General features: G+C 70.5%; 107 protein-coding genes and 1 pseudogene (1 of these 108 cut by a window edge). 57 read left to right on the top strand and 51 right to left on the bottom strand.

The genetic code is table 11. From position 1 onward, the window contains the following. Nucleotides 1-7: 7 nt before the first annotated feature. From FHS38_RS10385 to FHS38_RS10375, 3 genes are all read right to left on the bottom strand, one after another. Nucleotides 8-682, bottom strand: coding sequence for a class I SAM-dependent DNA methyltransferase (locus FHS38_RS10385; protein ID WP_184733089.1), 675 nt, complete (start codon nt 680-682; stop codon nt 8-10). A gap of 128 nt (nt 683-810) precedes the next feature. Then, nucleotides 811-1,497, bottom strand: coding sequence for a cytidylyl-2-hydroxypropylphosphonate hydrolase (gene fomD, locus FHS38_RS10380; protein WP_184733087.1), 687 nt, complete (start codon nt 1,495-1,497; stop codon nt 811-813). A gap of 235 nt (nt 1,498-1,732) precedes the next feature. Then, nucleotides 1,733-3,130: a class II fumarate hydratase gene (locus FHS38_RS10375; protein WP_184733086.1), complete on the bottom strand. Its 1,398-nt coding sequence runs from the start codon at nt 3,128-3,130 to the stop codon at nt 1,733-1,735. Nucleotides 3,131-3,238: 108 nt separating this feature from the next. Between FHS38_RS10375 and FHS38_RS10370 the strand changes: the two genes are divergently transcribed. Beyond that, nucleotides 3,239-4,756 (top strand): ricin-type beta-trefoil lectin domain protein, encoded by a 1,518-nt coding sequence (locus FHS38_RS10370; RefSeq protein WP_184733084.1) that lies wholly within the window; start codon nt 3,239-3,241, stop codon nt 4,754-4,756. Between the two features lie 139 nt (nt 4,757-4,895). On the opposite strand, the gene FHS38_RS10365 is transcribed toward FHS38_RS10370, so the two are convergent. Further along, nucleotides 4,896-6,572 carry a fumarate hydratase gene (locus tag FHS38_RS10365; RefSeq protein WP_184733082.1) on the bottom strand — a complete coding sequence of 559 codons (1,677 nt, stop codon included), beginning with the start codon at nt 6,570-6,572 and terminating at the stop codon, nt 4,896-4,898. Between the two features lie 177 nt (nt 6,573-6,749). Here FHS38_RS10365 and FHS38_RS10360 point away from each other — a divergent pair, with 177 nt between their 5' ends. Together FHS38_RS10360 and FHS38_RS10355 are read left to right on the top strand one after the other, a co-directional pair. Further along, complete coding sequence (locus FHS38_RS10360) at nt 6,750-7,397, top strand: DUF1707 SHOCT-like domain-containing protein (protein WP_184733080.1); 648 nt, start codon at nt 6,750-6,752, stop codon at nt 7,395-7,397. 302 nt (nt 7,398-7,699) lie between these two features. Further along, complete coding sequence (locus FHS38_RS10355) at nt 7,700-8,056, top strand: WhiB family transcriptional regulator (protein ID WP_130879671.1); 357 nt, start codon at nt 7,700-7,702, stop codon at nt 8,054-8,056. 76 nt (nt 8,057-8,132) lie between these two features. Here FHS38_RS10355 and glpX read toward each other — a convergent pair whose 3' ends face one another. Then, on the bottom strand, nt 8,133-9,164 hold the full coding sequence (gene glpX, locus FHS38_RS10350) for a class II fructose-bisphosphatase (protein ID WP_184733078.1): 1,032 nt from the start codon (nt 9,162-9,164) through the stop codon (nt 8,133-8,135). Nucleotides 9,165-9,442: 278 nt separating this feature from the next. Here glpX and FHS38_RS10345 point away from each other — a divergent pair, with 278 nt between their 5' ends. Then, nucleotides 9,443-10,012, top strand: coding sequence for a DUF4245 domain-containing protein (locus FHS38_RS10345; protein WP_184733076.1), 570 nt, complete (start codon nt 9,443-9,445; stop codon nt 10,010-10,012). A gap of 72 nt (nt 10,013-10,084) precedes the next feature. Here the strand turns inward: FHS38_RS10345 and FHS38_RS10340 are convergent, their stop codons facing one another. The 4 genes from FHS38_RS10340 to FHS38_RS10325 form a co-directional block, all read right to left on the bottom strand. Next, entirely contained in the window at nt 10,085-10,675 is a 591-nt protein-coding gene (locus FHS38_RS10340) for a malonic semialdehyde reductase (protein ID WP_184733074.1), read from the bottom strand. Nucleotides 10,676-10,760: 85 nt separating this feature from the next. Continuing rightward, entirely contained in the window at nt 10,761-11,024 is a 264-nt protein-coding gene (locus tag FHS38_RS10335; protein ID WP_184733072.1) for an exodeoxyribonuclease VII small subunit, read from the bottom strand. A 10-nt stretch (nt 11,025-11,034) separates the two neighbouring features. Then, nucleotides 11,035-12,270 carry an exodeoxyribonuclease VII large subunit gene (gene xseA / locus FHS38_RS10330; RefSeq protein WP_184733070.1) on the bottom strand — a complete coding sequence of 412 codons (1,236 nt, stop codon included), beginning with the start codon at nt 12,268-12,270 and terminating at the stop codon, nt 11,035-11,037. Between the two features lie 202 nt (nt 12,271-12,472). Continuing rightward, nucleotides 12,473-13,816, bottom strand: coding sequence for an APC family permease (locus FHS38_RS10325; RefSeq protein WP_184733069.1), 1,344 nt, complete (start codon nt 13,814-13,816; stop codon nt 12,473-12,475). Nucleotides 13,817-13,912: 96 nt separating this feature from the next. On the opposite strand from FHS38_RS10325, the gene FHS38_RS10320 reads away from it, so the two are divergent. Beyond that, the gene (locus FHS38_RS10320; protein WP_184733397.1) at nt 13,913-14,926 is read left to right on the top strand and encodes a 4-hydroxy-3-methylbut-2-enyl diphosphate reductase; all 1,014 of its coding nucleotides are present in this window, start codon (nt 13,913-13,915) and stop codon (nt 14,924-14,926) included. A 59-nt stretch (nt 14,927-14,985) separates the two neighbouring features. Then, nucleotides 14,986-15,750, top strand: a complete 765-nt coding sequence (gene ppgK / locus FHS38_RS10315) for a polyphosphate--glucose phosphotransferase (protein ID WP_184733067.1) — start codon at nt 14,986-14,988, stop codon at nt 15,748-15,750. On the opposite strand, the gene FHS38_RS10310 is transcribed toward ppgK, so the two are convergent. Then, a complete protein-coding gene (locus FHS38_RS10310) occupies nt 15,647-16,261 on the bottom strand; it encodes a DUF6542 domain-containing protein (RefSeq protein ID WP_184733065.1) in 615 nt (204 codons plus the stop codon). The genes ppgK and FHS38_RS10310 overlap by 104 nt on opposite strands. 230 nt (nt 16,262-16,491) lie before the next feature. Between FHS38_RS10310 and ychF the strand changes: the two genes are divergently transcribed. Next, on the top strand, nt 16,492-17,580 hold the full coding sequence (gene ychF, locus FHS38_RS10305) for a redox-regulated ATPase YchF (RefSeq protein WP_184733063.1): 1,089 nt from the start codon (nt 16,492-16,494) through the stop codon (nt 17,578-17,580). Nucleotides 17,581-17,702: 122 nt separating this feature from the next. Here the strand turns inward: ychF and FHS38_RS10300 are convergent, their stop codons facing one another. Beyond that, nucleotides 17,703-18,284, bottom strand: coding sequence for a Uma2 family endonuclease (locus tag FHS38_RS10300; protein ID WP_184733061.1), 582 nt, complete (start codon nt 18,282-18,284; stop codon nt 17,703-17,705). Between the two features lie 108 nt (nt 18,285-18,392). Here FHS38_RS10300 and FHS38_RS10295 point away from each other — a divergent pair, with 108 nt between their 5' ends. Next, on the top strand, nt 18,393-19,145 hold the full coding sequence (locus FHS38_RS10295; protein WP_184733059.1) for a DUF8453 domain-containing protein: 753 nt from the start codon (nt 18,393-18,395) through the stop codon (nt 19,143-19,145). Nucleotides 19,146-19,311: 166 nt separating this feature from the next. Here FHS38_RS10295 and FHS38_RS10290 read toward each other — a convergent pair whose 3' ends face one another. The 3 genes and pseudogenes from FHS38_RS10290 to FHS38_RS10280 all read right to left on the bottom strand — a co-directional run bounded on the left by FHS38_RS10290 (nt 19,312) and on the right by FHS38_RS10280 (nt 21,341). Then, nucleotides 19,312-19,893, bottom strand: a complete 582-nt coding sequence (locus tag FHS38_RS10290) for a Uma2 family endonuclease (RefSeq protein ID WP_184733057.1) — start codon at nt 19,891-19,893, stop codon at nt 19,312-19,314. 136 nt (nt 19,894-20,029) lie between these two features. Next, the gene (locus FHS38_RS10285; protein WP_184733055.1) at nt 20,030-20,764 is read right to left on the bottom strand and encodes a carbonic anhydrase; all 735 of its coding nucleotides are present in this window, start codon (nt 20,762-20,764) and stop codon (nt 20,030-20,032) included. Nucleotides 20,765-20,947: 183 nt separating this feature from the next. After that, nucleotides 20,948-21,341: pseudogene (locus tag FHS38_RS10280) on the bottom strand (Uma2 family endonuclease). Between the two features lie 257 nt (nt 21,342-21,598). Between FHS38_RS10280 and FHS38_RS10275 the strand changes: the two are divergent. From FHS38_RS10275 to FHS38_RS10240, 8 genes are all read left to right on the top strand, one after another. Next, nucleotides 21,599-21,985: a hypothetical protein gene (locus FHS38_RS10275; protein WP_221494763.1), complete on the top strand. Its 387-nt coding sequence runs from the start codon at nt 21,599-21,601 to the stop codon at nt 21,983-21,985. Between the two features lie 2 nt (nt 21,986-21,987). Further along, entirely contained in the window at nt 21,988-23,640 is a 1,653-nt protein-coding gene (locus FHS38_RS10270; protein ID WP_184733053.1) for a caspase family protein, read from the top strand. Between the two features lie 247 nt (nt 23,641-23,887). Next, nucleotides 23,888-24,640: a GntR family transcriptional regulator gene (locus tag FHS38_RS10265; protein WP_184733395.1), complete on the top strand. Its 753-nt coding sequence runs from the start codon at nt 23,888-23,890 to the stop codon at nt 24,638-24,640. A gap of 279 nt (nt 24,641-24,919) precedes the next feature. Further along, nucleotides 24,920-26,587, top strand: coding sequence for an APC family permease (locus FHS38_RS10260; RefSeq protein ID WP_184733051.1), 1,668 nt, complete (start codon nt 24,920-24,922; stop codon nt 26,585-26,587). Between the two features lie 194 nt (nt 26,588-26,781). After that, entirely contained in the window at nt 26,782-26,961 is a 180-nt protein-coding gene (locus FHS38_RS10255) for an SPOR domain-containing protein (RefSeq protein WP_130879686.1), read from the top strand. A gap of 62 nt (nt 26,962-27,023) precedes the next feature. Next, on the top strand, nt 27,024-27,473 hold the full coding sequence (locus FHS38_RS10250) for a (deoxy)nucleoside triphosphate pyrophosphohydrolase (RefSeq protein WP_184733049.1): 450 nt from the start codon (nt 27,024-27,026) through the stop codon (nt 27,471-27,473). An 87-nt stretch (nt 27,474-27,560) separates the two neighbouring features. Further along, on the top strand, nt 27,561-27,980 hold the full coding sequence (locus tag FHS38_RS10245; protein ID WP_184733047.1) for an ATP-binding protein: 420 nt from the start codon (nt 27,561-27,563) through the stop codon (nt 27,978-27,980). 188 nt (nt 27,981-28,168) lie between these two features. Next, complete coding sequence (locus FHS38_RS10240) at nt 28,169-30,679, top strand: SpoIIE family protein phosphatase (RefSeq protein WP_184733045.1); 2,511 nt, start codon at nt 28,169-28,171, stop codon at nt 30,677-30,679. Between the two features lie 74 nt (nt 30,680-30,753). Here FHS38_RS10240 and FHS38_RS10235 read toward each other — a convergent pair whose 3' ends face one another. The 5 genes from FHS38_RS10235 to FHS38_RS10215 all read right to left on the bottom strand — a co-directional run bounded on the left by FHS38_RS10235 (nt 30,754) and on the right by FHS38_RS10215 (nt 36,797). Next, on the bottom strand, nt 30,754-32,742 hold the full coding sequence (locus FHS38_RS10235) for a TPM domain-containing protein (protein ID WP_311775272.1): 1,989 nt from the start codon (nt 32,740-32,742) through the stop codon (nt 30,754-30,756). A gap of 112 nt (nt 32,743-32,854) precedes the next feature. After that, nucleotides 32,855-33,625 carry a succinate dehydrogenase/fumarate reductase iron-sulfur subunit gene (locus FHS38_RS10230; protein ID WP_184733042.1) on the bottom strand — a complete coding sequence of 257 codons (771 nt, stop codon included), beginning with the start codon at nt 33,623-33,625 and terminating at the stop codon, nt 32,855-32,857. Next, nucleotides 33,626-35,575, bottom strand: coding sequence for a fumarate reductase/succinate dehydrogenase flavoprotein subunit (locus FHS38_RS10225; protein ID WP_184733040.1), 1,950 nt, complete (start codon nt 35,573-35,575; stop codon nt 33,626-33,628). A gap of 16 nt (nt 35,576-35,591) precedes the next feature. Next, nucleotides 35,592-36,446: a succinate dehydrogenase subunit SdhC gene (sdhC, locus tag FHS38_RS10220; RefSeq protein ID WP_184733038.1), complete on the bottom strand. Its 855-nt coding sequence runs from the start codon at nt 36,444-36,446 to the stop codon at nt 35,592-35,594. A gap of 63 nt (nt 36,447-36,509) precedes the next feature. Beyond that, nucleotides 36,510-36,797: an Rv0250c family protein gene (locus tag FHS38_RS10215; RefSeq protein WP_184733036.1), complete on the bottom strand. Its 288-nt coding sequence runs from the start codon at nt 36,795-36,797 to the stop codon at nt 36,510-36,512. Between the two features lie 305 nt (nt 36,798-37,102). Here FHS38_RS10215 and FHS38_RS10210 point away from each other — a divergent pair, with 305 nt between their 5' ends. The 9 genes from FHS38_RS10210 to FHS38_RS10170 all read left to right on the top strand — a co-directional run bounded on the left by FHS38_RS10210 (nt 37,103) and on the right by FHS38_RS10170 (nt 49,253). Beyond that, complete coding sequence (locus FHS38_RS10210; protein ID WP_184733034.1) at nt 37,103-39,028, top strand: ABC transporter family substrate-binding protein; 1,926 nt, start codon at nt 37,103-37,105, stop codon at nt 39,026-39,028. Nucleotides 39,029-39,200: 172 nt separating this feature from the next. Further along, complete coding sequence (gene typA, locus FHS38_RS10205; RefSeq protein WP_184733032.1) at nt 39,201-41,105, top strand: translational GTPase TypA; 1,905 nt, start codon at nt 39,201-39,203, stop codon at nt 41,103-41,105. A 455-nt stretch (nt 41,106-41,560) separates the two neighbouring features. Beyond that, nucleotides 41,561-43,204, top strand: a complete 1,644-nt coding sequence (locus FHS38_RS10200; RefSeq protein WP_184733030.1) for a peptide ABC transporter substrate-binding protein — start codon at nt 41,561-41,563, stop codon at nt 43,202-43,204. A 137-nt stretch (nt 43,205-43,341) separates the two neighbouring features. After that, nucleotides 43,342-44,268, top strand: coding sequence for an ABC transporter permease (locus FHS38_RS10195; RefSeq protein ID WP_130879697.1), 927 nt, complete (start codon nt 43,342-43,344; stop codon nt 44,266-44,268). Further along, on the top strand, nt 44,261-45,220 hold the full coding sequence (locus FHS38_RS10190) for an ABC transporter permease (RefSeq protein WP_184733028.1): 960 nt from the start codon (nt 44,261-44,263) through the stop codon (nt 45,218-45,220). Before FHS38_RS10195 ends, FHS38_RS10190 begins: the two co-directional genes overlap by 8 nt. 13 nt (nt 45,221-45,233) lie before the next feature. Continuing rightward, nucleotides 45,234-46,292, top strand: a complete 1,059-nt coding sequence (locus tag FHS38_RS10185) for an ABC transporter ATP-binding protein (RefSeq protein ID WP_184733026.1) — start codon at nt 45,234-45,236, stop codon at nt 46,290-46,292. Beyond that, nucleotides 46,285-47,460, top strand: coding sequence for an ABC transporter ATP-binding protein (locus FHS38_RS10180; RefSeq protein WP_184733024.1), 1,176 nt, complete (start codon nt 46,285-46,287; stop codon nt 47,458-47,460). Before FHS38_RS10185 ends, FHS38_RS10180 begins: the two co-directional genes overlap by 8 nt. A 297-nt stretch (nt 47,461-47,757) precedes the next feature. Continuing rightward, on the top strand, nt 47,758-48,546 hold the full coding sequence (locus tag FHS38_RS10175) for a 2OG-Fe dioxygenase family protein (protein WP_184733022.1): 789 nt from the start codon (nt 47,758-47,760) through the stop codon (nt 48,544-48,546). An 89-nt stretch (nt 48,547-48,635) separates the two neighbouring features. Next, nucleotides 48,636-49,253 (top strand): LysE family translocator, encoded by a 618-nt coding sequence (locus FHS38_RS10170; protein WP_184733020.1) that lies wholly within the window; start codon nt 48,636-48,638, stop codon nt 49,251-49,253. Between the two features lie 45 nt (nt 49,254-49,298). Here FHS38_RS10170 and FHS38_RS10165 read toward each other — a convergent pair whose 3' ends face one another. Further along, entirely contained in the window at nt 49,299-49,790 is a 492-nt protein-coding gene (locus tag FHS38_RS10165; protein ID WP_184733018.1) for a YbaK/EbsC family protein, read from the bottom strand. 171 nt (nt 49,791-49,961) lie between these two features. Between FHS38_RS10165 and FHS38_RS10160 the strand changes: the two genes are divergently transcribed. Next, nucleotides 49,962-50,375 carry a hypothetical protein gene (locus FHS38_RS10160; RefSeq protein WP_184733016.1) on the top strand — a complete coding sequence of 138 codons (414 nt, stop codon included), beginning with the start codon at nt 49,962-49,964 and terminating at the stop codon, nt 50,373-50,375. 54 nt (nt 50,376-50,429) lie between these two features. Here the strand turns inward: FHS38_RS10160 and FHS38_RS10155 are convergent, their stop codons facing one another. The 8 genes from FHS38_RS10155 to FHS38_RS10120 form a co-directional block, all read right to left on the bottom strand. After that, nucleotides 50,430-51,842, bottom strand: coding sequence for a DUF6177 family protein (locus tag FHS38_RS10155; RefSeq protein ID WP_184733014.1), 1,413 nt, complete (start codon nt 51,840-51,842; stop codon nt 50,430-50,432). A 110-nt stretch (nt 51,843-51,952) separates the two neighbouring features. Continuing rightward, complete coding sequence (locus tag FHS38_RS10150) at nt 51,953-52,135, bottom strand: hypothetical protein (RefSeq protein WP_184733012.1); 183 nt, start codon at nt 52,133-52,135, stop codon at nt 51,953-51,955. 122 nt (nt 52,136-52,257) lie between these two features. Beyond that, the gene (locus FHS38_RS10145) at nt 52,258-52,788 is read right to left on the bottom strand and encodes a hypothetical protein (protein ID WP_184733010.1); all 531 of its coding nucleotides are present in this window, start codon (nt 52,786-52,788) and stop codon (nt 52,258-52,260) included. Next, a complete protein-coding gene (locus FHS38_RS10140) occupies nt 52,785-55,166 on the bottom strand; it encodes an ICP22 family protein (RefSeq protein ID WP_184733008.1) in 2,382 nt (793 codons plus the stop codon). The genes FHS38_RS10145 and FHS38_RS10140 overlap by 4 nt, the downstream gene beginning before the upstream one ends. Then, the gene (locus tag FHS38_RS10135; RefSeq protein ID WP_184733006.1) at nt 55,163-55,585 is read right to left on the bottom strand and encodes a DUF6507 family protein; all 423 of its coding nucleotides are present in this window, start codon (nt 55,583-55,585) and stop codon (nt 55,163-55,165) included. Before FHS38_RS10135 ends, FHS38_RS10140 begins: the two co-directional genes overlap by 4 nt. Nucleotides 55,586-55,713: 128 nt before the next feature. Then, nucleotides 55,714-57,264, bottom strand: coding sequence for an alpha/beta hydrolase (locus FHS38_RS10130; protein ID WP_184733004.1), 1,551 nt, complete (start codon nt 57,262-57,264; stop codon nt 55,714-55,716). A gap of 97 nt (nt 57,265-57,361) precedes the next feature. Further along, a complete protein-coding gene (locus FHS38_RS10125) occupies nt 57,362-57,574 on the bottom strand; it encodes a DUF397 domain-containing protein (protein WP_184733002.1) in 213 nt (70 codons plus the stop codon). Further along, complete coding sequence (locus FHS38_RS10120) at nt 57,561-58,448, bottom strand: helix-turn-helix domain-containing protein (RefSeq protein ID WP_184733000.1); 888 nt, start codon at nt 58,446-58,448, stop codon at nt 57,561-57,563. Before FHS38_RS10120 ends, FHS38_RS10125 begins: the two co-directional genes overlap by 14 nt. A 500-nt stretch (nt 58,449-58,948) precedes the next feature. Here FHS38_RS10120 and FHS38_RS10115 point away from each other — a divergent pair, with 500 nt between their 5' ends. After that, entirely contained in the window at nt 58,949-59,185 is a 237-nt protein-coding gene (locus FHS38_RS10115; RefSeq protein ID WP_184732998.1) for an H/ACA ribonucleoprotein complex subunit GAR1/NAF1, read from the top strand. Then, on the top strand, nt 59,182-59,355 hold the full coding sequence (locus FHS38_RS10110; protein ID WP_184732996.1) for a hypothetical protein: 174 nt from the start codon (nt 59,182-59,184) through the stop codon (nt 59,353-59,355). The genes FHS38_RS10115 and FHS38_RS10110 overlap by 4 nt, the downstream gene beginning before the upstream one ends. A gap of 47 nt (nt 59,356-59,402) precedes the next feature. Here FHS38_RS10110 and FHS38_RS10105 read toward each other — a convergent pair whose 3' ends face one another. From FHS38_RS10105 to FHS38_RS10095, 3 genes are read right to left on the bottom strand one after another with little or no spacing between them, the layout of a single operon-like run. Further along, nucleotides 59,403-59,636 (bottom strand): hypothetical protein, encoded by a 234-nt coding sequence (locus tag FHS38_RS10105; protein ID WP_184732994.1) that lies wholly within the window; start codon nt 59,634-59,636, stop codon nt 59,403-59,405. Then, entirely contained in the window at nt 59,633-62,194 is a 2,562-nt protein-coding gene (locus FHS38_RS10100) for a GNAT family N-acetyltransferase (protein ID WP_184732992.1), read from the bottom strand. The genes FHS38_RS10105 and FHS38_RS10100 overlap by 4 nt, the downstream gene beginning before the upstream one ends. Then, complete coding sequence (locus tag FHS38_RS10095) at nt 62,191-62,565, bottom strand: DUF6507 family protein (RefSeq protein ID WP_184732989.1); 375 nt, start codon at nt 62,563-62,565, stop codon at nt 62,191-62,193. The genes FHS38_RS10100 and FHS38_RS10095 overlap by 4 nt, the downstream gene beginning before the upstream one ends. Nucleotides 62,566-62,960: 395 nt before the next feature. Here FHS38_RS10095 and FHS38_RS10090 point away from each other — a divergent pair, with 395 nt between their 5' ends. From FHS38_RS10090 to FHS38_RS10070, 5 genes are read left to right on the top strand one after another with little or no spacing between them, the layout of a single operon-like run. Further along, entirely contained in the window at nt 62,961-64,577 is a 1,617-nt protein-coding gene (locus tag FHS38_RS10090) for a peptide ABC transporter substrate-binding protein (protein ID WP_184732987.1), read from the top strand. Between the two features lie 45 nt (nt 64,578-64,622). After that, nucleotides 64,623-65,546: an ABC transporter permease gene (locus tag FHS38_RS10085; RefSeq protein ID WP_184732985.1), complete on the top strand. Its 924-nt coding sequence runs from the start codon at nt 64,623-64,625 to the stop codon at nt 65,544-65,546. After that, complete coding sequence (locus FHS38_RS10080) at nt 65,539-66,516, top strand: ABC transporter permease (RefSeq protein ID WP_184732983.1); 978 nt, start codon at nt 65,539-65,541, stop codon at nt 66,514-66,516. Before FHS38_RS10085 ends, FHS38_RS10080 begins: the two co-directional genes overlap by 8 nt. A gap of 23 nt (nt 66,517-66,539) precedes the next feature. Continuing rightward, nucleotides 66,540-67,538, top strand: coding sequence for an ABC transporter ATP-binding protein (locus tag FHS38_RS10075; RefSeq protein WP_184732981.1), 999 nt, complete (start codon nt 66,540-66,542; stop codon nt 67,536-67,538). Continuing rightward, nucleotides 67,528-68,589 (top strand): ABC transporter ATP-binding protein, encoded by a 1,062-nt coding sequence (locus tag FHS38_RS10070; protein WP_184732979.1) that lies wholly within the window; start codon nt 67,528-67,530, stop codon nt 68,587-68,589. Before FHS38_RS10075 ends, FHS38_RS10070 begins: the two co-directional genes overlap by 11 nt. Here FHS38_RS10070 and FHS38_RS10065 read toward each other — a convergent pair whose 3' ends face one another. The 8 genes from FHS38_RS10065 to FHS38_RS10030 all read right to left on the bottom strand — a co-directional run bounded on the left by FHS38_RS10065 (nt 68,590) and on the right by FHS38_RS10030 (nt 78,915). Beyond that, nucleotides 68,590-69,912 carry a cytochrome P450 gene (locus tag FHS38_RS10065; RefSeq protein ID WP_184732977.1) on the bottom strand — a complete coding sequence of 441 codons (1,323 nt, stop codon included), beginning with the start codon at nt 69,910-69,912 and terminating at the stop codon, nt 68,590-68,592. Between the two features lie 168 nt (nt 69,913-70,080). Beyond that, nucleotides 70,081-70,155: a cittilin family RiPP precursor gene (locus FHS38_RS36310; protein WP_356450449.1), complete on the bottom strand. Its 75-nt coding sequence runs from the start codon at nt 70,153-70,155 to the stop codon at nt 70,081-70,083. A gap of 112 nt (nt 70,156-70,267) precedes the next feature. Beyond that, nucleotides 70,268-71,434: an ABC transporter ATP-binding protein gene (locus tag FHS38_RS10055; RefSeq protein WP_184732973.1), complete on the bottom strand. Its 1,167-nt coding sequence runs from the start codon at nt 71,432-71,434 to the stop codon at nt 70,268-70,270. Nucleotides 71,435-71,443: 9 nt separating this feature from the next. Continuing rightward, a complete protein-coding gene (locus FHS38_RS10050; protein ID WP_184732971.1) occupies nt 71,444-72,469 on the bottom strand; it encodes an ABC transporter ATP-binding protein in 1,026 nt (341 codons plus the stop codon). 20 nt (nt 72,470-72,489) lie between these two features. Then, nucleotides 72,490-73,467: an ABC transporter permease gene (locus FHS38_RS10045; protein ID WP_184732969.1), complete on the bottom strand. Its 978-nt coding sequence runs from the start codon at nt 73,465-73,467 to the stop codon at nt 72,490-72,492. A gap of 211 nt (nt 73,468-73,678) precedes the next feature. Continuing rightward, nucleotides 73,679-75,481 carry an ABC transporter substrate-binding protein gene (locus FHS38_RS10040; protein WP_184732967.1) on the bottom strand — a complete coding sequence of 601 codons (1,803 nt, stop codon included), beginning with the start codon at nt 75,479-75,481 and terminating at the stop codon, nt 73,679-73,681. 53 nt (nt 75,482-75,534) lie between these two features. Further along, complete coding sequence (locus FHS38_RS10035; protein WP_184732965.1) at nt 75,535-76,512, bottom strand: ABC transporter permease; 978 nt, start codon at nt 76,510-76,512, stop codon at nt 75,535-75,537. A 282-nt stretch (nt 76,513-76,794) separates the two neighbouring features. Then, nucleotides 76,795-78,915 carry a S9 family peptidase gene (locus FHS38_RS10030; RefSeq protein WP_184732963.1) on the bottom strand — a complete coding sequence of 707 codons (2,121 nt, stop codon included), beginning with the start codon at nt 78,913-78,915 and terminating at the stop codon, nt 76,795-76,797. Nucleotides 78,916-79,086: 171 nt separating this feature from the next. Here FHS38_RS10030 and FHS38_RS10025 point away from each other — a divergent pair, with 171 nt between their 5' ends. From FHS38_RS10025 to FHS38_RS09990, 8 genes are all read left to right on the top strand, one after another. Then, nucleotides 79,087-79,281 carry a hypothetical protein gene (locus tag FHS38_RS10025; protein WP_130879722.1) on the top strand — a complete coding sequence of 65 codons (195 nt, stop codon included), beginning with the start codon at nt 79,087-79,089 and terminating at the stop codon, nt 79,279-79,281. A 56-nt stretch (nt 79,282-79,337) separates the two neighbouring features. Beyond that, nucleotides 79,338-80,228, top strand: coding sequence for an N-acetyl-1-D-myo-inositol-2-amino-2-deoxy-alpha-D-glucopyranoside deacetylase (mshB, locus tag FHS38_RS10020; protein ID WP_184732961.1), 891 nt, complete (start codon nt 79,338-79,340; stop codon nt 80,226-80,228). Further along, complete coding sequence (locus FHS38_RS10015; protein WP_184732959.1) at nt 80,228-80,617, top strand: DUF6113 family protein; 390 nt, start codon at nt 80,228-80,230, stop codon at nt 80,615-80,617. Before mshB ends, FHS38_RS10015 begins: the two co-directional genes overlap by 1 nt. A 202-nt stretch (nt 80,618-80,819) precedes the next feature. Further along, nucleotides 80,820-83,087, top strand: coding sequence for a peptidoglycan binding domain-containing protein (locus FHS38_RS10010; RefSeq protein WP_184732957.1), 2,268 nt, complete (start codon nt 80,820-80,822; stop codon nt 83,085-83,087). 145 nt (nt 83,088-83,232) lie between these two features. After that, complete coding sequence (locus FHS38_RS10005) at nt 83,233-84,186, top strand: ABC transporter ATP-binding protein (protein WP_184732955.1); 954 nt, start codon at nt 83,233-83,235, stop codon at nt 84,184-84,186. Next, nucleotides 84,183-84,926 (top strand): ABC transporter permease, encoded by a 744-nt coding sequence (locus tag FHS38_RS10000; RefSeq protein ID WP_184732953.1) that lies wholly within the window; start codon nt 84,183-84,185, stop codon nt 84,924-84,926. The genes FHS38_RS10005 and FHS38_RS10000 overlap by 4 nt, the downstream gene beginning before the upstream one ends. A 39-nt stretch (nt 84,927-84,965) precedes the next feature. Beyond that, the gene (locus FHS38_RS09995; RefSeq protein ID WP_184732951.1) at nt 84,966-86,156 is read left to right on the top strand and encodes a sensor histidine kinase; all 1,191 of its coding nucleotides are present in this window, start codon (nt 84,966-84,968) and stop codon (nt 86,154-86,156) included. A 235-nt stretch (nt 86,157-86,391) separates the two neighbouring features. Next, the gene (locus tag FHS38_RS09990) at nt 86,392-87,033 is read left to right on the top strand and encodes a response regulator transcription factor (protein ID WP_268246175.1); all 642 of its coding nucleotides are present in this window, start codon (nt 86,392-86,394) and stop codon (nt 87,031-87,033) included. Between the two features lie 18 nt (nt 87,034-87,051). Here the strand turns inward: FHS38_RS09990 and FHS38_RS09985 are convergent, their stop codons facing one another. Together FHS38_RS09985 and FHS38_RS09980 are read right to left on the bottom strand one after the other, a co-directional pair. Beyond that, nucleotides 87,052-87,957 carry a transglutaminase-like domain-containing protein gene (locus FHS38_RS09985; RefSeq protein ID WP_184732948.1) on the bottom strand — a complete coding sequence of 302 codons (906 nt, stop codon included), beginning with the start codon at nt 87,955-87,957 and terminating at the stop codon, nt 87,052-87,054. Nucleotides 87,958-88,030: 73 nt separating this feature from the next. Next, nucleotides 88,031-89,053, bottom strand: coding sequence for a GNAT family N-acetyltransferase (locus tag FHS38_RS09980; protein WP_184732946.1), 1,023 nt, complete (start codon nt 89,051-89,053; stop codon nt 88,031-88,033). Nucleotides 89,054-89,167: 114 nt separating this feature from the next. On the opposite strand from FHS38_RS09980, the gene fdxA reads away from it, so the two are divergent. Both fdxA and dapC read left to right on the top strand, forming a co-directional pair. Continuing rightward, nucleotides 89,168-89,497 carry a ferredoxin gene (gene fdxA / locus FHS38_RS09975; protein WP_087926433.1) on the top strand — a complete coding sequence of 110 codons (330 nt, stop codon included), beginning with the start codon at nt 89,168-89,170 and terminating at the stop codon, nt 89,495-89,497. A gap of 118 nt (nt 89,498-89,615) precedes the next feature. Further along, nucleotides 89,616-90,713 (top strand): succinyldiaminopimelate transaminase, encoded by a 1,098-nt coding sequence (gene dapC / locus FHS38_RS09970; protein ID WP_184732944.1) that lies wholly within the window; start codon nt 89,616-89,618, stop codon nt 90,711-90,713. 77 nt (nt 90,714-90,790) lie between these two features. Here dapC and FHS38_RS09965 read toward each other — a convergent pair whose 3' ends face one another. Further along, on the bottom strand, nt 90,791-91,171 hold the full coding sequence (locus FHS38_RS09965) for an ATP-binding protein (protein ID WP_184732942.1): 381 nt from the start codon (nt 91,169-91,171) through the stop codon (nt 90,791-90,793). Between the two features lie 299 nt (nt 91,172-91,470). Then, the gene (locus tag FHS38_RS09960) at nt 91,471-92,397 is read right to left on the bottom strand and encodes a VldE C-terminal domain-containing protein (protein WP_184732940.1); all 927 of its coding nucleotides are present in this window, start codon (nt 92,395-92,397) and stop codon (nt 91,471-91,473) included. Between the two features lie 145 nt (nt 92,398-92,542). Between FHS38_RS09960 and dapE the strand changes: the two genes are divergently transcribed. Together dapE and FHS38_RS09950 are read left to right on the top strand one after the other, a co-directional pair. Then, nucleotides 92,543-93,622: a succinyl-diaminopimelate desuccinylase gene (gene dapE / locus FHS38_RS09955; RefSeq protein WP_184732938.1), complete on the top strand. Its 1,080-nt coding sequence runs from the start codon at nt 92,543-92,545 to the stop codon at nt 93,620-93,622. 130 nt (nt 93,623-93,752) lie between these two features. Then, nucleotides 93,753-94,502: an LOG family protein gene (locus tag FHS38_RS09950; protein ID WP_184732936.1), complete on the top strand. Its 750-nt coding sequence runs from the start codon at nt 93,753-93,755 to the stop codon at nt 94,500-94,502. A 113-nt stretch (nt 94,503-94,615) separates the two neighbouring features. Here the strand turns inward: FHS38_RS09950 and folP are convergent, their stop codons facing one another. Continuing rightward, nucleotides 94,616-95,476 carry a dihydropteroate synthase gene (folP, locus tag FHS38_RS09945; RefSeq protein WP_184732934.1) on the bottom strand — a complete coding sequence of 287 codons (861 nt, stop codon included), beginning with the start codon at nt 95,474-95,476 and terminating at the stop codon, nt 94,616-94,618. A gap of 125 nt (nt 95,477-95,601) precedes the next feature. Between folP and FHS38_RS09940 the strand changes: the two genes are divergently transcribed. Both FHS38_RS09940 and FHS38_RS09935 read left to right on the top strand, forming a co-directional pair. Continuing rightward, on the top strand, nt 95,602-96,051 hold the full coding sequence (locus tag FHS38_RS09940) for a DivIVA domain-containing protein (protein ID WP_229822299.1): 450 nt from the start codon (nt 95,602-95,604) through the stop codon (nt 96,049-96,051). Beyond that, nucleotides 96,048-96,662, top strand: coding sequence for a DNA-3-methyladenine glycosylase I (locus tag FHS38_RS09935; RefSeq protein ID WP_184732932.1), 615 nt, complete (start codon nt 96,048-96,050; stop codon nt 96,660-96,662). The genes FHS38_RS09940 and FHS38_RS09935 overlap by 4 nt, the downstream gene beginning before the upstream one ends. Before the next feature lie 175 nt (nt 96,663-96,837). Here FHS38_RS09935 and chcB read toward each other — a convergent pair whose 3' ends face one another. Next, nucleotides 96,838-97,626 (bottom strand): 2-cyclohexenylcarbonyl CoA isomerase, encoded by a 789-nt coding sequence (chcB, locus tag FHS38_RS09930; RefSeq protein WP_184732930.1) that lies wholly within the window; start codon nt 97,624-97,626, stop codon nt 96,838-96,840. Nucleotides 97,627-97,937: 311 nt separating this feature from the next. Between chcB and FHS38_RS09925 the strand changes: the two genes are divergently transcribed. Then, entirely contained in the window at nt 97,938-98,105 is a 168-nt protein-coding gene (locus tag FHS38_RS09925; RefSeq protein WP_009997451.1) for a DUF3117 domain-containing protein, read from the top strand. 110 nt (nt 98,106-98,215) lie between these two features. Here FHS38_RS09925 and FHS38_RS09920 read toward each other — a convergent pair whose 3' ends face one another. Next, complete coding sequence (locus FHS38_RS09920) at nt 98,216-98,881, bottom strand: O-methyltransferase (RefSeq protein ID WP_130879739.1); 666 nt, start codon at nt 98,879-98,881, stop codon at nt 98,216-98,218. Nucleotides 98,882-99,011: 130 nt separating this feature from the next. Between FHS38_RS09920 and sigE the strand changes: the two genes are divergently transcribed. The 5 genes from sigE to FHS38_RS09895 all read left to right on the top strand — a co-directional run bounded on the left by sigE (nt 99,012) and on the right by FHS38_RS09895 (nt 103,746). Then, on the top strand, nt 99,012-99,788 hold the full coding sequence (gene sigE / locus FHS38_RS09915) for an RNA polymerase sigma factor SigE (protein WP_184732928.1): 777 nt from the start codon (nt 99,012-99,014) through the stop codon (nt 99,786-99,788). After that, on the top strand, nt 99,785-100,552 hold the full coding sequence (locus FHS38_RS09910; protein ID WP_184732926.1) for a zf-HC2 domain-containing protein: 768 nt from the start codon (nt 99,785-99,787) through the stop codon (nt 100,550-100,552). The genes sigE and FHS38_RS09910 overlap by 4 nt, the downstream gene beginning before the upstream one ends. A 106-nt stretch (nt 100,553-100,658) precedes the next feature. After that, a complete protein-coding gene (locus tag FHS38_RS09905) occupies nt 100,659-102,377 on the top strand; it encodes a S1C family serine protease (RefSeq protein ID WP_184732924.1) in 1,719 nt (572 codons plus the stop codon). A 108-nt stretch (nt 102,378-102,485) separates the two neighbouring features. After that, complete coding sequence (locus tag FHS38_RS09900) at nt 102,486-102,920, top strand: sec-independent translocase (protein WP_184732922.1); 435 nt, start codon at nt 102,486-102,488, stop codon at nt 102,918-102,920. Nucleotides 102,921-103,038: 118 nt separating this feature from the next. Further along, nucleotides 103,039-103,746: a hypothetical protein gene (locus FHS38_RS09895; RefSeq protein WP_184732920.1), complete on the top strand. Its 708-nt coding sequence runs from the start codon at nt 103,039-103,041 to the stop codon at nt 103,744-103,746. Nucleotides 103,747-103,816: 70 nt separating this feature from the next. Here FHS38_RS09895 and FHS38_RS09890 read toward each other — a convergent pair whose 3' ends face one another. Genes FHS38_RS09890 through FHS38_RS09880 form a run of 3 tightly spaced genes read right to left on the bottom strand, consistent with a single transcriptional unit; the run spans nt 103,817 to nt 106,918 of the window. Further along, nucleotides 103,817-104,977, bottom strand: a complete 1,161-nt coding sequence (locus tag FHS38_RS09890) for an Mrp/NBP35 family ATP-binding protein (RefSeq protein WP_184732918.1) — start codon at nt 104,975-104,977, stop codon at nt 103,817-103,819. 44 nt (nt 104,978-105,021) lie between these two features. Then, nucleotides 105,022-105,624 carry a DUF1003 domain-containing protein gene (locus FHS38_RS09885; protein WP_184732916.1) on the bottom strand — a complete coding sequence of 201 codons (603 nt, stop codon included), beginning with the start codon at nt 105,622-105,624 and terminating at the stop codon, nt 105,022-105,024. After that, nucleotides 105,614-106,918, bottom strand: a complete 1,305-nt coding sequence (locus FHS38_RS09880) for a magnesium transporter MgtE N-terminal domain-containing protein (protein WP_184732914.1) — start codon at nt 106,916-106,918, stop codon at nt 105,614-105,616. The genes FHS38_RS09885 and FHS38_RS09880 overlap by 11 nt, the downstream gene beginning before the upstream one ends. A 179-nt stretch (nt 106,919-107,097) precedes the next feature. Between FHS38_RS09880 and FHS38_RS09875 the strand changes: the two genes are divergently transcribed. Further along, nucleotides 107,098-107,886, top strand: coding sequence for a hypothetical protein (locus FHS38_RS09875; RefSeq protein WP_184732913.1), 789 nt, complete (start codon nt 107,098-107,100; stop codon nt 107,884-107,886). On the opposite strand, the gene FHS38_RS09870 is transcribed toward FHS38_RS09875, so the two are convergent. Continuing rightward, entirely contained in the window at nt 107,883-108,398 is a 516-nt protein-coding gene (locus FHS38_RS09870) for a hypothetical protein (RefSeq protein ID WP_184732911.1), read from the bottom strand. The genes FHS38_RS09875 and FHS38_RS09870 overlap by 4 nt on opposite strands. A gap of 235 nt (nt 108,399-108,633) precedes the next feature. Here FHS38_RS09870 and FHS38_RS09865 point away from each other — a divergent pair, with 235 nt between their 5' ends. Next, complete coding sequence (locus FHS38_RS09865) at nt 108,634-109,518, top strand: DMT family transporter (RefSeq protein ID WP_184732909.1); 885 nt, start codon at nt 108,634-108,636, stop codon at nt 109,516-109,518. A gap of 278 nt (nt 109,519-109,796) precedes the next feature. Here the strand turns inward: FHS38_RS09865 and FHS38_RS09860 are convergent, their stop codons facing one another. Then, entirely contained in the window at nt 109,797-110,903 is a 1,107-nt protein-coding gene (locus FHS38_RS09860) for a magnesium and cobalt transport protein CorA (protein WP_184732907.1), read from the bottom strand. Nucleotides 110,904-111,377: 474 nt separating this feature from the next. Between FHS38_RS09860 and FHS38_RS09855 the strand changes: the two genes are divergently transcribed. Both FHS38_RS09855 and FHS38_RS09850 read left to right on the top strand, forming a co-directional pair. Next, nucleotides 111,378-111,974 carry a suppressor of fused domain protein gene (locus FHS38_RS09855; protein ID WP_184732905.1) on the top strand — a complete coding sequence of 199 codons (597 nt, stop codon included), beginning with the start codon at nt 111,378-111,380 and terminating at the stop codon, nt 111,972-111,974. Nucleotides 111,975-112,145: 171 nt separating this feature from the next. After that, on the top strand, nt 112,146-112,455 hold the start of the coding sequence (locus FHS38_RS09850) for a DUF6758 family protein (RefSeq protein ID WP_184732903.1). 341 nt of this gene lie beyond the right edge of the window; the window shows 310 of its 651 coding nt (coding positions 1-310); its start codon is at nt 112,146-112,148; the stop codon falls past the right edge of the window.

Raw genomic sequence — 112,455 nt, 5'->3', positions numbered from 1 at the left:
CCGTGGATCAGGCGCGTCGCAGATTGAGGAAGAGCTGGATCTCGGGTGGTACGTCCGTACTCGCGGGGGCGTACGCCGGCGAGCTCTCCCCGCTGATCTCGAAACCCGTCTCGCGCACGACCTGGCGCAATTCGTCCCGCAGGTAACCGGATACCCGGATCGTGTTGCCCAGGAACGGAATCGCGAAGTCGTCCACGTCCGCTTCCACCATCGAGAGCGCCAGCAGCCCCCCGGGCCTCAGCATTCCGTACAGCATCCGCAGCGCGTGCGGGATTTCGGGACGCGGCAGCATCAGCAGGGCGAAGAAGGCGGCGATGCCGTCGAAGGTGCCGAGTCGGCCGTCGCGCAGCTCGGCCATGTCGCCGAGCAGGAATTCGGCGCCGGGGACGTTGTCGCGGGCGAGCTTGAGCATGCCGGGCGAGAGGTCGACGCCGACGACGTGGTGGCCCGCGTCGGTGAGCTGGCGGGCGGTCGGCAGACCCGTGCCGCAGCCGAGGTCGAGGATCCGGGAGCCGGGCGGCAGCTCGGCCCCCAGCCAGGCACCGGCCTCGAGCTGGCCCTCCTTGTGCGGGAAGGCGTCGTCGTAGCGGACGCCGATGTTGTCGAACGCCTCGGCCTGTCCGCTGCGGTCCAGCCCTAACCGGGCGTAACCGTCGTAGTCCCGCTCGTCGTCACCGCTCACGGCTCCGCCCTTTCTGCGACTGTCGTGTGTGACCAGGTGTCACATGCCGTGCTCTGATCGTGCCGTGCTGCTGTGCAGTATCGCGGAGGCCGATCCTACGGTTGTCCCACGGGGAGACATCAAGCGGTTCACGCGCCGAGCCGCGCCGGGGTGCGGTCCCAGTCGTCCGGGAGCGTCGGCACCGTCCACGCCGGGTCGGGCCGCCAGCCCTCCCAGCCGGCGGCGAACGGCGCGCCCCAGGACTCGATCCGCTCGACCGCCGCGCGCCCGGCCGCCCGCACCCGCTCGGCCTGGGCGGTGGACATCAGACCCGCCCGCTGTGCCTGCGCGAACTCGTCCTCGTCCTTCCATTCCCAACTGCGGTCCGGGTAGACGGCGATGTCCAGGAAATGGTCCTCGGAATCCACTCCGCCGCCCCACCGGGCGAGGGGCTCCTCGAGGTTCACGTACCAGTTCTTGAACTGCCAGCCGGGATCCCAGAAGAGCCAGACCGACCAGGCCTCGCCGGGCCGGGCGAGCTTGAGGACGCCGGTGCCGAACCAGCGGGACGTGGTGGTGGTCCGCGGCTTGGTGTAGCGGGTGGCCAGCGGCTCCCGGTGCACGGGGGTGCCGTCGGCGAGCAGCGGTTTGACGCAGTCGGTGCCGGGGGCCATCCAGACGGCGAGCAGGTCCTCGGTGTCCTGGACGACGGTCACCGGGCGGCAGATGTGGACGCTGTCGGTGGCATTGCCCCGATAGCGCCAGAGGATGTGGTCCCCCGGCGCCCAGGGGGCGCTGCCTGCCGTGCCCGTCGATTCCACCGAGTCCGCTGTCATGCGCAGATCTTAGGTGCCGCGGCCACCGATGCGCCGTGACGTGCGCCGCAAAAGGTCCGGTCCAAGCGTCCGGGTTGACGCCTGGCGCGGGGACATCGTGGCAGGTGGGGGCCAGGGGCGGGGCATCCGCGGCCCGTCCGGTGCCGCGGCGGGCTGTTCCCTCGTCAGCAGTCCGCGATCCGCCCCGCCGCCGTGCGGGGGTAACCTCCGCGCCCCGGCCGGCGCTCCCTCGGTGTCACGAAGGGCGCGTCATGCGCAGCACGTCGAGAGCCTCGTCGAGCTGCTCCAGCGTGAGGAGACCGCGTTCCACGTAGCCGCCGTCCAGCACGGCCTGGCGAACGGTCTTCTGCTCGGCCAGTGACTTCTTGGCCACCTTGGCCGCTTCCTCGTATCCGATGTAGCGGTTCAGGGGGGTGACCACGGAGGGGGAGGACTCGGCGTACGTGCGGGCACGCTCGGCGTTGGCGGTGATGCCGTCGACCGTGCGGTCGGCGAGCAGCCGGGAGGCGTTCGCGAGCAGGCGTACGGACTCCAGGAGGTTCTTCGCCATGACCGGGAGCATCACGTTGAGCTCGAAGTTCCCCGCGGCGCCCGCCGTGGCCACGGTCGCGTCGTTCCCGACCACCTGCGCGGCCACCATCAGGACGGCCTCGGGAACCACCGGATTGACCTTGCCCGGCATGATCGAGGAGCCCGGCTGGAGGTCGGGCAGGTTGATCTCGGCGAGACCGGTGCGCGGACCGGAGGCCATCCAGCGCAGGTCGTTGGCGATTTTGGTGAGGCCGACGGCGATGGTGCGCAGCTGGCCGCTGGTCTCCACCAGACCGTCGCGGGCCCCCTGCGCCTCGAAGTGGTCGCGGGCCTCGGTCAGCGGCAGACCGGTGGTGCGGGCCACTTCGGCGATGACGGCGGCCGAGAAGCCGGGCGGGGTGTTGATGCCGGTGCCGACGGCCGTGCCGCCGAGGGGCAGTTCGGCCAGCCGCGGCAGCGAGGAGCGCAGCCGCTCGACTCCGTAGCGGACCTGGGCGGCGTAACCGCCGAACTCCTGACCAAGCGTCACCGGGGTGGCGTCCATCAGGTGGGTACGGCCGGACTTGACGACCTCCGCGAACTCCGCGGCCTTGCGCTCCAGCGCCGCGGCGAGGTGGTCGAGCGCCGGGACGAGATCGCCGGTGACGGCCGCCGTCGCCGCGATGTGGATGCTGGAGGGGAACACGTCGTTGGACGACTGCGACGCGTTGACGTGGTCGTTGGGGTGCACGTCGCGGCCGAGCCGCTCGGTGGCGAGGGTCGCGAGGACCTCGTTGGTGTTCATGTTGGACGACGTGCCCGAGCCGGTCTGGAAGACGTCGACGGGGAAGTGGTCGTCCCAGCGGCCCTCCGCGACCTCGGCGGCGGCCGCCTCGATGGCCTCCGCGACGTCCTTGTCGACCACGCCCAACTCGGCGTTGACCTTGGCCGCGGCTGCCTTGATCCGGGCCAGCGCCTCGATGTGCGAGCGCTCCAGCCGCTGTCCGCTCAGGGGGAAGTTCTCCACCGCCCGCTGCGTCTGGGCCCGCCATTTGGCGTGTGCGGGGACGCGGACCTCTCCCATGGAGTCGTGCTCGATCCGGTACTGATCACTGTCGGTCATCGTTGCTTACCTCCTGACAAACACAGCGTTTGTCTTGTTCACCGTGTTCCCAAAAGCACTTACCGGCTAGTAAATACCGCGAGTAACAACTGAAACCGGGGAGGCTTCATGACACGCAGACCCACCCTGCGCTGTACCCTCGCCGCCGTCGCCGCGTTCGCCGCGGCGCTCGGCGGGGTGGCCGCGACCGGGCCCACCGCGCAAGCGGACCCGCGCACCACCGCCTCGACCCCCCTCGCGCCCGAGCTCGAGAAGGTCCGCGCCGCCGAGGCCACGAAGCTCTACGGCAGCGCGGCCGAGCGGCCGATGGCAGAGCGCAAGACATCGCTCCTCTCGCTGGGCGACAGCGAGATCTCCGGCGAGGGGGTCGGCACCTACGAGCCCGGCACCAACGGCCCCGACAACTGGTGCCACCGCTCGCCGGACGCCGCCATCCACCGCACGGGGATCCCCGCCGACGTCACGTACAACGTCGCCTGCTCCGGCGCCTACACCGGCAACATCCGGATCGGCGGCAGCAAGCAGTACGCGGACGAGCTGGTCCAGAGCGACAACCTCGCGGTCAAGGCCCGCAACACGCGCGTCAAGATGGTGCTGCTGGTCGCGGGCGCCAACGACGACCTGCAGTTCGGCCCCGTCATCACCGACTGCGTCACCCGCTATCTGACCCTCCAGGGCCCCTGCGAGCCGAAGTACGCCCCCGGCTGGCAGGCCCGCGTCGACGCCCTCGTGCCCAAGGTCGAGCAGACCGTACGGGACCTGCGGACCGTCATGAAGGACGCCGGCTACGCCGACGGCGACTACAAGCTCGTCGTCATGGGCTACCCGAGCCCCATCGGCCCCGACATCGAGGACAACCCGGACTTCCCCGGCAAGCTCCCCGGCGGCTGCGTCGGCCACACCTCCGACTCGGCCTGGGGCCGCAACACCGCCGTGCCCGCCTTCGAGCGCGGCATGCGGCGCGTCGCCAGGAACACCGGCGCGCTCTACCTCGACAACTCCCGCCTCTTCCACGGCCACGAGGTGTGCATGGAGGACACCTGGGCGCGCGGACTCTACGTCGACCTCGCCAATCCCTTCCCGCCCAACGCGAACTCCGTACGGCAGTCCTTCCACCCCAACGCGCGCGGCCACGGTGCCTTCGCGTCCTGCCTCACCCAGCTCTACCGGTCCGGTCACCGGGAGGCGGGCTGCGCGGACCCGGCGAGCACGGGGACGCCCGCGCTGTACCCGGGCGGCTGGGACGACGCATACCGGCCACTGAAGAACGCGGCGACGGGCGCGTGCGTGGACGCCTACGGCGCGGCTTCCGCCAACGGCACACAGGTGGGCGGCTGGCCGTGCGGCGGCAGCCGCAACCAGGAGTGGTGGTACGACGCGGGGCAGAAGTCACTGCACTCCGCGCTGACGCACGACCGGTGCGTGGACGTACCGTCGGCGAAGTACACGGCCGGTACGGCGGTGGTGCTGTGGAACTGCCACGGTGGCGGGAACCAGCAGTTCGTACGGTCCGCCGAGTCGATCCGCCCGGTGGCGGCGCAGGACCTGTGTCTGACGCTGGGGTCGGCCGAGGACGCTCTGCGTCTGCAGAAGTGTGACGGTGCGGCGAACCAGCGCTTCGCGTAGGAGTCCCCACCCCGCCCCTTCCCGTAACCGGGGCTCCGCCCCGGACCCCGGTCCTCAAACGCCGGACGGGCTGACAATCCAGCCCGTCCGGCGTTTGAGGACAAAGGGAGCTGCGGCGAAGCCCCGAAGCCCCGCAGGGTTACGGCTGGCGCACCGGAATCGCCGTGAACGTCGGCGCCGGGGCCGGGTCGACGAAGAAGTCGTTGCCCTTGTCGTCCACGACGATGAACGCCGGGAAGTCCTCGACCTCGATCTTCCAGACCGCCTCCATGCCGAGCTCCTGGTACTCCAGGACCTCGACCTTCTTGATGCAGTCCTGTGCCAGGCGCGCCGCCGGGCCGCCGATCGATCCGAGGTAGAAGCCGCCGTGGGCGTCGCACGCGTCGGTGACCTGCTTGGAGCGGTTGCCCTTGGCGAGCATGACCTTGGAGCCGCCCGCCGCCTGGAACTGGTCGACGTAGCTGTCCATGCGGCCGGCCGTGGTCGGGCCGAAGGAGCCGGACGCGTAGCCCTCGGGGGTCTTGGCCGGGCCCGCGTAGTAGACCGGGTGGTCCTTCAGGTACTGCGGCATCTCCTCGCCCGCGTCCAGCCGCTCCTTGATCTTCGCGTGTGCGATGTCGCGCGCCACGACCAGCGGGCCGGTCAGCGAGAGCCGGGTCTTGACCGGGTGCTTCGTGAGCTCGGCGAGGATCTCGTCCATCGGACGGGTGAGGTCGATCTTGACGACGTCGGCGGAGTCGCCAGCCTCGGTCAGGTGGTCGTCCGTGGTGTCCGGCAGGAAGCGCGCCGGGTCGGTCTCCAGCTGCTCGAGGAAGACGCCCTCGGCGGTGATCTTCGCGACCGCCTGCCGGTCGGCCGAGCAGGAGACGGCGATGGCGACGGGCAGCGAGGCACCGTGGCGCGGCAGCCGGACCACGCGGACGTCGTGGCAGAAGTACTTGCCGCCGAACTGGGCGCCGATGCCGATCTTCTGCGTCAGCTCGAAGACCTTCTCCTCCAGCTCCTTGTCACGGAAGCCGTGACCGGTGGGGGAGCCCTCGGCGGGCAGCTCGTCGAGGTAGTGCGCGGAGGCGTACTTCGCGGTCTTGAGCGCGAACTCCGCGGACGTGCCGCCGACGACGATCGCCAGGTGGTACGGCGGGCACGCGGCGGTGCCCAGCGAGCGGATCTTCTCCTCCAGGAACTTCATCATGGAGGTCTCGTTGAGGACCGCCTTCGTCTCCTGGTAGAGGAAGGACTTGTTGGCCGAGCCGCCGCCCTTGGCCATGAAGAGGAACTTGTACGCGCCGCCGTCGGTCGCGTACAGCTCGATCTGCGCGGGCAGGTTCGAGCCGGTGTTCTTCTCGTCCCACATGGTCAGCGGGGCCATCTGCGAGTACCGCAGGTTGAGCTTGGTGTAGGCGTCGAAGATGCCGTGCGAGAGGGCCTTCTCGTCGCCGCCCTCGGTCAGCACGTTCTGGCCGCGCTTGCCCATGACGATCGCGGTGCCGGTGTCCTGGCACATCGGCAGCACGCCCGCGGCCGCGATGTTCGCGTTCTTCAGCAGGTCGAGCGCGACGAACTTGTCGTTCGGGGACGCCTCGGGGTCGTCGAGGATCCGGCGCAGCTGCGCCAGGTGCGCCGGGCGCAGGTAGTGCGAGATGTCGTGCATCGCCTCGGCGGCCAGCTTCCGCAGCGCCTCCGGCTCGACCTTGAGGAACGTACGGCCGTCGGCCTCGAAGGTGCTCACGCCCTCGGCGGTCACCAGACGGTACGGCGTGTCGTCCTCGCCCAGGGGCAGGAGATCCGTATAGGCGAACTCAGACTGGGCAGACATTGCGGCGATTCCTCACTGGGCAGGCAACGGTGGCTGGCATCCTCGACAGCGCCCTCCAGCCTAGGACGCTCCGCCGGTGACCGGTTGGTGAGGTAAGGCTCACTTCGCGGCGCACCGCGCGGACCCGCCCCCGTACGCCCCTGTCGCGATCTATCGCGTTTGGTTAAGGTGACGGCCGTGGACGAGTCTGCCGAAAAGCCGGTGTCACTGACCAAGGGCGCGGAGCCCGCCCCCGCGCTGCGCGCCTCCGATGCGGACCGGGACCGGACCGCGGACATCCTGCGCGAGGCGCTGGCGGAGGGGCGGCTCACCGCGGAGGAGCACGCCGAGCGGATCGGCGCGGTGTACGAGGCGAAGACCCACGCCGAGCTGGAGCCGCTGGTGCGCGACCTGCCCAAGGGGCCGCGCCCCGCGCCGGCGGGCCCGCTCCCGTACCCGTACCCCGTCGCGTCGGCCGCCGCCGAGAACCTCGTCGCCGTCTTCGGTGGCGCGGCACGCAAGGGCCGCTGGCGGGTCGGGCCGCGGACGAACGCCTTCGCGCTGTTCGGCGAGGTGGAGATCGACCTGTCCGAGGCGCTCTTCACCCAGCGGGAGATCGTGATCAACGCCACCGCCGTCTTCGGCGGCGTCGACATCAAGGTCCCGGAGAACGTCTCGGTGCGCTCCGCCGGCACCGGCGTCTTCGGCGGTTTCGACGTCCGGACCCACGAGGCCGGCGAGCCCGACGCCCCGGTCGTGCTGGTCACGGGCTTCGCTCTCTTCGGCGGGGTGGAGGCCAGGCCCCGGCGCGGCAAGCGGATCAGGAACCTCCTCGCGCGCGGCTGATCACAGGGCCTGATCACAGGGCCTGATCACAGGGCCTGAGCACAGGGCCTGATCACACGGCTGATCGCGCGGCTGATCACACGGCCCGTGAGACCCCCGAGGGCGTCGGCCGACGGGCACCGGCGGGAGCGCTGCGCGGCTTATCGCGTTCCGGTCATGACAACGGTGTGAATAAGAGCGCGCACAGCGGGTAAAGCTTGGTGCATCGTCTCTCGTACGGCTGCGGGTGCGAATGGTCGTGCGCAGTGAGACGGGCAAAGGTGACTCAATCGGCCCAGCAAAGCCGTCGTCAGGAGTAGACCGTGCTGCTACCGCATCAGCCCCGGCAGGAAGCCGCCGTACCGTCTCAGCGGATCGCCGCTCGGGATCAGGCCGGCCCCTGGCATTCGGAGGCGGTGTGCCGCCGGGATGAAGCCGGATTGTTCTTCGCACCATCCAAGGAACCCACGGCCGCGCGCCTGTCACGGGAAGAGGCCGCGAAACGCGTGTGCGCCCGCTGCCCGGTGATGGTCGCCTGCCGGGAGCACGCGCTGCTCCAGCCCGAGCCTTATGGGGTGTGGGGCGGACTGACCGCGGCCGAGCGCAGGGTCGTGCTCGCGAGGCGTCGGCGGCGGGACGCGGAGCTCCAGCGTTCCGCGCGGGTCGCCGCCGCGGGCTGAGCGCGGACACACACGGGCCGGGCCCCGCCGGAATCACGGCGGGGCCCGGCCCGTTGTGCGCGGGGGTCGGCCCGGATCAGCTGGGGCGCTCGAAGTCGACGGTGCTGTACGCGCGCAGCTTCGACAGCCGGTGCGTGGAGTCGATCTGCCGGATCGTGCCGGACTTGGAGCGCATGACCAGCGACTGCGTGGTCGCGGTCTCCGCGCGGTAGCGCACGCCGCGCAGCAGCTCGCCGTCGGTGATGCCGGTGGCGACGAAGAACACGTTCTCGCCGCTGACGAGGTCGTTGGTGTGCAGGACCTTGTCGAGGTCGTGGCCCGCGTCGAGCGCCCGCTGACGCTCCTCGTCGTCCTTGGGCCACAGCTTGGCCTGGATCGTGCCGCCGAGGCACTTGATCGCGCAGGCCGCGATGATGCCCTCGGGCGTGCCGCCGACACCGAGCAGCAGGTCGATGCCGGTGCCCTCGCGGACGGCCATGATCGCGCCGGCCACGTCGCCGTCGGAGATGAACTTGATGCGGGCGCCGGCCTCGCGGATCTCCTTGACGATGCCGTCGTGGCGCGGGCGGTCCAGGACGACGACCGTCACGTCCTCGGGCGAGGAGTGCTTTGCCTTCGCGACGCGACGGATGTTGACCGACACGGGGGCGTTGATGTCGACGTAGTCGGCCGCCTCGGGGCCGGTGACCAGCTTGTCCATGTAGAACACGGCGGACGGGTCGAACATGGAGCCGCGGTCGGCGACGGCCATGACGGAGACGGCGTTGGCCATGCCCTTGGCGGTCAGCGTCGTGCCGTCGACCGGGTCCACGGCGACGTCGCACTCCGCGCCGGTCCCGTCGCCGACCCGCTCGCCGTTGTAGAGCATCGGGGCGTTGTCCTTCTCGCCCTCGCCGATGACGACGACACCGTTCATGGAAACGGTGCCGATCAGGGCCCGCATGGCCTTGACCGCGGCGCCGTCGGCGCCGTTCTTGTCACCGCGGCCCACCCAGCGGCCCGACGCCATGGCGCCCGCCTCGGTGACCCGGACGAGCTCGAGTGCGAGGTTGCGGTCGGGGGCCTCGGGGCTGACCTCGAGCTGGGACGGCAGGTGATGATCGGTCATCGGAACGCACCTTTCTGTACGGCGACGGCCGTGGGACCTCTGTCCCGTAAGGGCCAGGAGGGTGAGGGTGCTGATGACTTTATCGGTTCATTGCGAGAGTGAGCAGAGCGCCCCACGCATGAGCGGCGTCAAGGCGGGCGATGCGGTTGCGAACGATGGCCGGATGACGCGCGCCGCGCATCCGGCATGCCGCCGGCGTCTTGCCCGTCGCCCGCCGCCGCGCGCCCGGCCGGGCACCGCCGTCAAGATCGGCCGGGGCATGGGGGACGATAGGGGGCGTGGCAGGTAGGAACGGTAAGACGCAGACCATCCGGAACATGATGCTGTCGATGGCGGTGGTCATCCCCGTGGCGGTAGTCAGTTATCTCTTCATCCCGCACAACGAGGACCACGACCCCATCAAGACGGTCGGCTACCGCGTGGAGCTGGACCAGGCCCGGCGCGCGGCGCCGTACGCGGTGGCGGCGCCCGAGGGGCTGGCCAAGGACTGGCGCGCGACCTCGGTCTCGTACCGGGCGCGCACCGAGGACGGCACGGTCTGGCACCTGGGCTTCCTCGACCCGCAGCGGCAGTACGTCGCGGTCGAGCAGAGCGACGGCCCGGCGCGCGGATTCATCAACACCGTCAGTCAGCGGGCCGAGAAGACGGGCAGGACGGAGCGGGTGGGGAACGCCACCTGGCAGCGCTACGAGGGCGAGAAGTACAACGCCCTGGTGCGCGAGGAGCGCGGGGTGACCACCGTGGTCACGGGCACCGCCTCGCACGAGCGGCTCATGGAGATGGCCGCCGCGCTCAAGGCCGAGAAGGCCCCGAAGGCCGGGGCACCTGGCTCCGGGCCTTCGAACTGAGCGCGACGGCCATCGGCCCGTCCGCCTGGGGGGTAGGCGGACGGGCGAGGGTCTGCCGTCGGGGGGAGACGGTCAGACGGTCGTGACGACCTGGTCGTAGGCCAGGCGCGGCGAGCGGGGGTGGCTGGCGTCGACGCCCGGCTTGCCGATGTTGATCACCATCAGCGGCGTGTGGTCGTCGTCCAGGAACTCCTTCTGGACGCCGGCGAAGTCGAAGCCGGTCATCGGGCCCGCGGCCAGACCGGCGGCGCGGATGCCCAGGATGAAGTAACCGGCCTGGAGGGCGCCGTTGAGCGCGGCGGAACCCTCACGGGCGGGGCGCTCGGAGAAGAAGAGGTCCTTCGCCTGCGGGAAGTGCGGCATCAGGTGCGGCAGCTCCTCGTGGAACTCGTTGTCCGTGGCGAGGATCGCGACCAGCGGCGCGGTGCGGGTCTTGGGGCGGTTGCCCTCGGCCATGTGCGACACGAGGCGCTCGCGGGCCTCCTCGGAGCGGACCAGCACTACGCGCAGCGGCGTCGAGTTGAAGGCGGTCGGCGCGTACTGGACCAGGTCGTAGATGGCCTGGACCTGCTCGTCGGACACCGGCTCGTCGGTGAAGGTGTTGGCCGTGTGGGCCGCACGGAAGAGCAGGTCCTGGGCGGCGGCGTCGAGTGCGAGAGTCATGAGGACCACTGTACGCGCGGTGTATGAAGTTTCAACTAAAAAGTGGGGATCCGTGACCGGTCTCACATCCCGTCGGTCCGGGCGGTCAGCCCTGCTCGGCGGACTGCTCGCCCTCGGACGCCAGCGCCGCGTCGAGCCGCGCCCGCGCGCCGTCCAGCCAGCGGCGGCACACCTTCGCCAGCGCCTCGCCCCGCTCCCACAGGGCCAGTGATTCCTCCAGCGACGTACCACCGGCCTCCAGGCGGCGGACGACGTCGATCAGCTCGTCCCGCGCCTGCTCGTACCCCAGGGCGTCGTCCCCGGCCCCCTGGACACCCTCGTTCTCGGCCATCGCACCCGTCTTCGCCATGTCCCCCAGCCTATGCGGGCGGTGTGACGGCGGGGGGCGTGGCAATGGCCCGCACCGTGAACTCACCCTCCGCGACCCGGGCCCGCAGCTCCTCCTCCGGCGTCACCTCGCCGGCGGCGCGCACCACCGAGCCGTCCGCGTGCTGGAGCACCGCGTAGCCGCGCCGCAGGGTCGCCGCCGGGGACAGCGCGACCACGCGCGCCCGGGTGTGCGCCAACTCGGAGTCCGCACGGTCCAGCAGATGCCCGAGCGTGCGCCGGCCCCGGTCCGCGAGCGCGGAGATCTGCTGCTCCCGCTCGTCCACCATCCGCTGCGGCCGCTCCATGCACGGCCGCGCCCGCGCCGCCGCGAGGCCGCGCTCCTCGCGGTCCAGGTGCGCCGTCACGCAGCGCAGCGCGCGCTCGCGCAGCTGCCCGACCCGGGCCAGCTCCTCACCCACGTCCGGCACGACCCGCTTCGCCGCGTCGGTGGGCGTGGAGGCGCGCAGATCCGCGACGAGATCGAGCAGCGGCGAGTCCGGCTCATGGCCGATCGCCGACACCAGCGGCGTACGGCACGCGGCCACGGTCCGTACGAGCTGCTCGTCCGAGAACGGCAGCAGGTCCTCCACGCTGCCGCCGCCGCGGGCCACGATGATCACATCCACGTCCGGCGCGGCGTCCAGCTCCTCGATCGCCGCCACGACGCCCGGCACGGCGTGCACGCCCTGCACGGGGACGTTGCGCACCTCGAACCGCACGGCGGGCCAGCGGTGCCGGGCGTTCTCCAGCACATCGCGCTCGGCGGCGGAGGCCCGGCCGCAGACCAGCCCGATGAGCTGCGGCAGGAACGGCAGCGGCCGCTTGCGGTCGGCGGCGAACAGCCCCTCCGCGGCCAGGGACTTCTTCAACTGCTCCAGCCGCGCCAGCAGCTCCCCGACCCCGACCGGCTTGATCTCGGCCGCCCGCAGCGACAGCGAGCCGCGCGGCGCGTACCACTCCGGCTTGGCGTGCACGACGACGCGCGCGCCCTCCGAGACGACGTCGGCGACCTGGTCGAAGACGGCCCGGTAGCAGGTGACGGACAGGGAGATGTCGTGCGAGGGGTCACGCAGCGTCAAGAACACGACCCCCGCGCCGGGCCGCCTCGACAGCTGGGTGATCTGCCCCTCCACCCACACGGCGCCCAGCCGGTCGATCCAGCCGCCGATCAGCCGGGACACCTGACCGACGGGGATCGGGGCCTCGGGGGACGTGTTGAGAGCCATGGGGTCGAGCGTAGACGCCGTGCGGCGTGCTGCGGGAGTCCGGGCCGTGGCCCCCTGCGGCGTCGTTTCCCGCATTCGGCGGTGGTGAGGGTCCGGGCCCTCACGTCGGTCGGCCTGCGGCGCCTGCGCCCCCGGGTGGGGAAGGGTCGGGCGCCCGGGTGGGGAAGGGCCGGGCGCCCGGCACGTCCGACGTCTCATGGAGTCAGTCGCGCCGTAGCGTCTGCGCGCCCAGCACGCCCAGGCCGGCGGCCAGCCAGATCGCGCCGACGACCTGGGCCGTGGCCGCCGCCTCGACGATGACCGCGATCGTCACCACCAGCCCCAGCAGCGGCAGCACCACATGCCGCACAGGGCGGGGCGCCCCGTCCCGCTTGTGGACCGCGAAATAGCCGATCACCGACAGGTGCAGCAGCGCGAACGCGACCAGCGCGCCCACGTCCACCACCGACACCAGCCGGTCCAGCCCGTCGTCCCGCCGGGCGGCCCACACCGCCGCCACCAGCGTCACCGCCGCCGCGGCCAGCAGCGCGAGGCGCGGCACCCCCGACCCGCGGTCCACCTTCGCCAGGAGGTTCGGCAGCCGCCGGTCGCGGGCCATGGCGAACAGCAGCCGGCCGGCCGCCGCCTGGCCCGCCAGCGCGGCGAAGGCCGCGCCGATCGCCTTGCTGACGGCCACCAGGTCGTGCAGCCACGTCCCGGTGGCCGAGTCGACCGTGTCGTAGAAGGCCGAGCCCTGGTTCTCCGGCTTCGCCGCCAGCTCCGCCGGCGACATCGGCGCGAGCAGCGAGGCGAGGTACGTCTGCGCGACGAACAGCACGCCCGCCACCACCAGACACGTCAGCACCGCCCGGGCCACCCGCTCCGAACCACCCGTCGCCTCCTCCGCGAAGGAGGCGATCGCGTCGAAGCCCAGATAGGAGAGCACCGCGACCGACACCGCCCCCAGCACTGCCGTCATGGCGAAACCGCCCTCGCCCACCAGCGGCGACAGCCAGCCCCGCCGCGCCCCGTCCTGGGCCAGCGCGACGACCGCCGCGACCAGGAAGACCAGCAGCACGACGATCTCCATGGCCAGCACCAGGAAGCCGACCAGCGCCGCGGCCCGTACGCCCGACAGGTTCAGCGCGGTCGTCACGACCACGGCGATCGCCGTCCACACCCACTGATGGACGCCCGGCACGAGCGCGTGCATCGCGATCCCGGAGAAGAGATACGCGACCGCCGGGATCAGTAGATAGTCCAGCATCGCCATCCACCCGGCGACGAACCCCGCACTCTCGCCGAGCCCCAGGCGCGCGTACGTGAACACCGACCCCGCCTGCGGGGCGACCCGCACCATCTGCGCGTACGAGAACGCCGTGAAGGCCATCGCGGCCGTCGCCACGAGATAGACCAGCGCGACGGCCCCGTGCGACTTCGCGTCCAGCGTGCCGAAGACGCCGACCGGCGCCATGGGGGCGATGAACAGCAGGCCGTAGACGACGAGGTCCCGGAAGGACAGCGTCCGGCGGAGCGTGCCGTCGTCGGCCGGGGGTGGTGCGGACATGGAGGCCCCCTCGCTGGTGCGGCGGATCGTTCCTCCAGCTTCGGCCACCACGCCGGTCCGGCCGGCCGGGACGCGCCGGTGGGCCGGGCCCGTACGATGGTCGGCATGACTGCTACGCCCGCCCGTAAGGTCCTGCTCGCCGCCCCCCGTGGCTACTGCGCGGGCGTCGACCGCGCCGTGATCGCCGTCGAGAAGGCTCTTGAGCAGTACGGTGCGCCGGTCTATGTGCGCCACGAGATCGTCCACAACAAATACGTGGTCAAGACCCTCGAGAAGAAGGGCGCCATCTTCGTCGAGGAGACGGCCGAGGTGCCCGAGGGCAACATCGTGATCTTCTCGGCGCACGGTGTCGCGCCGGTCGTCCACGACGAGGCCGCCCGCGGCAAGCTGGCCACGATCGACGCCACGTGCCCGCTGGTCACCAAGGTCCACAAGGAAGCCGTCCGCTTCGCCAACGAGGACTACGACATCCTCCTCATCGGCCACGAGGGCCACGAGGAGGTCATCGGCACCAGCGGCGAGGCCCCGGACCACATCCAGCTCGTCGACGGCCCCAAGGACGTCGCCAACGTGGAGGTCCGCGACGAGTCCAAGGTCGTCTGGCTCTCCCAGACCACCCTCTCCGTCGACGAGACGATGGAGACCGTGGACGCGCTGAAGACCAAGTTCCCGCAGCTCATCAGCCCCCCCAGCGACGACATCTGCTACGCCACGCAGAACCGTCAGACCGCGGTCAAGCAGATGGGCGCGGACGCCGACCTCGTGATCGTCGTCGGCTCCAAGAACTCCTCCAACTCGGTCCGTCTCGTCGAGGTCGCCCTCGGCGCCGGCGCCCGCGCCGCCCACCTGGTGGACTTCGCCGACGAGATCGACGAGGCGTGGCTGGAGGGCGTGAGCACGGTCGGTGTGACCTCCGGCGCGTCGGTGCCCGAGATCCTCGTCGAGGGCGTCCTGGAGTGGCTCGCCGAGCGCGGCTACGCCGACGTCGAGGTCATCACGGCCGCCAAGGAGTCCATCACCTTCTCGCTGCCCAAGGAGCTGCGCCGGGACCTGCGGGCCGAGGCCGCGGAGCTGTCGGCGGAGGCGTCCGAGGCGTCCGGGACCGCCTGAGCCGACCGCCCGGGCCGTACGAGGGGTGTCGCGCGGCGGCACCCCTTAGCGTGGTCGTCATGGACGTATTCGGCGTGGACATCGGCGGATCGGGCATCAAGGGCGCACCGGTCGATCTCGCCCGGGGCGAGCTGGCGGAGGAGCGCTTCAAGGTCCTCACCCCCCATCCGGCGACCCCGGACGCGGTGGCGGACTGCGTCCGCGAGGTCGTGGAGCACTTCGGCTGGTCCGGCGGCCCGATCGGGGCGACCTTCCCCGGTGTGGTCGTCGGCGGGACGACGCGCACGGCCGCGAACGTCTCCAAGGCGTGGGTGAACCGGGACGCGGCGGCCCTGCTGGGCGAGCGGCTCGGGGCGCCGGTGACGCTGCTGAACGACGCGGACGCCGCCGGAATCGCCGAAATGCACTACGGAGCGGGCCGCGGCCGCAAGGGCACGGTCATCGTCCTCACCTTCGGCACGGGCATCGGCAGCGCGGTGTTCATCGACGGCAGGCTCGTGCCCAACACGGAGCTGGGCCATCTGGAGCTGAGCGGTCACGACGCGGAGAAGCGCGCCTCGACGCGGGCCAAGGAGGACAAGGACCTGAGCTGGGAGCGCTGGGCCAAGCGGGTCGAGAAGTACCTGCTGCACGTGGAGGGGCTCTTCTCGCCCGAGCTGTTCGTGATCGGCGGCGGCGTCAGCCGCAAGGCGGACAAGTTCCTGCCGCTGGTCAAGGGGGTCAGCGCGGAGATCGTTCCCGCCCGGCTGGAGAACAGCGCGGGGATCGTGGGAGCCGCGATGGCCGCTTCCGCTGCCGGTTCCGCTCCCGCCTTCGCGCTCTGATCAGCGCGATCCTGCGGACGAGGGCGATCAGCGCGGCCAGCAGGGTGCCGGCGTAGAGCCACCCGGCGTTCAGCGACAGCAGGGTGATCAGCCCCATGAGCTGGGACCCGAAGCCGTCCCCGCCACCGCTGATCGGCACCCCGCCGACGGCGTACGCGATGGGCGCGCTGATCGGCGCGGTGATGAGGTCGGCGGGCCGTACCCACAGCGCGCAGGCCACGCTGCCGATGATGAAGAACACGCCGTAGACGGCGGGGGAGCCGTCCAGCAGCGCCGAGTCCGCCGCGCCGATCGCCAGCATCCCCAGCGCGGTGAGCAGCCCGCTGCCGAGCCCCGTCAGCCGGGCCGCGGGCATCCGCTCCAGCGCCTGCCGCAGCGGCGGCAGCCCGGGCCCGGGCCCCGCCCGGTAGACCGTCGCGCGCTCGCCCTGTCCTACGGGGGCAGCGGGGCGCGGCACGGGGGGCGTGCGGCGGACCTTGCGCTGCGGGGTACGTGTGCTGGGTTGCTCCACCCGACCAAAGTAGGTCGAGAAGCGGGAGGAATCCGGCGTTGGACACGCGCTTTGAGCCACCTTGCCCAAGCGTTCGAAGGACTGCCCGTTCGGGGCGGGGTCGTGGCGCGGACCCGTAGACTGGTTGACCGGCCCCGCCCGGGGGCCGGGACCCTTTACACCATTCCCGGACGACGCACGGCAACCGCCGCCCGCGTCGCTACGGGAATCTCGCTACGGGAAGTCGCCACGTGTCGCTCACGATCGGAATCGTCGGCCTGCCGAATGTCGGCAAGTCGACCCTGTTCAACGCCCTGACCAAGAACGACGTACTGGCGGCCAACTACCCGTTCGCCACCATCGAGCCCAACGTCGGCGTCGTCGGTGTCCCCGACCCCCGTCTGCAGAAGCTCGCGGAGATCTTCGGCTCGCAGAAGATCCTCCCCGCCACGGTCGACTTCGTCGACATCGCGGGCATCGTGCGCGGCGCCTCCGAGGGCGAGGGCCTGGGCAACAAGTTCCTCGCGAACATCCGTGAGTCCGACGCGATCTGCCAGGTCATCCGTGCCTTCAAGGACGAGAACGTCGTCCACGTCGACGGCAAGGTCTCGCCCAAGGACGACATCGAGACCATCAACACCGAGCTGATCCTCGCGGACCTCCAGTCGGTGGAGAAGGCCGTCCCGCGCCTGACCAAGGAGTCCCGTCTCCAGAAGGAGAAGGTCGCGGTCCTGGCCGCCGTGGAGGAGGCCAAGGGCATCCTGGAGTCCGGCCAGACGCTCTTCTCGGCGGGCATCACCAAGGGCACCGAGCGCGGCGACCTGCTGCACGAGCTGCACCTGCTGACCACCAAGCCGTTCCTCTACGTCTTCAACGTCGACGAGGACGAGCTGGTCGACGAGGACTTCAAGAACGAGCAGCGCGCCCTGGTCGCCCCGGCCGAGGCGATCTTCCTCAACGCGAAGATCGAGTCCGAGCTGATCGAGCTGGACGACGACGAGGCGCTGGAGCTCCTGCAGTCCATGGGCCAGGAGGAGCCCGGCCTGGCCACCCTCGGCCGCGTCGGCTTCGACACCCTGGGCCTGCAGACCTACCTGACGGCCGGCCCGAAGGAAACCCGCGCCTGGACGATCAAGAAGGGCGCCACGGCCCCCGAGGCGGCCGGTGTCATTCACACCGACTTCCAGAAGGGCTTCATCAAGGCCGAGGTCATCTCCTTCGAGGACCTGGTCGCCACCGGCTCCGTCGCCGACGCCCGCGCGGCCGGCAAGGCCCGCATGGAGGGCAAGGAGTACGTGATGGCCGACGGCGACGTGGTGGAGTTCCGCTTCAACGTGTAGCGATATTCGTACTGTGCGTTAACTAATTAGTCAAACGTGCAGGCCAGGGAGGGTTGGGCTCCGTCGAGTCCGACCCTTTCTGTATTCCTGTGCTGACTTGGTGCTGACTTGGAATCGTGGTGTCAGGCCGACTGGCCCGGTGCCAGCTTGTCCAGATCGAGGCTGATCTCGAACGGCAGGGATCGCTGGAGCGCGTGGCGGAAGATTCCCGCCGGCGCGTACGAGCTGGTCGGCTCGTCGAGCTCGTAGATGTGCACGGCTGGGACGGTGTCCTCGTCCTCGATACACCAGTAGTGCCGGATGCCAGCCTCGGCGTACTTACGAAGCTTGACGGTCCGGTCGCGGTGGGCAGATTCCGGCGAGACGACCTCGACGACGAGCTGGACATCTTCGGGAGCGAACCAGGTGCAGTCAGGGTCGTACGGGGCCGTGGTCACCACGAGGTCCGGTTCCGGGCGGTTTCGGGCATCGAGACGAATGGTCATCTCCCGGCCGACTTTGAAGCCCGCTGGGGCCTGCGCCCTGAGAGCCAACGTGAGGTCGGTGACGATCTCTCCGTGCCACCAGCGCTGGGGCGACATCATGAATACGAGGGCTCCGTCGATCAGCTCGGTGTGGCGCGGCGCTTCCGGGAGGCGGTCCAAGTCCTCCGCGAACCAGCCTTCCGCGCGCGGCGGGCGCATCCAGTCGGGCAGTGCGGTCATGGCTTCACGGTAGCGGCCCGCAGCTCAGGCTGGGGAGCAGACGATCTCAGCCGGATGGTTTCCGGCAACATTCCACGCTGCGACCAGCCACCTGCCTAGCATCCGGTCATGAGCGACTCATCGGTTCAGATCGCCACGGTGGTCATTTCCGTGGCGGCTCTCGTCTTCTCCACGACGGCCGCGTTCTGGTCTCTCGTCTACAACCGGCGTCAGGCGAGGGCGGTTGCCGAGGTCAACGCCCTCACGGAGAGGGCCCAACGCGAGCAGGCGGAACCGTACGTCATCGTCGACATCAGGCCCCGCATCCCTGGTTCGTCATTGCTTGTGCTGGTGATCGAGAACATCGGCCAGACGCTGGCCCGCAACGTGCGCATCTCTGTGAGTCCTCCGCTCCAGACCACTCTGAGTGCCGAGCGGGCCGAGACCCTCAACCGTGCTGTTGGTCGGCGCATCGCGACCCTTCCCCCCAAGCGCCGCATCCCCTTCGTCATGGATGTGGGCCATCAACTCTTCTCCTCGGAACTGCCCAAGGTGTACGAGTTCCAGGTTGACGCGGACGGCCCCTTCGGCCGTGTGGGCACGCTGACCTACACAGTGGATCTTGAGGCTCTGAGGGATAGCGCCCTTGAGACCGACTCGGTGGAGTGGAGTGTGCATCAGGTCGCCAAACACTTTGGGGAGACCGCGAAAGCGCTGGGGCGACAGGCGCGGTCGCTTGAGGAGTTGAGTCAGCAGATTCAGCGGGGTGTTGAACGGCAGGACTCGGAACGCAGGTCGGACGCCGACGTTTCCGACTCGGTGGAACCCGCCCTCCCTGAGATCCCCATGGCGCCGTTGAGTGACGATGGCGATCCGGCGTAACGGTCGGTCGTACTCCCGTGCTGATTCTGTGCTGACTTGAGCCTCGCAGAACCAAGTTTCCGCAGGTGGGAGCGCTGTCATGGGTGTTCCGCTTCAACGTCTGATCGCGAACGCATACGTCGGAAGGGGCCGCGCTCTCGGGAGCGCGGCCCCTTCTCGCGTCGATTCACACGCCCTTGCGCGGCGTGAGCTTGTCGAGATCGAGGCCGATCTCGAAAGGCAGTTCACGCTGTAGGGCGTGGCGGAAGATCCCGGCCGGGGCGTAGGCCCCCGTCGGCTCGTCCAGCTCGTACACGTGGACGACAGGTGCGCCGTCCTCGTCCTCGATGCACCAGTAGTGGGGGATCCCGGCTTGCGCGTATTTGCGCAGCTTGACCGTGCGGTCGCGGTGCGCGGACTCGGGCGAGACCACTTCGACCACGAGCTGCACGTCCTTCGGTGCGAACCATGTGCGGTCAGGGTCGTAAGGGGTTGTGGCCACCAGGAGGTCGGGCTCGGGGCGGTTGCGCTCGTCGAGCCGGATGGTCATCTCCCGGCCGACTTCGAGTCCTTCCGGTGCCTGCTCCATGAGGGCGACGGTGAGCATGGTGACAAGGCGGCTGTGCCATGCCCGCTGCGGCGACAGCATGAAGACGAGGGCTCCGTCGATCAGCTCGGTGTGGCGGGGGGCTTCCGGCAGGCGGTCCAGATCTTCCGCGAGCCATCCCTCGGGACGGGGCGGGATCATCCAGTCGGGCAGGGCGGTCATGTCTCAACCCTAGAGATCCGGCTTGGTTCGGGGCACGAGACGGCCCGGATCGGAACGAACTTCCCTCGCCCGTTGCCTGCCCGTGCTGGTCCTGTGCTGACTTCGTCCGGCCCGGGCCTTCCGCCGCAACGTGTGATCAGGAAGGCGCACCGGCCAGGACTTCCACCTTGCCGGTGTCGAGCGAGTAGTAGGCGCCGACCACGGCAAGGGCGCCCTTTTTCACGAGTGGGGCCAGGTCGTCGTTGGAGCGCAGGTCGGCCGCGGTCAGCTCGACCTGGGCGCGGGCCATGGTCTCGACCGGGTCGGCACCGCCGTCCCGGACCGCCTGCTCGTACGCCGGCTGCAGAGCCTTGACGATCGCCTGCAGGTTGCCGGGCAGCGGCTTGTCGTCCCGGAGGGACTTGTACGCCGCCGCGACGGCGCCGCAACGCTGATGCCCGAGGACGACGATGAGCGGAGTGCCGCTCGTCATGGGCCCGTACTCCACGGACCCCGTGACCACCGGGCCGATCGCCTCGCCGCCCGTGCGCATCACGTAGAGGTCACCCAGCCCGGTGTCGAAGAGGAGCTCGGGCGGCACGCGGGAGTCGATGCACGAGAGGATCGACCCGAAGGGTTTCTGCTCCTGCGCCACGAACTGGCGCCGGTTCGGATCCCGGTCGGGATGCTGAAGGTCTCCGCTCACCCAGCGCTCGTTGCCGTCCATCAGTCTCGCGAACGCCGCGCCGGGCGTGGTCGGCTGTGCTTCCGGCGGAGCGGTGGTCGCCGACGGCGCGGCGCTCGTCGATGAGCACCCCGCGAGCGCGGCCGTGGCGAGCCCGAGTCCGCCGGCGAGGAGAGCTCTGCGATCGGGATGTCCTGCTCTGTCCATCGGTCGATCCCCTGAGGTCCGCGAGTCCACTGAGACGCGTGCGTACGTCAGGCGATTGTTCAGCGCGATGGGGGACGCCGACGGCAGGCGCGAGCGGGCGTGGCCTTCTTTGACACCGACGGCCCACGGAACCGACTCGGACGGCGGCTTGAGCGCCTGGCCCTGGGCATGCCGGCGCGCCGCTCACGTGCCGCGCAGGAGCGTGTCGAGGTCGATACCGATGTCGAAGGGCACGGGGCGCTTCAGGGTGCCTCGGAAGATACCGGCCGGGGCGTACTGTCGGGTCGGCCCGTCGAGCTCGTAGACATGGACGACGGGCGCGCCCTCCACTTCCTCGACGCGCCAGTAGTGCGGGATGCCGGCCTCGGCGTACTTCCGCAGCTTGACCGTGCGGTCACGGTGCGCGGACTCGGGTGAGACGACCTCGACGGCGAGCACGACGTCGGCTGCCGCGTACCACGTCCGGTCCGGGATGAACGGGGCGGAGGGATCCGTCGATCAGTTCGGTGTGGCGGGGCGCGTTCGGGAGTTCGTCCAGGTCCTCCGCGAACCATCCCTCGGGGCGGGGCGGCTGCATCCAGTCGGGCAGGGCGGTGCTGTCCGTGCTGGTTCTCTGCCGACTTGGCCGGACGCCGTGCGCTCGCCGGAGAGCGCAGCAGATACGAGCCTTCGCACATGACGCCGCCGGGCGTCGGGGGCAAGCGGATCGCCGCCTCGGCGGGAACCCGGTTTCGCCTCGCAGGGGGACGCCGACGGGGCGTAGCGTTGAAGAGTACGGGGCATCCGGGCCGGACCCGTGAAGTCCAGCGGTCACAGGCATGAGCGGGTGAGCCGATGACTGACGAGTTGCGCCTCTACCTTCGCGAGGACGGCGCGGACACGGAGTATCTGAACAGCCTGGCCGGATATTTGCGGCAGGAACTCCTTCAGCTCGACGTGGCGGACGTGACCCCGTTGTCCACGGGGGCCGCGCCACAGGGTGCACGGGCCTTCGATGCCGCGGCTGCCGGCGGTCTGTTGGTGAGCCTGGGGCAGTCCGCCGTGATGCTCCAGTCGGTCGTGAGCGCTGTGAGCCAATGGCTGAGTCGCAGCCGGGGCGTCTCGCGGACCGTGCGGGTGGAACTCGGTGACGACGTTCTGGAACTTTCCGACGTGTCGGCTGCCGACCGGGAGAGGCTGGTGGAACTGTTCGTCAGCCGGAACGTCAGCACCGGAGGCTGACCATGGACGGTAAGCGACTTGCCTTGATCGTCGCCAATGACACGTACGAGGATGGGGGCCTGGAACAACTCAGGTCGCCTTCCCAGGACGCCCTCGCCCTGGGCCAGGTACTCGGAGATCCACGAATCGGCGACTTCGACGTACAGGTGGTGCAAAACCAGCCCGCTCACGTCACCGAGGAGAAGATCGAGGGCTTCTTGAGCGAAGGCGGTATCGCCGACCTCCTTCTCCTGCACTTCTCCTGCCACGGACTGAAGAACCAGTCCGGAAAGCTGTACTTCGCCGCCTCCAACACCCGCATGAACAGGCTGGCCGCCTCGGGGATATCCGCCGAGTTCGTGCAGCAGTGCATGGGGGAGAGCCGCTCGCGCAGCGTCGTCCTGTTCCTGGACTGCTGTTACGCGGGCGCTTTTTCCCAGGGCGCCCATGTCCGGGCGGCGGGTGACATGCACGTGCTCGATGCGTTCGACGACCTCGGTGGCGGACGTGGCCGGGCAGTCATCACCGCCACCGACGCGATGGGGTACTCCTTCGAGGGGGGCCGGCTCGAGGATGACGCGGAGCCGGAGCCCTCGGTCTTCACCAGTGCCCTGGTGGAGGCGCTCGAGACGGGTAAGGCAGACCGTGACGAGGACGGCCGCATATCGCTGAACGAGCTCTACGAATACGTCTTCGACCAGGTTCGTGCGCGCAATCCGAGTCAGACCCCGCACCGGAAGTTCGATTTGCAGGGCGATGTGGTCGTCGCCCGCAGCCAACGGCGCCGGGTTCGCCCTGAACCGATCCCGGCCGCCCTGCGGGAGGCACTGACCGACTCCAACATGTTCACCCGTCTCGGGGCGGTCGCGGAGCTGAGAGAACGATTGTGGAGTCAGGATCTCGGCATTGCCGTCGGAGCTCACGAGGCATTGCTGGCTACCGTCCGCACCGACATCCGGACGGTGTCCGAGGCGGCCTCGCGGGCACTGGACGAGGTGACGACAAACCCTGAGACATGGGTCGACTTCGGGACCGTGGCCCAGCACGCGCCCAAGCCGTCCAAGACCGTTCCCGTCGGGGAGCCTCCGATCGCATGCAGTGGCGTGCCGGAGTCGTCGGACAGCTGGTTGCGTGCCACCGAGTCGCCGGACGGGACCGAGATCTCCGTGGATACCTCACGTAGGGGATCGTTCCAGGGCGAAGTCACCTTGAGAGGCCCCACAGGCGAAGCCGTCATCCACGTGGCCGCGGAGGTGACCGACCAGCCAGTGGACGAGCCGGCCCCCGAGCCGGGCACCCCCGAGCCGGCACCTGACCGGCGGTCGCATCGCGGGCCGGACCCCGAGGAGATCCCGCGGCCGGGTCGGCCGTCGGACGCCCGCGCAGCCGCCCCGGCAGCCCCCGCGCAGCCGCCGGCGCACTCGCAGGCCAAGCTGGCCCTGGGGCTGGCTCTGGGGGCGCTCCCGCTCAGCTTGTTCCTCGCGATCGGCGTGATCCCCGCCGTCTTCGCCCTCAAGCAGGCGCGATCCTCCGACGCGGCGATCAACGCCTCGCCCGGCGCATACGGGGGGCGAGGTCTCAACACTGCCGCCAGAGTGATCGCCTGGGTGGCGATCGGCTTGGGTCTGCTGTTCCTTCCGTTCACGATCCAAGAGCTCCTCAGAGGGTCTGTCTAGAAGGTTGCCCCGCCCCGCGGGCTAGAAGGTTGCCCCGCCCCGCGGGCGGTCACGCTCCGTATTCGGGCGTTCCGTGGGGTATGAGGGGATGTGCCCCGGGGCAGTGCTGCGCGCATGTGCGCGCGTCGCCCGATCACGCGCCGCTGAGCTGCAATTCACCACATCTAGTGAATCCTTGGCCTTGAGTTGCGGATCGCAACCATCGGTTGCCAAGCTGTTGCGGACTGTCAACTTGATGGGAGTGGACGTGGCCTTCGGTGACCAGCCCGCATATCTCCGCGTCGCCGGTGATCTTCGCCAGAAGATCGTCGCAGGCGAGTTGCCGCCGCATACCCGACTCCCCTCCCAGGCGCGCATCCGCGAGCAGTACGGCGTCTCGGACACCGTCGCCCTGGAGGCCCGCAAGGTGCTGATGGCCGAGGGGCTGGTCGAGGGCCGGTCAGGGTCGGGGACGTATGTGCGGGAGCAGCCCGTGCCGCGGGCTCTCGTGCGGACGGGGTACCGGTCGGTGGGGGATTCCACGCCGTTCCGGCAGGAGCAGGCCGACGACCGGGTCAAGGGGACCTGGGAATCGCGCAGTGAGCAGGTGGCGGCCGGTGCCGAGGTGGCGCGGCGGCTGCGGATCGAGGTCGGTGACCGGGTGATGCGGACCGACTACCTCTTCCGGGCCGGGGGTGAGCCGGCCATGCTCTCCACCTCCTGGGAGCCGCTGGCCGTCACCGGGCGGACGCCGGTGATGCTGCCCGAGGAGGGGCCGCTGGCCGGCAAGGGGGTGGTCGAGCGGATGGCCGCCATCGATCTGATCGTGGACAACGTCACCGAGGAGGTCAGTGCGCGCCCCGGGCTGGCCGAGGAGGCGCTGGCGCTCGGCGGGGTGCCCGGTCACTGCGTGCTGGTCGTCTCGCGCACGTATCTCGCCGGGGGCTGTCCGGTCGAGACGGCGGACGTGGTCATGCTCGCCGAGCGGCACCGGGTCGCCTACCACCTGCCGGTGAAGTGAAGATGACGTGAAAGTGAAGCGACCGTCTCGGTAGCGATTCGATGGCGGCAGTGGTGAGTTGACGTCCGGAAATGTGCCCTACGTCGGCTTGTGTCAGCAGAAGAGTATGTGCACTTTGATCCACCTTGTCCTGATTCGGCAAGGTGGATCTTTGTGTTGCAAACCTCACATACGCCCAGGTCAGAGCGTTTTTGCGGAACGGACCGCGCCAATTCGCTCGTACGATGGCGCGGTTTGTGTCGTGCCGTGGGGGAGTAGAAAGAAAAGGAGATCCGGGGCTTGAGTACCGAACAGGGTTCCCACTCGAATTACCGCCGGAGCTTGGGCACGGCGGCCCTGACGGCCGTCGGTCTCGGGTCGATCATCGGCTCCGGGTGGCTCTTCGGAGCCGAGCGCGCCGCCGCGCTGGCCGGTCCGGCCGCGATCCTCGCCTGGGTCATCGGCGCCGTCGTGGCGCTGACCATCGCCCTCACCTACACCGAGCTCGGCTCGATGTTCCCGAAGGCCGGCGGCATGGTGCGGTTCGGCCAGTACTCGCACGGCTCGCTGGCCGGGTACATGGCCGCCTGGGCCAACTGGATCGCCATCGTCTCCGTCATTCCCGGCGAGGCGACCGCGTCCATCCAGTACATGAGCTCGTGGGACTTCGACTGGGCCGAGGGCCTGTTCGACGGCAAGGAGCTCACCGGCACCGGTCTGGCGTGCGCCAGCGTCCTGGTGGTCTTCTACTTCTTCCTGAACTGGTTCGCGATCACGCTGTTCGCCAAGACGAACAACGCGATCACCGTGTTCAAGGTCGTCGTGCCGGTGCTCACGGCGGGCGCGCTGATCTTCGCCCACTTCGACACCAGCAACGTCACCGACCACGGCGGGTTCGCCCCGAACGGCTGGAGCGCCGTCTTCAGCGCCGTCGCCGTCGCGGGCATCGTCTGGGCCTTCAACGGCTTCCAGTCGCCGCTGAACATGGCCGCCGAGGCCCGTAACCCGGGCAAGTCGCTGCCGAAGGCCGTCATCGGCTCCATCCTGATCGCCCTGGTGATCTACATCGCCCTCCAGGTCGCGTTCCTGATGGCCGTCCCGGCCCAGGACCTCACCGCGGCCGGCGGCTGGAACGCGCTGGGCTACAAGTCCCCGCTCGCGGACCTCTCCATCGCCTGGGGCCTGAACTGGCTCGCGATGCTGCTGTACGTGGACGCCTTCATCTCCCCGTCCGGCACCGGCATGATCTACGCGGCCACCACCTCGCGCATGATCAACGGCGTCCAGGAGAACGGCCACCTGCCCAAGGTCTTCGGCAAGGTCGACCCCAAGACCGGTGTGCCGAAGCCGGCCCTGCTGCTCAACCTGGTGATCTCGTTCATCTTCCTGGCCGTCTTCCGCGGCTGGGGCTCGATCGCCGAGATCGTCGGTGTCGCCACGGTCATCTCGTACATCACCGGCCCCGTCGCCGTGATGTCGCTGCGCCGCATCGCGCCCGGCATGAAGCGCCCGGTCAAGCTGAAGGCCATGCCGGTCATCGCGCCCGTCGCGATGATCTTCGGCTCCCTGGTCATGTACTGGGCGCGCTGGCCGCTGACGGGCAAGGTCATCTTCATCATGGCCATCGGTCTGCCGATCTGGGCCTGGTACGAGCTGCGCAAGCCGTGGGCCGAGCTGAAGCCGCACCTCCAGGCCGGCGCCTGGATGGTCACCTACCTGCTGGTCATGGCCTTCGTGTCCTGGGCCGGCGGCACCGAGTTCGGCGGCAAGGGCTACCTCGCCCAGGGCTGGGACATCGTCGTGGTCATCCTGATCGCCCTCGCCTTCTACCTGTGGGGCGTGCGCAGCGCCTGGCGCAACCCCACCCTGGTGCAGGTCGAGAAGGAGATGACGGCCATCGCCGAGGCCGAGGAGCGCGAAGAGGCGGAACTCGCCAAGGCGGCCGAGAAGGAGGCGGCGAAGGCGTAGCCTTCCCGTTGACCGAACGCTGATTTGGCCACCCACGGACGCCCGTGGGTGGCCAAATGCGTACCTCTTCGTGAAAACCCGTATCCGCTGCGTAAAGGTCGGGCGTACGCTCGGGCATATGCGGACTGCGGTTTCTTCGGAAGGCGCCGACGGGCGTACGCCGGTGTGCGACGCCACAGCGGAAGGGCGGGGCGATGAATGAGACTGGACCGGTCCTGCCCTGGCTGGTGATCCGCCAGGACGAGAACGGCAACCGCTATCGCGTCGGCCGCTACGCCACGAAGACCGAGGCCGAGAAGGTGGCCGACCGGCTGGACACCCACGGTCACCCCCAGCTCTACATAGTGGAGCGCGTGGGGCGGGCGGTCTCCTGAGAGCCCGTCGCGCGCGGTCTCCCGGACAGCGCGCGTGGTCCCGCGGCACATAGGCTCCGCCCATGACGACGGTACGTGTGGTGGTGGGTGGAGCGGTCTTCGACCGGGGGCGGCTGCTCGCCGCGCGGCGCAGCGCCCCGCCCGAGCTGGCAGGCCGCTGGGAGCTGCCCGGCGGCAAGCTCGAGCCCGGCGAGAGCGCCCGGCAGGCGCTCGTCCGGGAGCTGCGCGAGGAGCTCGGCGTCGAGGTCGAGCCGCTCGCGCGCATCGACGGTGAGTGGCCGCTGAAGCCGCCGTACGTGCTGCACGTCTGGACGGCCCGGCTGCTGGCCGGGGAGGTCCGCCCGCTCCAGGACCACGACGAGCTGCGCTGGCTCACCCCGGACCGGGTGGACGAGGTCGACTGGCTGGAGGCGGACCGCCCCGCGGTGGCCGCCGCCGCACGGCTGCTCTCCGCTGGAGTGACCGATTCCGATACGCCATCCGTGCCACAGGAGACGGTCCGGGACCACTGAGGAAGATAGTCAGACCCCATATCCGGGTATGTGCTGATTATTCTCCCCTAATCCGGGCATACCGGTGGGGTCGCAGCGGTCTGGGAAGTGGTCGGCGTGAGCGACAGCGCAGGGACCTTGGCATCCACGCCTGGATTCGCCGAATGGAGCTTCCCCGCGGAGCCGGGCGCCGTACGGACCGCCCGCACCCTGGTGCGCGACACGCTTGAGGAGTGGGGGATGGCGGGCGTCACCGATGTGACGGTCCTGCTGGTCAGCGAGCTGGTCACCAATTCCCTGCGGTACGCGAGCGGCCCGATCGGCGTACGGATGTACTCGCACGCGGGCCCGGTCCTCCTCGTCGAGGTCTCCGACCCGGTGCCCGACCCGCCCCGCGAGCGCGTTGCCGAACCCGACGACGAGGGGGGCCGCGGACTGCAACTGGTGGCCCTCGCCTCGCGCCGCTGGGGGACCCGTCGCGGGAATACCGGCAAAACGGTGTGGTTCGAGCTGGGCTTGCCCGGTTAGGAACCCGGGGAGGAGACATAGCGGGTTGAGACCGTGCTGTGATCGTGAAGTCCGTGTTCCGAAGGGCCCCTGTGCTGGATACTCGGCCTTCTGATGCCGGTGCGAGCACATGAGCCGGAGGGGACGGGCACGTGAGCGAAAAGCCAGCGGGTACGGCGGGAACGCCGGGGGGATCGGATGTCGCGGCGATGTGGCAGAACAGTCCGCCCGGATCCCTCTACGACTACATTCGCGTGGCGTCCTTCTCCCTCGGGCCCGACGGGCGGATCGAGCAGTGGAGCGAGCGCGCGGCGGAGCTCTTCGGCATAGAAGCCCGGCAGGCCGTCGGCAAGGACCCCCTCGAGGTGTTCGCCCCCGCCGTCCCGGGTCAACGGTCCGAACCCACCGCCCCCTTCCTGGGCGAAGGCGGCCTCGACGGCCGTGAGTGGACCGGCCTCGTCCCCTACCGGCGCGACGGCCACGAGCAGGGCCTCGCTGAGATCTACGTGATGCCCACCGAGAACGAGCGCGGTGAGCGCGCCGCGCTCTGTGTGGCCGTTGATGTACGGGCCCTGAGGGCGATAGAGACCGACATCGCCGCGTCGGAGGCCGTTTTCGGCCAATCTCCCCTCGGCTTCTTCTTCTTCGGTACGGATTTGACGCTCCTTCGGGTCAACGAGAGCTTTGCCCAGACCTTCGGCCGCCCGGCCGGTTGGCACCGCGGCCGCACTCCGCACGACTTCCTGCCCCGCAACGAGGCCGACCGGCTGACCTCCGCGCTGCGCCAAGTCCTCGACAGCGGCAAGCCGGTGTCGGACATTCAGCTCGTCGGGCCCGTGCCCGGGCGCAGTGAGCGCCGCCGCTGGTCCGTGTCGCTGTACCGGCTGCACAGTGGCAGCGGGCGGCCGATCGGGGTGGCCGCGCTGGCCACGGACGTCACCGGCCGCCGCCGCGCGGAGCGCGAGGCCGCGGGGGTCCGCCGGAACCTGGCGCTGCTCAACGAGGCGGGCGCGCGGATCGGCAACTCCCTTGACCTGGAGGTCACGGCGCGGGAGCTCCTCGACGTCGCCGTCCCGCAGTTCTGCGACCTGGCCTCCGTCGACCTCTACCAAGGCCTGCTCGTCGGCGACGAGGCGCCGCCCGGCCTCGCCGACGGCAGCGGCGAGTTGCGGCGCGTCGCGTACGCCAGCGCGGTGTCCGGGGCGCCGGTCGACGGGACCGACAAGCCCATCCAGGTCGGCGAGGTGCACCGCTACCCCTTCCAGTCGCCGTGCGCCGCGGCGCTGCGGACCGCACACGTCCAGACCGTTCCGCGCCGGGAGAGCGAGGAAGGGCCGGAGCTGGGGGCGGTCGTGCAGTCGACCCTGGCCGTGCCGATGGTCGCCCGGGACACGGTCGTGGGGCTGGTGCAGTTCGCCCGGACGAAGGGCAGCGAGCCGTTCGGCGAGCGCGACACCGCACTGGCCGTGGAGCTGGCGGCGCGCGCCGCGGTCTGCATCGACAACGCCTGGTTGTACCGGCGCGAGCACGAGCGTGCGCTGATCCTCCAGCGCAGCCTGCTGCCGCCCGGCGCCCCGGAGGCGGCGGGGCTGGAGATCGCTGCCCGCTACCTCCCCGGCAACACGGCCACCGAGGTGGGTGGCGACTGGTTCGACGTCATCGAGCTGCCCGGGCACCGCACGGCCCTCGTCGTCGGCGACGTCATGGGACGCGGCCTGCGGGCCGCCGTCGCCATGGGCGAGCTGCGGACGGCCGTACGGACCCTCGCCATGCTCGACCTGGAGCCCGCCGAGGTGCTCTCCGCGCTGGACGAGATCGCCCACGGTCTGGGCACGCCCGGCGGCAAGCAGTCCGCCTCGCGCGGGGTGCGGGGCAGCGTGCGGGCCGCGGACCTCTCCGAGGTGTATCTGGCGACGTGCGTCTACGCCGTGTACGACCCGGTGACCCGGCGGGCCACGGTCGCCAACGCCGGGCACCTGCCGCCGGTGCTGGTCGAGGCGGGCCGGCCAGCCCGGCTGCTGGACGTCCTGCCGGGCATGCCGCTCGGCGTCGGGGGCGAGCCGTTCGAGGAGACCGAGATCGAGCTGCCGGACGGCGCGCTGCTCGCCCTCTACACCGACGGCCTGGTCGAGTCCCGTGACCACCCCCTCGACGAGGGGCTCCAGGCCTTCCGCGACGCCCTCACGGACCCGGCCCGCCCGCTGGAGGAGGTCTGCGACCACGTGCTGAGCGCGCTGGACACCCACCACGGCGAGGACGACATCGCGCTCCTCATGGCGCGGCTGCGCGGGCTGCCCGAGACCCATGTGGGCGACTGGACGCTCCCGCCCGAGGCCCGCTCGGTGGCGCGGGCGCGCGAGATGGCCCGCGACCAGCTGCAGGCATGGGACATGGCGGACCTGGTGGACACCACCGAGCTGCTGGTCAGCGAGCTGGTCACGAACGCCCTGCGGTACGGGGAGGGGGAGATCCGCCTCCGGCTGCTCCTGGACCGCACCCTGGTGTGCGAGGTGTGGGACGGCGGTCTCGTCCAGCCGCGCCGCCGCCGGGCCCGCGACACGGACGAGGGCGGCCGGGGCCTCCAGCTCGTCGGCCTCCTCAGCGCGGCCTGGGGCAGCCGCCGCACCCCGATCGGCAAGACGGTCTGGTTCGAACTCGCCCTGCCGGACGGCGACTCCCCGCCGCCGGACGCGGTGGAGGCACTGCTGAGCCTGTACTGAGGGCGGCGCCCGGCCTCGGTGACGCGCGAGACGGCGCCGGTGCGGGTGCGCCGCCGCGCTACCCCGCCGCCGCGCTACCCCGCCAGCCGTCCCCGGGTGGCCCCGCCGCCGAAGGACGCGGGGAGGAGGCCCGCGAGGATGATGCCGCCGAGGAGGGCGCCGCCCAGGGCGCGGGTGGGGCGGGGGGTCGCCGGGTCGTAGGGGGTGCCGTAGCTGCCGACGTCGTGTTCGGCGAGGGCACGGGCCTGACGGGCCAGGGAGTCCGCCTCCCCCGTCTCGCGCAGGGCGGCGGGCCCGGCCGTCCCCGCCAGTGACTCGGCCAGGGCCAGATGGCGCTCGGCCTCGGCCAGCCGGGTGCGGGCGCGGCTGCCGATCGCGCCCCGGTGGGTGCTGATGAAGTCCCGTGCCGCCGCGACCTCGCCGCGCGTCGCCGGCATCGCCCGCGCGAGCCGCGCCCGTCGGCGCTGCTCGCTGCGGCCCGGCGGCATCCCGGAGACCGCGTCGAGCAGCGCCGCCGACTCCTCGACCCGGCGCAGCAGGACCCCGGGGTCGTAGCGCCCGGTCGCCATCTCCCGTTCCGCCTCGGCCAGCACCTCGGTGGCCCGTGCGGTCCGCCGGTCGAGGTCCGCCGCCCCGCCCGGGGCCGACACGGCCTTGGCGTCGGCCAGGGCGGCGCTGAGCCGAGCGGTCGCCCCGGTGAGTTCGTTGGCACGGCGCAGCACGGCGGTGGCGAGGGTGCGGGCCTGGGACAGGGCGGCCTCGGCCGCCCGCAGGGAGATGGCCGCCCGGTCGGCGTCACGGTCGGCCAGGGCCCCGCGGGCCTCGGCGAGGGCGGCGGTGGCGAAGGCGAGGCGGTCACGGGCCTCGGCGGGGTGGCGGGCGACGGTGTCGATCGCGCTGCCGACGCAGCGGTGGACGAGGACGGCGAGCGCGGCCTCGGCGGCGTCGAGGCGGCGCGGGAGCGCCTTGGCGGCGGCCTCGGCCCGGGCCAGTATCCCGGCGCCGTTGACCCTGATGGCGCGCAGCCGGTCGAAGGCCTCGGACTCGGCGTCGAGGCGCCGGTTGGCGCTGGTGCAGCGGGAGCAGATCTCGTCCAGCGCGTGGCGGCGGAGCTCCTCGTCCTCGTACGGGTTGTCGTCCAGCCACTGCTGCAGCCGGAAGGCGTCGGCCAGCTCACCCCGTGCGTAGGCCACGGCCTCGGCGAACGGCCGGGTCACCGCGACACCCAATTGGGCCCTGGCGAAGAGGAGTTCCTCGGCGCTGGTGCGGACCGCGTCGTCCGTCCCGACGAGGTTCCGCGCGGCCTCCGCGTCCAGCTCGGGGAGGGACGTCAGCGGTTGGGCCATTCGGGCGAGGCCGGGCGGGGTGCTGGTGGCGATGACCGGGGGCCGGCGGGCGGCTCGGCGGCGGCCCGCGCGCCGGGCGCAGAGGTACAGGCCGGCCAGGCAGGCCCCGGCGGCCAGGGCCGTCGGCAGCCACACCCGGCCCTGGCCGGGCACGAGGCCGCCGCCGGGGTCGCTGTTGCCGGGGACGACGACGGGCGTCCGCACCCGCTCTCCGCGCAGGACGGCCCGGTAGCCGTCCGCGGCGCCGATGGCGGCGCCCGCCCAGTCGTGGCCCTTGACTGCGGGGGCGATGGCGGTGTCGGCGACCTCGGAGAGCTGGTCCTGGCGGAAGCCGGAGTCCGTGGCGGCCGAGACGGCATAGCGGCGCACATGGGTACCGACGGCGAGCAGCACGTCGCGCGGGCCGAGGCCGTTGCGGTCGGCGGTGGCGTCCGCCCAGTCGTGGCCGTCGCGGCCGGAGAAGTCGCGCACGTAGGTCACGTACAGCCGCATCCGGTGCTCGGCGTGCAGCCGGTCCAGGGCGGCCTCGACCTGGTGGCGGCGCTGCCCGAGGGCGCCGACGGTGTCGGTGATCCGCCCCGAGGAGTCCAGGTCGAGGGGCGTGTCGGCGCGGGCGGACGCCATCGGCGGGAGCAGCAGGGCGCACAGCGCGAGGAGGGCACCGACGACGGCCCAGCCTGCCGCCCTCGGCCCGTCCCGCCTCGAAAGCTGCGTCACATTTCGGAGCGTATGACCGTATCGTTCGGCCCGCTACCGGGAGGTCCGGGGCCTCCACGGACCGTGGCGGGGTGCTCCGAGCGGGGCGTCCGCCGCCCCGCTCGGAGCACCCTCAGGCCTCGCGTCGGCGGATCTTGTTCCCGAGCCAGACCAGGGGGTCGTACTTGCGGTCCACCGCCCGCTCCTTCAGCGGGATCAGCGCATTGTCGGTGATCTTGATGTGCTCGGGGCAGACCTCCGTGCAGCACTTGGTGATGTTGCAGTAGCCGAGCCCGTGCTCGTCCTGCGCCGTCCGCTTGCGGTCGAGGCCCGCCTCTGCCGCCGCGTCCAGCGGGTGCATGTCCAGCTCGGCGACGCGCATCAGGAAGCGCGGCCCGGCGAAGGCGGTCTTGTTCTCTTCGTGGTCACGCACCACGTGACACGTGTCCTGGCACAGGAAGCACTCGATGCACTTGCGGAACTCCTGTGAGCGGTTCACGTCCTCCTGCCGCATCCGGTACTCGCCCGGCGCCAGCTTCGCCGGCGGGACGAACGCCGGGATCTCACGCGCCTTCGCGTAGTTGAAGGACACGTCCGTGACCAGGTCCCGGACCACGGGGAAGGCCCGCAGCGGGGTGACCGTGATCGTCTCCGTGCGGTCGAAGACCGACATCCGCGTCATGCACAGCAGCCGCGGCCTGCCGTTGATCTCGGCGCTGCAGGAACCGCACTTTCCCGCCTTGCAGTTCCAGCGCACGGCCAGGTCGGGGGCCTGGGTGGCCTGGATGCGGTGGATGATGTCCAGGACGACCTCGCCGTCGTTGACCTCCACCGTGAAGTCGGCCGGGCCGCCGCCGTCCGCGTCGCCCCGCCACACCTTGAAGTGGGCCTCGTACGAGCTCACTCAGGTCAGCTCCTCGTCCGTCAGGTACTTCGCCAACTCGTCCTTCTCGAACAGCCCGAGCAGATCCGCGCGGATGGGCCGGGTCTCCCGGCGCTCCAGCCGGATCCGGCCGAGCGCCGGATCGCCGGCCGCCGGGTCGCCCGGGCTGCCGGACAGCCGGCACACGAGATTGACCCGGCGCCAGCGCCGCTCCATGTCCGGGTAGTCGTCGCGGGTGTGCCCGCCGCGGCTCTCCCGGCGCTCCAGGGCCGCCCGTGCCACGCACTCGCTGACCAGCAGCATGTTCCGCAGATCGATGGCCAGGTGCCAGCCGGGGTTGAACTGCCGGTGCCCCTCGACCCCGGCCCGCCCGGCCCGGTCCCGCAGCTGCGCCAGCTTCTCCAGCGCCTGCCTCATCTCGGCCTCCCGCCGGATGATGCCGACGAGGTCGTTCATCGTCTGCTGGAGCTCCTGGTGCAGGGTGTACGGATTCTCCGGCGGGCGGCCCGGCTCGGTGCCCGGCGGGGAGCCCTCCGCGCTGAACGGGCGCAGCGCCTCGGCCTCCGCGAGGTCGATGTCGGAGCCGGCGGGTGCGGCGCGGTCCGCCCCCGCGTACCCGGTGGCGTACTCCGCCGCGTGCAGTCCCGCGCGGCGGCCGAAGACCAGCAGGTCGGAGAGGGAATTGCCGCCGAGCCGGTTGGAGCCGTGCATACCGCCCGCGACCTCGCCCGCCGCGAACAGCCCCGGGACGCCGACGGCGGCCGTGGTGTCCGGATCGACGTCGACGCCGCCCATCACGTAGTGGCAGGTGGGGCCGACCTCCATGGGCTCGGCCGTGATGTCCACGTCCGCCAGCTCCTTGAACTGGTGGTGCATGGAGGGGAGCTTGCGCTTGATGACCTCGGCGGGCAGCCGGGTCGACACGTCCAGGAACACCCCGCCGTGCGGTGAGCCCCGCCCGGCCTTGACCTCGGAATTGATCGCGCGGGCCACCTCGTCACGGGGCAGCAGCTCGGGCGGCCGGCGGTTGTTCGCCTGGTCCTCGTACCAGCGGTCGCCCTCCTCCTCGGACTGGGCGTACTTCTCCTTGAAGACGTCCGGCACGTAGTCGAACATGAAGCGCTTGCCCTCGCTGTTGCGCAGCACCCCGCCGTCGCCGCGGACCGACTCGGTGACCAGGATCCCCTTCACCGACGGCGGCCAGACCATTCCCGTGGGGTGGAACTGCACGAACTCCATGTTGACCAGCGACGCCCCGGCGAGCAGCGCGAGCGCGTGCCCGTCGCCGGTGTACTCCCAGGAATTGGACGTCACCTTGAAGGACTTGCCGATGCCGCCGGTGGCCAGGACCACCGAGGGCGCCTCGATGACGAAGAAGCGCCCGGACTCCCGCTCGTAGCCGAAGACGCCCGAGACCCGTCCGCCGCCCTCCTCCTTCAGGACCCGGGTGACCGTGCACTCCTGGAAGACCTTCAGCCGCGCCTCGTGGTCGCCGAACTCCCGCTCGTCCTCCTGCTGGAGCGAGACGATCTTCTGCTGGAGGGTGCGGATCAGCTCCAGCCCCGTGCGGTCGCCGACGTGCGCGAGCCGGGGGAACTCATGGCCGCCGAAGTTGCGCTGGGAGATCCGCCCGTCGGGAGTGCGGTCGAAGAGCGCGCCCCAGGTCTCGAGCTCCCAGACCCGGTCGGGGGCCTCCTGGGCGTGCAGCTCCGCCATCCGCCACTGGTTGAGGAACTTCCCGCCGCGCATCGTGTCGCGGAAGTGGACCTGCCAGTTGTCGCCCGCGTTGACGTTGCCCATGCTGGCGGCGATGCCGCCCTCGGCCATCACCGTATGGGCCTTGCCGAACAGCGATTTGCAGATGACGGCCGTCCGCGCGCCCTGCTCGCGGGCCTCGATCGCCGCGCGCAGGCCGGCGCCGCCCGCGCCGACCACGACGACGTCCCAGGACTGCCGGTCGACTTGCGTCATCAGATGTGTCCCTCTCCTAGAAGAAGCGCGGATCGTCGAAGGCGCCCGTGGCGAGCAGATAGACGTAGAAGTCGGCCACCGCCACGCTGATCAGGGAGGCCCAGGCGAGCTGCGCGTGCCGTGCGTTGAGCTTCGAGACCCAGCCCCACAGGCGGTAGCGGACGGGGTGCTTGGAGAAGTGCTTGAGCCGGCCGCCGACGATGTGCCGGCAGGAGTGGCAGGAGAGGGTGTACGCCCAGATCAGTGCGACGTTGACGAGCAGGACCAGGGTGCCCAGACCCATGTGGCCCCATGCGTAGCTCTCGTCACGGAAGCCCAGCACGGTGTCGTAGGTGAGGATCCCCGCGACCAGCACCGCGAAGTAGAAGAAGTAGCGGTGGATGTTCTGGAGGATCAGCGGCAGGCGGGTCTCACCGCTGTACGTCCGGTGCGGCTCGGCGACGGCGCAGGCGGGGGGCGAGGCCCAGAAGCCCCGGTAGTACGCCTTGCGGTAGTAGTAGCAGGTCAGCCGGAAGCCGAGGGGGAAGATCAGGATCAGCAGGGCGGGGGACAGGCCCCACCACGCGCCGAAGATCTCCCAGTTGGGTCCGCCGCGCATCGGCACGCAGTTCTCCGCCAGACAGGGCGAGTAGAACGGCGAGACGTAGGGCGCCGCGTAGTAGTCGGTGTCGGCGAAGGCGCGCCAGGTGGAGTAGACGATGAAGGCGAACAGCCCGGCGGCCGTGCCGGCGGGCGCCAGCCACCAGCGGTCACGGCGCAGATGGCGGTCCGGGATCGCGGCGCGCGAGGGGTGGTGGACGCCGCCGCGCGCTCGGTCACCTGCGGTGACGGCGGGGACCGCGTCGGTTTCGGGCTCGGTACCAGTGGCCAAGGGGGACTCCGGGGAGGAGCGAGGGGTGGTCGGTGCCTTCCGTGTCGCGCTGACCCGCGGCCGTCAGGGCGCGCGCCGGTCGCGGGCCCCGAGGCCCTCGTCGTCCTCGGCGCCCGACCACAGCGAGGCGTCGTACGGGGTGTCGGGGATCGTGACCTTCTCCACGGGCGGTCGATCGACCGGCCGGGTGCCGCGCAGCAGTGCGAAGCTCTCGCGCAGATGGTTCGCGTCGGTGCGTACCCGGCGCATGTCCAGGCTGCTCGCGTCCAGGTCCTTCTCCAGCAGCCCGAGCGAACGGTCGAGATCGTCCAGCGAGCGCTGAACGGCCGTCAAGTCGTCATTCAAGGACATGGATTGCCCTCACTTCCGCGGTCGGCGGTCGGCTGTTGCGGGTGGCGGCGCTGATGCGACTGAGAGTGTCGCGCGTCACAGCCCTCCAGGGGAAGATAGCCGTCGTGATCGCGCCTTCGCGGGAGCCTGCGCCTCCCGACCGTCCTTCGCCGAGCCGTTCGACCAGCCGGGTGGCGTGTTCGCCGACGGCGCCGTGTCGGCCCGGCTTCCCGCGGACCGTCGCCTTCAGTGGTGGGCAGTAGATGCGATCAGCGGCGCATTACGCCGAATGAACGATCCCGGCCCAGTCCGGCGGAGGTATCACCATGGCACCCCTCTCGACCCGCCCCCGGTCCCGTACCCGCCGTTCCGTCGTTCTGCTCGCGAGTGTGCTGCTCCCGTTGCCCGTCCTCGGCGGCTGCGGCGGGGGCGACGGGGACGACGACCGGGCCGCCGTGCCGCGCGACATCGCCCCCCTCCCGCCCGCCGAGACCGCCGGGAAGGGCACGCTGAACTGGGCCGTGGACGCCCTGCCCGGCACCTTGAACGCCTTCCAGGCCGACGCCGACGACGCCACCGAGCGGGTCGCGGGGGCCGTGCTGCCCGCCCTGTTCACCCTGGACGAGCGGGGGCGCCCGCAGCGCGACGCGGACTTCCTGACGTCGGCGGAGGTCGTCCAGCGCGAGCCCCGGCAGGTCGTCGTCTACAAGCTCAACCCCAAGGCGGCGTGGAGCGACGGGCGGGCGCTCGGCGCCCCGGACTTCGAGGCGCAGTGGAAGGCCCTGCGCGGCCAGGACAGCGCGTACTGGACGGCCCGGAACGCCGGCTACGACCGGATCGACCGGGTCGAGCGGGGCGCGGACGCCCACGAGGTCAAGGTCACCTTCGCCAAGCCGTACGCCGACTGGGCCGCGCTCTTCACCCCGCTGTACCCCAAGAGCGTCATGGGCAACGGGAACGCCTTCAACGACGGCGCCCGCAACGATCTGAAGATCGTCGCGGGACCCTTCAAGGTGGGCGCGCGGGACAACAAGGAGGGCACGCTCACCCTCGAACGGAACCCGAAGTGGTGGGGGGACCGGGCACGGCTGGACAAACTCGTCCTGCGGGCCGTGCCGCGCGGGGAGCGGGGGGACGCGCTGGCCAAGGGCCTGCTCGACCTGGCCGACATCACCCCGACGGACGCCGCCCGGATCGACCTGGCCAACAAACCGCCAAAAAAGGACACGGCCGCGTCCAAGGGCAAGCCCGCCCTGGACGACCAGCCCCGGGACGCCGCGACCGCCGGGCTACGGAAGGTGACCGTCCGCAAGTCCCTGGAACCCGCCTACACCCAGCTCGCGCTCAACGGCTCCACCGGCCCGCTCGCCGACGAGCGGGTGCGCAAGGCGGTCGCCCGGGCCATCGACCGCAAGACGCTGGCCGAGTCCGTGCTGACCCCCCTGGGGCTGCCCGCCGACCCGCTCGGCAGCCATGTGCTGCTGGCCGGCCAGGACGGCTACCAGGACAACAGCGGCGCCATCGGCGGCAAGGACCCCCAGGCGGCCCGGTCGCTGCTGGCCGACGCGGGCTGGCGGGAGAAGGGGGCGGGGCGCGGCACGAAGGCGTCCGGCAAGCCGGCCGACGCGGCGGGGAAGGACGGGGCCGACAAGAAGGAGGACCCGAAGAGCGACCGGGACGGCGGCAAGGCGGCGCCCGCCGCCCCGCCCCGGATCAAGGACGGCAAGAAGCTCACCCTGCGCTTCGTCGTGCCGGACGGTGCCGGGACCGAGCCGCTGCGGGGAGTCGCCGACAGGATCGCCCGGCAGCTGGCCGCGATCGGCGTCGGCACGAAGATCATGAAGGTCGACGGCGGCAGCTACTTCAAGGACCACATCGCGGCCGGCGACTACGACATGGCCCTCTATTCCTGGCCCGCCACCGCCTTCCCCGCCACCGACGCCCGCCCGGTCTTCGCCAAGCCGCAGCCCGCAGCCGACGGCTCGCTGCTGGTGGAGCAGAACTACACCCGGGTCGGTACGGACCAGATCGACCAGCTCTTCGACCAGGCCTCCACCGAGCTGGACGCCGACGCCTCCCGTGATCTGATCGCCCGCGCGGACGCCCGGATCTGGGCGGCGGCCGGGTCGATCCCCCTTTATCAGCGCCCCGAGCTGACGGGGGTCCGCAAGACAGTGGTCAACGCGGGCGCCTTCGGCCTCGCCACTCCCCGTTACCAGGACCTCGGTTTCCGGGGACAAGCGGCTGGGTAGATACCTTCTTTCCCCGAGTAACCCCAGGTCAGAGGTGCTGCGAGCGGGCTGGGGAGGCCGTACTCGGCTCGGCCCCGTACCATGGAGAGTGGCCGTGGCGTGTTTTGCCCGGCGGGCGCGCGTACCGGACCGTACGCGACGCCATCCTCAACCCGGGAGAAGCGCCGCAAGTATGCCCACCCGCCACGACATTCGTAACGTCGCCATCGTCGCCCACGTCGACCACGGCAAGACGACCATCGTCGACGCCATGCTCAAGCAGGCCGGCGCCTTCGCCGCGCACGCCGCCGAGTCCCTCGACGACCGCATGATGGACAGCAACGACCTGGAGCGTGAGAAGGGCATCACGATCCTGGCCAAGAACACGGCGGTCAAGTACCACCCGAAGGACGGTGGCGACCCGATCACGATCAACATCATCGACACCCCCGGTCACGCCGACTTCGGTGGCGAGGTCGAGCGTGGTCTGTCGATGGTGGACGCGGTCGTGCTGCTGGTCGACGCCTCCGAGGGCCCGCTGCCGCAGACCCGCTTCGTGCTGCGCAAGGCGCTCGCCAAGCGGCTGCCCGTCATCCTGTGCATCAACAAGACGGACCGTCCGGACTCCCGCATCGACGAGGTCGTCAACGAGACGTACGACCTCTTCCTCGACCTGGACGCCGACGAGGACCAGATCGAGTTCCCGATCGTCTACGCCTGCGGCCGTGACGGCATCGCCTCGCTGACCAAGCCGGAGGACGGCACCGTCCCCGCCGACAGCGAGAACCTGGAGCCGTTCTTCTCCACCATCCTGGAGCACGTCCCGGCCCCGACGTTCGAGGACGACGCGCCGCTCCAGGCCCACGTCACCAACCTCGACGCCGACAACTTCCTCGGCCGCATCGCGCTGCTCCGCGTCGAGCAGGGCGAGCTGCGCAAGGGCCAGACCGTCGCGTGGATCAAGCGTGACGGCACGGTCTCCAACGTCCGCATCACCGAGCTGATGATGACCGAGGCCCTCACCCGCAAGCCCGCCGAGGTGGCCGGCCCGGGTGACATCTGCGCCGTCGCCGGTATCCCCGACATCATGATCGGCGAGACCCTGGCCGACCCGGAGAACCCGATCGCGCTGCCGCTGATCACGGTCGACGAGCCCGCGATCTCCATGACCATCGGCACCAACACCTCGCCGCTGGTCGGCCGCGGTGGCACGGGCAAGGGCGCGGACGCCAAGTCCGCGGTCAAGGACCGCAAGGTCACCGCCCGCCAGGTCAAGGACCGTCTGGACCGCGAGCTGATCGGTAACGTCTCGCTGCGCGTCCTGGACACCGAGCGCCCCGACGCCTGGGAGGTGCAGGGCCGCGGTGAGCTGGCGCTGGCCATCCTGGTCGAGCAGATGCGCCGCGAGGGCTTCGAGATGACCATCGGCAAGCCGCAGGTCGTCACCAAGCAGGTCGACGGCAAGACCTACGAGCCGGTCGAGCGCCTCACGGTCGACGTCCCCGAGGAGCACATGGGCGCGGTCACGCAGCTCATGGGCACCCGTAAGGGCCGTATGGACAACATGTCCAACCACGGCTCCGGCTGGGTCCGCATGGAGTTCGTCGTCCCGTCCCGTGGCCTCATCGGCTTCCGTACGGAGTTCCTGACGAACACCCGCGGTACCGGTATCGCCCACTCCATCCACGAGGGCCACGAGCCGTGGTTCGGCGAGCTCAAGACCCGTAACAACGGCTCCCTGGTCGCCGACCGCGCCGGTGCCGTCACCGCCTTCGCGATGACGAACCTCCAGGAGCGCGGCGTGCTCTTCACCGACCCGGGCACCGAGGTGTACGAGGGCATGATCGTCGGCGAGAACTCGCGCGCCGACGACATGGACGTCAACATCACCAAGGAGAAGAAGCTCACCAACATGCGCTCCTCCTCCGCCGACTCCTTCGAGGCGATCGTCCCGCCGCGCAAGCTGTCGCTGGAGCAGTCCCTGGAGTTCTGCCGCGACGACGAGTGCGTCGAGGTGACCCCGGAGGCCGTCCGCATCCGCAAGGTCGTCCTGGACCAGAAGGAGCGCGGCCGCACGGCTTCCCGCGCGAAGCGCTGACGCTCTGTGAACCACGCCCGGTCCGCCGGGTGACCTGAGGCCCGGGGCCCCGCTACTCGTAGCGGTGGTCCCGGGCCTCTGGCATGCTCGGGGGCCGGATGGCAACGGATTATCCGTCAGGTTTACCCCGCCGGACGTCCGGTGAGCGGACGGGAAAATCCGTAACTCGTGTTAACAGTCCGTTTCGCGTGTGTCTGTCTGTGATCGCTTTGTCCGGATTTAAAGCCTCCGGGGGTGATCGATGTGACCAAAGCGAGACCCTTTAAGTGTGGTTTACAAGGCGGTCCTACTTAATAGTTGGGTTCACTGAGCTCGGGTCAACGGGTCACGCGCTGTGGGGAGCGCCGACTCACGAGCACACTCGGGGTGCCGGTTCCGTCTCCGCTGTCAGGGGTGTCAGCGTGGGGCCGGTGCCTCTCTTGTAGTGATAAGTGGACTCCTGAGGAGGCATTCCCATGCGCGGTGCCAAGAGCGCCAAGTGGGTCACGGGCGCGATAGTCGTGGCCATGGCTGCGACCGCCTGCGGCGGCGACAAGAGCGACAGCGGAAGCGGTCTGACCGACGGCAAGGTCGACCCCAACGGCACGCTGGTCGTTCAGACCAGTGAGCCGCAGAACCCGCTGCAGCCCGCCAACGCCAAGGAGAGCCAGGGCCACCGCGTCCTGAAGTCTCTCTGGTCAGGCCTGGTGACCTACGAACCCGGCACCGGCAAGATCAAGAACATCAACGCCGAGTCCGTCACCTCCTCGGACGCCCAGCACTGGACCGTCAAGCTCAAGCCGGGCTGGAAGTTCCACAACGGTGAGCCCGTGACCGCCAAGTCCTACGTGGACTCCTGGAACTGGTCGGCCAACACCAAGAACAACCAGATCAACTCGCAGTGGTTCGCGGACATCGAGGGCTACGACGACGTCCACCCGGCCAAGGGCGAGGGCGACCCCAAGTCCGACAAGATGTCGGGCCTCAAGGTCGTCAGCGACACCGAGTTCACCATCGCGCTCAAGTCGAAGGTCTCGTACTTCAACTACAAGCTCGGTTACGCGGTCTGGTACCCGCTGCCCGACGCGTTCTTCAAGGACCCGAAGGCGTACGGCCAGAAGCCCGTCGGCAACGGCCCGTACAAGTTCGAGTCCTGGGACCACAACGACAAGATCGTCGTGAAGCGCTTCGACGGCTACCAGGGCCCGGACAAGGCGAAGAACGGCGGCATCACCTTCAAGAACTACACGACCGCCGACGCCGCCTACAACGACCTGCGGTCGAACAACCTCGACTGGATCGAGCAGATCCCCGACACCTCGCTGACGAACTACAAGAGCGACCTCGGCGACCGGGCGATCACCAACGAGTACTCGGCGATCCAGGACGTCGCGTTCGCCTTCTACACCGACCAGTGGAAGAGCATCAACCCGAAGGTCCTCACCGGCCTGTCGATGGCGATCGACCGCGACACGATCACCAAGACCACGCTGCACGGCTCCCGCGTCCCGGCGACCAGCTTCGTCGCCAAGGGCGTGATCGGCTACCAGGCCAACTCCTGTGGCGAGGCCTGCACGTTCAACGCCGAGAAGGCCAAGCAGTACATCAAGGACGGCGGCGGCGTCCCCGGCAACAAGATCTCCATCCAGTACAACGCCGACCAGCCGCACAAGACCTGGGTCGACGCGGTGTGCAACAGCATCCGCAAGTCCACCGGTATCGAGTGCGTCGGCGACTCCAAGCCGAACTTCAAGGCCGACCTCGACCAGCGTGAGAAGAAGCAGGTCAAGTCGATGTACCGGTCCGGCTGGGTGCTGGACTACCCGGTCAACGCCAACTTCCTGCGTGACCTCTACGGCTCCAAGGCCGACGGCAACCAGGGTGGTTACGAGAACAAGGAGTTCGACGAGCTGGCCGCCAAGGCCGACCAGGCGAACACCCTCGACGAGACCGTGAAGCTCTACCAGGAGGCTGAGAAGACCCTGGCCAAGAAGCTCCCGGTCATCCCGCTCTGGTACTACGCGACCAACGCCGGTCAGTCCACGAAGGTCTACGGCAAGATGCCGTACGGCCAGGACGGTGACCCCATCCTCACCGACGTTCAGGTGAAGCAGAAGTAACCCAGGGACAACCGTTGAGGCCGGTGCCGCCGCATACGTCGGCGGCACCGGCGCACCCGCGAGCGTTAGCGCCATCCTCCTCCACCCGCAGGGGCACATGCGTCCGACGCCGCGGATGCGACTGACATGGAGGCGACATGGGGCGCTACGTCGCGAGGCGACTGCTCCAGATGATCCCGGTGTTCATCGGGACCACTCTGCTGATCTTTCTCATGGTGCATGTGCTGCCCGGCGACCCGATCAAGGCGCTGTGGGGCGACAAGGCGGCGGACCCCGCCCAGGTCGCGGTGCTGCGCCATAAGTTCGGGCTCGACCTGCCCTTGTGGCAGCAATACACCAATTACATGGCCGACCTCTTCCAGGGGAAGTTCGGCGAGACCTTCGGCGGCCGTCAGGTCTCCGACCTCATGGCCGAGTCCTTCCCGGTCACCATCCGGCTGGCGCTCGTCGCGTTCGTCATCGAGGTGGTCCTCGGCATCACCCTCGGCGTCTTCGCCGGGCTCAAGGCCGGCAAGGCCGTCGACACCGCCGTGCTGATCTTCACCCTGCTGGTGATCTCGGTTCCGGTCTTCGTTCTCGGCTACATCTTCCAGACGGTCTTCGCGACCGAACTCGGGTGGGTGACACCTAGCGTCCAGGACTCCGAGGACTTCACCCAGTTGATCCTTCCGGGTGCCGTGCTGGGCTCACTGTCGCTCGCCTATGTGGCGCGGCTGACCCGCACCACCATCAGCGAGAACGTCCGCTCCGACTACATGCGCACCGCGCTCGCCAAGGGCCTGCCCCGGCGGCGCATCGTGGGTGTGCACCTGCTGCGCAACTCGCTGATCCCCGTCGTCACCTTCCTCGGTACGGACATCGGCGCCCTGATGGGCGGCGCGATCGTCACCGAGGGCATCTTCAACGTGCAGGGCATCGGCCAGCAGCTGTACCGGGCGGTCAGCCAGGGCGAGGGCACGACCACCGTCGGGATCGTCACCGTCCTGGTCATCGTCTTCCTGTTCACCAGCCTGATCGTCGACCTGCTCTACGCGGTCCTGGACCCGAGGATCCGGTATGCCTGACGTGACCAAGACCCCGGCCGCCTCCGACACCGTCCTCACCTCGGACGAGACGGTCGCGGCGAACGTGCCCGCGGTGCCCGCCACCGGCAAGCCGCGCAGCCTGTGGAGCGACGCCTGGCAGCAGCTGCGCCGCAATCCCCTCTTCGTCATCTCCGCGTTGCTGATCGTGCTGCTGCTGGTGATGGCGATCGTCCCCACGCTCTTCACCAGCGTGGACCCGCGCAGCGGCGATCTGACGAACCACTTCATGTCCAAGCCGGAGTGGGGCCACGTCTTCTCGCCCGAGTGGTTCGGCTACGACAAGCAGGGCCGCAGCATCTACGCGCGTGTCATCTACGGCGCCCGCGCCTCGATCAGCGTCGGCGTGCTCGTCACCCTCGCGGTCACGATCCTCGGCGGACTGATCGGCATGCTCGCCGGCTACTACGGCGGCTGGATCGACTCGGTGCTGTCCCGCTTCACCGACATCTTCTTCGGCATCCCCTTCTTCCTCGGTGCCATGGTCATCCTGACCTCGTTCACCGACCGGGAGCTGTGGGTGGTGGCCGGGTCCATGGCGTTCCTCGGCTGGACGCAGATCGCCCGCGTCATGCGCGGTTCGGTGATCACCACCAAGCAGTCCGACTATGTGACGGCCGCTCGCGCGCTCGGCGCGGGCACCGGGCGGATCCTGTTCCGGCACATCCTGCCGAACGCGATCGCCCCCGTCATCGTCGTCGCCACGATCGCCCTGGGCGGCTACATCGCCGCCGAGGCCACGCTGTCGTACCTGGGTCTCGGCCTCGCCGACCCGACGATCTCGTGGGGCATCGACATCTCGGACGCCAAGGACGCACTGCGGGACGCCCCGCACGTCATGTTCTTCCCCGCCGGCATGCTCTGCCTCACGGTGCTCGCGTTCATCATGCTCGGCGACGCGGTGCGCGACGCCCTCGACCCCAAGCTGCGCTGAGGGAGGCGTAACCGTGACCACTCTTGAGAAGACCGCGAACGTCCCCGAACCCCGTTCGGCCGACGACGCGAGCACCCCGCTGCTCGAAGTCCGCGACCTGCACGTGGAGTTCCACACCCGCGAGGGTGTCGCCAAGGCCGTCAACGGTGTGAACTACACCGTCGACGCCGGCGAGACCCTGGCCGTGCTCGGCGAGTCCGGCTCGGGCAAGTCCGTGACCGCGCAGGCGATCATGGGCATCCTCGACATGCCGCCCGGCAAGATCCCGCAGGGCCAGATCCTCTACCGCGGCCAGGACATGCTGACCATGTCGGGCGAGGAGCGGCGGCAGATCCGCGGCCGGAAGATCGCCATGATCTTCCAGGACGCGCTGTCCTCGCTCAACCCCGTCCTCAGCGTCGGCTACCAGCTCGGCGAGATGTACCGGGTGCACCAGGGCCTGTCCAAGAAGGACGCCAAGGCCAAGGCCATCGAGCTGATGGACCGCGTGCGCATCCCGGCCGCCAAGGAGCGGGTGGGCGACTACCCGCACCAGTTCTCGGGCGGCATGCGCCAGCGCATCATGATCGCGATGGCGCTGGCCCTGGAGCCCGACCTGATCATCGCGGACGAGCCGACGACGGCCCTGGACGTGACGGTGCAGGCCCAGGTCATGGATCTGCTCGCGGAACTCCAGCGCGAGTTCAACATGGGCCTGATCCTCATCACCCACGACCTCGGTGTCGTCGCGGACGTCGCCGACAAGATCGCGGTGATGTACGCCGGCCGGATCGTCGAGACCGCGCCGGTCCACGAGCTGTACAAGCGCCCCGCGCACCCGTACACCCGTGGCCTGCTGGACTCGATCCCGCGCCTGGACCAGAAGGGCCAGGAGCTCTTCGCGATCAAGGGCCTGCCGCCCAACCTGACGCGGATCCCCTCGGGTTGTGCCTTCAACCCGCGCTGCGTCAAGGCGCAGGACGTCTGCCGCACCGACGTCCCGCAGCTGCACCAGGTCACGGAGCCGGACGGTGCGGCGTTGCCGGGCCGTGGCAGCGCGTGCCACTTCTGGAAGGAGACGATCCATGGCTGAGTCCACCAGCGAGTCCGGCAAGAAGTCCGGCAAGAAGGACGAGGCCGTGGCCGCCGCGACGCCGAACGTCACCGAGGTGGTGCACACCGACGCCAGCACCACCGCCGAGGTCGAGGCCGTCCTCGACGCCCCGGTCGAGCGCGGCGAGCCGATCCTCCAGGTCCGAAACCTCGTCAAGCACTTCCCGCTGACGCAGGGCATCCTCTTCCGCCGGCAGGTCGGCGCGGTCAAGGCGGTCGACGGGATCTCCTTCGACCTCTACCAGGGCGAGACCCTCGGCATCGTCGGCGAGTCCGGCTGTGGCAAGTCCACGGTCGCCAAGCTGCTGATGACGCTGGAGACCGCCACGTCGGGCGAGGTCTTCTACAAGGGCCAGGACATCACCAAGCTGTCCGGGCGCGCCCTGAAGGCCGTGCGTCGCAACATCCAGATGGTCTTCCAGGACCCGTACACCTCGCTCAACCCCCGTATGACGGTCGGCGACATCATCGGGGAGCCCTACGAGATCCACCCCGAGGTGGCACCGAAGGGCGACCGGCGTCGCAAGGTCCAAGAGCTCCTGGACGTCGTCGGCCTGAACCCGGAGTACATCAACCGGTATCCGCACCAGTTCTCCGGCGGTCAGCGGCAGCGCATCGGCATCGCACGCGGCCTGGCGCTCAACCCGGAGATCATCATCTGCGACGAGCCCGTCTCGGCGCTGGACGTGTCGGTGCAGGCGCAGGTCATCAACCTGATGGGGAAGCTCCAGGACGAGTTCAACCTCTCCTACCTCTTCATCGCGCACGACCTGTCCATCGTGCGGCACATCTCCGACCGGGTCGGCGTGATGTACCTCGGCAAGATGGCCGAGATCGGCACGGACACGGAGATCTACGAGCACCCGACGCACCCCTACACCCAGGCGCTGCTGTCGGCCGTCCCGGTCCCCGACCCCGACGCCCGCGAGCGCCGGGAGCGGATCATCCTGACCGGCGACGTGCCCTCCCCGGCGAACCCGCCGTCCGGCTGCCGCTTCCGCACCCGCTGCTGGAAGGCCGAGGACCGCTGCGCGGAGGAGGTCCCGTTGCTGGCGATCCCCGAGGTCTTCGCGGGCAAGAAGACCCCGGCGGCGCACGAGTCCGCGTGCCACTTCGCGGAGGAGAAGGACGTGGTGGGCGTGGCGTAGCCGCCTCGCGCTCGGCGTATTGGTGGGGGCTCTCCCGGATTCCGGGGGAGCCCCCGCTTTCCGTTTCCCGGACGGCGCGTTCCGGACTCACGGGGATAAATTCTCCTTCGTGGTGAATGCAAGAGGTGTCCCGTATTTCGAGACGGAACATTGACGCCCAATAGCCGGACGAAAGGTTTCGGCCACCTCGCCGATATCTGTCTTGTTTTGAATTCAAGCATGATCTTGACGGCTTCGAGTGCAACGCACATGCTTTGTCGAGTACTTGTCATGGCCAACGGGATGGATTCCACAGGAATGGTCAGCACAGCGCAGTCCGTCGAAGCAACGGCATCCCAGCCGTCCTACTCCGACGGCGTCGAAGAAATATGCGAAGGCGTTTCGAGTAAGAGCTACCTCTACTTACCGGGTGAAAGCGTCGGCGAGCTGCTGCGCCGCCGCGACGCGAATGCCCTGCAGGACTGGGACTCTTTCCAGGGCAGCTGGGACAATATGCCGCTGGACGGCTACATGGCCGACGGCGGTCGCTACCGCAGGCGGCGCCACGCCACGCTGAGCGCGCCCCGCGCCGACAACCGCTTCCAGATCGAGGCGCACCAGCCGCACTACCAGACCGTCGACTACAACAACCTCAACGGTGGCATCGCGCGCCACTACGAGCCGTTCGAGGACTCGGCGCTGCACGGCTCCACCATGAGCAGCCTGCTCACCCTGGGCTGCGACCTCTTCGGCCGACTGGCGCCGTACTCCGCCTGGCACATCGAGGCCCACCAGTTCCGCATCGAGGTCACGGGAGGCGAGGCCGGCCGGGAGATCGCCAAGCCGACCCCCGAGGGCATCCACCGGGACGGTGTGACCTTCGTGATGATGCTGATGGCGAAGCGCTCCAACACCGTCAACGGCGAAAGCACCATCTACAACCTCGAAAAGAACCCGCTCGAGAAGTTCACGTTGGCCGATCCGCTCGACATGGCGATCGTCAACGACGAGCGCGTCTTCCACGGCGTCAGCCCCATCGAGCAGTTGGACAGCGGTCAGCCCGCCGTCCGGGACGTCCTGGTGATCACCTACCGTCACAAGCCCTGAGCCGACGGCGGGGCCGCCCTCGTGGGGCGGCCCCGCCCGTTGCCGTTCACCCCCGAGCCGCCCGCTCCGACCCGCCGGAATCAGGAACCATGGCCGAACTTCTCGCCGTCGCCCTCATCACCGTCCTGGCTGTCATCAGCCCCGGCGCGGACTTCGCGATGACCGTCCGCAACAGCTATCTGTACGGACGCACCCCAGGACTTTTCTCCGCCGTGGGAATCTCGCTCGGCGTGCTGGTGCACGTGACCTACACCATTCTGGGCGTAGGGCTGCTGATCGCGCACACCCCTTCGGTCTTCACGGTCATCAAGCTGGTCGGTGCCGGATATCTCGTCTACATCGGCATCAAGACGTTCGTGAATCGCACACAGTTGGACGTCGACCTTTCCGACGGCCCCGTGATCACCAGCGCCCAGGCGCTCCGGACGGGCTTTCTGACGAATGCGCTCAACCCGAAGACCACCCTTTTCGTGCTCAGCACCTTCACCCAGGTCATTCACCAGGACACGCCCGTATGGCGTCAGATCGGCTACGGGCTGTTCATGTCCTTCGCCCACCTGGTCTGGTTCGGCATGGCGGCGCTCTTCTTCTCGAACGACCGGTTGCGCACGAAGATGCTGCGCAGGCAGGTGGTGCTGAACAAGGTGATCGGCTCGGTGCTCGTCGGCCTCGGCGTGGTGCTGGCACTCACGCCGAGCGCGACGTAGGGCGGCGGTGGCGGGGCGGACGGTGGGTCAGCCGGTCGCTGTGGGTCAGCCGTTGGCCGCGATCGCCTCGACGCGCGGCTCCGCGACCTTGAGGTAGTCGCCGGTGGAGAGGGCGAGGGACCGGTCCAGGCGGGCGGCGTTGAAGAAGAACTCGGGGTGCTCGAGCAGCGCCGGATCGACGATGAGCTCCAGCTCGGGGTCGAAGGAGAACGGCAGGATCGTGCCGCTCGCGCAGCCCGAGAGCTGTTCGGCGACGTCCTGCGAAGCGAACCCCGCGTAGGTCCCGCCGAGCAGGCCCTTGACCGCGGCGAGGTCGACGCGCTGCTCGCCGGATACCACGGCGAGCACGAAGCGCTTCGTCTTCTTGCCCAACTTCACCATGATGACGATGCACTTGGCGGCCTGTGCGAGCTCGTGCCCACGCAGCCGGCTCACGGCCTCGGTGCCGCCCTCGGCCGGGTGATCGATCGTCCGGTACGCGGCCCCGTGCTCGTCGAGCAGGGCGATCAGCTTCTCGTACGTCTCGTCCGACTTCATGTGCCCACCAAGTCCTCACCGCTGAACCGCTGATACGAAGAAGCTTCAGTGTGCATGAGTATGTCAGAGGGGGTGTGACCAGCACCTCGGACGGTTGAACACCCTCCCTGGTGTTGGTGATCCACTCGTGGTTGTCTCGGTCTCAGCCCTTTGAGGAGAGAAGGAATGAGCATGAGACGCTTTGTCCGTCCCCTGGCCCTGACCGGAGTGACCGCTGCCGCCGGAGCCCTGACGCTGCTGGCCGCGCCCGCCTCCCAGGCCGCGCCGTCCGATGCTCCGGCGTGTGTCACGGTCGCCGGGACGAAGTCGTTCGGGCGCGGCGAGATATCGATGTGCCCGCAGGGCGACGGCACCACGCGGGTCACCGGCTGGGTCGAGGACCTGCTGCCCGGCAAGGGCTGGGGTGGCACGCCGGACGGGCGCTGCGCGGGCTGGTGGATCGAGATGGGCGCGAAGGGCGGGAAGGTCGGCCCATTGGTGTGCCCGCACTTCACGAGCTCGCACGAGGCGACGTACAAGTTCGACTACACGTTCAAGCCGGAGGCTCCGGTGACGGGCGCGAAGCTGAACGCTTTCACGGCCTGACGCGGGGGCGGCGCCCGGTGACAGGCCGGGCGCCGGCGCGAGAGGCGCCTCTCGTCAGCCGGCCTGCCCGACCTTGAGGTGGGCGGAGAGCTGCTGGAGGACCGTCCAGGACTGGGCGTCGGTGCCGTCGCCGAGGGGGTAGTGGAGGGCCGGCCGGGCCGTCGGGCCGAGGTGAACGGGCCGGAGCTCGACGGGCGGGCGGTCGGCGTGGTCGAGGCCGATGGTGTGGACGTCGCCGGCGCCGAGGGTGAAGGAGACGGGAACGGGCGGTGCCTCGAAGCGCGGGGGCACGGCGAGGTCCCGGCGGGCCCGGCGCAGGGTGACGAGCATGGACGTGAGGCCGTGCTCGGCGACCAGGGTACGGGCGAGGGCCTCGATCGCGTCGAGGGGCGGAGCCTCGTCCTCGCCGTAGCCGAGGGTGAGGGTGATGTCCTCCGCGACGCCGTCGGGGGTGCGGGTGACGCGGTGGGTGGCGATGGCGGGGCGGTCGGAGTGACCGACAGCGAGCAGATGGGTGGGCTCGGGGGCGCGGTCCCGGGCAAGGTCCGTCAACTGCCCGGTCGACCAACGGAGGTTGATGGGCTCGGCGGTGCCCCACCCGGCGGGCGCGGTGCCGGTGAGCGCGGTCCAGGCGGCTTCCAGGGCGCGGCCGAGGACGAGGCTGTCGTCGGGCCGGTGCGTGACGCGGAAGGCGACGCCGAGCTGCCGTTCGGTGGCGGGGGCGTTTTCGGTGAAGACCTTGGCTGCGGACCGTTCCCCGGCGTCGTCGACGACGGGGGTGAAGGTGCCGTTCTGCCAGTGCAGGACGGCACCGGAGAGCCCGTCGTAGTAACCGCAGTCGGGGTCCTGCACGACCCAGCGGTTGGGAGCACCGGCCAGAGCGGTACGCAGCGGCAGGCTGAGCCGTACGTGGGCCGGGGTGACGATGTGCAGCGCGAGCCCGGCGTCGGTGACCTTCCGCAGGATCGCGGACAGCCAGGCCGTCAGCGCGAGGACGGGCCGGTCGGCCAGGACCACGGCGGTGGAGTCGGTGAGGACGTCCACGGTGAGCGCGTCGTCGTCACCGGTGGCGGTGACGGTTTCGGCGGCGGTGGTCCGGACGACCTCGGTGGTGGCGGCCCCGGCGGGCCACACGCTCCCGCCGAGCAACGCGGTGAGTCGCCCGGCGACGGACCCGGCGAGCGGTCCTGCCTCCGGCACGGCGGTGGAGGCCCGCACCTCGGACCACCAGTACGGCACGGGGGGTGCTTTGACATCGCCCCCGAGCAGCCGTTCGGCTTCGCCGGGCACGTGCACGAGGAGCGGAGCCTCCAGCGAGACGAGCGGCCGGCCGTCGGCCGCGTGCAGTTGGATGACGGCGCCGTCCTGCCCGGTACCGACCTGGAGATCGGGCCCACCCGCGTAGAGCCCGGCCACCACGGCCCAGGAGTCGGGCATGTCGGGGGTGAGGGCTATGACGTCTTTCATGTGGTGTCCTGGTGTGTGGTCCGGTGGGCGCATAGGTCTGCAGGGCGTTCACCCATGCGTGGATTTGGGATTCGGCGTCGTGGCACAGGTGGGGCGGAAGGCGGGCGGGCTCAGTCGTTCGGTTGCGATATTTCGGCGATGTATTCTTCGCGAATTCGAGCATAGATCGCATCCATGCCTGCATCATATTCATCTGTCTGCTCCGGAGTGGCCTCGTCCGGATCATCGACACCGTACTTGGTGCAGAAATCGTAAAACCATTCCGATGTCAGTCGCCCTCGCTTCTCCACCAAGGGGTGAACTGGGTCCGATGGTTCCAACTTGCCGCACTCAGCCATGTGCCGGGTTCCCGCCTCGGAGTCCGGCGCGTCGTGGTCCTGACATCAACCGTTGGAGCGTTCCGATGCTTCTTGGCCTACTCGTCATGCTCGTCAAGGGCGTCAAGGGCAGCAGGATCCAGAGCCACTACCGGTTCGATGGAAGCATGCTCCCCGAGTGGTTTGACCCGCAATGTCTCTCCATTGAGGTCGATGAAGTTGCTTTCGATTGAGAAGGCGCCGCCTCGTTCGTACATGATCAATAGTGGCTCGTAGGGGTCGTCCAGATCGGGAAGCGCAACCTGCGACTTAGCTCGGAACACCGCCCAGTGCACAGCACCCACGATGGTCGCCTCGACCTGAGGCCACCCCACCTCTTCGTCCAGGTACTCCTTCAATTCTGCGCGAACATCGTCGTCTAGCCGAACTGACGGGTCGATCAGCTCGGCGAGGTCCAGGTATGGCCAGGACAGTTCGGCCTCGAACGCTTGCGCCCAGAGGGCTGTGCGTCGGAGGTGCTCGCGCAACAGCGCTGCTCGCGACTTGGCGTGGTCATAGGGAGCGTCATCGTCTTCCCAGTCAATGGCACGCAAGCGTTCCAGCAGCACGCGCGCGACCTCATCCGTCACTTGAGGCTCCACCCCTTCTTGTTCAATTCCTCGATGGCAGCCTTGACTACATCATCGAGGTTGGAAAGGTCCCTAGCGATTATGACCGAAGGGATCTTCAGTCCCATGGACCTCTTCCAGTGGCGAAGGCTGCCACCTATCTCCTTCGGAGCCACATCATGTGCGCCGAAGTTCAGTGCATTGTTGGGGCTGAAATTTGCCTTGCGCCATGCCCCCGGGCCGTCTGGTACCCATGCGCCGGGGTTGGGGGATATGTAAGGCATGCCGGCCTTCATGAGCTGGCTTTCGACATATTCGTGAGCCATGAGATGCCGGAACTGGGTTTTCTGGGCCTTCGACAACGTGCCTTCGGTGGCTCCCTTCCATAGTTCGGCGATGTGTGGGTAAGGAGTAAAGGCCCCTCGCCTGACATCGCCCGGCCCGAGGGCCACCTCGTGCTGTGACCGAAACAGATGCGTCTTGACCTGTTTTAGCACCGATCGGTCGACGCCTGTGTGCTCTGCGATTTTGGGCAGGTCGTAGCTGTTAGGGGTCCCGCGAATCTCCTCGTAGACCTTGGCCGCTGCGTTGTGAACAGCCAAGTCTTCCGCATTCTTGGGCACCTCGATCCAGCCCGCCCCGCCCCACCCCGACTTGGGCCCGTGCCCTTCGGGGCCATCGTGGGCGGCATGCCCGTCGCGGTCGCCATGGGCGGGCGTGCCGTGCTCCTCCCGGCCGGGCGTGCCGTGCTCCGGTTCGTGCGGCGCGTCATTGCCAGGGCGCTCCGAGGGGCCATCGTTGTGCGGCTGACTTGAGCCCTCATGGCTTCTCTGAGTTGGATCATCATGGCCGTTGGTGGGCCGACGACCGAGGTCGTCGGCTGACCCGCCGCCAGGCTGGTGGCTAGCCGCGCCACCCGGCGGGTGGTGGGCCGCGCTGCCGGGGAGGTTGTCAATCGCCCGCCCAGCCGAGGCCGTGACGTCGCTACCCGCACGCGCGCCCGCCCCGACCAAGGCCCGGTCCGGCTGGGGCGCGCGGGCGTGCTCGGCGGCACGCTCCGCTGCCGAGCCTTCCTTCGGGACGGATTCGGCGGGCTGCTTGACCTTGCCGTGTTCGTCGAAGAGCTCGCCGGTCTTCGGGTTGAGGTAGACCGGGCGGCCCTTGTTGTCGACCAAGGGGGCCGCTTCGTCGGGCAGGCCCGCGGGGCGCTCCGCCAGCTTGGCCGCCGAGGCTTCGTCCGCCAGCCGGAACGTTTCCCCAGCGATACGCAAAGAGGTACCGGGATTCAGCGTCTTCAGGCTCGACATCAGATCGCCGACCTTGACGAAGGCGAACTTCCCGGCCTTGCCGACGTAGGTCATCGGGTCGATGAGCCGGCCCACCTTGCCCGCCGCGGCGAACGTCTTCGCCACGGCCCCGCCCTTCGCGGCCGCTCCGGCGCCGCCGGTGATGGCGGTGAGGACGTTGAAGGTGACACCACCGGCCGCACGGGCGGGGTTCTTGCCCCACTGGTCATAGGCGACGAACGCCTTGCCGCCCTGCTTCATGGTGGTGCGGGATTCACGGAACCAGCCCGGTAGCTGGTCGTCGGACGCCATCCAGTAGGCACCCGACAGGGGCGACATGGTGATGACCACACCCGTGGCCAGCTTGGCCAGCCCCGTCCATGCCTCACCGGCCTTGCCCCAGCCCTCGGAGCCGAACAGGGTCGCCACGCCCTTGGCGGTGCCGACGATCCCGTCCATGACGAAGCCGTCCCACACGTAGCTCTTGACCTGGTGGCGCAGCCAAGCGAGGCCCGTGTACTCCCGCTCGGCCATGCTTCCCCAGGGGGTCTCCTCGGCGCGGTCGAGGTCACTGGCCTTGTAGCCGTACATGTTGGACTTGTGGGAGCCGTCATCGGCAATCAACGACGTGCCGCCCACCAGCGCGACGATCTTGTCGTGACAGGTGCGCTCGGCGGCGTGGAAAGCGTCGACGGTGGCGTTGACGCTGTGCCAGAGCTCGTCGTTGCGGTCGGTCTTCTTCTTGTCCTTGCGCCAGTCGTCGTCGTCCTCGACGCTGGCGACGAAGGCGATGGCCTGTTCCTTGAGGGTCGCGAGCTTGTCCGCCAACGGGCGCACCTCGCTCGCGTAGGCGTCCAGCGCCGAAGAGACCTTCTCCAGGTCGTCCGCGAACCCGTCGGACTTGGTCGCTACGGGGGCGGTGGTGGCAAAGAGTTTGTCCGCTTCCGGGGCCTTGTAGCAGGCCGACAGTCCCTGGAAAGAGGAGTGCACGGCCGCGCCGGAGTCCCGGAACAGCTTGGCGTCCGCGGCCAGGGACTTGGACTGCTTCTCCAACCCGCCTAAGTTGCCGGTGAACTGCGGTATGCCCGTAGGGACAATGAGGCCGTCGCTCACTTCTTCCCCTGCCCCGGCATCTTGATGACGGGTTCCTTGAGCGCCGCATTCTGCGTGTCCGCGGCCATCTTCAAGTCACCCTCCATGTAGGCCTGGGTGGCCTTCTGGGCTCCGTTGAGGGAATCGGCGGTGCGCTGCGCGATGTAGGCCAGGTCCTTGCCCCATTTCGAGCCGAACTCCGCCAGCGCCGCCGCCACCGGCCCCTTCGGGGCGTTCCCGCAGTACATACCGCTGATCGTGCCGGCGTCGGTCGCGGCGGCCGGCAGCGACTTCTGCACGCCCTTGCCCGCCTTCGACAAACCCTCGGCGGCCTTCCCGCTCCTCGTGAGCACCGCGCCCACTTCGGACGGAACAATGTCCCAAGCCGTCATGAAATCCCCCAGATCCCCGTTTCCCGCCCCGATGTGCACCCTTGCCACACAGCCCCCACTGAATGGCATTCATGTCTATCGAAAACATGTTGTATGCGCAAAGTGGTTACGTGCCACGTGGCGTGATTGGTGCACATGGGGCGGGCCGGGCCTTGTCCCAGGGCCGGTGCCTCGGCTCAGGCGGCGGGCTTACAGGTGATGTCCCGCGCGGGCAGGGTGCCCCGCAGCAGGTAGTCGTCGACGGCCTTGTCCGCGCAGGTGCCGGGGCGGGAGACGATGACCGCGTGGGTACGGGTCGGGACGGTCACCAGGACCGAGCCGCGCATGGCCCGGTGCATGCCGAGCCCCTGCTCGTAGGAGGTGCGGGTGTCGACGGTCGCCTGGAGCTGCAGCGCGGGCACCTTGTTGTTGATCTCCGTCAGCTTCTCGCTGGGGCGTTCCTTCCAGAAGGCGCACGGCAGGGGGCCGTTGAGGGCCGGGCCGAAGACCGGCTGCTCGGCGCGGGAACGTTCGAGGGCTCGCCAGTACCACTCGGGGTCCCGGGGCATGGTGGTGTCCGCGCAGAGCACCGCGAGCTGACCGGAGATGCCCGCGCTCATCCCGGAGCCCGCCGGATCGGACATCACCTTGAGCTGCTCGAGCAGGTACGGGTGGGGGGTGTTCGCCTTGCCGTCGGCAGCGTCGAGGAGGTTCCGCACGACCTCGGCGTACTGCGTGTTCTTCTGGGCGTCCACTCCCAAGTCGAAGAGGAAGAGCGGCAGATCGTGCCCGTCCACCCGGTACGGGCCGACCTTGACCGGCTCGTCCATGGCCCGCTGTACGAGCCCCTCGACGGTGCTGCGGACGGCGGCGGGCGTGGCACCGAGGCGGTACCGGCTGTGGCGGGGCGCGGCCCATGCGGCGAATTCGTCCAGAGCCTTCTCGTTGACCGGTCCCATGTCCTGGGCCAAGCGCATGTCACCGTATTTGACCGGGTCGGGGGCGCTGTCCAGCACCAGACGGTCGACCCTTTCCGGGAACATCTGCGCGTAGGTGGCGCCGAGGATCGTGCCGTACGACTGCCCGAACCACGAGGTCCGGCGCTCGCCCAGCACCGCGCGGACGATGTCGACGTCGCGGGCGATATTGCGGGTCGAGTAATGCGCGAGCGTGCCGGAGTACTTCGCGGCGCACTTACGGGCGTCCTGCCGCGCCAGCCGTACGTTCTCGTCGAACCCGGCCCGGTCGTTTCCGGCCGAGCGTATCCAGGCCGTACGGGCCAGCCCGCAGTCCAACGGGTTGCTTTCCCCGACCCCACGATGGTCCATGCCGATGATGTCGTAGGCCGCCGCCACCTCGGGGCTCAGCCGCTCCCGCAATTCGGCGGGCATGGACAGGCCGGGGCCGCCGGGGCCGCCGGGGTTGGTCTGGAGTATGCCGCGCCGCGTTTTGGCTTTGCCCTTGCCCTTGCCGTTGTCGCGGGCCTTGATGCGCGAGATCGCGATCTGTAACGTCCGCCCGTCCGGGGCGCGGTAGTCCAGCGGCACGGTGACCCGAGCGCACTCGGTCCCGCTCGCGGCCAGCTTCTCGTCCTGGCAGGCGCCCCAGACGACCTTCTGCTCTCTGAACCGCTCCAACCCGTCCTGCTGCGCCGGAGCCGGCTTCTTGGGACTCGCGGCGAAGCCGGTCCCTGTGGCGACGGTGGCGAAGGTGAGGGTGAGGGCGGTGAGTACGTTCCGTTTTCTCATGCCTCGACGCTATGGAGCGGGGGCGCTCCGCTCCATGGGTTGATCCCCCGTATGCGTTGGGGGTTTGCCCCCGTATTGGTGCTACGGCCCGGGGGCGTCAGCCCGCCGGGATGGAGCCGCGCTTCAGCCCGGTGATGAACGCCGACCAGGCGTCGGTCTCGAAGAAGAGGGTGGGGCCGTGGGGGTTCTTGCTGTCGCGGACCGGGATGCGTCTGCCTCCGGCCAGGAGCGCGATTTCCAGGCAAGCCGACTGCCCGTTGCTGTGACTGGACTTGAACCACTCTCTGCCCGACCCGTTATCTATGCCCATAAGTTCCTGCCACTTCAGAGATCAGATGACGTGAATCCTGCTCGGTGAGCGCCGTGGCCCAGATGTTCTTGAACGCCGCGTCGTAGCGTGCGACCTCGCCGGGCTTGTCCAGGTACAGGTCTCCCGTGTACCCGTCTGCGTAGACGGTGGGAGGTTCCGACTCGCTGCCGTCCCCGTTGACCGGGAACCGCAGGATGCCGAACGGTCCTGACATGACGCCGAGGTGCAGTCCCGCACTGAACGGGATCACCTTGATCGTAACGTTGGGCAGCTCACCAACTTCCAACAAGTGTGCGAGTTGCCCCGCCATCACGTTGTTCCCGCCGATCGGTCGTCTCAACACCCCTTCATTGAGCGCTACGGTCAGCGTCGGCGGTTCGCCGGCCCTGGTGAGGAGGACCTGGCGCGCGATGCGGAGGTGGACGCGGCGCTCGATCTCGTTGTCCGCCTCGTCGGCGTTGTCGGCTCGGATGATGGTGCGCGCGTACGCCTCGGTCTGCAACAGGCCTGGAACCAACTCGCTCTCGTACCACCAGACCCGCGATGCCGCCTCTTCGAGCCCGATGAAAAGGTCGAACCCCTCTGGGATCACGTCGCCGTACGCATGCCACCAGCCACGGGCCTTGGTCTCCTTGGCAAGGCCCATGAGCGCCTTGGTCAGGCCGGCGGGTGCGCCGTAGACCTTGCACATGGTCTCGACGTCGTGGCTGCGCAGTGAAGTCTGGCCTGTCTCGATGCGCCACATCTTCGCCTCGGACCACTCGAGTTGGCGCGCAGCTGCCCGGACTGTGAGTCGCGATTGATTGCGCAGGTCGCGCAGGTGTCGCCCAAGTTGCCTGCGCGGCACGGTGGATCCCGTCATGCCCTCGATCATGGAGTGCCCCTCCGGCCTTCGATATGAAGTACTCCCGGCCCGCGAAATGAAAGCATCGGTGCGCTCGGCTCGCAATGAATGTCAGTCTTTCGAGTTATTAACTCGGGGCATTCAAAATGAAGTCTTGCAGAGTCGCGGCGGGGGGCTGCATGCTGGAGCAGCCCTAGGCAAGTCCCTTGCCATGGAAGGCGGGATGCGGCCGGGGCTTGGGCGTTCTATGCCCTCGCAAAGGCGACAGACCCCGGCGGCCGCGCACACGGCCCCGGGGCATGGCCAACCTGAGGAAAGCAGGCTGACATGACAAACCTTATCGCCCACTGGTTCGGATGGGTGCGGGCGCCGTTCGCACTGAGACTCCAACGTAACTACCGGCCCCCGTGCCCGAGGCCCGAGGGCACCGCTCATCGCAGCGAAACGCCGCGCGGGCCGGCGTCTGCGGTCGTCGTGAGGATGTCCGCGCACGGCATCGACATCGTCACCCGCCCGCAGGTGGCTGCCCGGTGAGCCCGCACGATCAGCCGCCGCTCCCCGCTATCGGGGCACTGGTGCTGGACGCCAGGCGGGATCGGGTCGGTGAGGTGATGGACGTCATCTGCGGGCGGGTGTTACTGCGGGACCCCGCCGGTGGTCGGGAGTGGGAGGCCCTCCCGTGCGACCTCCGCCCGGCGACCACCGGTGACGCGCTGCGCGCACGCGTGGCCGACGCCAATGATCAGGCCGCGCGGAGTCGGCTGTGAACGAGGAGGCCGTTGCGACGGCGCCCGTGAAGGTGGACCGTCGATGTGAAGGCTGCTGGGACATTAAGCGGCATCGCGCCCGCGCGCTGGCGGCCGGGGACATGCAGGAAGCCGCGGCGCTGACCACCGCCATGGGGGTACATCTGCGCGTGGCGCACGAGTACCCGTGATCACCTGAGCAGTCGGGCGCGGCTCGACCGAGCCGCGCCCGACACCCTCAGTCGTCCTGCTGCGCCTTCTCGGCGGCGGCCTCTTCGCGGATGCGGGCATAGATCGAGTCCAGCCCGGCCTGGTATTCGGCCTCCTGCTCGGGAGTGGCCTCGTCCGGGTAGTCCACGCCGTACTTGGCGCAGAATTCGTAGAACCATTCCGATGACAGCCGGTGCCGCTTGGCCACCAGAGGGTGCACCGGCTCCGACGGCTCCAGCTTGCCGGGCTCGCGCTCCGTCATAGCAGCTTCCTACCTTCCCAACGCTGACCCACGAGTACACGCTTCCCGAAGGGGTTCTCCCGGCCGCTCCCACGCCCGATGTTCGCGATCTCTCGCGGGGTGGGGTAGTCGGGGCTTCCGAACGGGTTGTTACGCGCGCGGTTCACAATGTCCTGTGCGGCCGCGAGCTCCTCCGGGGAGAGGTCCCACTCGGGATCCTTCATCTTTACATTGATGCGGTTGAAGATCTTCTTTGCGGACTTCTCCTGCACCCAGTCGTAGTCTCGCCGCGCCCAGGTGTAGGCGCCGTTCTCCTTGGCCGCCGTGAGCTGGATTTCCGAGACACCGGACTTCCGGTACCAGTTCTCCAGGCCCCTGCTGATGGCCGAGCCGACGCCCTTTCCGCGATAGGCGGGGTCGTCGATTTTCATGATGTTGTGCTTGACGGCCAGCGTACCGTCTTCCTTGCGGATGAAGTCGCGGTCCATACGGCCCACCGGATTCCCCGCCTGGTCGACTATCTGTGCGCTCCAGCCCAGTTGGTTGTCCATCGGGAATACGCCGTCGACCTTGATGCGCAGGCCCGCGTAGTCGCCGTCGAGGGCCTTCTGCAGCCCTTCCTGGACCTGCTCCGGGGTGAGGTCCTTGCCCGAGCCGGGGACGAAGTCACCGACAGGCTGACGGTCCGGACCCGGGGTGCGCGACGGCGGGGTGGTGCCGTCGGCATGGTGGGCGCCACCGTTGCCGGAGTCGTGCGCGCCACCGGTCTTCGGGTCGTGCGCGCCATCGCCGTCATGGGAGTTGCCGGAGGGCGTGTCGTGATCGCCGCCGTGGCCGCCGGTGCCTTCGTGGCCGTGGGGAGCCGACGGGGAGTCGCCGTGACCCCCGGTGCCGTGGCCTCCGGTGCCGTGACCCCCGGTGCCCTGCCCCCCGGTCTGGTGGCCACCCGTGCCGGAGCCCGGCACGTCGTGGCCGCCGCCACCGGTGTGCGGCGTGGTGTGGCCACCACCGCCACCACCCGTGCCCGGAGTTCCGTGACTCGCGGAGGGACCGGGCCCGGCGGAGCCGCCGGGGGAGCGGCCGCCCGGGACGTCGCGCGCCGCGCCGCCCGCGACGTTGTCGCCGGTGCGTCCGGCCGAGGCCGTGACGTCGCCGCCCGCACGGGCACTCGCGCTGACCAGTTCCTTCTCCGGCTCGGGGACATGGGGCCGCTCGGCCTCGGCGGCGCGTTCCGCGGCCGAGCCTTCCTTCGGGACCTTTTCGGCGGGCTGCTTGACCTTGCCGGTCTCGTCGAAGAGTTCGCCGGTCTTCGGGTTCAGGTAGACCGGCCGGCCCTTGTTGTCGACGAAGGGGGCCGCGTCGTCGGGCAGGCCGGCGGGGCGTTCCGGCAGCTTGGCGGCCGCGGCCTCGTCGGCCAGCTTGAACGTCTCACCCGCGATGCGCAGCGAGGCACCGGGGTTCAGGCTCTTCAGGTTCGCCATGAGGTCGCCGACCTTGACGAAGGCGAACTTTCCGGCCTTGCCGACATAGGTGATCGGGTCGACGATGCGGCTCACCTTGCCGGCCACGGAGATCGCCTTCGCGGCGGCACCGCCCTTCGCGGCAGCCCCGCCGCCGCCGGTGAAGACGGTGGTCAGGACGTTGAAGGTGACGCCGCCGGCCGCGCGGGCGGGGTTCTTGCCCCACTGGTCGTAGGCGATGAGCGCCTTGCCGGTCTCCTTCACCGCCGTACGGGAATCCCGCAGCCAGCTCGGCAGCTTGTCCTCGGGAGCCATCCAGTACGCGGCGGCGAGGGGGGTGGACGAGATGGCCAGGCCGGTGGCCAGCTTGGCCAGGCCCGTCCACGCCTGGCCCGCGGCGTCCCAGCCGTCGGTGCCGACCAGGGTGCCGAGGCCCTTGATCGTGCCCCAGATGCCGTCGACGATGAAGCCGTCCCAGACGAAGCTCTTGATCTGGTGGCCCAGCCACGCGATGCCGGTGTACTCGCGCTCGGCCATCTTGCCCCAGGGCGTCTCCTCGGCGTGGTCGAGGTCGCTGGCCTTGTAGCCGTACATGTTCGGCTGGTGGGAGCCGTCATCCGGGATGAGCGCGGTGCCCTTCACCAGGGCGACGATCTTGTCGTGGCAGGCGCGTTCGGCGGCGTGGAAGGCGGCGACGGTGGCGTTGACGCTGTGCCAGAGGTTGTTGTTGCGGTCGACCTTCTTCTGGTCCTTGCGCCAGTCGTCGTCGCCCTCGACGCTCTCGACGAACGCGAAGGCGTCGTCCTTGAGGCTCTTGAGCTTGTCCTTCAGGGGGCGTACTTCGCCGGCGTAGGCGTTCAGCGCCGCGGAGACCTTTTCGAGGTCGTCCGCGAAGCCGTCGGACTTGGTCGCGACGGGTTGGGTGGTGGCGAACAGCTTGTCCGCCTCGGGTGCCTTGTAGCAGGCGGAGAGTCCCTGGAACTGGGTGTGCACGGCGGCGCCGGAGTCCCGGAAGAGCTTGGCGTTGGTGGCCAGGGACTTGGACTCGGTGTCCAGGGTCTCCAGATCGCCCGTGAACTGCGGTATGCCCGAGGGAACGATGAGGTCTTGGTCGCTCACTTCTTCCCCTGCCCCGGCATGTCGATCTTGGGCTCCTTGAGCGCCTCGTTGTGCGCGTCCGCCGCCATCTTGAGGTCGCCCTTCACGTACTCCTCGGTGGCCGTCTTCGCCCCGGTCAGCGAGTTGGCGGTGCGCACTGCCACGTAGGCGACGTCCTTGCCCCACGCGTTGGCGAATTCGGCCAGCGCCCCCGAGACCGGCCCGCTCGGCGCCTCACCGCAGTACATCCCGCTGATCGTGCCCGCCGCCGTCGCGGCGGCCGGCAGTGACTTCTGCACCGCCTGACCCGCCTTCGACAGCCCCTCGGCAGCCGTACCGCACTTGGTGAGCACGCCCCCCACCGCGGACGGGTTGATGTCCCAAGCCGTCACGAAAGCCCCCTTCCCCCGTTGCCGACGTATCAGCGGCCGACGCGATCCGGCCGACTGTCACGTCGTAGCTAGCACTCCTGTTTATCGAAGATGCGTTTGAGAATCAAAGGATATGCAGGTCAGGAGCGATAAGTGTCACCGGCTTGTGCCAGAACCGGGACTGCATCATTGCGAACTGACGGGCCGGAAGTAGTTCCTGCCGGCTCCCGGGGCTGAGTGTCCCCGGACCGTCCGTCGGGTCCTGGGGCCTGGCCCAGCGGTCGGCGAGCGCTCGCGCATTCGGGCGGATTCCGCGTCGGATCGCGCGGGGACGGCCGCCAGAAGGGCGCTTTTCGTCACCTCATGGGGTGTTATGTGGGCCTAAGTATGGCTTGGGACCTTGAGGGAGGCACTCCATGCGTGGAGGCACGCGCGCCAAGTGGGCCGTTTGTGCGACGGCGGTCGCGCTCGTGGTGTCGGGATGCGGCGGGGGTGGCGGTGGCGGGGCCGGTGTGGTGCGGGCCTCCTGGGGGGATCCACAGAATCCGCTGGAGCCGGCGAACACCAATGAGGTGCAGGGCGGCAAGGTCCTGACCATGATCTTCCGGGGACTCAAGGAGTACGACCCCAAGACCGGCGCCGCCCAGGACGTGCTCGCCGAGAAGATCGACACGTCGGACCAGCAGAATTTCACCATCACCCTCAAGGACGGCTGGACCTTCTCCAACGGCGAGAAGGTGACCGCCAAGTCCTTCGTCGACGCATGGAATTACGGGGCCTTCGTCGACAACAAGCAGAACAACGCCCCCTTCTTCGCCACCATCGAGGGTTACGACGAGGTCCACCCGGACAGCGGCTCGCCCAAGGCCAAGACCATGTCCGGACTGGTGGTCAAGGACGACCGCACCTTCACCGTCAAGCTCACCCAGAAGTTCTCCACCTGGCCGCAGACCCTCGGCTACCAGGCCTTCTCCCCGCTGCCCCGGGCGTTCTTCGACGACCACGACAACTGGCTGAAGAAGCCGATCGGCAACGGCCCGTACATGGTGGATTCGTACGCCAAGGGGTCCGCCCTCAACCTCAAGAAGTGGGAGGGCTACCCGGGCGACGACAAGGCGCAGAACGAGGGCGTCGAACTGCGCGTCTACACCGACAACAACACCGCCTACACCGACCTCCAGGCGGGCAACCTCGACCTCGTCGACGACGTCCCGGCCGCCCAGCTCAAGAACGTCAAGAACGACCTCGGCGACCGGTACATCAACCAGCCCGCCGGCATCATCCAGACCGTCGTCTTCCCGATGTACGACGCGAAGTGGTCCAAGGCCGGGATGGACAAGGTCCGCAAGGGCATCTCCATGGCGATCAACCGCCAGGAGATCACCGAGCAGATCTACCAGAAGACCCGCACCCCGGCGACGGACTGGACCTCGCCCGTCCTGAAGGCCGAGGGCGGCTACAAGGAGGGGCTGTGCGGTGACGCCTGCACCTTCGACGCTGCGCAGGCCAAGAAGCTGATCCAGGAGGGCGGCGGACTGCCCGGCGGGCAGGTGACCATCACCTCCAACGTCGACACCGGCTCGCACCGGGTGTGGATGGACGCCGTCTGCAACAGCATCAACAACGCCCTCGGCATGGACAAGGCGTGCGTCGTCAACCCCGTCGGCACCTTCGCGGACTTCCGCAACCAGATCTCCCAGCACCGGATGACCGGGATGTTCCGCTCCGGCTGGCAGATGGACTACCCGCTGATCCAGAACTTCCTCCAGCCGCTCTACTACTCGAACGCCTCCTCCAACTACGGGAAGTTCAGCGACCCGGACTTCGACAAGCTCGTCGACGAGGCCAACGCCGAGAGCGACCAGAGCAAGGCGGTCGGGAAGTTCCAGGACGCGGAGAAGATCCTCGCCGAGCAGATGCCGGCCATCCCGCTCTGGTACCAGAACGGCAGCGCCGGCTACTCCACGAACCTCTCCGACGTGATGCTCAATTCGTTCAGCGTGCCCGTCTACGACCGGATCAAGGTCGGCTGACCGTACCCGGAAGCCCCTTCCGACGACCGAACCCCCGGAGCCCCCATGGGACGGTATGTGATCCGGCGGCTGCTCCAGATGATCCCGGTGTTCATCGGCAGCACGTTCCTGATCTTCTTCATGGTCTACGCCCTCGGCGACCCCATCGCCGCCCTCTTCGGCGACAAGGCCCCCGACCCCGCGACCGCCGCGCGGATCCGCAAGGACCTCTACCTCGACGAGCCGCTGTGGAAGCAATACCTGCACTACATGAGGCAGATCCTCACCGGTGACTTCGGCACCGCCTTCAACGGCCAGCAGGTCACCGAGCTGATGAAGAGCGCCTTCCCGGTGACCTTGCGGCTGACCATCGTCGCGCTGCTCTTCGAGATCCTCGTCGGGATCACCCTCGGCGTCCTCAGCGGGCTGCGGCGCGGGCGCTCGGTGGACACCTCCGTCCTGCTGCTCACCCTGATCGTCGTCTCCATCCCCACCTTCGTCAGCGGCTATGTGCTGCAGTACCTGCTGGGCGTGAAATGGGGGTGGGTCTCCCCGTCCGTCTCCCCGGCCGCGCCGTTCGACGAGCTGATCCTGCCGGGCCTGGTGCTCGCCCTCACCTCGCTCGCGTACGTCACCCGCCTGACGCGCACGTCCATCGCCGAGAACTCCCGCGCCGACTACGTCCGTACGGCCGTGGCCAAGGGGCTGTCCCGGCGCCGGGTGGTGACCCGGCACCTGCTGCGCAACTCGCTGATCCCCGTCGTCACCTTCATCGGCACCGACATCGGCGCGCTGATGGGCGGCGCCATCGTCACCGAGCGGATCTTCAACATCCACGGCGTCGGCTACCAGCTCTACCAGGGCATCCTGCGGCAGAACTCGCCGACCGTCGTCGGCTTCGTGACCGTCCTGGTCATCGTCTTCCTGCTGGCGAACCTGCTCGTCGACCTCCTCTACGCCGTGCTCGACCCGAGGATCCGCTATGCCTGACCCCTTCGACCCGAAGCTCGATCCCCAAGCCACCATCACCCCCGGCGACGGCGGCGCGTCGACCCTCGCCACCAGCGAGGGCGAGTCGCTGGAGAAGGAGCCGCCCCCCGGCGGCGCCGACGGCAAGCCCCGCAGCCTGTGGTCCGACGCCTGGCACGACCTACGGCGCAACCCCGTCTTCCTCGTCTCCGGGCTGGTCATCCTCTTCCTCGTGCTGATCGCGATCCGGCCCGGCCTCATCGCGAGCGGCAACCCCCTGAGCTGCAACCTGGCCAAGGCGGGCCAGGGCTCCCAGCCCGGCCACCCCTTCGGCTTCGACACCCAGGGCTGCGACGTCTACACCCGCACGGTCTACGGCGCGCGCGCCTCGATCGCCGTCGGCGTCTGCGCCACGACCGGGGCGGCGCTGCTCGGCAGTGTGCTGGGCGGGCTGGCCGGGTTCTTCGGGAGCTGGTGGGACGGGATGCTGTCCCGGGTCGCCGACATCTTCTTCGGCATCCCGATCATCCTCGGCGGGCTGGTCTTCCTCTCCGTGGTCACCAGCGGCTCGGTGTGGCCGGTGGTCGGCTTCATCGTGCTGCTGGGCTGGCCGCAGATCTCCCGGATCGCGCGCGGCTCGGTGGTCACGGCCAAGCAGCACGACTACGTCCAGGCGGCGCGGGCGCTCGGGGCCGGCAGCGGGCGGATGCTGCTGCGGCACATCGCGCCCAACGCGGTGGCGCCGGTCATCGTCGTGGCGACCATCGCGCTGGGGACGTACATCGCCCTGGAGGCGACGCTGTCGTTCCTGGGCGTCGGCCTCAAACCCCCCACCGTTTCCTGGGGGATCGACATCTCCAACGCCTCCACCCAGATCCGCAACGCCCCGCACATGCTGCTGTGGCCGGCGGGTGCGCTGAGCGTCACGGTGCTCGCGTTCATCATGCTCGGCGACGCGGTGCGCGACGCCCTCGACCCCAAGTTGCGCTGAGGCCCGGCGGGATGGAGCGACGGATGGATCAGCAGCAGACGAAGAACCTGCTGGACGTGCGCGATCTGCGGGTGGAGTTCCGCACCCGGGACGGGGTGGCCAAGGCGGTCAACGGCGTGACGTACAGCGTGGCGGCGGGCGAGACGCTGGCCGTGCTCGGTGAGTCGGGGTCGGGCAAGTCGGTGACCGCCCAGGCGGTGATGGGGATCCTCGACTCGCCGCCGGGGTTCGTCACCGGCGGCGAGGTGCTCTTCCGGGGCGAGGACCTGCTGACGATGGGAGCCGAGTCCCGGCGCAGACTCCGCGGCGCGAAGATCGCGATGATCTTCCAGGACGCGCTGTCGTCCCTGAACCCCGTGATGACCGTGGGCGCGCAGCTCGCCGAGATGTACGTGGTGCACCAGGGGATGACCCGCAAGGACGCCCGCGCGCGGGCCGCGCAGCTGATGGACCGGGTGCGGATCCCGGCGGCGCAGGAGCGGCTGCGGGACTATCCGCACCAGTTCTCGGGCGGTATGCGCCAGCGCATCATGATCGCGATGGCGCTGGCCCTGGAGCCGGACCTGATCATCGCGGACGAGCCGACGACGGCCCTGGACGTGACGGTGCAGGCGCAGGTCATGGATCTGCTCGCGGAGCTCCAGCGCGAGTACAACATGGGTCTGATCCTCATCACCCACGACCTGGGCGTGGTCGCGGACGTCGCCGACCGCATCGCGGTGATGTACGCGGGCCGGATCGTCGAGACCGCACCCGTCCACGAGCTGTACGCGGCGCCCGCGCACCCGTACACCCGTGGCCTGCTGGACTCCATCCCGCGCCTGGACCAGAAGGGCCGCGCGCTCTACGCGATCAAGGGCCTGCCGCCCAGCCTGACCGACATCCCGCCCGGCTGCCCGTTCAATCCGCGCTGTCCCCGCGCCCAGGACATCTGCCGTACGGACCGGCCGCCGCTGTTCACCGTGGCCCCGGGCCGGGCCAGCGCCTGTCACTTCTGGAAGGACACCCTCGATGAGAGCTGAAGGCGAGGAGATTCTGGAGGTACGGGACCTCGTCAAGCACTACCCGCTGACCCGGGGGATCGTCTTCCGTAAGCAGGTGGGCGCGGTCCGGGCGGTCGACGGGGTCTCCTTCGAGCTGCGGCGGGGCGAGACGCTGGGCATCGTGGGGGAGTCCGGCTGCGGCAAGTCGACGGTCGCGAAGATGCTGGTCAACCTGGAGCGGCCGACGGCCGGGCGGATCCTGTACAAGGGCGAGGACATCGCCGATCTGTCGGGCAAGGCGCTGAAGGCCGTGCGTCGCAACATCCAGATGGTCTTCCAGGACCCGTACACCTCGCTCAACCCCCGGATGACGGTCGGGGACATCGTCGGGGAGCCCTACGCGATCCACCCCGAGGTGGCGCCGAAGGGCGACCGGCGGCGGAAGGTCCAGGACCTGCTGGACGTGGTGGGGCTCAACCCGGAGTACATCAACCGGTACCCGCACCAGTTCTCCGGCGGTCAGCGTCAGCGCATCGGCATCGCGCGCGGCCTCGCGCTCAACCCGGAGATCATCATCTGCGACGAGCCCGTCTCGGCGCTGGACGTGTCGGTGCAGGCGCAGGTGGTCAATCTGCTGGAGAGGCTCCAGGACGAGTTCGAGCTGTCCTACGTCTTCATCGCGCACGACCTGTCCGTGGTGCGGCACATCTCCGACCGGGTCGCGGTGATGTACCTCGGGCGGCTCGCCGAGATCGGCACGGAAGCCCAGATCTACCAGCACCCGACGCACCCCTACACCCAGGCGCTGCTGTCCGCCGTGCCCATGCCGGACCCGGCGGCGCGGGCGCGGCGGGAGCGGATCCTGCTGTCGGGGGACGTGCCCTCGCCGGCGCATCCGCCGTCGGGCTGCCGCTTCCGCACCCGCTGCTGGAAGGCGCAGGAACGGTGCGTGGTGGAGGTGCCGGAGCTGGCGGTGCCGGAGTGGTTCCGGAAGGAGGGCGGCCCGCCCGCGCACCCGTCGGCCTGTCACTTCGCGGAGGAGCGCCGGGTCGTGCCGCCGGAGGGCACCGAGGACCCGGACGACACCTGATCACCAGGCGCGCGGCACGACCTCCACGCCCATCGGCTGGAGGGCGAGGGCCGGGCGGGGGGTGATGCGCTCGGGGCGGATCAGCTCCAGCCGGTAGCGGCGCCAGATGTCGGCGACGATGTGCACGGTCTCGGTGGTCGCGACGGCGGCGCCGATACAGACCCGGGGGCCGAGGCCGAAGGGGAAGTACGAGCCGCGCGGTACGGCCTTGGGCCCGTTGCCGAGCCAGCGCTCGGGGCGGAACTCCTCGGCGTCCTCCCAGTAGCGGGGGTCGCGGTGGTTGACCCACTGGCTGACGGTGACCGTGGTGCCGGCCGGTATGAGGTAGCCGCCGAACTCCATGTCCTCGGTGGCGTCGCGGCTGGTGAGCCAGACCGGCGAGTACAGCCGCAGGGCCTCGCGGACCACGGCGTTCGTGTACGACAGGGCCTCCATCCGCGCGAGCCCGGCCGGGGTGCCGGCGAAGGCCGCCTCGGCCTCGGCCCGGACCCGCTCGGCGGCCTCGGGGTGCTGGGCGAGCAGCACGCTCGCCCAGACGACGGAGTCGTTGGTCGTCTCGAAGCCGGCCATGATCAATGTGGCGAGCTCGTCGCGGAGTTCGTCGCGTGAGGGGGCCGGGTCGCCGTGCACGAGGGCGTGCAGCACGGGGGCGCGCTGCGGATCCGCGGCGGCGGGCGAGGCGGCGAGGGCGTGCAGGGTGCGGTCGACGCGGCGCATCGAGCGGCGGATGCGGAGCTTGCGGAGGGTGGGCACCCACTCGGGCAGCAGCACCGGTGAGGTGGAGAGGTCCATGATGGGCGCGACCAGCCGGGCCACCTCGGCGGTGTCCGCGTCGCTGAACTCGTCGCCGAACATCAGCGAGGTGACCAGCCGCAGGGTCAGGACGGACACGTCGTCCTGGAGGTCGCGGGCCTGGCCGGGCCGCCAGGGGGCGAGCATCCGCTCGCCCTGCGCGTCGACGATCTCGGCGGCCTTCGTGGCCAGGGACCGGCCGAACGCGGGCTGCATCCGGTGCCGTTTGGCGTGCCACTCGGCGCCGTCGCTGTTCATGGTCGAGCGGGGAAAACCCTGCCGTCGCGAGCCGCGCCGGGTGTCGGCGCTGGCCTTGGAGAATTTCGCATTCCGGTCGACGAGCATTTTCTCGACGTCACCGGGGGAGGTCAGCAGCACATTGTTCGCGCCGAGCCGCACCACGTCGCCGTAATTCCGGGAGCAAGCGGTCAGAAAGCCGAGCGGGTCGGTGCTGAACGCGTGCAGATTGCCCAGGTACTTGTCCCCGGACGGGCCGGGAAGATCGGTGCGCGGGCGGGCGGCGGCGGTCACGGATGCCTCGCAGGGGTTCGTACGGGCAGGGGTTCATGCAGTTGAACGGGGGCCGGAATGCCGCGGAATGCGGACTGAACGCGTCCGGGAGGCGGCAACGCGGGGGCGGGGGAACGACGGTGGCCGCGGCATCGCTGCCGCGGCCACCGGGTGCGTCACCGTGCCGGTTTAGTAGTACGAGTACGGCAGGGTGAGTCGGTCCTTGCGAGTCAGCCGGGCGAAAAGCGCACCGGTCAGGATCATCTTGCGCATGGCAAACACCTCCTTCTCGTCAGGTCCGCCCGCGGTGTGATTACCGCGTCGCGTGGAATTGACAGTAGGCATGTGCCCCTGCAATCACAAGAGTTGACAGAATTTACTGTGCATGGTTCGGCGGCTGGGATTCCGTATGCCCCTCCGCCGCGCGCAGGGCCGGATCGAGAATGACCTCGGTCGTCCGCTCCACCGTGGGCGGCTCCGGAAAGTGGCACGCGGACAGATGGCCCGGCCCGCTGCCCTCGGCGCGCAGCAGGGGCGGTTCCTCGGTGGCGCACTCCTCCCGCGCCTTCCAGCACCGCGTACGGAACCGGCAGCCGGACGGCGGCCGGATCGGGGACGGCACGTCGCCCGCGAGCCGGATCCGCTCACGGCTCGCCCGCGCGGAGCCGTCACCTCCGGCCGGGGTGTCCATCAGGTCCGCGGCCTCGGGCACGGCGGAGAGCAGGGCGTGGGTGTAGGGATGGCGCGGACGGCGGTAGATGTCGTCCCGGTCGCCGACCTCGACGATCTTCCCGAGGTACATCACGGCGACACGCTGCGAGAAGTGCCGTACGACGGCCAGGTCGTGCGCGATGAAGACGAACGCGATGCCCAACTCGCGCTGCACGTCCCGGAGCAGATTGACGACCTGGGCCTGGATGGAGACGTCGAGCGCGGAGACCGGCTCGTCGGCGACGATCAGCTTGGGTTCGAGGGCGAGCGCGCGGGCGACGCCGATGCGCTGGCGCTGGCCGCCGGAGAACTCGTGCGGAAAGCGGTTGTAGTGCTCGGGGCTCAGCCCCACGGTCTCCAGCAGCTCGCGCACCCGCGCCTCCCGGCCGCCCGGCGGGTCGATGCCGTTGATCTCCATCGGTCCGGAGACGATCTTCCCCACGGTGTGCCGCGGGTTGAGCGAGGCGTACGGATCCTGGAAGATCATCTGGATCTCGGCGCGGAACGGCGCCAACTCCCTGCGCCCCGCGTGCGTGATGTCCCGTCCCCGGTAGACGATCCGCCCGGCGGTCGGCTCCAGCAGCCGGGTCAGCAGCCGCCCGGTGGTGGACTTGCCGCAGCCGGACTCGCCCACCAGCCCGAAGCTCTCCCCGGCCCGTACGGTCAGATCGAGGCCGTCCACGGCCTGCACGGCCCCGATCCGCCGCTTCACCGGGAAGCCGCCCGTGATCGGAAAGTGCTTGGTCAGCCCCTCGGCGACGAGCAGGGGCTCGCCCCGGGCCCCGTCCGGGGCCGCCTCGCGCGGCGCGGGCAGCGAAACCTTGTCGCTCATGGTGGCTCCTCAGCGCAGTCGGGGCTTGATCTGCCCGGCGAAGATGGCCCGCTGTCGCTCGGGCGTCAGATGACAGGCCGCGCCCCGGCCCGCCGGCAGCTCCGGCCGCTCGGTGCGGCACCGGTCACCGCCGACGGCCGCGACCGACGCGCAGCGCGGATGGAAGGGACAGCCCGGCGGCGGGGCCAGCAGGCTCGGCGGCGCGCCCGGGATCGGGCTCAGCGGCTCCTCGACGTCCGAGGTCAGCCGGGGCATCGAGCCCAGCAGCCCCCAGGTGTACGGGTGCCGCGGCGCGCCCAGCACCTCGCGGACCGTGCCGCGCTCGACGGCCCGCCCCGCGTACATCACCAGCAGCTCGTCGACGGTGTGGGCGACGACACCGAGGTCGTGGGTGATGAGGATGATCGCCGAACCGGTCTGCTGCTGGAGGTCCTTGAGCAGATCGAGGATCTGCGCCTGCACGGTCACGTCCAGGGCGGTCGTCGGCTCGTCGGCGATCAGCAGCTGAGGGTCGCAGACCAGCGCCATCGCGATCATCGCGCGCTGTCGCATGCCGCCGGAGAACTGGTGCGGGTAATCGTCCACGCGCAGTGCGGGGTTGGGGATGCCGACCCGCTTCAGCATCTCGACCGCCCGCAGCCGTGCCTCGCGCCGGGTGGCGCCGGTGTGCTTGCGGAAGGGCTCGGCGATCTGGCGGCCGACGGTGTAGTACGGGGAGAGCGCGGTCAGCGAGTCCTGGAAGATCATCGCCGCCTTGTGGCCGCGGACCTTCTCCAGCGCGGACTCGGGGGCACCGGTCAGCTCCTGCCCGTCCAGCAGGATCTCGCCCTCGATCTCGGTGGTGCGCGGGTCGTGCAGCCCGAGGACGGCGAGGTTGGTCACGGACTTCCCCGAGCCGGACTCGCCGACGATCCCGAGCGTACGGCCGCGCTCCAGTTCGAAGGAGAGCCCGTCGACGGCCTTGACCGTGCCGTCCTCGGTGGCGAAGCGCACGTACAGATCGCGCACGGACAGAAAGGGTGTGGTCGCGGTCACGGCGGTGGTTCTCCCGGCTGCTAGGCGAGGCGTACGCGGGGGTCGATGACGGCGTAGGCGGCGTCCACCACGATGTTGGCGACGACGATCGCCGTGCAGCCGACGAGCATCACGGCCATGAGGGTGGGCAGGTCCGTCTCGCTCACCGAGGAGACGGCGAGCCGGCCGAGGCCGTGGAGGCTGAAGGTGAACTCGGTGATGATCGCGCCGCCGAAGAGCGAGCCGAGGTCGATGCCGAAGATGGTGACGATGGGCGCCAGCGCACCCCGCCACGCGTAGCGGAAGAAGACCGTGCGACGCCCGAGGCCCTTGGCGCGGGCGGTGCGGACATGGTCCTCGCCGAGCTGCTCGACCATCTGGGAGCGGGTCATCCGGCTGTAGTTGGCGATGAAGATGATGGACAGCACCAGCCAGGGGATGAGCATCCCGGTGAACCACTTGACGGGGTCCTCGGTGATCGGGTGGTAGGCCGGGTTGTCCATCCAGTGCAGCCCGCTGACCAGGACGGCGAGGGCGATGACGCCGACGAAGTAGATCTGCAGGGCGCCGCCGACGAGCGAGAGGGAGCTGAAGAACTTGTCGATCCAGGTGCCCCGGAAGGCCGCGGCGATCATGCCGATGCCCACGCCGACGACGAGGAAGACGGCGGCGCCCCCGAGGGTGATGGACAAGGTGGTCGGGAAGCGGTCCACGATCGTGCCCCAGACCGGCTGCTGGTTGGAGAAGGAGTAACCGAAGCAGGGGGCCGGGCAGTGGCCGACGGTGAAGTCGCGGCCCATGAAGATGCCTTGCATGTAGTGCCAGTACTGGACGGGGACCGGCTGGTCGAGGCCCAGGTTCTTGTTGATGACCGCGAGGGCGTCGGGGGTGCAGTTCTTGCCGCAGGACATCAGGGCGGGCTCGGAGGGCAGGGCGAAGAAGAGGAAGAAGGTGATCGCGCTGATCAGCAGGATGATGACGATCGCGCCGAGCGAGCGGCGGACGAGGAATCTGAGCATGTCGTCGCGGTCTTCCGGGTAGCGGGAGGTCCGGTGCGCGGGACCCGGGGCGGGCGGCGGGAGATGGCAGCCGGGCGGCGGGAGATAGCGGCCGGGCGGCGGGAGATGGCGGCCGGGCGCCAGGAGGGAGCGGCCGGGTGCCGGGGGAACCGGCCGGGCCGCGGGGGCCCGGCCGGCCGTGGGCGCCGCTTGGGGCGGCCCTCTTCGCGCGCTATTTGACGTACACGGAGGTCGGGTCGACGGTCCCGTAGACGGGGTGGTAGCGGACGCCGCCGAGGTTCGAACCCCACAGCGAGAACTGCCGGTTGTAGAAGACCGGCACGCCCGGGACGTCCTCCTCGAGGATCTTGTCGGCCAGCTTCTGCCACTCGGGCGCGGCCTTCTTCACGTCCGGGATGGCGTTGATCCGGTCGATCTCGGAGTCGACCCCGGAGTTCTTCAGATGGCCGTAGTTCTGGGCGCCGTCGGCGACCTGCCGGCCGTCGAAGAGCGGCGGCACGACGGTGGAGGAGACCGGCCAGTCCGCTCCCCACGACGAGCGGTAGATGTCGAACTTGTTCTTCACCTCGGCGATCGCCGTCCGGTAGGTGTTGGCGTCGACCTCTTTCTTCTGCACCGTGAAGCCCGCCCGCTCCAGCGCCTGGGTCACCACGACGGAGACCTTCTGCTGGACGTCGGTGTTGGCGTAGGCGTAGACGATCTCCTGGCCGAGCTTGCCGGCCTCCTTCAGCAGCGCCTTGGCCTTCTCGGGCTGTCCGGCAGGGTTCGCCTTCTTCTGGAAGGGGTCGGTCGGCCGGTAGCCGTCCATGGCGGGCGAGAGGTAGTTGGTGGCCACCACCCCGGCGGTCGCGCCGCCGTTCTGCTGGAGGATCTGCCCGTTGGGCATGGCGTACGCGAGGGCCTTGCGGACCTTGGCGTCCTTGAGGCGGTCGGTGTTGAAGCTGATGTAGTCGACGTAGGGCTGGATCTCCACGAAGCGGCGGGCCTTGGTGCCGGCCTGCTTCAGCACCTTCTCGGTCATCTCCGGTGCCACGGCGTTGCTGAACGACAGGGCGTTCTTGTCGCCGCCCTGGTCGGCGAGGAAGCGGCGGGTGGAGTCGGCGAACTGGTGGCCGAAGCTGATCTCGAACCGGTCGGCGTACTGGTGGCGGATCGGGTCGGTCTTCGGGTCCCAGTGCTCGTTCCTCACCAGCGTCAGCGACTTGCCGACCTTGTACTCGCCGACCTTGTACGGGCCGGAGGAGAAGGGGGCGTTGTCGTACTTCTGCTTGGTGTCCTTCGCCTGTTTGACCGCGCCGATGTTCGGCATCGCGGTGGCGAAGGGGGTGTCCGCGTGCGGCTGACGGAAGTGGAAGATGATCGTCTTGTCGTCGGGGGTGTCGAGCACGGACGACGGCAGGTGCTTGCCGTTGTACGGGCCCTCCGGCAGGGCCTTGCGGAAGTCGTTGCCGTCACCCGAGAGCCACTGCGGGATGTAGAGGGGGCCGTCGGTCTCGAAGGGGGCGTAGAGCCGTTCGATGCCCCACCGCACGTCCTTGGCGGTGACGGCCGAGCCGTCCTCGAACTTCAGCCCGTCCTTGAGGGTGAACTTCCAGGTCTTCCCGCCGTCCGAGGCGGTACCGGCGTCGGTCGCGAGGTCCCCGACGACCTTGACCTTGCCCTTGTCGTCCACCTTGTACGAGGTCAGGGAGCGGTTGTAGAGCATCTGGTTGGCCAGCACGTCGGCGTAGTAGATCTGGCCCGGGTCGAGGTGGTTGAAGGCGTCACGCTGGAGGACGCCGACCGCGCCGCCCTTCTTCGCGCCCGGCACCTCCGGGGCGGGGCCGGTCGAGTCGGCCTTGGTGCCGATCGAATAGTTCGAGGCCGTGGTCTTGTCGTCACCCGGACCGCTGTCCTTGTCTCCGCCGCTCCCGCCTCCTCCGCTGCTGCACGCGGAGAGCACCAGCGCACCGGCCGCGAGGGCCGTGGCCGCGAGCCGGGCCCTTCTCCTGGGGGATCTCGTCCTGGGGGTCATGGGTCGATGCACCTGCCTGTCCGTTGTGACGACGACGTGCGGCTGCGTGCGGTTCAGCGTTTGGTCCGGGGGTCGAAGGCGTCCCGGACCGAGTCCCCGAGCAGGTTGAAGGCGACCACGAAAATGATCATCGCGAGGCCGGGGAAGAAGATGTAGGTGATGTCGCTCTCGTAGTACTGGGCGCCGTTGGCGAACATCCGGCCCCAGTCGGGCGTGGGCTCCAGGATGCCGACCCCGATGAAGGAGAGCCCGGCCTCGATGGTCACGAACGAGGGCAGCATCAGCGTCGACTGCACCAGGATCGGGGTCCAGAGATTGGGCAGCAACTCCTTGGTGATGATCCGCCAGGGCGAGGCGCCGGTCACCTTCGCGGCCTCGATGAACTCCCGCTCCCGCAGGCTGAGCACCTGGCCGCGCAGCAGTCGCGCGAGTCCCATCCAGCCCAGCACCCACAGCACCAGGATCAGGGTCAGCACCCGCAGATAGGTGGGCGTCTCCTTCTCCGGACTGACGAAGAGGGAGTAGACGACGGGGGTGAAGGCGATGAAGGACAGCTGGGAGGGGAAGGCGAGCAGCAGATCGATGAACCGGCCCAGGAAGTAATCGGTCCGGCCGCCCAGATAGCCGGCCGTCACCCCGACCACGACGCCCGTCAGCACGCACAGCACGGTGGCGGCCACGGCGATCAGCAGCGAGGTGCGGATGCCGAAGACGAGCTGGGTCAGTACGTCCCGGCCCAGCGTGGGCTCGATGCCGAACCAGAACCGGCCGGAGACCCCGCCGTTGGGCGCGACGGGATAGCCGTACTCGTTGAGCAGCCCCTGCTCGTTCAGACCGTAGGTCGTCGTCGGGCTCTTCCCGTAGAACTTCGAGATCAGCGGCGCCGCGATCGCGACGGTGAAGAAGAAGGCCACGACGTACGCGGAGAGGACCCCCGAGCGGTCGCGTCGGAAGCGGCGCCACATCAGCTGTCCGGGCGACCGGCCCACCGGCCCGGCTTCGGCCGTCGCGGCCGGGGAAGGACTCGTCATCGCGTGGATCCCCCGCACTGTCGTCTCGTCAACCCGGCGCAAAGGGCGCGCACGCGGTGGGTTGAGCGGACTGTGGCAATGGACTCACGGCGCGGTCAAGGGGGCCTGGGCGAAATGCCTGGCGTCCTTCCGCATCTGCCCTGCGGGCCGTGGCGTGTGCACCACCGCTGCGCGGCAGTGTCCTCAATGGCCGAACGGGCTTGATTTGGGCTGAGCTCAGCCGAAACCAGCCCGTCCGGCGCCTGAGGACGCGCCCGCAGGGCGCTCGCCGTCCGACGTGGGTCAGGCGACGCCCAAGGAGCGCTTGAGGAAGTCGACCTGGAGCAGCAGCAGGTTCTCCGCGACCTGCTCCTGCGGCGTCATGTGGGTGACCCCCGACAGCGGCAGCACCTCGTGCGGGCGGCCCGCCGCCAGCAGCGCCGAGGAGAGCCGCAGGGTGTGCGCGGCGACGACGTTGTCGTCCGCCAGACCGTGGACGATCATCAGCGGGCGGGTCTGCTCCGCGGGCTCGGACAGGCCCTCGTCCGTGACCAGGGAATTGCGGGCGTACACCGCCGGCTGCTCGTCGGGGTGGCCGAGGTAGCGCTCGGTGTAGTGCGTGTCGTACAGCCGCCAGTCGGTGACGGGCGCGCCCGCGATGCCCGCGTGGAAGACGTCCGGGCGGCGCAGCACGGCGAGCGCCGCGAGATAACCGCCGTACGACCAGCCGCGGATGCCCACCCGGGTCAGATCCAGCGGGTATTCCCCGGCCAGCGCCCGTACGGCCTCGACCTGGTCGTCCAGGGTGGCCCCCGCGAAGTCGTCGCGGATGGACTTCTCCCAGGCGGGGGAGCGGTGCGGGGTGCCCCGCCCGTCGGCGACGATCACGGCGAAGCCCTGGTCGGCGAACCACTGCGAGGTCAGATGGGCGTTGTGCGCGGCGACCACCCGCTGCCCGTGCGGACCGCCGTAGGGGTCCATCAGGACCGGCAGCGGGCCGTCGCCCTCCGTGTAGCCGGTCGGCAGCAGGACGGCGCACGGGATGCGCCGCTCGCCCGCCTCGGTGAGCGCGACGCGGGCGGTCAGCACCGGCTCCTGCGCGTACGAGGTCACGACGGCGATCTGCTTGCCGTCCCGCAGCACCCGGGCCTCGGAGCCGGCGCGGCCGAGCGACGCCGACACCAGTACGGTGACCGCGCCCGAACGCACCGCCGAGTGCCAGCCCTCGCCCTCCGAAAGGCGCTCCGCGCCCCGCTCGTCGACGCGGTACACATGTGCCTGGCCGGTCTCGGGATCGGCCGCCCCGGGCCCCGCGGACGCCGAGACCAGCACGTCGTCGTCGCCCACGTCGAGCACGGCCCGTACGTGCGTCCCGGGGCCGGTCAGGGCGCGGTCGCCGACGACGAGCACACGGGCGCCGTCTTCCTCGGCGATCCGTACGAGATCACCCTGCGGCGACCATGCGGGCACACCAGCGAAAAGATCAAGCCAGATTGCGTCCTCGTCAACATGCAGCACCCGCGTGGCACCCGAAACGGTGTCCACGGTCAGATAAACCTGGGAACGCTGGTCGCGTGACTGGACCAGCAGCAGCGGGGCACCGTCCGCCGACCAGTGGACGCGCGCCAGATAGGGGTGCTGCTCACGGTCCCAGAGGACGTCCGTCCGGGAGCCGTCCAGGCGCAGCAGGGACAGCGACACCGACGCGTTGGCCGTGCCCGCCGCAGGGTAGGCGACCTCGGCGGGCTCCCGGCCGGGGTTGGCCGGGTCGGCGATCCACCAGCGGTCGACGGGCGCGTCGTCGGCGCGGGCGGCCAGCAGGGCGGTGCCGTCCGGCGACCACCAGAAGCCGCGCGAGCGGTCCATCTCCTCGGCGGCGATGAACTCCGCGAGCCCCCACGTGGTGGTGTCGTTCTCCGGCTCGGCCACGGCGCGGTCGGCGCTGCCGTCCGCCTCCACCACGCGCAGGGTGCCGCCCGTGACATACGCGACCCGGCGGCCGTCGGGGGAGGGGCGGGGGTCGACGACCGGGCCCGGCACGGTCAGCTCGCGGGCCGTGCCGCCGCGCAGTTCGGCGACGAAGAGCCGCCCGGACAGGGCGAACGCCGCCAACTCCACCGCGTTGTCCACCGCGTAACCCACGACGCCGGCCGACCCCTCACGGCTGCGTTCGCGGCGCGCCCGCTCCTCGGCGGACAGCTCCTCGTCGGCGCCGCCCAGCAGGATCATCGGATCCGCGGCCGGGTACTCCCGGCCCGCGTCGAGGTCGAGCACCCACAGGACGTTCGCCCGATCGGTGCCGGAACGGGAGCGAAGGAAGACGACGCGCGAGCCGTCGGGCGACACCGTGAACGCGCGCGGCGCGCCGAGGGAGAAGCGCTGGGTACGGGCGTGTTGACGAGGAAACGAGAGTTGTCCGGTCATGCGGGGAGCCTACGGCGGGGGCGGCGAGATCTCGCCGTGCGCCCCACTTTTGCTCCTGTGCACCGAGTCTTGGCACGTACGGAAAGTTATGATCACTCGCGCATAGTGGGTATGGCTTCTGAGGCATCTGTATGTGATCCATCCGACCGCGCGTACTGGAGGTGAACCGCTGTGGCACTCTCGATTTCGGCGGTGGTGCTGCTGGCGATCATCGTCTTCCTGCTGGTCCGGAAGTCCGGACTGAAGGCGGGTCACGCCGCGGTCTGTGTGCTGTTGGGGTTCTACCTCGCGAGTTCGTCGGTGGCCCCGACGCTGCACAGCCTGACCACGAGCGTGACCGGGATGATCAGCAACATCAAGTTCTGACCGTTCGGTGTCCGGGCGGCGCCCCGCACGCGCCGCCGGGCTCGTAGGCTGGTCCCATGACCGACAGCTCCTTGTTGCCAGGCCGCCGGCTGCTCCTGGTGCACGCGCACCCGGACGACGAGTCGATCAACAACGGCGCGACCATGGCCAAGTACGCCGCCGAGGGCGCCCACGTCACGCTCGTGACGTGCACCCTCGGCGAAGAGGGCGAGGTGATCCCGCCCGACCTGGCGCACCTCGCCGCCGATCGCGACGACACCCTCGGCCCGTACCGCGTCGCCGAACTCGCCGCCGCGATGAAGGAGCTGGGCGTCACCGACCACCGCTTCCTCGGCGGCCCCGGGCGTTACAGAGACTCGGGCATGATGGGCGCCCCGCAGAACGACCGCCCCGGCTGCTTCTGGCGGGCCGAGGTGGACGAGGCCGCCGCGCACCTCGTCGAGGTGATCCGCGAGGTCCGGCCCCAGGTGCTCGTGACCTACGACCCGAACGGCGGCTACGGCCACCCCGACCACATCCAGGCACACCGCGTCGCGATGCGCGCCGTGGACCTGGCGGCGGAGCCGGCCTTCCGCCGCGACCTCGGCGATCCGCACACCGTCCCCAAGGTCTACTGGAACTGCGTCCCGCTCTCGGTCGTCGAGCAGGGCTTCGCGCGGCTGCGCGAGCAGGGCAAGGACATGCCCTTCCCGGGCATCGCCTCCCCCGCCGACGTGCCGGGCGTCGTGCCCGACGCCGAGGTGACGGCCGCGGTCGACAGCTCTCCCTACGCCTCGGCGAAGGCGAGCGCGATGCGGGCCCACGCCACACAGATCGCCGTGGACGGCCCCTTCTTCGCGCTCTCCAACGACCTCGGGCAGCCGCTGCTCGGCGACGAGTTCTACCGGCTCGTCCGCGGCCGCGCCGCGGCCGACCGCGAGGACGACCTCTTCGCGGGGGTGGCCTGATGAAGGGCCTCACTCCACAGCTCGGTTTCGGCCGGATCGCGGCGTTCGCCGGACTTGCCGTGCTAGGGGCCCTGGTCGGCATCGCCGGGTCGCTGGTGCAAGGCGGCTGGTTCCCCGGCGGGTTGCTGCTCGCTCTGCTCGGCATCGCCGCGCTCTGCTACGGCGGAGTGACGGCCACCGGCAGCAGATCCGGCGGTGTGGCACCCGGGATCGGTTGGCTGATCGCCGTGCTGATGCTGACGGCGAGCCGCCCGGAGGGGGACTTCCTCTTCGGGGCCGGACTCGGCTCGTACGCCTTTCTGCTGGGCGGAATGATCGTCGCTGTGATCTGCGCCACGGTCCCTAAACTGTCGCAACCGGGCGGGCCTTCGGTCCGACTTGGGAAGTGACGTGACGATTTCTGCCTGACGCGTCCGAGGCACGAAGGCGCGCACCGCGCTCCCGCCCGCCGCGGTGATCCGACGGTCGTCAAGTGCGTGCCGGTGGTGCCCAGTATGGTGGTGCGCGCCGCCGAGCTACCCCTGGCCTTCGGCATGGGCGACCCCGAGCGAGGTCATCGAGGGCGGCGGAGAGTAACCGGGAGAACCTGCTTTGAGCCGTGAATCTGACACTTCGTCCTCTGGGCCCCAGGGGCGCGGTGGCGCCGCGTACCCGTCGGGCACCCCGCCCTACGGCACCCGCGACGTGCCGCCCGGCGCCCCCGGCGGAGACGAGCCCGCCGGGCCGCCCACGCCGGAAGAGCCCAAGACCGAGACCACGATGACGACGCGGATCCGCATCAACATCCCGGGCTCGCGACCCATTCCGCCGGTCATCATGCGGACCCCCGTCGAGGACGGCACGGCCGGGAAGGCATCCGCCGCCCCGGACCCCGCCGCCCGTCCCGGCACGCCTTCGGCCGGCCCCGACCGGGCGGCCGAGTCCGCCAGGGCCAAGCCCAGCCTGCCCCGCCGCCCGGAGCCGTCCGCCAAGCCGGCGGCCGCGCCGGAGGCGGACCGCGGGGACGGGAAGGGCGAGAAGGCCAGCGACTGGTTCGCGCCGCGCAAGTCGGGCCCGGCCGCCCCCGCCGCGGCTCCCGCGCCGGGCCTGCCCCGCCGCCAGGTGGGCCAGAGCGCCCCGCCGCCGGTGACCCCGCAGCCGCCCGCCGCCTCCGGTGGCGCGCCGTGGGTCCGCGACACCCCGGGCGACGCCTCCGCGCAGCCGCCCGCCCCGGCCCAGGGCTCCACGACGGGCTCGGTGCCGTGGCAGGGCGCAGCCCCCGCAGCCCCCGCCGCGTCGGGTGGTGCGCCGTGGGTCCGCGACACCTCGGGCCCCGCCGCCCCGGCCGGGGGCGCCCCCTGGCAGGACCGGCAGAACGCCGCGCCGTGGCCCGGCGAGTCCTCCGTCACGGGTGCCATGGCGCAGCCGACCGTGCCCGGGCAGAATTCCGCCGGCGCTCCGCCGTGGGCCGAACCCGAGACCACCCAGCAGTTCCAGGCGCCGAGCCTCGACGACCCGTTCGTGTACCCCCAGGGGAGCGCGGCCGCGGGTGCGTTCGCGCCGGGGCGTACGGACACTCCCCGCGAGGGCTTCCCGGCCATACAGACGCCGCCCCCCGTCGGTGGTGCCCCGCGGCCGCCGCAGGCCAAGCAGCCGGGCCAGCAGGCCCAGCAGGCGGCGCCGGCCAAGCAGTCCAAGAAGCGCAAGTCCAAGGTGCCCGCGCCCACGCCTCCCGTCGGTCAGATGCCCGGCGAGACGCTGGTGAGCGGCGTGCCCCCGGTTTCGCCCGGCGGTTCGGTACCCAAGCCCGTCGACAGCGGCGCGCCCCGCGTGGCGGTGCCGAAGCCCAAGTCGGGCGTTCCGGCGCCGAAGCCGGCCGTGCCCGCGGCCAAGAGCGCGCCCAAGGCGGCGGCGAAGAGCGCCCCCAAGAAGAAGGGCCGCTCGAAGCTGGTCCTGCTGGGCGGCGGTCTGGTCGCGCTGGTCGGTGTCGCGTACGGCGCCGGGCTGCTGCTCGACCACGCGGACGTGCCGAACGGCACCACCGTGCTCGGCGTGGACATCGGCGGCACCTCGAAGGAGGCGGCGGTCAAGAAGCTCGACTCCGCCCTCGGTGAGCGTGCGACCGCGCCCCTGACGGTGTCCATCGCGGGCAAGGAGGCGCAGCTCAAGCCGTCCGTGGCGGGCCTGTCCATCGACACCCAGGCCACGGTGCGGGCCGCGGCCGGCCGGGACTACAACCCGGTCACCGTCCTCGGATCGCTGGTCGGCGGCACCCGCAAGGCCGAGCCCACGCTGAACGTGGACGAGGAGAAGGTCGCCGCCGCGCTCAAGACGCTGGCCGGCGAGAGCGGCGCGGCCAAGGACGGCACGATCAAGTTCGAGCCGGGCAAGGCCGTCCCCGTCTACGGCAAGCCGTACCAGGGCCTGGACAACGCCAAGGCGGTCAAGGCCGTCTCGGACGCCTACCGCGAGCGCGCGGCCGGCGGCGCGAGCAAGACCGTCGAGCTGCCGAGCGCACCCCAGACGCCCAAGATCGGCAATGCCGAGGTCGACCGGGTGATGGCGAGCTTCGCGAAGCCCGCGATGTCCGGCCTGGTCACGGTCCAGACGGACGCGGCGCACCGGATCCAGTTCGGTCCGGACCTCTCGCTGCCGAAGATCCTTTCGGTCAAGGAGGTCGACGGGAAGCTCGTCGAGAGCTACAACCTGGAGGCGCTGAAGGAGCTGTACGGCAGCCGCTTCAACGGCGTCCTCATCCAGCGGGGCAACGGCACGAAGACCGCCGTCACCCCCCAGGACGTGGTCGGCGCCCTCCGCAAGGCGCTGGTGGGCAAGACGCCCGCCGAGCGCATCGGCGTGATCCCGCTCAACCCGAGCTGATCGCGAGCAGATCCCGTAGGAGCCCCCGCGCCGCATCCGGCGCGGGGGCTCCCGCGCGTCCGGCCGGACCCATGACATCTGTCATCCGAGGTTCACGACGGCTGACACTGCCGCCGGCCCGGCCCGGCCAGCGAGGATTACCGTCATGACCACTACAGGCAACACGTTCACGGGGGACGGGCGCCGCACCGGCGCTCCCGTGGTCAGTTTTGAGAACGTCAGCAAGAGTTACGGCGACGTGCGCGCGGTCGCCGATCTGGACCTTCAGCTCTACCCGGGCGAGACCGTCGCCCTGCTCGGCCCCAACGGTGCCGGCAAGTCGTCCACCCTCGATCTGCTCCTGGGGCTGCGCAACCCCGACGCGGGCCGTGTCGAGCTGTTCGGCACCACCCCGCAGCAGGCCATCGCGCGTGGCAAGGTCGGCGCGATGCTCCAGACCGGCGGCCTCATGGAGGACGTGAAGGTCCGTCAGCTGGTGCGGCTCGCGTGCGATCTGCATCCGCAGGCGCACCCCGTCGAGCAGGTGATGGAGCACGCGGGCATCACCGAGATCGCCGACCGCATGGTCAACAAGCTGTCCGGCGGTCAGGAGCAGCGGGTGCGGTTCGCGATGGCGACCGCGGGCGCCAGCGACCTCATCGTGCTGGACGAGCCGACGACCGGCATGGACGTCACCTCCCGCCAGGCGTTCTGGAGCGTGATGCGCGAGCAGGCGCGCCAGGGCCGCGCGGTGCTGTTCGCCACGCACTATCTGGAGGAGGCCGACGCCATCGCCGACCGCGTCGTCGTGCTGCACCGCGGCCGGGTGCTGGCGGACGGCTCGGCGGCCGAGATCAAGGCGAAGGCTGGGGCCCGGCGGATCGTCTTCGACCTCGAGGGGCACATCTCCGAGGCCACGCTGCGCGAGCTGCCGTTCCTGTCGAGCCTGGAGATATCGGGCCGCACGGTCCGCATCCAGTCGCACGACGCCGACGCGACCGTGCACGCGGTGTACGGGCTCGGCCTCTTCCCCCGCAACCTCGAGGTCGCGGGTCTCGGCCTGGAGCAGGCCTTCATCGCCATCACCGACGCCGCGACCGCCGAGGAGGCGGCAGCATGAACACCCTGATCAAGCTCGAAATCTCGCGCACGCTGCGCAACAAGAAGTTCATGTTCTTCTCGGTGATCTACCCCGCCGGGCTCTACCTGCTGATCGCGGGCGGTGCGAGCAGCACCGAGGTCGTCGGCGACAGCAAGCTGACGCTGCCGCTGCTGATGATGGTCTCCATGGCCTCCTTCGGCGCCATCACCGCCGTCCTCGTCGGCAACAGCGAGAAGATCGCCAAGGAGCGGGAGAAGGGCTGGGTGCGCCAGCTGCGGCTCACCGCCCTGCCGGGCCGCGGCTACGTCCTGGCGAAGATCGCCTCGGCCGCCGTGGTGTCGCTGCCGTCGATCGTCTTCGTCTTCGTCATCGCCGCGGCCGTCAAGGACGTCCGGATGGAAGCGGCCTGGCAGTGGTTCGCGCTGACGGGCGCGATCTGGGCGGGCAGCATCGTCTTCGCCGCCCTCGGCGTCGCGGTGGGCTACCTCGCCACGGGGGACGCCGTCCGGCCCATCACGATGATCATCTACTTCGGACTGTCGATGCTGGGCGGCCTGTGGATGCCGACCGCCACGTTCCCCCAGTGGCTGCAGGACATCGCCGAGTGGATGCCCACCCACGCCTACGCCGCCCTCGGCCAGGCCATCGAACTGGGCGGCGCGCCGCACCTCAAGGACGTCGCCATCCTGGTCGGCTACCTGGCGCTGTTCACCGGCGCGGCCACGTGGCTGTACCGCAAGGACACCCACAAGGCCTGAGGGGACGGGCGGCACCCGCCGACGGGAGAAACTACGGGCATGACGGAGCGCGAGGACCACGCCGTGGACAGGGGATTCATCCGGATCGGCGAGGCGCCCGAGGACTGGCGGCAGATGCTGGCCAAGGGCTGCTGGACCCTTCTCTACATGCTGTACATGGCGACCGTGGTGGGGGACCTGACCGAAGGCCACCACACGGTCCCCGCCACGGTGCTCGGCTGGGCGGGGCTGACCGTCTTCGTCGTCGTCTACCTCTTCATGGTCCTCGGCCGGCGCCCCCGGGGCCGTCTCTCCCGCCGTCAGCTCACCACCCTCGCCGGGCTGTACGTGCTGGCCGTGGTGCTGGCGCTGGCGCTCGGCTCGGTGTGGCTGGTGCTGCTGGTGTACGTCGCCATCTCGGCCGGCGTCATGCTGCCGATGAAGTGGGCGCTGCGGGTCATTCCGTTCGTCGCCGTCTCCGAGGTGGTGGTCGGTCTGGTGGACGGGGCGGACACCACGCGACAGCTGACGCTGGTGCTGCCGACGTTGCTGGGCGGCGCGGCGATGATGGGCATCGTCCAGATGGGGCGCACCATGCGCGAGCTGCGCGAGGCACGCGCCACCGTCGCCCATCTCGCGGCCAACGAGGAGCGGCTGCGGCTCGCCCGCGACCTGCACGACCTGCTGGGGCACTCGCTGTCCTTGATCACTCTCAAGAGTGAGCTGGCCGGCCGGATGCTGCCCGACAAGCCCGAACAGGCCGCCCAGCAGGTCGCGGACATCGAGCGGGTCAGCAGGCAGGCGCTCGTGGACGTGCGGGAGGCCGTGAGCGGTTTCCGCCGTCCGACGCTGGACTCCGAGATCGCGGGCGCCCGCACCGCCCTCGCCGCCGCGGGCGTCGCCGCCGCCGTCGACGGCGCGATCGGCCACGCCGATCTGCCGCCGGAGGAGGAGGGCGCGCTGGCGTGGGCGCTGCGCGAGGCCGTGACCAACGTGGTGCGGCACAGCGGGGCGAGCCGCTGCGAGGTGACGCTCGGGGAGCAGGGGGACGAGCTGTGCCTGACCGTCACCGACAACGGCCACGGGCCCGCCCGGCCGCACGGCAACGGCCTGACGGGCCTGGCCGAGCGGCTGGCCCTCGCGGGCGGCAGGCTGGAGACCGGGCGCGGGCCCCGGGGCGGCTTCCGGCTGCGCGCGTGCGTACCCCTCGCGCGCCGTCCGGCGCCCGAGCCCGCCGAGGCGCTCCCCTAGGGCCTGCCCGATGGATCTTCGCGGGCTCGCGACGTCCGGATCCCGGCACGCGCTCGCTGCGTGGAAAAGCCGCCCGAGTACGCCCGGTACGAGGGCGGTCCTCCGCCGTGCGATCGCACGCTCCCCCAGCTACCGCTGGGGAGGTGCCCCCATGCCGCTCGCTCATCCACGAAGATCCACCGGACGGGCCCTGGGCCCCGGTCACGGACCCCGGCGAACGGCCTAACCTGTCGCTGTGAACGATCTTCCCGTGCGCCCCGACGGCGACCGTCCCGTCCGCGTCCTCCTCGCCGAGGACCAGTCCATGGTCCGCGAGGCACTCGCCGCGCTGCTCGGGCTGGAGGGGGACATCGAGGTCGTCACCCAGGTGGCCCGGGGCGACGAGGTACTGGCGGCGGCCCGGGGCACGGCGGTCGACGTGGCGCTCCTCGACATCGAGATGCCGGGCATGACCGGGCTGGAGGCGGCGGCACTGCTGCGCCGCGCGCTGCCCGGCCTGAAGATCGTGATCCTCACGACGTTCGGGCGGCCCGGGTATCTGCGCCGGGCGATGGAGGCCGGGGCCGACGCCTTCCTGGTCAAGGACGCGCCCGCCGCCCAGCTCGCGGACGCCGTGCGGCGGGTGCTGCGCGGGGAGCGGGTCATCGACCCGACGCTCGCGGCGGCCGCGCTCGCGGAGGGCGCGAATCCGCTGACCGACCGCGAGCGGGCCGTCCTGCACGCCTCCGCCGACGGCTCGACCAACGCCGAACTGGCCGCGGGCCTGCACCTCTCGCAGGGCACGGTCCGCAACTACCTCTCCACGGCGATCCAGAAGACAGGTGCCCGCAACCGCGCGGAGGCCGTCCGGATCGCCCGGGACAAGGGCTGGCTCTGACCTCGGCCCGCCCGGCTCTCAGTTGAGCATCGCCCGCGCCGCGCGCGCCTGCCCGAGCACGGTCTTGGCCGTGCCCGGCTCCACCGCCGCGATCACCTCGGCGTACTCCTCCAGCTCCCGCGCGCCGCGCACGAAGTCCCCGCGCTCCACGAGCAGCTCGGCGCGCTCGTAGCGCAGCCGGGCCGGGTGCCGGGGGAGCAGCAGGGAGAGTTCGAGGGCCCACAGCTGGACGTCGCTGCGCTCGGGCCGGGCGGCCGCCCAGGCGCGGATGTTGTTCAGCACCCGCAGCACGATGTCCAGCGGCTCCGCGGGGGCGAACATCGACGGGGACAACGGGGCCCCGGTCGCGCCCGCGACCAGCAGCCCGGCGTCCTCGTCGGACAGCGGCCGGCCGCCGTCGAAGGGGTCGACCAGCACCTTCTCCCCGTACGGATCGCCGAAGCCGACGACGAAGTGGCCGGGCAGCGCCACCCCGTACACGGGCGCGCCCGCCCGCCGCGCCACCTCCAGCCACACCACGGACAGCAGGATCGGCAGGCCGCGGCGGCGCAGCAGCACCTCGTCGAGCAGCGAGGACTCCAGCCTGCGGTAGTCCGCGGGGGAGCCGTGGAAGCCGCAGCGCTCGCCGAGCAGCTGCGCGAGCGCCTCCGCCCACCGCCTCGGCCCGGCCTGGCGGCCGAGCGCCGGCAGCAGGCCGGCGAGCCGGTCCAGCTCTATCTGCGCGGCGTCGATCCGGGCCTCCTCCGGTGGGACCTCCTCCGGCGGGGCTTCCTCCGGCGGGGCCTCTTCCGGCGGGGTCTTCGTCCCCGGTCCGGGCCCGGCGTGCGCTTCGGCCGCGACCAGCAGGCAGAGCAGGGCGAGGTCCGGGCGCACCTCCCGGGCCGCCTCCGTGAACCGCTGTCGTCGGCCAGTCGTGTCGTGCATACGTGCCTCGTACCCGCTCGGGGCGGTGGACGGAAGCCCATCGCCGGTTTCCATGATGCGGCCGCGCCCGTTCCTACCGCTGTGGCTCGCGGCGGTAGTGGTAGGTGTGGTGCGTGGTGAAGCCGAGGTCGTCGTAGAGGCCGTGAGCGGCGCCATTGCCCGTCTCGACCTGGAGATACGCGGCCGAGGCGCCCTCGTCGAGGGCCCGCGCGGCCAGCCGTGCCATCACCAGGGTGCCCAGCCCCCGGCGGCGGTGGGCGGGGCCGACCTCCAGTGCGGCGAACCCCGCCCACCGGCCGTCCACCACACAGCGGCCGATCGCCGCCGGACCGTGCTCGCCCGGCCCGCCCGGCACGGTCGCGAACCAGACCGACGGCCCGCCGGTCAGTACCGCCAGCGCGTCCTCGGCGCTGTCGGGGGCCGTCGCGACCCGCCCGTACGCGCCGCGCCACTCCTCGGAGGGCTCGCGGGAGAGCAGGACCTCGTCCGTGGCCGCGTGGGGCGCCCGGTCGGCGATCGGCGCCAGCGCGGCCGTACGCATCACCGCGTGTCGCTCGGCCGTCCAGCCGCGGCCGGCGAGCTCGGCGTCGAGCGATGCGTCCGCCGCCGCGTCACCGGTGGTGACCTGCACCAATGCGGGCAGCGAGCGCTCGGCGTACCACGCGGTGACCCGGTCCAGGGCGGTCGGCAGCGGCAGCCCGCAATCGCCGAGGGGCAGCGCCGAGTTGGCCCGGGCGGTGAAGCCGCCCGCCGCCCGCAGGGTCCAGTCGCCCAGCCGCCCGGTCTCCCGCGCGGGCCAGCCGCGCGCCGCGACCTCCTGGAGCTCGCGCGTGCTCGTGGCCGGGCCGCGCCGCCGCGCGGGGGCGTCCGGCACGACCTTCCCCGCGACGAGCGCCGACTCCTCGACCTCGACCGTTTCCCCGTTCCGGCGTGTGATCCGCAGCACACCGTGGTCCCAGGACGAGAGCACCCCCACCGCGTCGGTGAAGCGCTCCGGTGAACGCTCGCGGTCGTTCAGGAGACGTACAGATACCCTTTTTCCTACATCAGCAGTATTGATCCGGACTTCCAGTCGTCCGCCCGTGGTGAATTCCACAGCTCTCCCCACCCCTCCTGTTCGTCATGTGCCCGGAAACGGAGATACTAGGTGTGGGCATCGACGACGCCGCGCTCCCGCGCGAGATGAGCCCTACCGAGGAGGAACGACAGCGTGACCTACGTCATCGCGCAGCCTTGTGTCGACGTGAAGGACAAGGCGTGCATCGAGGAGTGCCCCGTCGACTGCATCTATGAGGGCTCCCGGTCCTTGTACATCCACCCGGACGAATGCGTCGACTGTGGTGCCTGTGAGCCGGTATGCCCCGTGGAAGCGATCTTCTACGAGGACGACACTCCTGAGGAGTGGAAGGACTACTACAAGGCGAACGTCGAGTTCTTCGACGAGCTCGGTTCGCCCGGTGGTGCCTCCAAGCTCGGTCTGATCGAGCGTGACCACCCCTTCATCGCGGCGCTGCCGCCGCAGGCCGAGGGCGAGCACTGATCGCCCCGCGCAGCGCTGCCGCGGCCCCGTACGGCACTTCCGCCGTACGGGGCCGCGGCTTTTCCGCGGCGGACCGCCGACACAAGACCGACTTCGGACCGACGTAAGAGAGAGAATCGTGGGCGCAGTCTCCTCCCGCCTCCCCGCCTTCCCCTGGGACCGGCTCGAGCCCTACAAGGCCACCGCCGCGGCCCACCCGGACGGCATCGTGGACCTGTCGGTGGGCACCCCCGTCGACCCCGTCCCCGACCTGATCCAGCGGGCGCTGACCGGCGCGGCGGACAGCCCCGGCTATCCCACCGTGTGGGGCACGCCCGCGCTGCGCGCGGCCCTGACCGGCTGGGCGGAGAGCCGCCTGGGCGCCAAGGGGCTGGCCGACACCAATGTGCTGCCCGTCGTGGGCTCCAAGGAGCTGGTGGCCTGGCTGCCGACCCAGCTCGGCTTCACCACCGGCGACAAGGTCGCCTATCCGCGGCTCGCCTACCCGACGTACGAGGTCGGGGCGCGGCTCGCGGGCGCCGAGCCGGTCGTCTACGACGACCCGACGGAGCTGGACCCCACCGGTCTCAAGCTGCTCTGGCTCAACTCCCCGTCCAACCCGACGGGCCGCGTCCTGTCGGCGGACGAGCTGCGGGACACGGTCGCCTGGGCGCGCGAGCACGGCGTGCTGCTCTTCAGCGACGAGTGCTACCTGGAGCTGGGCTGGGAGGCCGACCCGGTCTCCGTCCTGCACCCGGACATCTGCGGTGGCTCCTACGAGGGCATCGTCGCCGTTCACTCCCTCTCCAAGCGCTCGAACCTGGCGGGCTACCGCGCGGCGTTCCTCGCCGGTGACGCCGCCGTCCTCGGCGAGCTGCTCCAGATCCGCAAGCACGGCGGCATGATGGTCGCCGCCCCGGTCCAGGCCGCCACCGTCGCGGCCCTCGGCGACACCGCGCACGTCGCCGAGCAGCGCGAGCGCTACGCCCGCCGCCGGGCCGCGCTGCGCACGGCCTTCGAGGCCGCGGGCTTCCGGATCGAGCACAGCGAGGCGTCGCTGTATCTGTGGGCCACGCGCGACGAGCCGTGCTGGGACACCGTCGGCGAGCTCTCCGAGCGCGGCATCCTCGTCGCGCCCGGGGACTTCTACGGAACGGCGGGCGAGCGCTTCGTGCGGATCGCGTTCACCGCGACCGACGAGCGGGTCGCGGCGGCGGTCCGCCGGCTGGCCGACTAGACGCGCGCACGCGGACACGGAGAAGGGCCCGGGAGTCGCCTCCCGGGCCCTTCTCGCGTGTGCGGCGCGCTGCTGGATCAGCCGCCGAGCGGGGTGCTGGGCAGCCCGCCCTTGGTCGCGGTGTTGGCGGTCTCGCCCACGACCTTGCCGGCGGAGGAGCCGACCTGGCCCGCGGCCTTCTGGACGACCGGGGTGGCCTCCTTGCCGACCTTGCCGACGGTCTTGGTGGCGGCGGGTACGCCCTCGACGGCCTTGCCACTGAGGTTGGTGGCCGTGCCACCGGCCTGGTCGGTGACCGCGCTCACGTTGTTGGTCAGGTTCGCGGTGTCCAGGCTGCTCAGGGGGGCCTGGGTCACGTCCGCGGCGCTGGCGACGCCGGCCGCGCCGACGGCGCCGGCGGCACCCGCTGCGACGAGGAGTGCAGCCTGGGCGATCCGACGCGTGAGGGGGAGGGACATGTTGCTCCTTTGACGGAGTGGAGGAGGTTTGCTGTCCGGCTTGCTGGCTGGCGAGCGGACGCAGTGACTACCGCGCGAATCCCTTGAAGGTTGCGGTGCCCCAGGGTAAAGAGTTCGTAATGCGTCGCATTATCAGCTCCGTGAAAACCCGGGCAAACGTGACGGCCGACGGTGAGGTGCGGAAGGCTTACAAGCCTTTAGTCACAAGGGATTCGGGTAAAACCCGTGCCTGTCCCACACATGTGGTGACCACGGCATTCACGTACGTCGGGCACCCCCCGGAAGAGGGTGTGATCGCACTACTGATCGGTGGTGATCCGGACGGTGGGAGTCGTGTCCGCACCGGATTCCCCGGCGTGCCCCGTGCTCTTCCGCCAGCCCGCGGCGGAATCCTCGGCCGTCCACACCCGGCCGTCGAAGGAGACGCGCTCGATGCGCAGTTCGGCCGCGTGCGCCACCGCCCATGACGCCAATGCCCAGCCGCGCCGCGGCAGATCGTCCTCCGTCGTCGCCGCCCGTAGCGGGACCGTCACCATGCGGGCGCCCGTGGCACCCTTGGCGCCGCCGCCCCCGGCGCCCACGACCGGGCGCACCAACGCGCCGAACTCACGCGTCAGCTTCGCCTGTACCGCCGACGGGTCGCCCGGCTTCCCGTCGCTCGGGCTCCTCGTGCAGCTGAACGCACCGGCGGTGCGGCCGGTGAGCGCCGAGGCGAGCAGCGCCGCGCGCGGCTCGTGCTTGGCGTACGCCTGCGGGAACCCGCTGCGCTGCACCTTCTGCGCGGCCACCGTGAGCGGCAGCCGGGAGTAACCCGGCACCTCGACCAGATGGGCGTAGAACTTCCCCGACGCGTACACCGGATCGGTGATCTGCCGCGCGGTGCCCCAGCCCTGCGTGGGCCGCTGCTGGAACAGACCCAGCGAATCACGGTCGCCGTGGTGGATGTTGCGCAGCCCCGACTCCTGCATGGCCGTCGCCAGCGCGATCGTCACCGCCCGCTCCGGCAGTACGCGGGAGGTGCCCACGGCCGAGATCGTCGCGGCGTTCACGGCTTGTTCGGGGTCGAGCGCATACTCCTCGCCGTGATCCCGGACGACACATCGGGGCGCACCCGGCCCACCCGTCACGAAATGCGCCACCAGATACCCGATCAACGCCAGCAGCACGGCACAGGCGGCCACGGTACGCAGCAGTCGGCCACGGCGGGCGAGGGAGATCCGGGACATGCGGGCCACGTTACTGGAGAGACATAAGAATCGATTGAGCCGGACCGCGCCTTTCCCGGTCCCAGGCCTTTCGGGTCCCTTTCCCGAAGTGCCCGAAATCGCCCCGGGCCTCCTCGAACACGACCGCGAGAGTTAGAGTCGCGGCATGGACCATGCCGCACTTGACCTGTCCCTCGACGCGAGCGCCCTGACGGCGCGGCTCGTCGACTTCCCGTCGGTGAGCGGTGACGAGAAAGCCCTCGCGGACGCCGTCGAACAAGCGCTGCGGACCCTGCCCCACCTCACGGTCGACCGGTACGGCAACAACGTCGTGGCCCGTACGAACCTGGGCCGCGCCGAGCGCGTCGTGCTGGCCGGCCACCTGGACACCGTCCCGATCGCCGACAACGTCCCCTCCCGGCTGGACGACGACGGCTATCTGTGGGGCTGCGGCACCAGCGACATGAAGTCCGGCGTCGCGGTACAGCTGCGCATCGCCGCGACGGTCCCCGAGCCGAACCGCGACCTGACCTTCGTCTTCTACGACAACGAAGAGGTCGCCGCCCACCTCAACGGCCTCGGCCACGTCGCCGAGGCGCACCCCGACTGGCTCGCCGGAGACTTCGCCGTACTGCTGGAGCCCTCCAGCGGCCAGGTCGAGGGCGGCTGCCAGGGCACCCTGCGGGTGCTGCTGCACACGCAGGGCGAGCGGGCCCACTCGGCGCGCTCCTGGATGGGCAGCAACGCCATCCACACGGCGGCGCCGATCCTCGCCCGGCTGGCGGCCTACGAGCCGCGGCGCCCGGTGATCGACGGACTGGAGTACCGGGAGGGGCTCAACGCCGTCCGCATCGAGGGCGGCGTCGCGGGCAACGTCATCCCCGACGCCTGCACCGTCACCGTCAACTTCCGTTACGCGCCCGACCGCAGTGAGGCCGAGGCGCTCGCGCACGTCCGCGAGGTCTTCGCGGACTGCGGGGTGTCGGAGCTCGTGGTCGACGACCACTCGGCCGCCGCGCTGCCCGGGCTGTCCCACCCGGCCGCCGTCGCCTTCATGGAGGCCGTCGGCGGGACGGCGATGCCCAAGTTCGGCTGGACGGACGTCTCGCGCTTCAGCGCCCTCGGCGTGCCCGCGGTGAACTACGGCCCCGGGGACCCCCTGCTCGCGCACAAGCGCGACGAGCGGGTGCTGGCCTCCCTGGTCGACGACTGCGCGGAGCGGCTGCGCGGCTGGCTGACGGCCTGACGGACCCTCGGGTCCCCGGAGCTCCCTCCGCATCTCGAATTCCGCTGCGCTCCCCGTGAGGGGGCCTAGGCTGAATGGAAGATCCTTCCCCTGCTTTCGGCGGGGAGGCCCCATGCGGAGGGAGCACGGTATGGACAATCCCGAAGGCAGGCGCGCGCAGCGGGAACAGCGCCGGGGGCCGGTCACACGCCGGCACGGTCAGATGCAGCAAGGGACCACCGACCAGCACCTGCTGGACACCAGAGGGACCGCGGACTGGGTGCACGAGGACCCCTTCCGGGTGATGCGCATCCAGTCCGAGTTCGTCGAGGGCTTCGGCGCCCTCGCCGAACTGCCGCCCGCCATCAGCGTGTTCGGCTCCGCCCGTACGCCCCGGAACTCACCGGAGTACGAGGCCGGAGTGGCGATCGGGCGCGGCCTGGTCGAGGCGGGCTTCGCGGTGATCACGGGCGGTGGGCCCGGGGCGATGGAAGCGGCGAACAAGGGCGCGACGGAGGCGGGCGGCGTCTCGGTCGGCCTCGGCATCGAGCTGCCCTTCGAGCAGGGGCTCAACCCGTACGTGAACCTGGGCGTGGACTTCCGCTACTTCTTCGTCCGCAAGACGATGTTCGTGAAGTACGCGAGCGGGTTCGTCGTCCTGCCCGGCGGGCTCGGCACCCTCGACGAGCTGTTCGAGGCGCTGACCCTCGTCCAGACGAAGAAGGTCACGCGCTTCCCGATCGTGCTCTTCGGCACCGAGTACTGGCAGGGTCTGGTCGACTGGCTGCGCGGCACGCTCATCGCCCAGGGCAAGGCGGGGCCGCACGACCTCCAGCTCTTCCACATCACGGACGACGTCGACGAGGCGATCGGCTTGGTGACGAAGGAGGCGGGGGCGTAACCGGGGCTCCGCCCCGGACCCGGGTCCTCAAGCGCCGGACCCCGGTCCTCAAGCGCCGGACGGGCCGGCTTTCCGACCTGTCCGGCGGCTGAGGACAACCCGCTCGCGTTGCTCTAGGCAAGTCCCCGCCGGGCCACCGCAGGTGCGCGGTGGCCGGCGATGGAGGCGACCATGTCCAGCACCTGCTTGGTTTCCGCGACCTCGTGCACGCGGTAGACCTGGGCCCCCAGCCACGCCGAGACCGCCGTCGTCGCGAGGGTGCCCAGCACCCGCTCCTTCACCGGTTTGTCGAGCGTCTCGCCCACGAAGTCCTTGTTCGACAGCGAGACGAGCACGGGCCAGCCCGTCTCCGCCATCTCGCCGAGCCGGCGGGTCGCCTCCAGCGAGTGCCGGGTGTTCTTCCCGAAGTCGTGCCCCGGGTCGATCATGATGCCGTCGCGCCGGACCCCGAGCCCGGCGGCCCGCTCGGCCAGCCCGAGGGTCACCCGCAGGATGTCCGCCATCACGTCGTCGTACTCGGTCCGGTGCGGCCGGGTGCGCGGCTCGACACCGCCCGCGTGGGTACACACGAGACCCGCGCCGTACCGGGCGGCGACCTCGGCCAGCTTGGGGTCGACCCCGCCCCACGCGTCGTTGAGCACGTCCGCGCCGGCCTCGCAGACCGCTTCGCCGACGTCGTGCCGCCAGGTGTCCACGCTGATCACCACGTCCGGGTGGCGCCTGCGCACCTCGGCCACGAAGCCGACCGTGCGGCGCGCCTCCTCCTCGGCGGTCACCTCCTCACCGGGACCGGCCTTCACACCGCCGATGTCGATGATGGCGGCACCTTCCGACACCGCCTGCTCGACCCGGGTCAGCGCGGGCTCGTCGTGGAAGGTGGCGCCCTGGTCGTAGAAGGAGTCCGGCGTCCGGTTCACGATCGCCATGATCACCGGTTCACGCTCGTCGAACTCGCGTCGTCCAAGCCGCAGCATTTTCCGTACTCCTTCTCCCGTGGTCCGCCAGCGACCTTAACTGTCAGTGGGACATGGCACGATCGTGGAGCACGGTTTGGCTTGCGGAATACCGACGCACCGCGTGACGGGCGCACCTCGGGGAGATGGTCGTGTTCTGGTTCTTTCTCATCACGCTGCTCGTGGTGGTCGCCGCGGTGACGCTCGCCGTCGGCGGCGGTGGCGGCGGTGGTGCCCTGGCCGACGCCGCTCCGGACCGGATCGGCCCGCAGCTGCCCGCCGAGCGCCCGCTGGGCCGGGCCGACGTCGACGCGCTGCGGCTGCCGGTCGCCCTGCGCGGCTACCGCATGGTCGAGACCGACGACGCCCTGGACCGGCTCGCGGCCGAGCTGGCCGAGCGCGACGCCCGGATCGCGGAGCTGGAGGCGGCGCTCGCGGGAGCGCAGGCGGCGGCCATGAGCGGGCCCGGTCTGCTCAAGGGCGACCCCGGTCAGCCCGCTCGGGCCGGGCGCCACGAGGGTGGCGGCCAGGAGCAGGATCAGTACGCCGACGGGGACGCGGCCCCGGACGGCCGGAACGGGGGAGCGGAATCATGAGCGGGGGTGTGGTCGCCGGTCCGGACGGGCTGGCGCGCTGCCCGTGGGGCCTGGAGGCGGAGTCCATGACGGACTACCGCGTCTACCACGACACCGAGTGGGGCCTCCCGGTGCGCGGCGACGACGCGCTGTACGAGCGGATGTGCCTGGAGGCGTTCCAGTCCGGGCTGTCGTGGCTGACGATCCTGCGCCGCCGGGAGGGCTTCCGGGCGGCCTTCGCCGGATTCTCCATCGCCGCGGTGGCGGCCTTCACGGACGCGGACGCCGAGCGCCTGCTGGCCGATCCGGGCATCATCCGCAACCGCGCGAAGATCGCGGCCGCGATCGGCAACGCCAAGGTCGCGGCGCAGTGGGAGCCCGGCGAGCTGGACGCCTTCATCTGGTCGTACGCCCCGGAGCCCGCCGACCGGCCCGCACCGCGCACGTGGGCCGACGTGCCCGCGACGACGCCCGAGTCCACGGCGCTGGCCAAGGAGCTCAAGAAGCGCGGGTTCCGCTTCATCGGTCCCACGACCGCGTACGCCCTGATGCAGGCGTGCGGCCTGGTCGACGACCACCTGGCGGACTGCCACGTCAGGCGGCTACCGCCGCCGGGGCCCACGACAGCCTGACGCGCCGAGGGGGCGGGCGCGTCCTCAATCGCCGGACGGGCTGGTTGTGGCTGAGCTCAGCCCAATCAAGCCCGTCCGGCGCTTGAGGACACCGCCGCGCAGCGGAGGTGCACACCACGAGGCTCGCCGCGCTCGCCCAGGTCGCGGGTTCGACGCCCGGGCCCCGGGCTCGGCGTCAGTGACCCACGTACTTCGGCTTCTCCTTCTTCAGGAAGGCGTCCACGGCGATCCGGTGGTCCTCGGAGGCGCCGGCCTTGGCCTGGAGCTCGTTCTCCTTGCCCAGTGCCTCGGTCAGCGAGTGGCCGGCGGCGAAGTCCATGGACGCCTTGATCGCCGCGTAGGCGAAGGTCGGGCCGTCCGCCAGCCGGCGGGCCACGGCGCTCGCCTCGGCGGCCAGCTCGGCGGCCGGGACGACCTTGTTCGCGATGCCCAGCTCCTGGGCCTCCTGGGCGCTGACATTGCGCGGGAAGAGCAGCAGATCGGCGGCGCGGCTGTGGCCGATGAGGCGGGGGAGGGTCCAGGAGACGCCCGAGTCGGCGGTGAGCGCCACCCCGGCGAAGGAGGTGTTGAAGCCCGCGGTGTCCGCGACCACGCGGTAGTCCGCCGCGAAGGCGAAGCCCGCGCCCGCGCCCGCCGCGACCCCGTTGACCCCGGCGACGACGGGCTTCGGCATGCCCGTGATCGCGGTGACGATCGGGTTGTAGTGCTCCTCGACCGTGCTCATCACCTTCTGGGAGTCCCGGCCCAGCAGCTCGACGTGTTCCTTGAGGTCCTGGCCGACGCAGAAGGCTCGGCCGGTGGCGGTGAGCAGCACGGCCCGTACGGCGGGGTCGCCGGCCGCCTCTCCCAGGGCCCGGAGCAGCGCGACCTTCGTCTCGATGTTCAGCGCGTTCATGGCGTCGGGACGATTCAATGTGATCGTCGCGAGCCCGTCGTTCACCTGGTACAACACGGTGTCGGCCATGGTGCGGTCCCTCCCTCGGTCGGCTGTGGTCAGGGCTCAGCATGCCGGAGATCATTCGCGGTCGATATGTGACCTGCGTCAAAGAATCGGGACTCTGTGCGGGTGTGGTGGCGGAGCAGTATCGCAGCCGGATCCCCGAATTGGGTGGTTTTGCGCGAGAGCGTTGCCGAAGGGATGCGGACCGATGTTGGTCATCGGGTCGCGCGATGCGGGATAATGGCCTGGAAGCAATGTGTTCGATGCCGGTGATGCGGAGCCCTGCCAGGGACCCGTCGGCTGACGATGAGCTGGTTTCAGGAAGGGGAACGAGCATGGCGGCCATGAAGCCGCGGACGGGCGATGGCCCGCTCGAGGTGACCAAGGAGGGGCGGGGCATCGTCATGCGGGTTCCGCTCGAAGGCGGCGGTCGTCTCGTCGTCGAGCTGACACCGGACGAGGCCGAGGCCCTCGGAGACGCCCTGAAGAAGGTCGTCGGCTGACGCAGGCCCGCGATTCTTTCACTGCCCCGGCAGCCGGACCACCGGCACCGGGGCAGTGGCATGTCCGGGGGCGGCCCGTCGGGGGACGGCCCGTGCCTCCGCCGCCCGGATCAGCCGCGCCGGACGGCGCACAGCAGTCCGTCGCCGACCGGCAGCAGGGACGGCAGCAGCACGGTGGACTCCCGTACCGCCCGGAGCAGTTCGCGCAGCCGCTGGACCTCGGCGGGCTGCGCCGCCGAGTCCACGGTGCGACCGTCGGCGAAGACGCCCTCGAAGCAGACGAGGCCGCCGGGCCGCAGCAGGCGCAACGATTCGGCTAGGTAGTCGAGGCACTCCAGCCGGTCGCCGTCGCAGAAGACCAGGTCGTACCCGCCGTCGGCGAGGCGCGGCAGGACCTCCAGCGCGCGGCCGGGGATGAAGCGCGCCCGGTTGCCCGCGAAGCCCGCCGCGCGGAACGCCTGCCGGGCGAACTGCTGGCTCTCGGGGTCGCTGTCCACCGTCGTCAGCACGCCGTCGGGCCGCATGCCGTGCAGGAGGTGGATGCCGGAGACCCCGGTGCCGGTGCCGATCTCGGCGACGGCCTTGGCGTCCACCGCCGCGGCGAGCAGGCGCAGCGCGGCGCCGGTGCCGGACGACACCGAGCGGAGACCTGCCTCGCGGGCCCGGTCACGGGCCCAGCGCAACGCCTCGTCCTCGGCGACGAACGCATCGGCGAACGCCCAGCTCGTCTGCCGGTTGCCGGTAATGGCCCTCTCCTGTCCCCGTAGTCGACGCACCCGTGACTGTATCCGCTGACCACGGGAACCCGCAGATGGGACCGGGCGTTGAGAGGAGCAGAGGCAGTTGGCGGACCAAGACCAAAAGCAGGTCAAAAATACTTATCCGGAGCTAACGGGCGGGGTGGATATGGTAGGGGCTCTACTGGAGACCGCCAGAGCCGACAGGGGAGGTGCGGCTGCGGCCGGAGACCGTCGGGGAGCGCTGCGGCGCTTCCGCAGGTCTGCTGTCGAGCCGAAATCCGTGACCAACACTGCTGACAGCCCCATCCGCACCGCAGACGCATCCACCGCGACCTTCGCCACCGATGCGGATGCTCAGGCGTGGACCCCTCCCACCTGGGAGGAGATCGTCAGCACCCACAGCGGCCGGGTCTACCGTCTCGCCTACCGCCTGACCGGTAACCAGCACGATGCCGAGGACCTCACCCAGGAGGTCTTCGTCCGTGTCTTCCGGTCGCTGTCCACGTACACCCCGGGCACGTTCGAGGGGTGGCTGCACCGCATCACCACCAACCTCTTCCTCGACATGGTCCGGCGCCGTCAGCGCATCCGCTTCGACGCGCTGGGCGACGACGCCGCGGAGCGGCTGCCCAGCCGCGAGCCCTCCCCGCAGCAGCACTTCAACGACACGCACTTCGACGCGGACGTCCAGCAGGCGCTGGACACCCTCGCCCCGGAGTTCCGCGCCGCGGTGGTCCTGTGCGACATCGAAGGACTCTCGTACGAGGAGATCGCCGCGACTCTCGGCGTGAAGCTCGGCACCGTGCGCAGCCGTATCCACCGTGGCCGTTCCCATCTGCGCAAGGCCCTGCAGCACCGCTCGCCCGCCGCCCGGGCCGAGCAGCGCGCGGTGGCGGGTGTGGCTCCCGGCGTTCCTTTGGGTGGGGAGGTCGGGATCGCGTGACCGGTTCAGGCGGTCAGTCCCCCGCCGAGCACCATCTCGGCGACCGCCTCGCGGCCCTGGTCGACGGGGAGTTGGGACACGACTCTCGGGAGCGGGTGCTGGCGCACCTGGCGACCTGCTGGACATGCAAAGCGGAAGCCGACGCACAGCGTCGGCTCAAAAACGTGTTCGCCCAGGCGGCCCCGCCGCCGCTGTCCGACAGCCTGCTCGCCCGGCTCCAGGGCCTGCCGGCGACCGGGGGCGACGACGGGCAGGACGGACGGCAGGGCCCGGGCGGTCCGGGAAAAGGCGCCTTCGGCGTACGGGCGGAGGATCTGGCTCTGCTCCCGGGCGTCGATCACCGGCCCTTTGAGCGCGGCTTCCGCACCCACGACGTCGAGCGCGGCAGCGCGCGCGGGCGCCGGTTCGCCTTCGCCGCGGCCGGTGCCGTGTCGCTCGCCGCGTTCGCGCTCGGCGGCTCCCAGCCGCCGGAGACGGCCGTGGACACCCCCCGGGCCCGTGCCGAGAACGCCCGGCGGGTCGCGAGCCCGCTCGCCATGGCCCCCGGCCGGGTCCGTGAGGACACCCGCCGGGAGCGGGGGATGGCCGCGGCCTCGCAGGACCGGCCCACCGCGATCGGCGCCCCCGTGGTGCCCACCTCGCTGAGCGCGGCCCTGCTGCGTCCCTCCGGGGCGCCGCTCCTCCCGCCGCTGATCCGCACCACGCTCGCCGTCCCGACGGCACCCCCGCCCCCGCCCGCGGGTGGCGCGTCCTCTTCGCACTGACAACCGAGGCCCTCTGCGCACACCCGGGCAGACCTGGTTGAATCCATAGTGGGCCGCGCATGCCTCGGGTGATGCCGCGCGCCCTCAGGCGAACCGTGGGGAGAAGATGGACGAGGGGAAGGCGCGGGCTCTCGGGCCCAAGCCGCAGTGGTGGAGCCGTCCGCGCCGGGCGCAGGCAGACCGGCCGGACGGGGCGGGCGAGCAGCCCGTATCCACGGGGGCGGAGCAGTGTTCCGCCGACGCTCCACGGACCGGGCCAGCCGGCCCCGAGGGGGCGCCCGCCGCCGAGGCGTGGCCCGTGGCGCCGCCCCCGCCGCAGGACGCACCGCGGGAAGCGCACCCCGCCCAGCAGGCCCCCGCGGACGCGGTGGCCCCGCCCGTAACCGCCACAACCGCCGCCCCCGGCCACGACGGCGCCCCGGCCCCCCTGCACGCCCCCGATCCGTACGGGACGCCCCCGTACGGCGGCCCCGGCCCCTGGGCGCCCGCCCCGCCCGTCCAGCGCCCGGTGACCCCGGCGCACGGCACCCACCTGCCGCCGACGGGCACCACCCCCGCGCACGGCACCCACCCCGGGCCGGCCGGCGTCACCCCCGCGCACGGCACCCCCTTCCCGGCCGCGGCCACGCCCCAGCCGGGCCCCTGGCAGTACGACCCCTGGGCACCGCGGCCGCACGGCGCACCGGGATCCCCCATCGCCCAGGCACCGGCGAAGCGGGCCCGGCGCGGCAAGCTCGTGGCGGGGGCCGCCCTGGTGGCCCTGACCGCCGGTGGCGTCGGCGGCGCGATCGGCGCCCATCTGGAGCGGGACGGCGGCATCGGCGGGAGCGTGACGCTGCCGCAGGCGTCCGCGGAGCAGGCGAGCCGCGCACCCGGGAGCATCGCGGGCATCGCCGCCCGCGCGCTGCCCGGTGTGGTGACGATCCATGTGCGCGGCGGCGAGGACCAGGGCACCGGCACGGGCTTCGTGCTCGACAAGCGGGGCCACATCCTCACCAACAACCACGTCGTGGAGCCCGCCGGGGCCGACGGCTCCATATCCGTGACGTTCAACGGCGGCCAGACCGCCAAGGCCACCGTCGTCGGCCGGGACAGCGGCTACGACCTGGCCGTCATCAAGGTCACCGGGGTCTCCGGGCTGACCCCGCTGCCCCTCGGCAATTCGGACTCCGTCCAGGTCGGCGACTCCGTCGTCGCCATCGGGGCGCCGTTCGACCTCGCGGGCACGGTCACGACGGGCATCATCAGCGCCAAGGAGCGCCCGATCACCGCGGGCGGCGGGAAGCGGGACGGCAGCGACGTCAGCTACGTCGGCGCACTGCAGACCGACGCCCCGATAAACCCGGGCAACTCCGGCGGCCCCCTGATGGACGCCCAGGCCCGCGTCATCGGCATCAACAGCGCCATCCGTTCCGCCGGGAGCGAGGACGGCCCCGGCGGCGGCCAGGGCGGCAGCATCGGCCTGGGCTTCGCCATACCGATCAACCAGGCCAAGCGGGTCGCCGAAGAGCTGATCAACACCGGCAAGGCCACCCACCCGGTCATCGGCGTGACCCTCGACATGGAGTACACGGGCGACGGCGCACGGGTGAACACCAAGGGCGCCAAGGGCCCGGCCGTGACACCCGGCGGGCCGGGCGACAAGGCGGGCATCGAGCCCCGGGACGTGATCACCAAGGTGGACGGCGTTCCCGTGCACAGCGGCCAGGAGCTGATCGTCAAGATCCGCAGTCATCGCCCGGGCGACCGGCTCGGACTGACCGTCGAGCGCGGCGGCCGGGAGCGGACCGTGCAACTGACCCTGGGATCGGCGGACGCGGGCTGAGAGGCTTTGGCCCGATGTTGGTCCAGGTGTTCCCTCGGCCCACTCCGGGCCAGGTACCGTGATAGATGGCCTGGCCCGTCGGCCACTGACGCATCAAGGAGCTGCAACGTGCTCGACATAGGATTCTTCGAGCTGGTCGCGCTCGCCGTGCTGGCGGTGCTCATCTTCGGCCCGGACAAGCTGCCCAAGGTCATCCAGGACGTGTCCCGGACCCTGCGCAAGATCCGGCAGTTCTCCGAGAGCGCCAAAGAGGACATCCGCTCCGAGCTGGGCCCGGAATTCAAGGACTTCGAGTTCGAGGACCTGAACCCCAAGACCTTCGTCCGCAAGCACGTCCTGGACAAGGACGAGCTGGGGCTGAAGGAGATCCGCAACGGCTTCGACTTCAAGTCGGAGATGGCCGAGGTCACGGACGCCGTGCACGGCCGCGAATCCACCCAGCCGGCCTCTTCCGCGGGCGGCTCGGGCACCCCGGACCTGCTGAAGAAGCAGGCCACGCGTGATGTCGGCACACCTCCGCCGTTCGATTCCGACGCCACCTGAGTTCGCGTATGCCGGGCGCCATTGACGGGGGTGGCTATCCTCCCTGTGTTTGGGGTGAAGTCGTCCTTGAGGGGCGTGCTCGCCCGGGCCGGCAGGGCAACAAGGAGGCGCCACGCAGATGGAGACGACGAGTCGGGTAGGGGCCCAGGGGGCCGGTACAACCGATGCGTCCGCCGTGGACACCGCGTCCGCGGTGCAGGAAGCGACACAGGGCGGGACCGGTACCCGGCGGTCGGTCGACGGCTATCTGATGGCTTCGTTCCCGTGGTACGGCCTGGACGAGGCGTACACCGGGCGGCGCTGGCTGATGCAGGTGGGCGCCGCCGCCGACGGCACGGTGGAACACGGGGCGACGGGCCACGGCGAGGAGCCCTCGCTGCGCGGTGAGCACACCGGCGGCCACAGCACCCGGCAGCGCTTCGCCGTCGTGGTGACCGTCGCGAGCCGCCCGCTGCGGCGCAGCGCCGACGGTACGGGCGTGCTGGAGGCCACCTCGGTCTCCTCGGCGGCCTGGCTCGCCGGCTCGGGGCTGCTGTCGTGCACGTGGCCCGCGCAGATGGAGCGGGCCCTGCGACAGGACTGGCTGGACCAGCAGACGGCGCTGGCCTGGGAGCTCGCGGACCATCTGGAGGACGCGGCCTGGTCGACCCTGTCGCTCCCGGTGGACGGCGTGCCGACCGACTTCCGCTACCGCGAGTCCGAGTACGGCTGGGTCCTCGCGGGCTCGGCCGAAGGAGGGGTCCACCTGGGCGCGTACGGGCGCGGCATGAGCGCCTACGGCATGGGCTTCTCGGTGATCAAGGAGATCACCTCCTACGAGCACTGACCGGCACCCGTACACGGGTAAGGGGCGGTCTCCCAGGGAGACCGCCCCTTACCGTCCGACTCCGCGGCCGTCAGAACTTGTTGCGCGGGGTGATGCCCAGAGACATGCCCGACAGACCGCGCTGGCGGCCGCCCAGCTTGCCGGCGATGGCGCGCAGCGCGCTGCCCGCCGGGGACTCCGGGTCGGTCAGGACGACGGGCTTGCCCTCGTCGCCGCCCTCGCGCAGCCGTACGTCGATCGGGATCGAACCCAGCACCGGCACGGTCGCGCCCGTGGTCCGGGTCAGACCGTCGGCCACGCGCTGACCGCCGCCCGAGCCGAACACGTCGACCATCTCGTCGCAGTGCGGGCAAGGCAGCCCGGACATGTTCTCCACGACGCCGACGATCTTCTGGTGGGTCTGCACGGCGATCGAACCGGCGCGCTCGGCGACCTCGGCGGCGGCCTGCTGAGGGGTCGTCACCACCAGGATCTCGGCGTTCGGCACGAGCTGCGCGACGGAGATCGCGATGTCGCCGGTGCCCGGCGGCAGGTCCAGCAGGAGGACGTCGAGGTCGCCCCAGTAGACATCCGCCAGGAACTGCTGGAGCGCGCGGTGCAGCATCGGGCCGCGCCACACCACCGGGGCGTTGCCCGGCGTGAACATTCCGATCGAGATGACCTTCACGCCGTTCGCCGACGGCGGCATGATCATGTTCTCGACCTGGGTGGGCTTGCCCTCGGCGCCCAGCATGCGCGGCACCGAGTGGCCGTAGATGTCCGCGTCGACGACGCCGACCTTCAGCCCGTCGGCCGCCATCGCCGCCGCCAGGTTGACCGTCACCGAGGACTTGCCGACGCCGCCCTTGCCGGAGGCGACGGCGTAGACCCGGGTCAGCGAGCCGGGCTGGGCGAAGGGCACCTCGCGCTCGGCGGTGCCGCCGCGCAGCGCGGAGGCCAGCTCCTTGCGCTGCTCGTCGCTCATCACGTCCAGCTCGACCGTGACGCCCGTGACGCCGGCGACGCCCGCCACCGCGTCGCGCACGTTCTTCGTGATCGTCTCGCGCATCGGGCAACCGGAGACCGTCAGGTACACGACCACGGCGACCGTGCCGTCCGCGGCGATCCCGACGGATTTGACCATGCCCAGCTCGGTGATCGGCCGGTGGATCTCGGGGTCGTTCACCGTCGCGAGCGCGGCGCGGATCGCGTCCTCGCTCGGCGCGGAGCCCGGTGCAGTGTCGGTAGCCATACGGTCGATGGTACGGCGCCCGACCAGGGCCGCGGGAAGGGCCGTCAGCGGTCGCGTTCCTCACTCTCTTCCGGGAATATCCGCCGCTGCTCCAGTTCCTTCACCAGGTCCTGGAACTCCGAGCGGATCCAGTCCCGCGTCGCGACCTCGCCGAGCCCCATCCGCAGTGCCGCGATCTCCCGCGTCAGGTACTCGGTGTCCGCGATGGACCGCTCGTTCTGCTTGCGGTCCTGCTCCAGATTGACCCGGTCCCGGTCGTCCTGCCGGTTCTGCGCCAGCAGGATCAGCGGCGCCGCGTACGAGGCCTGGAGCGACAGCATCAGGGTCAGGAAGATGAACGGGTACGTGTCCCACCGCAGATGGGCCGGCGCGGAGGTGTTCCACACCACCCACAGGATGATGACGACCGTCATCCACACGATGAAGCGGCCCGTGCCCAGGAACCGGGCGATCCGCTCCGAGGCGTGGCCGAAGGCCTCCGGGTCGTACGTCGGCAGCCAGCTGCGCCGCTTGACGCGGGGCTGGTCCAGCCGCACCCGCTGCGGGGCGGCGGACTGCGCCTTGGTCCGCTCCTTGGCCCGGTCCTTGGACTCGCCGCGCTCCCCGCGCGCGGAGAGCCCGAAGTCGCGGCCGCGGTCAGTGCCCATCGACGGTCTCCCGCAGATCACTCATGTCCAGCGCGCCGTGGTGCAGCTCGGTCTCCCGCCAGTCCTCGGGCAGCAGGTGGTCCAGGACGTCGTCGACCGTCACCGCGCCCAGCAGCGAGCCGCTCTCGTCCACGACGGGCGCGGCGACCATGTTGTAGGTCGCCAGATAGCTGGTGACGGCCGGCAGCGGGGTGCCCGGCGGCAGCGGCCGCAGATCCGTGTCGGCGATCGAGCCGACGAGCGTGAACGGCGGGTCGCGCAGCAGCCGCTGGAAGTGCACGGTGCCCAGGTACTTGCCCGTCGGGGTCTCGTCCGGCGGGCGGCAGACGTAGACCTGCGCGGCGAGCGCGGGGGAGAGGTCGGGGTTGCGCACCCGGGCCAGCGCGTCGGCGACGGTGGCGTCCGGGCGCAGCACGATCGGTTCGGTGGTCATCAGCCCGCCCGCCGTCCGCTCCTCGTACGCCAGCAGCCGCCGGACGTCGGCGGCGTCGCCCGGCTGCATCAGGGTCAGGAGCCGCTCCATCTCGTCCTCGGGCAGCTCCGAGAGCAGGTCGGCCGCGTCGTCCGGGTCCATCGCCTCCAGGACGTCGGCGGCACGCTCCTCCTTCAGCTTGCCGAGGATCTCGATCTGGTCGTCCTCCGGCAGCTCCTCCAGCACGTCCGCCAGCCGGTCGTCGTCCAGCGCCGCCGCCACCTCCGAGCGCCGCTTGGGCGACAGATGGTGCAGCACGTTGGCGAGGTCGGCCGGGCGCAGCCGCTCGAAGGTCGCCAGGAGGTTCTCCGCGCCCTGCCCCTGCTCCTCCATGGAGAAGCCGGTCACGGCCGACCACTCGACGGTCAGCGTCTCGCCCTTGCGGCGCAGCGCCCCGCCCTTGCCGCGCCGTACGAAGACCTTGTCGATCTCCCAGTCGCGGCGGGCCGGCAGCTGGGTGATCGACACATCGAGGACCGTGACCTCGGCGTCCTTCGGATCCGCGTCGACCAGCCGCACCCGCCGGTCCAGCAGCTCGCCGAGGACCAGCCGCTCGGTCGGCCGCTGCTCGAAGCGCCGCATGTTGACCACGCCCGTCGTGATGACCTGGCCGGACTCCACCCCGGTCACCCGGGTCATGGGCAGAAAGATCCGGCGCCGGCTGACGACCTCCACGACCAGCCCGAGGACGCGCGGCGGGCGGCCGCCGACCCGCAGCATCGCCACCAGGTCGCGCACCCGGCCCACCTGGTCGCCGTTGGGGTCGAAGACGGCCACGCCAGAGAGGTGCGAGACGAAGACGCGGGGGGCGCCTGCTGCCATGCCGCGAACCTCCTGACCCTGGCCGTTCCCCGGCCGGTCACCGGCCGATCTGCGATTCAGGCTAACGTGACCGGCTGCGCCCCGCCCCGAGGGTGCGCCCGTACGGTCTCCCCGCGTACGCTCCGGGCGGCGCGGGTACGCTGCCGTACTCCCATCGGTAACAGGAGGCAAGAGCCAAGGTGCGAACCCGGAACGCGGCCCTCGTGGGGGCGGTGTGTGTCGGCCTGGCCGCGACGCTCACGGCCTGCGGCGGCGGCACCCCCGAGGACCCCGACAAAGGGACCAACGGTGTCGGCAAGCTCGAGGCCACGGTGATCCAGACCAAGGCCCGCGCGGCCGCCCGCGGCGCCGCCGCGGTCCACCTCTCCGGCAACGTCGTCAGCCAGGGCCGTACGTACAAGCTCGACATGCGGCTGAAGAAGGACGGCGGCATGGGCCGGGTCTCCTCCAACGGCAGCACGTTCGAGCTGCTGCGCGTCGGCGACGCCCTGTTCCTGAAGGCGAACAAGGCGTTCTGGTCGCACGACGCCGTCCCGGGGCAGGGCACGGCGGGCACACCGGGGGCCGCCACCCCGAAGCCGTCCGCCAAGGGCGACAGCGCGGCCGCGGCCGACAAGCTCGACGACAAATACGTGAAGGTCCCGACCGGCGACCCCTCCTACCAGCAGTTCAAGGGCTTCACCGACAAGGACGTGCTCCTCGACGGCCTTCTCGGACTGCACGGCAAGCTCGCCCGCGGCGAGCACGGCACCGTCGGCGGCGTCCGCACCATCCGCATCAGCGGCGGCGCGGGCAACGGCGGTCAGCTCGACGTCTCGCTCAAGGGCACCCCGTACCCGCTGCGCGTGCAGCGCGCGGGGGGCGCGGGGCAGCTGGAACTGGGCGACTGGGGACAGGACTTCGCGCTGACCGTGCCCGAGAAGAAGCAGATGGTCGACTACGGGAAGCAGATCCCGCGGACCGGCTAACGTCCCTTCTTGCGCCCCAGTCCCTTGCGCAGCAGCTTCGGCAGCGCGGCGGGCATCGGCTGCCGGGTCGTGGCGGACGTGGGCAGCGGCCTGGTGGCCAGCGAACCGTCGGGGAGCTCACCGGTCGCCCCGTTCGGCTCGATCCGCAGCACCCGGCAGTCACGGGCCCACCGCTCCTCGATCGCCTCGGCGTCCGGCGCGTTGAGCCGCTTGCCCTTCAGCTCGGCCACGGCCCCGGCCCACGCCTCGCCCCGGGGCTCCAGCACGGTGACCCGCCCGATCCACATGACGAGCCGCCCGCCCTTGTCCTTGCTGCGCACGGTCACGGTGGCCACCCCGCCGTCCTCGAGCGCGAGCCCCTCCAACGGCTGCTCACCGGGCCCGCCCACGAGGTGCACGGCACCCTCGTGCCACACATGCCACAGCGCACGGCTGGGCCCGGTCGGCCCTTCCACCCAGATGAGACCGGACTTCTTGGTGGCCTCTTCGATCAGGGCCTGCGTCAGCGTCATGCGATTACCTTAAGCGGCTGCCGTGACCGTCCACCGGCGTGATGGCGTGCACTGTGGGCCCACGGCCCGAACCCCCACCACCGCCGAAGGCGGAAAGCGGCGCTGGGCCGAGGCCCGAACCAGCACAGCGCCTACGCTGGGAAGCGTGAGAGTTGCCCGTGCCCGTCGGGGCGTCCCGTCCCCCGCGATATCCACCGATCCGCACGTGTCCGAGGGGCAAGGTCCTCACCCCGGGATGCGTACGGATCTGGTGCTGCTCGCGATAGCCATCGCCGGCGTCTCGCTCTCCGCCCCGCTCATCGCCGCCACCGCGGCACCCGCCCTCGCCGTCGCGTTCTGGCGCAATGCCATGGCCGTCGGCGCGCTCACCCCCTTCGCCCTGTTCCGGCACCGCGCGGAGCTGCTCGGCATGGGCCGTCGCGCGCTGCTGCTGGCCGTCGCCGCGGGGGCGCTGCTCGCCGTGCACTTCGCGGTGTGGCTGCCGAGCCTGCACATGACCTCGGTCGCCTCCTCGACCGCGCTGGTCACCACCACCCCGATCTGGACGACGCTCCTGCTGTGCCTGCGCGGCCACCGCCCGCCGGCGCTCGTCTGGGCGGGCACCGCCCTCGCCTTCCTCGGCGTCGTGATCCTCACGGGCGTGGACCTGTCCCTCTCCCCGCGCGCCCTCGCCGGGGACGCCCTGGCCCTCGCGGGCGGCATGGCGGCGGCGGGGTACGTGCTGCTGGGAGCGGAGGTGCGCCGGACGGTGGGCACCCTCGCGTACACCTACGTCTGCTACGCCACGACGACCGTGCTGCTGCTCGTCACCTGCCTGGTCTCGGGCTCCGCCCTGGGCGGCTACAGCGGCGGGACGTGGCTCAAACTGGCCGTGCTGACCGTCTGTGCCCAACTGCTCGGGCACTCCCTCATCAACCGGGTCGTCAAGGGCCTCGGCCCGTCCGTCACCTCGACGGCGATCCTGTTGGAGACGCCGGGCGCGGCTCTGATCGCGGCTGTCTGGCTGGGCCAGATGCCGTCCGCTGCGGCCTACCCGGCCCTAGCGGTGATCATGGCAGGCCTGGCCCTGGTGATCATGGCGGACCGGACCCGGAAGCCGCAGGTCGAGACGGGAGTCTGACGAGGGGGCTCAACGGCCCCTACCGCCGCCTGCCCGTACAGCCGCCCGTTCCTCTTGCTGTGTTTCCCGGGGGCAACCCCTGGCCCCCCGGCCGGTGCCGTCCGTGGCGACCGTCCCTGCAGCCGCCCGTTCCGCCTGCTGTGTTTCCCGGGGGCAACCCCCGGACCCCCGGCTGGTTCCGTCCGTGGCGACCGTCCCTGCAGCCGCCCGTTCCGCTTGCTGTGTTTCCCGGGGGCAACCCCCGGACCCCCGGCCGGTGCCGCCCGTGGCGACCGTCCCTACAGCCACCCGTTCCGCTTGAACCCCCGGTGGATCGCCACACAGATCGTGACCGTGACGACCATGACCGTCGGGTAGCCGTACTTCCACTTCAGCTCCGGCATGTGGTCGAAGTTCATGCCGTAGATCCCCGCGATCATCGTCGGCACGGCGAAGATCGCGGCCCACGAGGTGATCTTGCGCATGTCCTCGTTCTGCGCGACCGACGCCTGCGCGAGGTTGGCCTGGAGGATCGAGTTGAGCAGGTCGTCGAAGGAGACCACCTGCTCGTGCACGCGCGCGAGGTGGTCCGCGACGTCGCGGAAGTACTTCTGGATGTCCGGGTCCACCAGCCGCATCGGCCGCTCGCTCAGCAGCTGCATCGGCCGCATCAGCGGGGCGACCGCCCGCTTGAACTCCAGCACCTCACGCTTGAGCTGGTAGATGCGGCCCGCGTCGCCACCGCGCGAAGTGCCCTTGCTGGGCGCGGAGAAGACATCGATCTCGACCTCGTCGATGTCGTCCTGCACGGCGTCGGCGACCGCGATGTAGCCGTCGACCACCTGGTCGGCGATCGCGTGCAGGACGGCCGAGGGGCCCTTGCCGAGGAGCACCGGGTCGTCCTGGAGGCGGTGGCGCAGTGCGCGCAGCGAGCCCTGGCCGCCGTGCCGGACCGTGATGATGAAGTCCCGGCCCGTGAAGCACATCACCTCGCCGGTCTCCACCACCTCGCTGGTGGCGGTGAGTTCGGCGTGCTCGACGTAGTGGATGGTCTTGAAGACGGTGAAGAGCGTGTCGTCGTAGCGCTCCAGCTTCGGCCGCTGGTGGGCGTGGATCGCGTCCTCCACGGCGAGCGGGTGGAGCCCGAACTCCCGGGCGATGCCCGAGAACTCACGCTCGGTCGGCTCGTGCAGCCCGATCCACGCGAAGCCCCCGTCGGCCCGTACGCGCCGCATGGCCTCCGCCGGGCTGACGTGGGCGCTCGCCCGCTTGCCGTCGCGGTAGACGGCGCAGTCGACCACGGCGCTGTTGGTGGCGGGGTCCCGGGTCGTGTCGTAGGCGTAGGGGGTGTCCCCCCGGCGGAGGGCGGGGCGGACGGCTGCACGCAGGTCGCGGATCATCGACATGGCTGGCTCCTTCACGGGCCGGCCGTCAGCCACGGGCGCGGGCGCAACGCGGCCGGGAACGTGGACGTGGGTGCCTGGGCAGGGGGATACGTCCGCGAATCGGGCGGCGCTTCGTGCGGTGCGTGGAGGCTGACGGCAGTTCGCAGAGAACTTCGCAGAGGACACGGAACAAAGCGAGACGAAGGCGCTCTTCCGTCAAGTGCTGCGGGCGCGAAAGGACTTCCGGGGCCGGGACGGCCGATACGGCGGCCGGGTCGCAGAAGGCTCTTGGGTCAAACGGAGTGCGTCCGGAGCGGAGGGACGGGAGAACTGTCGGTACTGCACGGTCGACTAGGATCCACCGCAGCCCCACCTCCTCCGGCCGGTCCCCGCTGAGGGACGAACGTAATTCCCTGACCAGAGGTCAAGGCTAGCAGCCGCGTGGCGCACCGGACCCCGCCTTTGCCCGTTCGATACGCGTTCTATGCTCGCTGCATGTCAGACGTTCTCGCACTGGTCGAGGCCCGGCTGCGTACGGCCCTGGGCGAGCCCGACGCACGCGCCGCCGTCACCTTCCTGGGCACGGACCGCATCGAGGTCCTCCGCTTCACGGCTTCCGACGGCGGCGGCGAGGTCGTCCGCTACGCCACCCTCGGGATGTCCGCCCAGCCGATGGCCGATCCCACGGCCACCCTCGTCGACCCGCTGCGCGGCCCCCGGGCCGAGCTGGTCCTCACCGTCCGCAGGGGCCGGGCCGACACAGACAAGGTGCTCCGTCCGCTGGCCGTGCTCGCCGCGTCCCCGCAGGTGGAGGGCGTCATCGTGGCGCCGGGGGCGTCGCTGGACACCGGTGAGCCGCTCTGGCCGGAGGCGCCCTTCACCTCCGTGCTCGTCGCCGAGTCCGGCGGCCTGATCGAGGACCTGGAGCTGGACGAGCCCATGGAACCGGTCCGCTTCCTGCCCCTGCTGCCGATGACGCCCAACGAGGCGGCGTGGAAGCGCGTTCAGGGCGCGGCGGCCCTGGAGGAGCGGTGGCTGCGGCACGGCACCGACCTGCGCGATCCGTTGCGCGCCGGGGTCCCGCTGGGCTGACCCCACGGCCGCCCTGGGGCGCGCGGCGGGCTTCCGTGCCCCGCCCCCGTGCCGGATGTGACCCGGACGGGACCGGAGCGACGGGGCCGCCCGGGGGGAATCCGCCATGACTCCGCCCGGACGGGTGATCGTCCTTGACGCGGCGCCGACCGCGGAGGACCGTTGGACCCTATGAGGGGCGAACCCAGTTGCCCGAAGTGCGGTGGCCGGGTGCGGGCGCCCGGTCTCTTCGCCGACTCCTGGCAGTGCGGCGTGCACGGAGCCGTGCACCCCTTGCAGCCTGTCGTCCCGCCGAGCGTCGAAGCGCTGGCCGTCGTGGTCAACCGGGCCAGGGTCCCGGTGTGGATGCCCTGGCCCCTGCCGGTGGGCTGGCTCTTCACCGGTGTGGCGTGCGCGGGCGACGACCGCAGCGGCGGGCGGGCCACCGCCGTCGCCTGTTCCGGCCCCGGCCCGCTGGGCGGCCCCGGCGAGCTGCTGCTCG

Source organism: Streptomyces netropsis (assembly GCF_014203545.1).
GTDB lineage: Bacteria > Actinomycetota > Actinomycetes > Streptomycetales > Streptomycetaceae > Streptomyces > Streptomyces netropsis.
Note: the sequence above shows the minus strand (reverse complement) of the source record. Positions and strands in the feature narration are given on the sequence as shown.

What these genes read in the sequence shown, in the direction of transcription:
- FHS38_RS09895 (WP_184732920.1), top strand. Translation starts at nt 103,039, where the DNA reads ATGGAGACGACGAGTCGGGTAGGGGCCCAGGGGGCCGGTACAACCGAT.
- FHS38_RS10030 (WP_184732963.1), bottom strand. Translation starts at nt 78,915, where the DNA reads ATGACCGGACAACTCTCGTTTCCTCGTCAACACGCCCGTACCCAGCGC.
- FHS38_RS10190 (WP_184733028.1), top strand. Translation starts at nt 44,261, where the DNA reads ATGCCTGACGTGACCAAGACCCCGGCCGCCTCCGACACCGTCCTCACC.
- FHS38_RS09880 (WP_184732914.1), bottom strand. Translation starts at nt 106,918, where the DNA reads ATGGCAGCAGGCGCCCCCCGCGTCTTCGTCTCGCACCTCTCTGGCGTG.
- FHS38_RS10180 (WP_184733024.1), top strand. Translation starts at nt 46,285, where the DNA reads ATGGCTGAGTCCACCAGCGAGTCCGGCAAGAAGTCCGGCAAGAAGGAC.
- xseA (WP_184733070.1), bottom strand. Translation starts at nt 12,270, where the DNA reads ATGGCTCTCAACACGTCCCCCGAGGCCCCGATCCCCGTCGGTCAGGTG.
- FHS38_RS10225 (WP_184733040.1), bottom strand. Translation starts at nt 35,575, where the DNA reads ATGACGCAAGTCGACCGGCAGTCCTGGGACGTCGTCGTGGTCGGCGCG.
- FHS38_RS10130 (WP_184733004.1), bottom strand. Translation starts at nt 57,264, where the DNA reads ATGAGAAAACGGAACGTACTCACCGCCCTCACCCTCACCTTCGCCACC.
- FHS38_RS10325 (WP_184733069.1), bottom strand. Translation starts at nt 13,816, where the DNA reads ATGTCCGCACCACCCCCGGCCGACGACGGCACGCTCCGCCGGACGCTG.
- FHS38_RS10290 (WP_184733057.1), bottom strand. Translation starts at nt 19,893, where the DNA reads ATGACCGCCCTGCCCGACTGGATGATCCCGCCCCGTCCCGAGGGATGG.
- FHS38_RS10045 (WP_184732969.1), bottom strand. Translation starts at nt 73,467, where the DNA reads ATGCTCAGATTCCTCGTCCGCCGCTCGCTCGGCGCGATCGTCATCATC.
- FHS38_RS10085 (WP_184732985.1), top strand. Translation starts at nt 64,623, where the DNA reads ATGGGACGGTATGTGATCCGGCGGCTGCTCCAGATGATCCCGGTGTTC.
- FHS38_RS10105 (WP_184732994.1), bottom strand. Translation starts at nt 59,636, where the DNA reads ATGACGGAGCGCGAGCCCGGCAAGCTGGAGCCGTCGGAGCCGGTGCAC.
- FHS38_RS10040 (WP_184732967.1), bottom strand. Translation starts at nt 75,481, where the DNA reads ATGACCCCCAGGACGAGATCCCCCAGGAGAAGGGCCCGGCTCGCGGCC.
- FHS38_RS10175 (WP_184733022.1), top strand. Translation starts at nt 47,758, where the DNA reads ATGGTCAGCACAGCGCAGTCCGTCGAAGCAACGGCATCCCAGCCGTCC.
- FHS38_RS10160 (WP_184733016.1), top strand. Translation starts at nt 49,962, where the DNA reads ATGAGACGCTTTGTCCGTCCCCTGGCCCTGACCGGAGTGACCGCTGCC.
- FHS38_RS10365 (WP_184733082.1), bottom strand. Translation starts at nt 6,572, where the DNA reads ATGTCTGCCCAGTCTGAGTTCGCCTATACGGATCTCCTGCCCCTGGGC.
- FHS38_RS10035 (WP_184732965.1), bottom strand. Translation starts at nt 76,512, where the DNA reads ATGACGAGTCCTTCCCCGGCCGCGACGGCCGAAGCCGGGCCGGTGGGC.
- FHS38_RS10005 (WP_184732955.1), top strand. Translation starts at nt 83,233, where the DNA reads ATGACCACTACAGGCAACACGTTCACGGGGGACGGGCGCCGCACCGGC.
- FHS38_RS09940 (WP_229822299.1), top strand. Translation starts at nt 95,602, where the DNA reads ATGGTCGTGTTCTGGTTCTTTCTCATCACGCTGCTCGTGGTGGTCGCC.
- FHS38_RS10270 (WP_184733053.1), top strand. Translation starts at nt 21,988, where the DNA reads ATGGACGGTAAGCGACTTGCCTTGATCGTCGCCAATGACACGTACGAG.
- dapE (WP_184732938.1), top strand. Translation starts at nt 92,543, where the DNA reads ATGGACCATGCCGCACTTGACCTGTCCCTCGACGCGAGCGCCCTGACG.
- FHS38_RS09935 (WP_184732932.1), top strand. Translation starts at nt 96,048, where the DNA reads ATGAGCGGGGGTGTGGTCGCCGGTCCGGACGGGCTGGCGCGCTGCCCG.
- FHS38_RS10295 (WP_184733059.1), top strand. Translation starts at nt 18,393, where the DNA reads ATGAGCGACTCATCGGTTCAGATCGCCACGGTGGTCATTTCCGTGGCG.
- FHS38_RS10000 (WP_184732953.1), top strand. Translation starts at nt 84,183, where the DNA reads ATGAACACCCTGATCAAGCTCGAAATCTCGCGCACGCTGCGCAACAAG.
- FHS38_RS10215 (WP_184733036.1), bottom strand. Translation starts at nt 36,797, where the DNA reads ATGTCCTTGAATGACGACTTGACGGCCGTTCAGCGCTCGCTGGACGAT.
- FHS38_RS10240 (WP_184733045.1), top strand. Translation starts at nt 28,169, where the DNA reads ATGTGGCAGAACAGTCCGCCCGGATCCCTCTACGACTACATTCGCGTG.
- sigE (WP_184732928.1), top strand. Translation starts at nt 99,012, where the DNA reads ATGGTAGGGGCTCTACTGGAGACCGCCAGAGCCGACAGGGGAGGTGCG.
- FHS38_RS10335 (WP_184733072.1), bottom strand. Translation starts at nt 11,024, where the DNA reads ATGGCGAAGACGGGTGCGATGGCCGAGAACGAGGGTGTCCAGGGGGCC.
- glpX (WP_184733078.1), bottom strand. Translation starts at nt 9,164, where the DNA reads ATGACCGATCATCACCTGCCGTCCCAGCTCGAGGTCAGCCCCGAGGCC.
- FHS38_RS10340 (WP_184733074.1), bottom strand. Translation starts at nt 10,675, where the DNA reads ATGACTCTCGCACTCGACGCCGCCGCCCAGGACCTGCTCTTCCGTGCG.
- FHS38_RS10165 (WP_184733018.1), bottom strand. Translation starts at nt 49,790, where the DNA reads ATGAAGTCGGACGAGACGTACGAGAAGCTGATCGCCCTGCTCGACGAG.
- FHS38_RS10285 (WP_184733055.1), bottom strand. Translation starts at nt 20,764, where the DNA reads ATGGACAGAGCAGGACATCCCGATCGCAGAGCTCTCCTCGCCGGCGGA.
- FHS38_RS09885 (WP_184732916.1), bottom strand. Translation starts at nt 105,624, where the DNA reads ATGGGCACTGACCGCGGCCGCGACTTCGGGCTCTCCGCGCGCGGGGAG.
- FHS38_RS10055 (WP_184732973.1), bottom strand. Translation starts at nt 71,434, where the DNA reads ATGAGCGACAAGGTTTCGCTGCCCGCGCCGCGCGAGGCGGCCCCGGAC.
- FHS38_RS09950 (WP_184732936.1), top strand. Translation starts at nt 93,753, where the DNA reads ATGGACAATCCCGAAGGCAGGCGCGCGCAGCGGGAACAGCGCCGGGGG.
- FHS38_RS10080 (WP_184732983.1), top strand. Translation starts at nt 65,539, where the DNA reads ATGCCTGACCCCTTCGACCCGAAGCTCGATCCCCAAGCCACCATCACC.
- FHS38_RS10070 (WP_184732979.1), top strand. Translation starts at nt 67,528, where the DNA reads ATGAGAGCTGAAGGCGAGGAGATTCTGGAGGTACGGGACCTCGTCAAG.
- FHS38_RS09925 (WP_009997451.1), top strand. Translation starts at nt 97,938, where the DNA reads ATGGCGGCCATGAAGCCGCGGACGGGCGATGGCCCGCTCGAGGTGACC.
- FHS38_RS10320 (WP_184733397.1), top strand. Translation starts at nt 13,913, where the DNA reads ATGGTCGGCATGACTGCTACGCCCGCCCGTAAGGTCCTGCTCGCCGCC.
- FHS38_RS10300 (WP_184733061.1), bottom strand. Translation starts at nt 18,284, where the DNA reads ATGACCGCACTGCCCGACTGGATGCGCCCGCCGCGCGCGGAAGGCTGG.
- FHS38_RS09995 (WP_184732951.1), top strand. Translation starts at nt 84,966, where the DNA reads ATGACGGAGCGCGAGGACCACGCCGTGGACAGGGGATTCATCCGGATC.
- typA (WP_184733032.1), top strand. Translation starts at nt 39,201, where the DNA reads ATGCCCACCCGCCACGACATTCGTAACGTCGCCATCGTCGCCCACGTC.
- FHS38_RS10255 (WP_130879686.1), top strand. Translation starts at nt 26,782, where the DNA reads ATGAATGAGACTGGACCGGTCCTGCCCTGGCTGGTGATCCGCCAGGAC.
- FHS38_RS10120 (WP_184733000.1), bottom strand. Translation starts at nt 58,448, where the DNA reads ATGATCGAGGGCATGACGGGATCCACCGTGCCGCGCAGGCAACTTGGG.
- FHS38_RS09965 (WP_184732942.1), bottom strand. Translation starts at nt 91,171, where the DNA reads ATGTCCCTCCCCCTCACGCGTCGGATCGCCCAGGCTGCACTCCTCGTC.
- FHS38_RS10125 (WP_184733002.1), bottom strand. Translation starts at nt 57,574, where the DNA reads ATGGGCATAGATAACGGGTCGGGCAGAGAGTGGTTCAAGTCCAGTCAC.
- FHS38_RS10090 (WP_184732987.1), top strand. Translation starts at nt 62,961, where the DNA reads ATGCGTGGAGGCACGCGCGCCAAGTGGGCCGTTTGTGCGACGGCGGTC.
- FHS38_RS10210 (WP_184733034.1), top strand. Translation starts at nt 37,103, where the DNA reads ATGGCACCCCTCTCGACCCGCCCCCGGTCCCGTACCCGCCGTTCCGTC.
- FHS38_RS10375 (WP_184733086.1), bottom strand. Translation starts at nt 3,130, where the DNA reads ATGACCGACAGTGATCAGTACCGGATCGAGCACGACTCCATGGGAGAG.
- FHS38_RS09860 (WP_184732907.1), bottom strand. Translation starts at nt 110,903, where the DNA reads ATGTCGATGATCCGCGACCTGCGTGCAGCCGTCCGCCCCGCCCTCCGC.
- FHS38_RS10370 (WP_184733084.1), top strand. Translation starts at nt 3,239, where the DNA reads ATGACACGCAGACCCACCCTGCGCTGTACCCTCGCCGCCGTCGCCGCG.
- FHS38_RS09985 (WP_184732948.1), bottom strand. Translation starts at nt 87,957, where the DNA reads ATGCACGACACGACTGGCCGACGACAGCGGTTCACGGAGGCGGCCCGG.
- folP (WP_184732934.1), bottom strand. Translation starts at nt 95,476, where the DNA reads ATGCTGCGGCTTGGACGACGCGAGTTCGACGAGCGTGAACCGGTGATC.
- FHS38_RS09870 (WP_184732911.1), bottom strand. Translation starts at nt 108,398, where the DNA reads ATGACGCTGACGCAGGCCCTGATCGAAGAGGCCACCAAGAAGTCCGGT.
- FHS38_RS10275 (WP_221494763.1), top strand. Translation starts at nt 21,599, where the DNA reads ATGACTGACGAGTTGCGCCTCTACCTTCGCGAGGACGGCGCGGACACG.
- FHS38_RS09960 (WP_184732940.1), bottom strand. Translation starts at nt 92,397, where the DNA reads ATGTCCCGGATCTCCCTCGCCCGCCGTGGCCGACTGCTGCGTACCGTG.
- FHS38_RS10155 (WP_184733014.1), bottom strand. Translation starts at nt 51,842, where the DNA reads ATGAAAGACGTCATAGCCCTCACCCCCGACATGCCCGACTCCTGGGCC.
- FHS38_RS09855 (WP_184732905.1), top strand. Translation starts at nt 111,378, where the DNA reads ATGTCAGACGTTCTCGCACTGGTCGAGGCCCGGCTGCGTACGGCCCTG.
- FHS38_RS10075 (WP_184732981.1), top strand. Translation starts at nt 66,540, where the DNA reads ATGGATCAGCAGCAGACGAAGAACCTGCTGGACGTGCGCGATCTGCGG.
- FHS38_RS09865 (WP_184732909.1), top strand. Translation starts at nt 108,634, where the DNA reads ATGCGTACGGATCTGGTGCTGCTCGCGATAGCCATCGCCGGCGTCTCG.
- FHS38_RS10170 (WP_184733020.1), top strand. Translation starts at nt 48,636, where the DNA reads ATGGCCGAACTTCTCGCCGTCGCCCTCATCACCGTCCTGGCTGTCATC.
- FHS38_RS10250 (WP_184733049.1), top strand. Translation starts at nt 27,024, where the DNA reads ATGACGACGGTACGTGTGGTGGTGGGTGGAGCGGTCTTCGACCGGGGG.
- fomD (WP_184733087.1), bottom strand. Translation starts at nt 1,497, where the DNA reads ATGACAGCGGACTCGGTGGAATCGACGGGCACGGCAGGCAGCGCCCCC.
- FHS38_RS09890 (WP_184732918.1), bottom strand. Translation starts at nt 104,977, where the DNA reads ATGGCTACCGACACTGCACCGGGCTCCGCGCCGAGCGAGGACGCGATC.
- mshB (WP_184732961.1), top strand. Translation starts at nt 79,338, where the DNA reads ATGACCGACAGCTCCTTGTTGCCAGGCCGCCGGCTGCTCCTGGTGCAC.
- FHS38_RS10015 (WP_184732959.1), top strand. Translation starts at nt 80,228, where the DNA reads ATGAAGGGCCTCACTCCACAGCTCGGTTTCGGCCGGATCGCGGCGTTC.
- FHS38_RS10200 (WP_184733030.1), top strand. Translation starts at nt 41,561, where the DNA reads ATGCGCGGTGCCAAGAGCGCCAAGTGGGTCACGGGCGCGATAGTCGTG.
- chcB (WP_184732930.1), bottom strand. Translation starts at nt 97,626, where the DNA reads ATGGCCGACACCGTGTTGTACCAGGTGAACGACGGGCTCGCGACGATC.
- ppgK (WP_184733067.1), top strand. Translation starts at nt 14,986, where the DNA reads ATGGACGTATTCGGCGTGGACATCGGCGGATCGGGCATCAAGGGCGCA.
- FHS38_RS09905 (WP_184732924.1), top strand. Translation starts at nt 100,659, where the DNA reads ATGGACGAGGGGAAGGCGCGGGCTCTCGGGCCCAAGCCGCAGTGGTGG.
- FHS38_RS10195 (WP_130879697.1), top strand. Translation starts at nt 43,342, where the DNA reads ATGGGGCGCTACGTCGCGAGGCGACTGCTCCAGATGATCCCGGTGTTC.